Annotated in this window: 86 protein-coding genes; 65 read left to right on the plus strand and 21 right to left on the minus strand. The window is 61.4% G+C overall.

Features of this window, described 5'->3' with window-relative positions; genetic code table 11:
- A partial coding sequence (locus G6N74_RS30560) for a hypothetical protein (protein ID WP_205826891.1) occupies positions 1 to 292 on the minus strand: 292 nt, incomplete at its 3' end.
- Positions 293 to 501: 209 nt separating this feature from the next.
- Here G6N74_RS30560 and G6N74_RS27110 point away from each other — a divergent pair.
- Positions 502 to 2,187: a GspE/PulE family protein gene (locus G6N74_RS27110; protein ID WP_165121115.1), complete on the plus strand. Its 1,686-nt coding sequence runs from the start codon at positions 502 to 504 to the stop codon at positions 2,185 to 2,187.
- Between the two features lie 73 nt (positions 2,188 to 2,260).
- Here the strand turns inward: G6N74_RS27110 and G6N74_RS30980 are convergent, their stop codons facing one another.
- Positions 2,261 to 2,566, minus strand: coding sequence for a DUF3299 domain-containing protein (locus G6N74_RS30980; RefSeq protein ID WP_312857932.1), 306 nt, complete (start codon positions 2,564 to 2,566; stop codon positions 2,261 to 2,263).
- On the opposite strand from G6N74_RS30980, the gene G6N74_RS30985 reads away from it, so the two are divergent.
- Positions 2,480 to 2,680 carry a hypothetical protein gene (locus G6N74_RS30985; RefSeq protein ID WP_246245997.1) on the plus strand — a complete coding sequence of 67 codons (201 nt, stop codon included), beginning with the start codon at positions 2,480 to 2,482 and terminating at the stop codon, positions 2,678 to 2,680. The two genes, G6N74_RS30980 and G6N74_RS30985, sit on opposite strands and share 87 nt — an antisense overlap.
- Positions 2,681 to 2,984: 304 nt before the next feature.
- Here the strand turns inward: G6N74_RS30985 and G6N74_RS30990 are convergent, their stop codons facing one another.
- From G6N74_RS30990 to G6N74_RS27135, 5 genes are all read right to left on the minus strand, one after another.
- Positions 2,985 to 3,341: an FtsX-like permease family protein gene (locus G6N74_RS30990; RefSeq protein WP_246245999.1), complete on the minus strand. Its 357-nt coding sequence runs from the start codon at positions 3,339 to 3,341 to the stop codon at positions 2,985 to 2,987.
- Positions 3,304 to 4,242 (minus strand): ABC transporter permease, encoded by a 939-nt coding sequence (locus G6N74_RS27120; RefSeq protein ID WP_246246000.1) that lies wholly within the window; start codon positions 4,240 to 4,242, stop codon positions 3,304 to 3,306. Before G6N74_RS27120 ends, G6N74_RS30990 begins: the two co-directional genes overlap by 38 nt.
- Positions 4,239 to 4,979: an ABC transporter ATP-binding protein gene (locus G6N74_RS27125; RefSeq protein WP_312857930.1), complete on the minus strand. Its 741-nt coding sequence runs from the start codon at positions 4,977 to 4,979 to the stop codon at positions 4,239 to 4,241. Before G6N74_RS27125 ends, G6N74_RS27120 begins: the two co-directional genes overlap by 4 nt.
- The gene (locus tag G6N74_RS27130; protein WP_165121116.1) at positions 4,966 to 5,547 is read right to left on the minus strand and encodes a DUF2796 domain-containing protein; all 582 of its coding nucleotides are present in this window, start codon (positions 5,545 to 5,547) and stop codon (positions 4,966 to 4,968) included. Before G6N74_RS27130 ends, G6N74_RS27125 begins: the two co-directional genes overlap by 14 nt.
- A gap of 84 nt (positions 5,548 to 5,631) precedes the next feature.
- On the minus strand, positions 5,632 to 6,441 hold the full coding sequence (locus tag G6N74_RS27135; protein WP_165121117.1) for an IclR family transcriptional regulator: 810 nt from the start codon (positions 6,439 to 6,441) through the stop codon (positions 5,632 to 5,634).
- Between the two features lie 212 nt (positions 6,442 to 6,653).
- Between G6N74_RS27135 and G6N74_RS27140 the strand changes: the two genes are divergently transcribed.
- The 6 genes from G6N74_RS27140 (at position 6,654) to G6N74_RS27165 (ending at position 13,003) form a co-directional block, all read left to right on the plus strand.
- Positions 6,654 to 6,944 (plus strand): DUF1330 domain-containing protein, encoded by a 291-nt coding sequence (locus tag G6N74_RS27140; protein WP_165121118.1) that lies wholly within the window; start codon positions 6,654 to 6,656, stop codon positions 6,942 to 6,944.
- A gap of 216 nt (positions 6,945 to 7,160) precedes the next feature.
- Positions 7,161 to 7,706 carry a TRAP transporter small permease gene (locus G6N74_RS27145; protein WP_165121119.1) on the plus strand — a complete coding sequence of 182 codons (546 nt, stop codon included), beginning with the start codon at positions 7,161 to 7,163 and terminating at the stop codon, positions 7,704 to 7,706.
- Positions 7,703 to 8,980 (plus strand): TRAP transporter large permease, encoded by a 1,278-nt coding sequence (locus G6N74_RS27150; protein ID WP_165121120.1) that lies wholly within the window; start codon positions 7,703 to 7,705, stop codon positions 8,978 to 8,980. The genes G6N74_RS27145 and G6N74_RS27150 overlap by 4 nt, the downstream gene beginning before the upstream one ends.
- A gap of 391 nt (positions 8,981 to 9,371) precedes the next feature.
- Positions 9,372 to 11,501, plus strand: coding sequence for a type II secretion system secretin GspD (gene gspD / locus G6N74_RS27155; RefSeq protein WP_312857933.1), 2,130 nt, complete (start codon positions 9,372 to 9,374; stop codon positions 11,499 to 11,501).
- Positions 11,498 to 12,058, plus strand: a complete 561-nt coding sequence (locus G6N74_RS27160; RefSeq protein WP_165121122.1) for a prepilin peptidase — start codon at positions 11,498 to 11,500, stop codon at positions 12,056 to 12,058. Before gspD ends, G6N74_RS27160 begins: the two co-directional genes overlap by 4 nt.
- Before the next feature lie 63 nt (positions 12,059 to 12,121).
- Positions 12,122 to 13,003 carry a hypothetical protein gene (locus G6N74_RS27165; RefSeq protein ID WP_165121123.1) on the plus strand — a complete coding sequence of 294 codons (882 nt, stop codon included), beginning with the start codon at positions 12,122 to 12,124 and terminating at the stop codon, positions 13,001 to 13,003.
- A gap of 86 nt (positions 13,004 to 13,089) precedes the next feature.
- Here the strand turns inward: G6N74_RS27165 and G6N74_RS27170 are convergent, their stop codons facing one another.
- Positions 13,090 to 13,836 (minus strand): SDR family oxidoreductase, encoded by a 747-nt coding sequence (locus G6N74_RS27170; protein ID WP_165121124.1) that lies wholly within the window; start codon positions 13,834 to 13,836, stop codon positions 13,090 to 13,092.
- Between the two features lie 38 nt (positions 13,837 to 13,874).
- Entirely contained in the window at positions 13,875 to 15,002 is a 1,128-nt protein-coding gene (gbd, locus tag G6N74_RS27175; RefSeq protein WP_165121125.1) for a 4-hydroxybutyrate dehydrogenase, read from the minus strand.
- A 472-nt stretch (positions 15,003 to 15,474) separates the two neighbouring features.
- On the opposite strand from gbd, the gene G6N74_RS27180 reads away from it, so the two are divergent.
- From G6N74_RS27180 to G6N74_RS27240, 13 genes are all read left to right on the plus strand, one after another.
- Positions 15,475 to 16,419: a 2-hydroxyacid dehydrogenase gene (locus G6N74_RS27180; protein ID WP_246246001.1), complete on the plus strand. Its 945-nt coding sequence runs from the start codon at positions 15,475 to 15,477 to the stop codon at positions 16,417 to 16,419.
- Positions 16,420 to 16,704: 285 nt separating this feature from the next.
- Positions 16,705 to 17,646, plus strand: coding sequence for a cupin domain-containing protein (locus G6N74_RS27185; protein WP_312857934.1), 942 nt, complete (start codon positions 16,705 to 16,707; stop codon positions 17,644 to 17,646).
- A gap of 282 nt (positions 17,647 to 17,928) precedes the next feature.
- Positions 17,929 to 18,930 carry a TRAP transporter substrate-binding protein gene (locus G6N74_RS27190; RefSeq protein ID WP_165121127.1) on the plus strand — a complete coding sequence of 334 codons (1,002 nt, stop codon included), beginning with the start codon at positions 17,929 to 17,931 and terminating at the stop codon, positions 18,928 to 18,930.
- 211 nt (positions 18,931 to 19,141) lie between these two features.
- The gene (locus G6N74_RS27195) at positions 19,142 to 21,307 is read left to right on the plus strand and encodes a beta strand repeat-containing protein (protein WP_165121128.1); all 2,166 of its coding nucleotides are present in this window, start codon (positions 19,142 to 19,144) and stop codon (positions 21,305 to 21,307) included.
- Between the two features lie 75 nt (positions 21,308 to 21,382).
- Entirely contained in the window at positions 21,383 to 23,503 is a 2,121-nt protein-coding gene (locus G6N74_RS27200; protein ID WP_165121129.1) for a beta strand repeat-containing protein, read from the plus strand.
- Between the two features lie 74 nt (positions 23,504 to 23,577).
- Positions 23,578 to 23,760, plus strand: coding sequence for a hypothetical protein (locus G6N74_RS27205; RefSeq protein ID WP_165121130.1), 183 nt, complete (start codon positions 23,578 to 23,580; stop codon positions 23,758 to 23,760).
- Position 23,761: 1 nt separating this feature from the next.
- Positions 23,762 to 24,343 carry a curli assembly protein CsgF gene (locus G6N74_RS27210; RefSeq protein ID WP_205826892.1) on the plus strand — a complete coding sequence of 194 codons (582 nt, stop codon included), beginning with the start codon at positions 23,762 to 23,764 and terminating at the stop codon, positions 24,341 to 24,343.
- A gap of 83 nt (positions 24,344 to 24,426) precedes the next feature.
- Entirely contained in the window at positions 24,427 to 25,584 is a 1,158-nt protein-coding gene (locus tag G6N74_RS27215; protein ID WP_165121131.1) for a CsgG/HfaB family protein, read from the plus strand.
- A 294-nt stretch (positions 25,585 to 25,878) separates the two neighbouring features.
- Positions 25,879 to 26,373 (plus strand): hypothetical protein, encoded by a 495-nt coding sequence (locus G6N74_RS27220; RefSeq protein WP_165121132.1) that lies wholly within the window; start codon positions 25,879 to 25,881, stop codon positions 26,371 to 26,373.
- 26 nt (positions 26,374 to 26,399) lie between these two features.
- Positions 26,400 to 27,098, plus strand: coding sequence for a hypothetical protein (locus G6N74_RS27225; protein WP_165121133.1), 699 nt, complete (start codon positions 26,400 to 26,402; stop codon positions 27,096 to 27,098).
- Between the two features lie 10 nt (positions 27,099 to 27,108).
- Positions 27,109 to 27,486 carry a curli-like amyloid fiber formation chaperone CsgH gene (gene csgH / locus G6N74_RS27230; RefSeq protein WP_165121134.1) on the plus strand — a complete coding sequence of 126 codons (378 nt, stop codon included), beginning with the start codon at positions 27,109 to 27,111 and terminating at the stop codon, positions 27,484 to 27,486.
- 147 nt (positions 27,487 to 27,633) lie between these two features.
- Positions 27,634 to 28,374 carry an AprI/Inh family metalloprotease inhibitor gene (locus G6N74_RS27235; RefSeq protein WP_165121135.1) on the plus strand — a complete coding sequence of 247 codons (741 nt, stop codon included), beginning with the start codon at positions 27,634 to 27,636 and terminating at the stop codon, positions 28,372 to 28,374.
- Positions 28,375 to 28,439: 65 nt separating this feature from the next.
- Positions 28,440 to 29,876, plus strand: a complete 1,437-nt coding sequence (locus tag G6N74_RS27240; protein WP_165121136.1) for an aldehyde dehydrogenase family protein — start codon at positions 28,440 to 28,442, stop codon at positions 29,874 to 29,876.
- Positions 29,877 to 29,912: 36 nt separating this feature from the next.
- On the opposite strand, the gene G6N74_RS27245 is transcribed toward G6N74_RS27240, so the two are convergent.
- A complete protein-coding gene (locus tag G6N74_RS27245) occupies positions 29,913 to 30,086 on the minus strand; it encodes an IS1096 element passenger TnpR family protein (RefSeq protein WP_165121137.1) in 174 nt (57 codons plus the stop codon).
- A gap of 363 nt (positions 30,087 to 30,449) precedes the next feature.
- Here G6N74_RS27245 and G6N74_RS27250 point away from each other — a divergent pair, with 363 nt between their 5' ends.
- From G6N74_RS27250 to G6N74_RS27270, 6 genes are all read left to right on the plus strand, one after another.
- A complete protein-coding gene (locus tag G6N74_RS27250) occupies positions 30,450 to 30,722 on the plus strand; it encodes a hypothetical protein (protein WP_165121190.1) in 273 nt (90 codons plus the stop codon).
- 446 nt (positions 30,723 to 31,168) lie between these two features.
- Positions 31,169 to 31,462: a DUF3606 domain-containing protein gene (locus tag G6N74_RS31580; protein WP_246246002.1), complete on the plus strand. Its 294-nt coding sequence runs from the start codon at positions 31,169 to 31,171 to the stop codon at positions 31,460 to 31,462.
- A 171-nt stretch (positions 31,463 to 31,633) separates the two neighbouring features.
- A complete protein-coding gene (locus tag G6N74_RS27260; RefSeq protein ID WP_165121138.1) occupies positions 31,634 to 31,867 on the plus strand; it encodes a DUF982 domain-containing protein in 234 nt (77 codons plus the stop codon).
- 50 nt (positions 31,868 to 31,917) lie between these two features.
- Positions 31,918 to 32,199: a hypothetical protein gene (locus G6N74_RS27265; RefSeq protein WP_165121139.1), complete on the plus strand. Its 282-nt coding sequence runs from the start codon at positions 31,918 to 31,920 to the stop codon at positions 32,197 to 32,199.
- 140 nt (positions 32,200 to 32,339) lie between these two features.
- Positions 32,340 to 32,471 carry a hypothetical protein gene (locus G6N74_RS31300; protein ID WP_281354042.1) on the plus strand — a complete coding sequence of 44 codons (132 nt, stop codon included), beginning with the start codon at positions 32,340 to 32,342 and terminating at the stop codon, positions 32,469 to 32,471.
- A 124-nt stretch (positions 32,472 to 32,595) separates the two neighbouring features.
- Entirely contained in the window at positions 32,596 to 33,075 is a 480-nt protein-coding gene (locus tag G6N74_RS27270) for a pyridoxamine 5'-phosphate oxidase family protein (protein WP_165121140.1), read from the plus strand.
- A 152-nt stretch (positions 33,076 to 33,227) separates the two neighbouring features.
- On the opposite strand, the gene G6N74_RS27275 is transcribed toward G6N74_RS27270, so the two are convergent.
- Entirely contained in the window at positions 33,228 to 33,539 is a 312-nt protein-coding gene (locus G6N74_RS27275) for a hypothetical protein (RefSeq protein ID WP_165121141.1), read from the minus strand.
- A gap of 352 nt (positions 33,540 to 33,891) precedes the next feature.
- Positions 33,892 to 34,230 carry a hypothetical protein gene (locus G6N74_RS27280; RefSeq protein WP_165121142.1) on the minus strand — a complete coding sequence of 113 codons (339 nt, stop codon included), beginning with the start codon at positions 34,228 to 34,230 and terminating at the stop codon, positions 33,892 to 33,894.
- 597 nt (positions 34,231 to 34,827) lie between these two features.
- Between G6N74_RS27280 and G6N74_RS27285 the strand changes: the two genes are divergently transcribed.
- A complete protein-coding gene (locus G6N74_RS27285) occupies positions 34,828 to 35,022 on the plus strand; it encodes a hypothetical protein (protein WP_165121143.1) in 195 nt (64 codons plus the stop codon).
- A 25-nt stretch (positions 35,023 to 35,047) separates the two neighbouring features.
- On the opposite strand, the gene G6N74_RS27290 is transcribed toward G6N74_RS27285, so the two are convergent.
- The 3 genes from G6N74_RS27290 to G6N74_RS27300 form a co-directional block, all read right to left on the minus strand.
- Positions 35,048 to 35,929, minus strand: a complete 882-nt coding sequence (locus tag G6N74_RS27290; protein ID WP_165121144.1) for a carbohydrate ABC transporter permease — start codon at positions 35,927 to 35,929, stop codon at positions 35,048 to 35,050.
- Complete coding sequence (locus tag G6N74_RS27295) at positions 35,926 to 36,816, minus strand: carbohydrate ABC transporter permease (protein ID WP_165121145.1); 891 nt, start codon at positions 36,814 to 36,816, stop codon at positions 35,926 to 35,928. Before G6N74_RS27295 ends, G6N74_RS27290 begins: the two co-directional genes overlap by 4 nt.
- A 65-nt stretch (positions 36,817 to 36,881) precedes the next feature.
- Positions 36,882 to 38,174: an extracellular solute-binding protein gene (locus tag G6N74_RS27300; protein WP_165121146.1), complete on the minus strand. Its 1,293-nt coding sequence runs from the start codon at positions 38,172 to 38,174 to the stop codon at positions 36,882 to 36,884.
- Positions 38,175 to 38,530: 356 nt separating this feature from the next.
- On the opposite strand from G6N74_RS27300, the gene G6N74_RS27305 reads away from it, so the two are divergent.
- The 10 genes from G6N74_RS27305 (at position 38,531) to G6N74_RS27350 (ending at position 49,085) form a co-directional block, all read left to right on the plus strand.
- Positions 38,531 to 39,406 carry an ROK family protein gene (locus tag G6N74_RS27305; RefSeq protein ID WP_165121147.1) on the plus strand — a complete coding sequence of 292 codons (876 nt, stop codon included), beginning with the start codon at positions 38,531 to 38,533 and terminating at the stop codon, positions 39,404 to 39,406.
- Positions 39,403 to 40,146, plus strand: a complete 744-nt coding sequence (locus G6N74_RS27310) for a GntR family transcriptional regulator (protein ID WP_165121148.1) — start codon at positions 39,403 to 39,405, stop codon at positions 40,144 to 40,146. Before G6N74_RS27305 ends, G6N74_RS27310 begins: the two co-directional genes overlap by 4 nt.
- Before the next feature lie 24 nt (positions 40,147 to 40,170).
- Entirely contained in the window at positions 40,171 to 40,965 is a 795-nt protein-coding gene (locus G6N74_RS27315; protein ID WP_091917747.1) for a sugar isomerase domain-containing protein, read from the plus strand.
- Between the two features lie 57 nt (positions 40,966 to 41,022).
- Positions 41,023 to 42,102 carry an ABC transporter ATP-binding protein gene (locus G6N74_RS27320; RefSeq protein ID WP_165121149.1) on the plus strand — a complete coding sequence of 360 codons (1,080 nt, stop codon included), beginning with the start codon at positions 41,023 to 41,025 and terminating at the stop codon, positions 42,100 to 42,102.
- Between the two features lie 307 nt (positions 42,103 to 42,409).
- Positions 42,410 to 44,065: a putative bifunctional diguanylate cyclase/phosphodiesterase gene (locus tag G6N74_RS27325; RefSeq protein WP_246246003.1), complete on the plus strand. Its 1,656-nt coding sequence runs from the start codon at positions 42,410 to 42,412 to the stop codon at positions 44,063 to 44,065.
- 91 nt (positions 44,066 to 44,156) lie between these two features.
- Positions 44,157 to 44,639, plus strand: coding sequence for a ubiquinone biosynthesis methyltransferase UbiE (locus G6N74_RS27330; RefSeq protein WP_246246004.1), 483 nt, complete (start codon positions 44,157 to 44,159; stop codon positions 44,637 to 44,639).
- Positions 44,626 to 45,804 (plus strand): class I SAM-dependent methyltransferase, encoded by a 1,179-nt coding sequence (locus G6N74_RS27335; protein ID WP_165121152.1) that lies wholly within the window; start codon positions 44,626 to 44,628, stop codon positions 45,802 to 45,804. The genes G6N74_RS27330 and G6N74_RS27335 overlap by 14 nt, the downstream gene beginning before the upstream one ends.
- Entirely contained in the window at positions 45,801 to 48,167 is a 2,367-nt protein-coding gene (locus tag G6N74_RS27340; RefSeq protein ID WP_165121153.1) for a SpoIIE family protein phosphatase, read from the plus strand. Before G6N74_RS27335 ends, G6N74_RS27340 begins: the two co-directional genes overlap by 4 nt.
- Complete coding sequence (locus tag G6N74_RS27345; protein ID WP_165121154.1) at positions 48,168 to 48,728, plus strand: slr1658 superfamily regulator; 561 nt, start codon at positions 48,168 to 48,170, stop codon at positions 48,726 to 48,728.
- Between the two features lie 18 nt (positions 48,729 to 48,746).
- Positions 48,747 to 49,085: a slr1659 superfamily regulator gene (locus G6N74_RS27350; RefSeq protein WP_165121155.1), complete on the plus strand. Its 339-nt coding sequence runs from the start codon at positions 48,747 to 48,749 to the stop codon at positions 49,083 to 49,085.
- Positions 49,086 to 49,100: 15 nt separating this feature from the next.
- Here G6N74_RS27350 and G6N74_RS27355 read toward each other — a convergent pair whose 3' ends face one another.
- Positions 49,101 to 50,237, minus strand: coding sequence for a helix-turn-helix domain-containing protein (locus tag G6N74_RS27355; protein ID WP_312857931.1), 1,137 nt, complete (start codon positions 50,235 to 50,237; stop codon positions 49,101 to 49,103).
- A gap of 456 nt (positions 50,238 to 50,693) precedes the next feature.
- On the opposite strand from G6N74_RS27355, the gene G6N74_RS27360 reads away from it, so the two are divergent.
- The 9 genes from G6N74_RS27360 to G6N74_RS27400 all read left to right on the plus strand — a co-directional run bounded on the left by G6N74_RS27360 (position 50,694) and on the right by G6N74_RS27400 (position 58,887).
- Positions 50,694 to 51,743 (plus strand): UDP-glucuronic acid decarboxylase family protein, encoded by a 1,050-nt coding sequence (locus tag G6N74_RS27360; RefSeq protein ID WP_165121157.1) that lies wholly within the window; start codon positions 50,694 to 50,696, stop codon positions 51,741 to 51,743.
- Positions 51,743 to 52,729, plus strand: a complete 987-nt coding sequence (gene galE, locus G6N74_RS27365; protein ID WP_165121191.1) for a UDP-glucose 4-epimerase GalE — start codon at positions 51,743 to 51,745, stop codon at positions 52,727 to 52,729. Before G6N74_RS27360 ends, galE begins: the two co-directional genes overlap by 1 nt.
- Positions 52,726 to 54,576 carry a glycosyltransferase family 2 protein gene (locus tag G6N74_RS27370; protein ID WP_165121158.1) on the plus strand — a complete coding sequence of 617 codons (1,851 nt, stop codon included), beginning with the start codon at positions 52,726 to 52,728 and terminating at the stop codon, positions 54,574 to 54,576. The genes galE and G6N74_RS27370 overlap by 4 nt, the downstream gene beginning before the upstream one ends.
- Positions 54,577 to 54,607: 31 nt before the next feature.
- Complete coding sequence (locus G6N74_RS27375; RefSeq protein WP_165121159.1) at positions 54,608 to 56,011, plus strand: UDP-glucose dehydrogenase family protein; 1,404 nt, start codon at positions 54,608 to 54,610, stop codon at positions 56,009 to 56,011.
- A gap of 4 nt (positions 56,012 to 56,015) precedes the next feature.
- Positions 56,016 to 56,609, plus strand: a complete 594-nt coding sequence (locus G6N74_RS27380; protein WP_246246005.1) for a DUF995 domain-containing protein — start codon at positions 56,016 to 56,018, stop codon at positions 56,607 to 56,609.
- On the plus strand, positions 56,606 to 57,571 hold the full coding sequence (locus tag G6N74_RS27385) for a glycoside hydrolase family 26 protein (RefSeq protein WP_165121160.1): 966 nt from the start codon (positions 56,606 to 56,608) through the stop codon (positions 57,569 to 57,571). Before G6N74_RS27380 ends, G6N74_RS27385 begins: the two co-directional genes overlap by 4 nt.
- A gap of 34 nt (positions 57,572 to 57,605) precedes the next feature.
- The gene (locus G6N74_RS27390; RefSeq protein WP_246246006.1) at positions 57,606 to 58,118 is read left to right on the plus strand and encodes a DUF995 domain-containing protein; all 513 of its coding nucleotides are present in this window, start codon (positions 57,606 to 57,608) and stop codon (positions 58,116 to 58,118) included.
- Between the two features lie 99 nt (positions 58,119 to 58,217).
- The gene (locus tag G6N74_RS27395; protein ID WP_165121161.1) at positions 58,218 to 58,421 is read left to right on the plus strand and encodes an SANT/Myb-like DNA-binding domain-containing protein; all 204 of its coding nucleotides are present in this window, start codon (positions 58,218 to 58,220) and stop codon (positions 58,419 to 58,421) included.
- Between the two features lie 283 nt (positions 58,422 to 58,704).
- Positions 58,705 to 58,887 carry a hypothetical protein gene (locus tag G6N74_RS27400; RefSeq protein ID WP_165121162.1) on the plus strand — a complete coding sequence of 61 codons (183 nt, stop codon included), beginning with the start codon at positions 58,705 to 58,707 and terminating at the stop codon, positions 58,885 to 58,887.
- A gap of 225 nt (positions 58,888 to 59,112) precedes the next feature.
- Here G6N74_RS27400 and G6N74_RS27405 read toward each other — a convergent pair whose 3' ends face one another.
- Entirely contained in the window at positions 59,113 to 60,447 is a 1,335-nt protein-coding gene (locus G6N74_RS27405) for a dicarboxylate/amino acid:cation symporter (RefSeq protein WP_165121163.1), read from the minus strand.
- Between the two features lie 229 nt (positions 60,448 to 60,676).
- Between G6N74_RS27405 and G6N74_RS27410 the strand changes: the two genes are divergently transcribed.
- The 4 genes from G6N74_RS27410 to G6N74_RS27425 all read left to right on the plus strand — a co-directional run bounded on the left by G6N74_RS27410 (position 60,677) and on the right by G6N74_RS27425 (position 64,905).
- Positions 60,677 to 62,551 (plus strand): sensor histidine kinase, encoded by a 1,875-nt coding sequence (locus tag G6N74_RS27410; RefSeq protein ID WP_165121164.1) that lies wholly within the window; start codon positions 60,677 to 60,679, stop codon positions 62,549 to 62,551.
- Positions 62,552 to 62,555: 4 nt separating this feature from the next.
- The gene (locus tag G6N74_RS27415; RefSeq protein WP_165121165.1) at positions 62,556 to 63,899 is read left to right on the plus strand and encodes a sigma-54-dependent transcriptional regulator; all 1,344 of its coding nucleotides are present in this window, start codon (positions 62,556 to 62,558) and stop codon (positions 63,897 to 63,899) included.
- Between the two features lie 101 nt (positions 63,900 to 64,000).
- Positions 64,001 to 64,390: an antitoxin Xre/MbcA/ParS toxin-binding domain-containing protein gene (locus tag G6N74_RS27420; RefSeq protein WP_165121166.1), complete on the plus strand. Its 390-nt coding sequence runs from the start codon at positions 64,001 to 64,003 to the stop codon at positions 64,388 to 64,390.
- Positions 64,387 to 64,905 carry an RES family NAD+ phosphorylase gene (locus tag G6N74_RS27425; RefSeq protein WP_165121167.1) on the plus strand — a complete coding sequence of 173 codons (519 nt, stop codon included), beginning with the start codon at positions 64,387 to 64,389 and terminating at the stop codon, positions 64,903 to 64,905. The genes G6N74_RS27420 and G6N74_RS27425 overlap by 4 nt, the downstream gene beginning before the upstream one ends.
- On the opposite strand, the gene G6N74_RS27430 is transcribed toward G6N74_RS27425, so the two are convergent.
- The gene (locus tag G6N74_RS27430; protein ID WP_165121168.1) at positions 64,887 to 65,819 is read right to left on the minus strand and encodes a DMT family transporter; all 933 of its coding nucleotides are present in this window, start codon (positions 65,817 to 65,819) and stop codon (positions 64,887 to 64,889) included. The two genes, G6N74_RS27425 and G6N74_RS27430, sit on opposite strands and share 19 nt — an antisense overlap.
- A 132-nt stretch (positions 65,820 to 65,951) precedes the next feature.
- Here G6N74_RS27430 and G6N74_RS27435 point away from each other — a divergent pair, with 132 nt between their 5' ends.
- Positions 65,952 to 66,395 (plus strand): Lrp/AsnC family transcriptional regulator, encoded by a 444-nt coding sequence (locus G6N74_RS27435; protein ID WP_165121169.1) that lies wholly within the window; start codon positions 65,952 to 65,954, stop codon positions 66,393 to 66,395.
- A 12-nt stretch (positions 66,396 to 66,407) separates the two neighbouring features.
- On the opposite strand, the gene G6N74_RS27440 is transcribed toward G6N74_RS27435, so the two are convergent.
- Positions 66,408 to 66,926 carry a cupin domain-containing protein gene (locus tag G6N74_RS27440; protein ID WP_165121170.1) on the minus strand — a complete coding sequence of 173 codons (519 nt, stop codon included), beginning with the start codon at positions 66,924 to 66,926 and terminating at the stop codon, positions 66,408 to 66,410.
- Positions 66,927 to 66,963: 37 nt separating this feature from the next.
- Positions 66,964 to 67,641: a peroxiredoxin-like family protein gene (locus G6N74_RS27445; RefSeq protein ID WP_165121171.1), complete on the minus strand. Its 678-nt coding sequence runs from the start codon at positions 67,639 to 67,641 to the stop codon at positions 66,964 to 66,966.
- 409 nt (positions 67,642 to 68,050) lie between these two features.
- Here G6N74_RS27445 and msuE point away from each other — a divergent pair, with 409 nt between their 5' ends.
- From msuE to G6N74_RS27510, 13 genes are all read left to right on the plus strand, one after another.
- On the plus strand, positions 68,051 to 68,608 hold the full coding sequence (gene msuE / locus G6N74_RS27450; protein WP_165121172.1) for an FMN reductase: 558 nt from the start codon (positions 68,051 to 68,053) through the stop codon (positions 68,606 to 68,608).
- A gap of 31 nt (positions 68,609 to 68,639) precedes the next feature.
- Positions 68,640 to 69,809 carry an acyl-CoA dehydrogenase family protein gene (locus G6N74_RS27455; protein WP_165121173.1) on the plus strand — a complete coding sequence of 390 codons (1,170 nt, stop codon included), beginning with the start codon at positions 68,640 to 68,642 and terminating at the stop codon, positions 69,807 to 69,809.
- A 24-nt stretch (positions 69,810 to 69,833) separates the two neighbouring features.
- Positions 69,834 to 70,949 carry an LLM class flavin-dependent oxidoreductase gene (locus G6N74_RS27460; RefSeq protein ID WP_165121174.1) on the plus strand — a complete coding sequence of 372 codons (1,116 nt, stop codon included), beginning with the start codon at positions 69,834 to 69,836 and terminating at the stop codon, positions 70,947 to 70,949.
- A 57-nt stretch (positions 70,950 to 71,006) separates the two neighbouring features.
- Positions 71,007 to 72,077, plus strand: a complete 1,071-nt coding sequence (locus G6N74_RS27465; RefSeq protein ID WP_165121175.1) for an ABC transporter substrate-binding protein — start codon at positions 71,007 to 71,009, stop codon at positions 72,075 to 72,077.
- A gap of 12 nt (positions 72,078 to 72,089) precedes the next feature.
- The gene (locus G6N74_RS27470; protein WP_165121176.1) at positions 72,090 to 73,103 is read left to right on the plus strand and encodes an ABC transporter permease; all 1,014 of its coding nucleotides are present in this window, start codon (positions 72,090 to 72,092) and stop codon (positions 73,101 to 73,103) included.
- Positions 73,097 to 73,894: an ABC transporter ATP-binding protein gene (locus G6N74_RS27475; RefSeq protein WP_165121177.1), complete on the plus strand. Its 798-nt coding sequence runs from the start codon at positions 73,097 to 73,099 to the stop codon at positions 73,892 to 73,894. Before G6N74_RS27470 ends, G6N74_RS27475 begins: the two co-directional genes overlap by 7 nt.
- Positions 73,895 to 73,915: 21 nt before the next feature.
- Positions 73,916 to 74,461, plus strand: coding sequence for a YcnI family copper-binding membrane protein (locus G6N74_RS27480; RefSeq protein ID WP_165121178.1), 546 nt, complete (start codon positions 73,916 to 73,918; stop codon positions 74,459 to 74,461).
- Positions 74,458 to 76,086: a copper resistance CopC/CopD family protein gene (locus G6N74_RS27485; RefSeq protein ID WP_165121179.1), complete on the plus strand. Its 1,629-nt coding sequence runs from the start codon at positions 74,458 to 74,460 to the stop codon at positions 76,084 to 76,086. Before G6N74_RS27480 ends, G6N74_RS27485 begins: the two co-directional genes overlap by 4 nt.
- A 206-nt stretch (positions 76,087 to 76,292) precedes the next feature.
- Positions 76,293 to 77,270: an ABC transporter substrate-binding protein gene (locus G6N74_RS27490; RefSeq protein ID WP_165121180.1), complete on the plus strand. Its 978-nt coding sequence runs from the start codon at positions 76,293 to 76,295 to the stop codon at positions 77,268 to 77,270.
- Positions 77,271 to 77,288: 18 nt separating this feature from the next.
- A complete protein-coding gene (locus tag G6N74_RS27495; protein WP_165121181.1) occupies positions 77,289 to 78,179 on the plus strand; it encodes an ABC transporter permease subunit in 891 nt (296 codons plus the stop codon).
- Positions 78,152 to 78,943 (plus strand): ABC transporter ATP-binding protein, encoded by a 792-nt coding sequence (locus G6N74_RS27500; protein WP_165121182.1) that lies wholly within the window; start codon positions 78,152 to 78,154, stop codon positions 78,941 to 78,943. The genes G6N74_RS27495 and G6N74_RS27500 overlap by 28 nt, the downstream gene beginning before the upstream one ends.
- A gap of 54 nt (positions 78,944 to 78,997) precedes the next feature.
- The gene (locus G6N74_RS27505) at positions 78,998 to 80,587 is read left to right on the plus strand and encodes an FAD-binding protein (protein WP_165121183.1); all 1,590 of its coding nucleotides are present in this window, start codon (positions 78,998 to 79,000) and stop codon (positions 80,585 to 80,587) included.
- Positions 80,584 to 80,970, plus strand: a complete 387-nt coding sequence (locus G6N74_RS27510) for a 4Fe-4S dicluster domain-containing protein (protein WP_165121184.1) — start codon at positions 80,584 to 80,586, stop codon at positions 80,968 to 80,970. The genes G6N74_RS27505 and G6N74_RS27510 overlap by 4 nt, the downstream gene beginning before the upstream one ends.
- A gap of 33 nt (positions 80,971 to 81,003) precedes the next feature.
- Here the strand turns inward: G6N74_RS27510 and G6N74_RS27515 are convergent, their stop codons facing one another.
- The gene (locus G6N74_RS27515) at positions 81,004 to 82,545 is read right to left on the minus strand and encodes a malonate--CoA ligase (RefSeq protein WP_165121185.1); all 1,542 of its coding nucleotides are present in this window, start codon (positions 82,543 to 82,545) and stop codon (positions 81,004 to 81,006) included.
- Between the last annotated feature and the right edge of the window lie 129 nt (positions 82,546 to 82,674).

The raw sequence follows: 82,674 nt of genomic DNA on the forward strand, positions 1-82,674 counted from the left end.
CAAGGCAATGGATCACTGAGATTGATACGCACAGCAAGGCGATAAAGCGGGAAGGGCTCCAGCCATTCCAAGCCTGCTCATTCCAACGCGGCGCAGTCTGCCTTTGCGGCTTTGATATCCTTCCTCGGCCGAAGCGGCCCTCGGCCACGATCGTCACGTTCGCATGGTCGTGACGATTTCCCACCAGCTGCTGGCGGGCGTTACGCTTGCCGTGGTCGAGTGGGGGTTTCGCAACATTGGCGGCGATATGTGGGTGTAACGAAAGATTCTCAATCGCTACCTCGTGTGGCACCCGGTTCACAATCTGGTGGGAGTAGAAGGGCAGGGGCTCTTGACACCTATACCGTACAGCCTTCTGGTCTGGCGCAGCTTTCCGGGGAACCGCCGGATCCGGAATTGTACGTCAGGCAGACCGCTCTGCGGACTAAGCCGACAGCCGGATTCGGCATGCGCAAGCCGGCGTCCATTGTGGTCAAGGGTCAAGTGCGACAGGTACGTTCAATGAACCCAAAGCTTACAGACTTACACTCACTCTTGTCGTCCATGGCCGACGCCGGATTGGCGAGCCGCGAGGCTACGCGGGGCCTTTTCGGTGAGAGCACGGCCTCGCGAGCCTCCGACCTACATCGGCTGATCGAAGCGCAGATCGTCGATGCCGACGCCCTCGCAAGATTCCTGTCGTCCTATTATGGCGTGCGGCTTCTCGACCGGCAGCAGCTCGCTGACTACAGGCCCGTCGCGCAGAATCTCTCAAACCGATTTCTTGTGGAAAACTGGATCGCGCCGCTCACGGCGCCGGACGGGAGCGCCGTCATAGGGGTTCTCCACCCCGGAGACGCAGACCCGATAGAGGCGCTGCGATCCGTTCTCGACGGTGACGTCGAGGTCTGCGTGGTTCCCGCACCCGACCTGGAATCCTGCCTGGAACGCCTTTCCGGCACCCAGGATGTTGCCCAGGCCACCGGCGAAGGAGCAACCTCCGAAGCGGCTATCGCAAGCCTGCGGGATCTCGCGAGCGGCGCGCCGGTTGTAGTTGTCGTCGACGACATCTTCCGGCGCGCGCTCGACCTGAGGGCAACCGACATCCACCTCGAACCGATGCGCGGACGGCTCGTGATGCGTTTCCGCATCGACGGCGTCTTGCGGATCATGCCTTCGCCGCCGCATGAAATGGGCGATGCGATCGTCTCGCGCATCAAGGTTCTCGCCGGCCTCGACATCACCGAGCGCCGCAAGCCTCAGGATGGTGCGATGCGCCTTCCCGTCGGCGACCGCGAAGTCGAACTGCGCGTCGCCACCCTCTCATCCATCCATGGCGAGACCGTCGTCATGCGCATCCTGCACCGCGACAGCGTCCTGCTGGATTTCGCGGGCGTGGGCCTGGACGAGGAAGAACGGCAGACGCTGAACCGTCTACTTGAGCACACCCATGGAATGATCGCCGTCGCCGGCCCGACCGGCAGCGGCAAGACGACGACGCTCGCCGCCGCGCTCTCAAAGCTCAACGAGCCGGGCCGCAAGATCGTGACCATCGAGGATCCCGTCGAGTACCAGATCCCCGGCATCGTGCAGTCGCAGATCAACTCGGCGATCGGCATCACCTTCTCATCGGCGATCCGGACGTTCGTGCGACAGGACCCCGACGTGATCCTGGTCGGCGAGATACGCGACGGCGAGACGGCACATGCCGCCGTCCAGGCAGCGCTCACCGGACACCTCGTTCTCACCACCGTCCACGCGAACACCGCGGCGGCGGCCTTCACGCGTATGCGCGACCTGGGTGTCGAGACCTATCTGCTGGTCGGCGCCGTACGCGGCATCATCTCCCAGCGCCTGTTGCGGCGGCTCTGCGATCACTGCAAGCAGGAAGGAATTCTCTCGTCCGAGACCTTTTCCTCCGACTCCCGCTACCAGGCCGTCGGGTTCTCCCCGGGCCGGAAAGTGTTCAACGCGGTTGGCTGCGGCCGTTGCAACGGCACAGGGTATCGAGGCCGCATCGCCGTGTTCGAGATCCTTGTCCTCGACGAGGCGATCACGGAACTCGCTTCACAGGGGGCAGACCACTCCAGGATCGAAGCGCTCGCGCTGGAGCGAGGCATGAGCACGATGGCGCATGACGGTGCCAGGAAGGCAGGGCAAGGTCTCACCTCGCCGGCGGAGGTGCTCAGGGTCACCGGGTTTCGCTGAGCGCATCCATCCACATCCGCGCTTGCCTCTGACCCGCGACTGGCAGTTGGAATCTCCGCTCAGGACTTGGCCACTATTCCTCGCCTTCATCGCCTTGATAGGGCTCGATGCTTTCGCCCTCCAAAAGATAGCCCGAGGCAACCTCGCTTGAACCATCTACGAAGGAGAGGTCTTTCTTTTCAGACTGCACGCGCATCGTGCCGGTTATCATGACGCCTTCGAACAGACTCGTAGCCGCGAATGGAGTGGAGGATTTCAAGTATATCACCTGGTTCGGCGGCGGTGGCGGCTCATGGATGCATGCACCGAAATAGGGGACAAGCAGGAACTCGGTCGTACCGGCTGGATCAAAATCCAGGGGCAGCAGATAGCCGGCGATCGCTACCCGCTTGCCGTCATACGTCTTCTCGGTAAGGGTTCCGCGCCTCTCGACCTCTGTGGCCCAGGCTACGTATCGTTCGTAAATCGCATCCAGATCGACGCCCTGCTTTGAGAGTGTCTCCCTGTCGGCGTCGACCCTTTTTTGGCTTCGTCGCGCTGAAGGGCAAACTCCTCGCTCAGCTCGCCCGATGGGTGACCTTTCCAGTAAAGGACACTTCTCAACGCCTCCTGCTGCTCAGAAGGAAGTCCTTCCGGGAAATTTGCCAGCGGTTCTGTCGGCGGGATCAGCATCTCCCATTTCAGCTGGGTGGCGCCTTCGCTGACTGCCGCGCCGCAGCCAAGGCCCAGGACAGCCAGAATGAGAGCTATGCCACGGAGCGTCGATCTCGCGTTGCCGAAGATGAATCTGGAAGTCATCATGTTCTCACCATCATGCCGTTTGCGAGGGACATCCTGTAAGCGCGATAGGCCGGCAGGAAACCGGCGGCTATTCCGCCGATCAATATTGCCAACAGCAACAGAGCATCCGTCGCGGATGGAGGCTGAAGGCCGATGTCGATGCCGAACTGTCTGTCGACAAGCGGGCGGGCTGCCATCAGGACCGCATAGCGCGCGGTCGTACCGATCGCGATTCCCGCCACGGTCAGGAGCGTCGCCTCTCCGACAAGAAGACCTGCAACCGTGCGGGGTCTCGCCCCCAGCGAGCGCAGTATCGCGATCTCACGGCGTCGTTCGTTAAGCGTCGACAGGATCATCGCCGACAGACCGAGCATCGAAGTCACCACGACCATGGCTGAGACGCCAAGCAATGCGGTCTCGACAGTGGCGACCAGTCCCCACATCTCCTGCAAGGCGACACCCGGCAGCACAGCCGAAAGAGGCTCGGCCCTGTACTCGTTCACAGCGCGCTGGAATCCGATGACTTGCAGGCGCGACTTCAAGCCGATGATGGCCGCCGTTATCGCCCTCGGAGGAAGCGACATCTGCCGCAGACGGTCGGCCGGCGTCACCACTCCCCGGGATCCGTGAACCGGACCGCCAGTCGACATGAATGGCCTCGACGGCCTTGAGGCTCACATGGAGGGATTTGTCCACCGGCGTGCCGGTCCTTGCCAGAATGCCGGAGACGCGGAACGGGAGGTCGTCGTGTTGCGGCCCGAGGGAGCCCGCACCATGCGCGACGGTGATCTTCTCGCCGGTGGAATAGCCAAGCCGGCTGGCGACGTCCGAGCCGATGACGACATCGAAGAGATCATCAAAGGGTGCACCGACGGCGAACGTCAGAGCCTGGCCGCCGCGATACCGGAAGTGCCCGAAATAATCCGGAGTCGTCCCGATGACGCGAAAGCCGCGATGGCTGTCGCCGAGGGAAAGCGGAATTGCCCAGGCAACCTCCGAGCGCGAAACGATATCTTGGTAGCTGCGCCACGTGACGTTGTTGGTAGCATTGCCGATGCGGAATACGGAGTAGAGAAGGAGTTGCATGGCGCCTGACCTTGCCCCGATGAGCACATCCGCGCCCGACACGGTCCCGGCAAAGCTGTCTCTTGCCCCGCTGCGCACCTTTTCGACACCGAGTAGCAGCATGACGCTGACGGAGATCGCCAGGATCGTCAGTAACACCGTAACCCATCGGTTGCGCAGTGATTGCAAGGCAAGGCGCGCGACGATCATCTCGTGTCGCTCTTGCATTTCGACGTTGTCAGGATGTCGTTGAGCTGGATCACCCGCGTGAAGTGCTGCGTCAAACGCCGGTCGTGACTGACCATGATCAAGGTCGCCCCCGTTGCCTCAATCTGACCAAACAGCAGGTCGAGAAAGTCCTGCTGCCGATCGTCGTCGAGAGCTGATGTCGGCTCGTCGGCGACAATGATCTCGGGTGAGCCGATGAGCGCCCGCGCCGTCGCGACGCGTTGTTGCTGGCCGACGCTCAAAGTGGCCGCCGTTTGCTTCCCGATACCCGCCGGAAGTCCCAGGGCCGACAACAGGCGCCGGCCTTCGCTCTCCATGCCGCCCGAGGCCGTTGCGCGGGCGCGACGTCGTGGTGCGAAGCTGAGCGGCAGCAGGACGTTGTCGACGACGCTGCCGTAGGGAAGGAGATTGAACATCTGGAAGATGATGCCGAAATGTTCCGCGCGAAACCGGTCGCGCCCGCTGCTGCCGAGCTCATCGAGCGGTTGCCCCAGTATTTCCAGGCTTCCCGCTTGCGCCAGCGCGATGCCGGTCAGCAGGCTGAGCAGGGTCGATTTTCCGCTGCCGGATGCGCCGAGCAGCAGCAACCGCTCGCCTCGGGAAACCTCGAACTCGCTCACCGACAGGCAAAACGGATCTCGCGGGCCCCACTTGTATTCGACACCGCGCAAACGCACGGCGTCGGCCAGGACGCGCGCCTCGACCTCATCTTTCCACACGGCGCGCCTCGCGCGACACCTCGAAGGCGGTCTCGCCGTTGGCGTCGACTATGGTCACGTCGAGCCCCTCAGCATCGCGGAAGCGATCGAAATAAGGGAAGTCCATCGACGTGATCTGGGACGCATCCCCGCAGGTGAGAGCGTACGTTGCCCGGAACTCGGCGTGACCGCCTTCGTGCTCGTCGGTCTCCGCGGCTTCGTCAGCCTCCACGGCGGCGCCACGGTCCTCGCGGTCGCCGGCGATGAGTGTGACGTCTGCTGAGGTGACGGTGCACTCCGCATGGTCGGGCAAGGCGAAGAGCTTCAACGGCTCCCTCAGGTCGGCGAGCGCGGCCTGCACTGCCTTCTTCTGTCTGGCGGTGCCGGCTTCGTGCTCGAACCCGACGATGTCCATGCCGGGCGCAGAGAACTCCATCTGAACATCATTCGTCTCGATGGCGATCGACAGGGTCCCGCGTCCGTGGACATGTGGACCGAGTTCGCGACTTTCTTCTGCAGCGTGTGCCGCCGACGCGACGATAAGCATGCCTGCGGCCAAGAATACCCCGGCGTGGTGATGCATTCCCATTTCGTTCCCTCCCAATCGAAATGATCTATCCGCCATCGACCTGCGTTGACGGGTGGCGCGACCGCGCAAGCGGCAGTTCGGGCGCTACACCATCCTGGACAATTCGGTACTGATCAGTCTCGCCGTTTGGCGCACCAGCCTTGCGCATAGCTCGTGGCGCCGCGCGTCGTGCCGATACACGGGCATGCTGATGCTTACCGCTCCAACCGGTTCCCCCGAACGATTGAAGATCGGGCTGCCGAGACAGCGGATGTCCGGCTCGTTCTCCTCGTCATCGAACGCGAATCCCTGCTCGCGCGTCCGCTTCAATTCATCGAACAGCGTTTCGGGTGTCGTGAAAGTCTTAGCGGTATGGCGCCTCAAGTCCAGGCTCTTGATGACTTCCAGCAGCCGCTGGTCCGGCAGGCCGGACAACCACGCCTTGCCCACGGATGTGGAGTGAAGTTCAACCTGGCCCCCAATACTTGTCTTCATCTGCACCCTGTTGGAGCCTACCAGCTTGTCTATGTAGACCATCCGGTTGTTGCTGGGCACCGCAAGGTGGACGGCCTCATCCGTGGCGTCGCGGAGCGACACCAGAAAATCCCTTGCGATCGTCCGCAAGTCGGAGTCCTCCCAGGTCTTGGCAGCAAGCTGGAGGAGGCGTGGCCCCAGGCGAAACGTTCCGCCCTCTCCTGACTGCGTGACGAGTCCCTCCGCCATGAGCGCCGCAACGAGGCGGTACACCGTCCCCCGGGGAAATGGCGCGCGCTTTGTCAGTTGGGCAATGTCCAGCGTTCCGGGGGCATCCGCGATGATCTGCAGCACCGTGATGAACTTCGAGAACGAGGCCGCCCCCTGCACATGGGTAGGAACTCCTGCATCGGCTTCGTCCTCGACGTCACTCCGGCTCATGGCGCATCTCCTTGCAAGCTTGACAACGGAACATGGTGGTACTACACGTCCTTGGACAAGATGTCCATATTGTAGTCAACGTTCCTGATTTCGGTTCTAGCCGTGTGGTCGAGGAGGATCAACGGCAAACGCACATGTACCGAATGTCAACGCATCGGGCCATCCGTACGTTCCGCGAGGGCGCGCAGGAATTTCTTGGGGAGAGGAAGTAAATGACGAAAAAAGGATACTGGGTCGCAATGGTCGACATTGCAGACCAGGAGGGGTACAAAGAATACATTGCTTTGAACAAGGCAGCGTTCGACAAATACGGCGCTTCCTTTGTCGTTCGTGCGGGTAAGAGTCAAGTTATGGAAGGCTCCGCCGCAAACCGTCTGGCAGTCATCGAGTTCAAAGACTACGATACAGCCCTCGCCTGCTACAACTCTCCAGAGTATCAGACGGCGATCAAGGCCCGCGAGAAGCATGCCAAAGCCCACCTTGCCGTAGTGGAAGGTATCTGACACCGCAAGCGTCGCCTGAAACCTCTGCCATGCCGGTTCGAGGGATCATCGTCTTTACCTTGCGCGCTGTTCGACCGCATCAGCACGGCCTGCCGTCACGCGATCGGGCGTCAGCGCCCGACCGACATGCTGGTAGCTCCGCTGACGGCCAACGGATCCTCGTCAGAGTGCGACGAAGGCCGATCGCATGCGCGCACAACCTCTTTGGGAGCAGTCATGCCCTCTCCGTCGCAGTGGCTATTCAAGGCTTTCGACATCTTCGTCGTCGCCGGCATGGCCGTCATCAGCCTCCTGATCTTCACGAATGTCGTGCTGCGGTATGGCTTCAGCTCAGGCATTCCCTTTGCCGTTGAGGTGTCCCGTGTGGTCCTCGTCTGGGTCATCTTCATGGGATCCGTGGTGGCGCTCGCCAAGGGCGCGCATCTCGGCGTCGACTCGTTGGTGGTCCGGTTGCCTCGCAGGGCGCGCAGCGTCTGCTTTCTTGTTTCATATGGCTTGATGCTTTGGTGCTGCTGGCTCCTGGCACAAGGCAGCTGGTCACTCACGGTGATCGAATGGGGCAACGTCCAAGCACTGTCGGGAATTCCCGTCGGCGCCATCTACCTCGCGGGGCTCGTCGCTGCCATCCTGATGGCTGTGGTGCTCCTCATTGATCTGTGGCGCTCGCTGCGCGGCATCCTGCCCGCCCCCTGGTCGGGGGTGGAGCATGTTGAGCCGCTACCGGTTGTGCCCCCCGCGCTTACTTCGGAGAAAGCACCGTGAGCGGCTTGGTCTTTATTGTTTCCCTCCTTGGTACGATGGGCATCGGAGTTCCCATTGCCTTCGCCCTGATGCTATCGGGCGTCGCGATGATGCTGCTGATGGGAAATCTGGATGCGCAGATCCTGGCGCAACGGCTGGTCAATGGTGCGGATAGCTATCCGCTGATGGCGATCCCGTTCTTTCTCATTGCGGGCGAGCTCATGAACGCCGGCGGCCTCTCCCGACGCATCGTGAACGTGGCCCTGGCGCTCGTCGGTCATGTCCGTGGCGGCCTCGGCTACGTGGTCATCGGGACGGGCCTGGTGCTTGCCAGCGTCTCCGGTTCCGCGATCGCGGATACTGCGACACTCGCGGTCATGCTGGTTCCCCTGATGCGGGATGCCGGCTACCACATGGGTAGAGCCTCGGGCTTGATGGCGGCGACAGGCATCATCGCCCCGATCATCCCGCCGTCTGTCGGGTTCATCATCCTGGGCGTCACGGCAAACATTTCTATCGTCGGCCTGTTCTTCGCCGGAATCGTGCCAGGGCTCATGATGGGGGTGAGCCTCATAGTCGCTTGGTGGTTCCTTTCCAAAAAGGAAACGGCGTCGGTCCGGCTCAAACTGCCGCGCAGGGACCTCCCGAAAACCATCATGGCCGCCGCTTGGGCATTGATGATGCCGGTGATTATCCTGGCCGGACTGCGGTTCGGCCTCTTCACACCTACTGAGGCCGGCGTCGTTGCCGCCGCCTATGCACTTTTCGTGGGGCTGTTTGTCTATCGGGAGCTGACACCGCGGCTGCTCTATGACGCGCTGCTGGCCGCCGGTCGCTTGACGGCAGTGATCATGCTGCTGGTGGCAGCCTCCATGATCTCCGGCTTTATGCTGACGATTTCCAATCTGCCCGCCCAGCTCGTCAGTATCCTCGGTCCATTCATCGACTCGCCGATCCTGCTGATGGGTATGATCGTCATCGCGGTCTTCATCGTCGGCACGGCGCTCGATTTCGCACCGTGCATCACGATCCTGGTGCCGGTCCTCATACCGATCGTGAATGCGGCAGGGATCGATCCGGTCTATTTCGGGGTGATCTTCATGATGGTCAACGCGGTCGGCCTGATCACGCCTCCTGTCGGAACGGTTCTGAACACCGTGTGCGGAATCAGCGGAGTCTCAATGGAGGCGGCTACGAAGGGCGCCATGCCTTACCTTGTGGCCCAGATGATCCTTATTGTGCTGCTAGTTCTGTTCCCGGCGTTGGTGACCGTGCCAGCGTCCTGGCTCCATTGAGGCTCAAACTGTCGAGGAGTTGGACTGGATATTTGACGACGGCCTTTCCGCCTATGCGGCACAGGGTTTCGACAAGGAACAGCGGCGGGACCCTGATGCGGGAAGAGTTGCACACGCTGGCGCAGGTCAATTTTCGAGGCGCTCCACATATTCGAGTTCTTCACCTACCTCGGGCTGACCGACGTCGACGAGGTGTCCGTTGCCCGAGTGGGAAGCAGAAAGCGTGCTTAATGGTTGTCAAGCGCTTCATAGAACGGAACTTTTCCGGGGTTGGGGTCCCGGGCGTAAGCTTGGGTGGGGTGTTTAGGTGAGGTTAGGTCGGCAAGGCGGCGCTCCAAATGCCTATGCCGCGTGGGTTCGCAGAGGCGCGGCGGCCGGCGCCTTGGCGGTAGTGGCCGCGTGTACCTCGACTGGTGATTATCTCGGAGACGTTGCCGCGCGGCCGGATCCGCTGGACAAAGTCGCCAACGCAGATTTGAGTGCCCGCAAGCCTTCCGGCGGTGGTTTTCTGTCGAGCCTCGGTTTCGGCCGTTCGCAGAACAGCCGGCAAGGTGAACTATATTATGGCTATGGACAGCAACTGACTACCGGCGAGCGCAAGTCGCTTGAGCGGCTGAGCGGCGAAGAGTTCGAGGTTAACCTCGAGGACGCAGAGATCAAGGTCGCGGCCCGCACCGTGCTGGGCGAGGTGCTGAAGGTCAGCTATTCGATCGACCCCAGGGTCGCGGGCAAGATTTCGATCACGACGTCGAAGCCGACCCCGGCGCCCGAAATCCTGACCATGTTCGAATCCGCGCTGCGCAGCAACGGCGTTGCAATGGTGCGCGAGAGCGACCGTCTGCGGCTGATGCCCGTGACCGAAGCGTTCGGAGCAGCCGAACTCGATCAGGGCGCCACCATCCAGCCCGGCTACGCCGTCACGGTGTTTCCCCTGAAAAACGTTTCCGCCAGCACGATCCTGCCGCTGCTCGAAAACTTCGTCGCCCGTCCCGGCATGGTGCGCGAGGATCCGGGCCGCAACGCGCTGATCTTCCAGGGCACGGCGACGGAGCGGACCGCGGCCGTGGAAGCCGCGCGCTCATTCGACCAGGACTGGCTGGCGGACCAGTCGGTCGGCATTTTCCCCGTCCGCAATTCCAGCGCGGCCACGATGATGCCGGAGCTGAACCGCGTGCTCGACATCGGGGAGGGCGGTCGCGGGCGCAACACGATCAGGGTCCAGCCCATCGAGCGCAGCAATTCGATTCTGGTGGTGGCCAAGACGCGCAACCAGCTGCAGCGCGCGGCGAGCTGGATCGAGCGGCTCGACCGGATCGACGCGTCTGCCTCCAATTTGCGGGTGTACAAGGTCCAGCATCTGGAGGCGCGGCGCCTTGCATCGATGGTCAACCAGATATTCAACGGCGGCTCGTCATCGTCGGCTTCGGAAGACCCGGCCTCGCAGTTTCCGCCCGGCTCGCAGGCCGACGGCCAGAATCAGGGTGCAGATGGTTCGCAGTCGGCCGTTGTGACGCCGGACCAGCGCATGGCGGATGAACTGCCGGTCGCTGCCGGGGCGGAAAACACGAACTTGTCCCAAGGCGGCGTGCGCATCACCGCAAACCCGGAAAACAACACCGTTCTCATCTACGCGCGGCCCGACCAGCAGCGGCTGATCGAACAGGCGATCACGGCACTCGACCGGCCGCAGGAGCAGGTTGCCATCGAGGCGACGATCGCCGAGGTCACCCTGACCAACGAGTTGCGCTACGGCGTGCAGTTCTTCCTGAACTCCAACGATCTTGGTTTGGGCAACAACAAAGGCTCGGTGGGCTTGTTTACGGAAGCAAGCAAGGCTGCGCTGTCCAGAACCATTCCGGGGTTCAACCTCCTCCTCGGTTCGGACACCGAGCCGCGCGTCGTCATCGATGCGCTGCGCGGCGTTACCGAGGTCAAGGTGCTTTCCACGCCCTCGGTTGTGGTGCTCGACAACAAGCCCGCCTTGCTGCAGGTCGGTGATGAGATCCCGATCGTCACCCGCACCGCGCAGTCCATCACCGATCCGGAAGCACCGATCGTCAACAACGTCGAGTTTCGAAATACCGGCGTGATCCTGAAGGTTCTGCCCCGGATCACCGGAAACGGCACGATCAGCCTCGTCATCGAACAGGAGATCAGCTCGGTCCAGCGCAGCCAGGCCCAGTCCCTGACGCCGACTATATCGCAACGAAAGGTCAGCTCGACCGTATCGGTCGCCAGCGGCCAGACCGTGATGCTCGGCGGCCTGATCGCCGAACGCCAGCAGCGCGGCCGCGACGGCGTGCCGGTTCTCAGCGACCTTCCGGTGATAGGCGAGGCGTTCCGGTCCAACCAGAATTCCGCGACGCGCACCGAACTCATCATCCTGATCCGGCCGCAGGTCATTCGCGACAGCATGGATGCGCAACATGTGGCCGAGCAGATGCGGTCGCAATTGCGGCTGATGAACGAACCATCCAGGAACGTGCCGCTGCGGCGGCCTGCCAAGACGGTAATCGAATGAAGCTTCTGAGGGCGCGGCGGTGGTCTACCGCCGCCGTAGCATTCGCGCTCGCCGTCGGTACCGTGCCCGCTGTCGTCGGAAGCCCCGCATTCTTCATCGCGTCGACGCTTGCACTATGCCTTCTGGCAGCGGCAATCGCGGTCCACGATCTTGCGTCTTTGCTCATTCCTGACCGCTACACGGCCGGCATCTTGTTCGTCGCGCTCGCTGACTGGTGGTTCCAGTCGGGTGATTTCGCCGCGCTGGCCTGGCGCATCGTTCCCGGGGGCGCGTTAATGCTTCTGATGTGCCTGTTCGACTTCGCGTACGGGAGGCTGCGCGGCCGCGACGGCATCGGCTTCGGCGACATCAAGCTGATCGGTGTATCCGCCGCCCTGGTCGGGCTGGCCGGTGTCGGCGCCCAGATCATGCTTGCTTCGGTCGCAGCGCTCATCTTCAGCGTCATCCGCGCGGTTCGCCTGCGCCGCCCGCTACGGGCCGCGGCGCGAGTTCCGTTTGGAACGTTCCTCGCGCCGGCACTGGTCATCGTCTGGGCGTGGCTGCTCGCCGCATGGTGATCACATCGCTTGAGCCGGGGAGGGCAAAGTCTTGATTTCACCGGGATTGTGGCGTCGCGTTTCGTGGCGAAGCATGGGGGCGAAATGGGTCTTGCGGCTATGGGCATGAACTCGGCAACGAGCCGGCGGGGTGCAATCCTCGTCAGCGTCCTGTGGATTATGATTTTCCTGGGGTTCCTTGCTGTCATCCTTCGCGTGCAGATGACCGGTGTCGTGGCCAGCGTGCGCGTCACGGAGGACAAGGCTTCGGCGCGCATTCTGGCGGAAGCCGGGCTCTCGCAGGCAGCGGCCGAGATTCGCGCCGGCCCCGCCGACGATGTGGGCACGCTGAGCGATCAGATATCGTCAACGATCACCCTGCCTGCCGGGGTTGTTTCCGTCTCTGCGACAAATGAAGCCTTGCGGATCGATCTCAACACCGCCGAGCGGCAGCTGATCGTTGGCGCGTTGCGAGCCGCCGGCGCCGCTCCCGGAACGGCGGACGATCTGGCGACAAAGATCATCGGCCGCCGCGCCGGGCAGCCGGCTGGAAACGATACAAAGCTGTTTCAGACGGTCTCCGAACTCGCCGCCTTCCCGGGAATAACGCCCGACATGGCTATCGCCATCGAAGCCTATGTCACCGTCTCATCCGGCTTGGCCGGCGTTCGCCTGGAAGCGCTCGATGATGGACTGCTGAGCGACATTCCTGGCCTGCCGCCGTCGGTGCGAAAGGCGATCAAGGATTTCCACGCCGGCCGCCTGTCACGCGAGCAGCTCGAACAGTTGCTGGCGGCGGTGGCCTTCAACACGCTGCAGCAGGCACCGAGCTGGCGCGTCGAAATCAGGACCACCCTGCGGTCGGGTTACAGCGAATCTTTCGAGGCATTGATGCTTGTATCGAACGCGGACGAGGCGCCCTACAGAGTGCTCGACTGGCGTCGCGCGGCAATTGAGCTGGAATGAATGCCCGTGGATGGGACGCGGCCGGTCTCAGCAAGAGTGCCAGGCCAGCCTGGCACTCTCCTGTGGAATACCCCGACCGCGGGGCATCAGAGCCCGCCGGCCACCGTGATCAGGGTGCCTGTCATGAAACCGGAGCCGGGAGACGCAAGCATCAGCGCCGCGCGCGCGATGTCGTCAGGCTCCGCGATGCGCCCCATGGGGGTCGCCGCCGCGATCCTGGCCGGCCGCTCGGGATTTCCGCCCTGCGTGTGTATCCGCGTGTTGGTGGTCCCGACACGTATGGCATTCACGCGGATGCCCTCCGGCGCCAGTTCCTTGCCCGCGCCGAATGTGATGGATTCCACTGCCCCCTTGGTGGCGGCATAGTGGACATATTCGTTGGGGCTGCCGAGGAATGCGGCCAGCGACGACATGTTCACGATCGTCCCGCCCTGGCCACCCTTGCGGGTGGACATGCGTTTCGCGGCCTCCTGAATACAGTACATGACGCCGAAGACGTTGATCCTGAAGGCGGTTTCCAGCACCGCAGGCTGCAACTCTTCTATCTTTCCAGCTTTCCCGATGATCCCGGCATTGTTGACCAGGCAGGTTACTCGCCCAAGTTCATCGTCGCAGGCGCTGAACAGAGCTTGAATGTCCTCCCTCTTGCCCACGTCTCCCTGCACCGCGATGGCGCGGGCACCCGCGGCCTTGCAGGCCTCGACGACTTCGGACGCAGCGGTGGTGTCCGAGAGGTAGTTTATGCAGACATCGTAGCCTTCGGCGGCGAACCGCCGAGCCGTTGCGGCACCGATGCCGTGGCTTGCGCCCGTTACGATAATAATCGGTCTCATGAAATGACCCCCTCGCTCATTCTCTGACGGTTCGCAGCCTAGAAGACGGACTCAAGGATCGCGGCGTAGTCTTCCTTGGTCAGCAGGCGAGGATTGGTGGGATGGCTGTGGTCTGCAAGGGCTCGCTCACACACCCAATCGATGACGTGCCGGGGGACCCCCAGTTCGGACAATCTGGGCGTAATGCCCAGACTACGGTTCAACCCGTCCAGCGCATCTGCGAGCGTTGTATGTTCAAGTCCCGCCAGGCGTTCGAGGTAGCCGACCTTTCGAGCCACGGCTTCAACTTCCATGTTCCACCGAAGGACGGTCGGCATCAAGATGGCGTTGAGCGTCCCATGATGAAGCTTCGCCTCCTTGAGACCGCCCAATGCATGGCTAAGCGCATGGACGGCCCCGAGACCCTTCTGGAACGTCATGCCCCCTTCGAGGGCACCCATCATCAATTCGGTCCGCGCCTCCGCGTTCGCGCCATCTGCGTACGCGACAGGCAAGGCCTTCCAGATGCGTTGGAAGCCGTCGGTGGCAATTGCCTCGGCAGGCGGATTATAGCGGGGGGAAAGGTACGTCTCGATACAATGCGACAGCGCGTCGAGCCCTGTCGAGGCCGTCAGAGCCGGGGGGAGCCCCATCGTCAACCCCGGGTCACAGATCGCCCTGCGCGGGATGAGGTGCGGGCTGATAAATCCGAGCTTCCGGCCGTCATCCAGTGTGATCAGTGCCGCGCGTCCAACTTCGGACCCCGTACCCGCCGTTGTCGGGATGGCCACAAGCGGCGCTACCGCGCCGGTGATACGTGCCACCCCGCCCAGGATCGCTGCATAACGCTCAAGTTCACCATCGTGCGTGGCGAGCAGCGCCACGCCCTTGGCCAGGTCGATCGGAGAGCCTCCGCCAATCGCCACTACCCCATCGCAGCCGCCTTGCCTGTATAGCGCGAGACCGGCAGCAACTGCGCTCTCAGTCGGGTTGGAGGGAACGTCCAGGAAGATCGGCGCTGTTCTCAGGAACTCGAAAACCGGACGCTCAAGCAAACCAGCAGATTTGATGCCGTGATCGCTGATCACCAAAGGGCGCGACACGCCGAGTTCGCGCAAAATTTCTGCCAGTGACTCGGCTGCTCCAAGCCCGAAATTGATATTTGTAAGGTAGTTAATATTGTTCACGCTGCCACACTCCTTGATATTCCGCACATGCATCGCTGCAGCCACCGTCTGGCATTCGGCACATTTCGTGCAGCCGGTGAATACGAGCACGCGACCTTTTTGGAATCGCCGAGTCCATAATATGGACACTATGTCCAAGCATTAGGCGGAACCGCCCGCTTGTCAAGCTCCACCTTATGGTTGCAGCGTTCCCGCCGTCTTGACAAAGAGGTTGCGGGCCCTTATCAAATTTTTGGACAGATTGACCACATTATGGTCGAATCGATGGCGGCTTTGGAGGACATGGTACAGGAACCGCTGACATGCTGATTTCGCCGGAGGAACTGGCCAGCCGCCGCGAGCTCGAAGCCAAAATCAAGTCCGCGGCTCACTATCGGCGCATTGCGCAATCCAAAGGCCTCCCGTGCGAAACCCTGATTCACCTGCGGTCATTCGTGCCGGCAGTGACACCCCCGAACCGGAAGGAGAGCCTTTGTCGAAACCCACCGCCACCGTGTTGATACCAGGCTGGATGCACGAGCATGCCCGCCGCATGCTCAGAACGCGTTTCAACCTGGTCGAAACCCCCGACTGTGACGTTCACGCCCATCTGTCCCCGGATGTACGGGCTTCGATCCGTGGCGTGGCATGTCGCACCAGAATCGATCGCCAGTTTATTGACGTCCTTCCGAGCCTGGAGATTATCGCCAGCTATGGCGTCGGCTACGACTCGGTCGATGCTGCCTACGCGCGCACCAAAAACATCGTCGTCACGAACACGCCCGATGTCCTGAACGAGGAGGTTGCCGATCTTACTCTCGGTCTCTTGATCAGCGTCGTACGTGAGATACCCAAGGCGGCAGCTTTCGTTCGCGCGGGTCGTTGGAAAGCATCAGATTATCCGCTCAGCAGTCTGACGCTCCGGAACCGCAGGGTCGGCATCTATGGAATGGGAAGGATTGGTCGTTGCATCGCTCGACGAATTGAAGCATTCGGGCTTCCTGTTGCCTATCACAGCCGGCGCCCGGCGGACGGCGTCGCGTACGACTACTTTTCTTCACTGCTGGAACTCGCCAGTGCCGTCGATGTGCTCATCTCCATCGTTCCGGGGGATCTGTCGACCGCAAACAGCGTGAATGCCGAGGTGCTGTCCGCCCTCGGGCACGAGGGCGTGTTCATCAATGTAGGCCGCGGAACCGTCGTCGACGAGGATGCGCTGATCAGCGCGCTGCGCACAGGAGCCATTGCGGCGGCCGGACTCGACGTGCTCGCGGATGAACCCAATGTGTCCGACGACATGCTGGCGCTCGATAACCTGACGATCCTGCCTCATATCGGATCCGCGTCGGTCAGCACACGCACCGCGATGGCCGACCTCGTGGCACAGAACGTGATCTCCTGGTTCGACACTGGGGCGGCGCTCACACCCGTTCCCTAGTAAAACGCAGATAGGCCGCCGAGGCGGCCTACACCGTCAGCCGAGTGCAGTGCCGTAACGTTAACCCAAGGGGCAAGGATCTGATCGTCGGGCTTTGAAGCGCAGCGATGAAGCGTTGACAACGAGTTAATATTCTGCCCAGTATGCATTATTGGACATCGTGACCACATAGTGGAATCAGCTGATTGGCTCGGGAGGTTCGGTCAGATTGGTGATGTCGCCATTGGTTAAACAGAAGATGGAGGAGGAACTTTCATGAATCTATGGAAAGGCGGATTGGCCATCGTGGCCGCGCTGGCGATCGGGGCGGTATCGTCCACCGCGGCGCTCGCACAGACCGTGTTCACCTGGACGCCAAAGCCGGTGGCGCTGGCACCATACAAGGCCCCGAACAAGCCGCATACGACGATAGCCGATGTGCGCGCCAAGATTTCGCCCGCCAATCAGTCCAAGACTTGGAACCAGAAGGTCGTCAGCGACGCGCACCTTCAGGCTTCATGGGTTCAGTTGGCGGTCGGTGATCAGTCGCCGACCATGTTCATATCGGATACCCGCGCGGCCTTCATTGTCTGGGAAGGTTCGGTCGAGTTCACGATCGGGAGCCAGACGCCGTTTACGGCCACCAAAGGCTTTATGGTCCAGGTTCCCGCGCGCACGCAGTTCCAGATGAAGAACGTCGGCGCGGTGCCGTCCCTGCACTTCGAGGTCTTCACCGCGGACGCCAAGATCACTTACCCGCAGGCGGCGGCAACCTTGCCGAAGCCGCAGGCGGGGATGACCTGGGCGTTGACGCGACAGGATCCGGGTGCAGAAGCCCTTGGGACGGGCAATTCTACTTTCAGGGATTTCCTTGCTTCGCCCTCGGCGAGCGCATTCGTAACCAGTCCTGGCTTGTTTGTGAACGCGATCCGCGGCCAGGCGTTCAATTGCAACCCTCAGTCCCCCACGTCGCTGGGACACAGGCACATCAACTATGGTGAATTCTGGTTCATCATGGAAGGTCAGATCAGTTACAACATCGAAGGCCTTCCCTTCTTTGTCTCGGAGGCCGGCGATATCGTCTATGTCCCGGCCGGACGCTGGCACTCGGCGGCGAACCATTGCCCGGGGTTCGACACGCGGGTTGCCATCAATCCCTTCCCAACCGGCACGCATAACTGGCCGCCGACTGCCAGCCAGCCGAACCCACCGACGCCCCCGATCTCGGGCAAGGGCTGGCTCGATTGATCCTGCCTATGGCCCGTCCTCGTCGAGGGCGGGCCGCTGGTCTCGTCCACTCGTGGTGAATGCGCATGCGTCGATCCGGTGACTTCCTAAAGCTGTGTTCATCGCAGCGGTAGCAATGGATAGTCACATCGCCGTCGGCGCTGCGTTCAACGCGGTGGTCAACTAAGCAACATACCCTTCGCCTCAGCGGCAAGAGCGCAACTCACGTACTGCCGGTCCTGTCGCCCGAGCTGACAGTTCCTGCATCCTGGTTCCTGTGAACCATTTTTGGGAGGATAAACTATGAAAGCTATGAAAGCACTGCTTCTAACTGCAGCCCTCGTGGGAGGCCTCTTGGCTGCCGCTCCGGCCATGGCTCAGAACCCGCGCCTGGGCTATGTGCCTACAGAGGACCATCCGGTCGGACAGGCTTCGCGCCATTTTGCGAAGCTGGTGGAAGAAAAGACCGGCGGGCGTATCAAGATCGACACGTTCGGCAACGGCGTGCTCGGCAGCGAGCCCGAGATGCAGGCATCCGTGCAGGCCGGCTTCATCGACATCATGGTTGGCCCCACGCCCAACCTGGTCGGCGTCGTTCCGCAATTCATGATCTACGACCTTCCGTTTTTCTACAAGGACTTCGCCGCGGTCGATGCCGTCATGGACGGCGCGGTCGGCGAGCAGCTGTTTGCACAGCTGACGGAAAAGACCGGCATGGTCGGGCTGGCGTGGTGGGACAACGGCTTCCGCCACATGACCAACAAGATCCGTCCGATCAACACGGTGGAGGATATGGCAGGGATCAATATCCGGGTTATACCCAACCCGTTGTTCCTTGCGACCTGGACGGCTTTGGGAACCAATCCGACGCCGCTTCCCTGGCCTGAGCTGTACAGCGCCCTCGAAAATGGCGCCGTCGATGCCCAGGAGACGCCGTACGCTCTGATCTACACAGCAAGGTTCTATGAGGTGCAGAAGTATCTGGCGAAGACCGGCCACGTCTATACGCCGTTCGTTCTGCTCGCGAGCCAGAAATGGTTTGGAAGCCTCTCCGACGAAGATAAGGCACATGTCATGGAAGCCGCGAAGGAATCGGCAGCCTACCAGCGGGACGTGTCGCGCAAGGCGGCTGACAATTTGGAGCAGGAGCTCAAGGCGAAGGGCTTCGAGATCACCCAACCCACGCCTGAAGCGCTTGCAGCCATGAGCGAGCGCGTTGCGCCTGTCGTTAAGGAATACAGCGAGAAGATTGGCGTCGATCTGGTCGAGCAGGCGCGCGCCGATATGGCGGCGGTTGCCAAGTAAAGCTCATCTTTGTGGGGCCGGAGCCTGGTTCGCCTGCTCCGGCGCCCATCTTCAGAAGCATGGTCGTCTGATCCAGTTCGACGCCGCAGACAGAGAGCGGCGTAGGGCTCATCGCAGACGCCAAGGGTTCAACATGCGCTCCAAGCCGGCTTCGGTGCGTGCGCGACAGGCATCGCCATCTCTCAAACCTCAGTTGGGGATAGATAAAATCATGAAAAAGAACGCTCTTTTCTCATCGAAGCGTTTCGCTTCGACGCTATTAGGCGCGACAGCCATGGCGCTGGTGTCTGCGCCGGCCTGGGCCGATGACAACTACGCAAACGTTTCCCAGTCGGGCAGCGGCAACTCCAGCGTCGTGATGCAGGCAGCCGGCGACGACAACGAACTTGGCACGTCGACCGACGCGGCAAGCCAGACCGGCTCGGGTAACAGCCTCGACGTCGAACAGGCAGGTAGCCGCAACGGGATTGGTACGCGCGGCACCGGCCTCGACCAGACCGGCAACGGCAATTTGCTGGTCATCGACCAGCTTTCCGACGGCAACCGCGTCAACCAGATTAACCAGAGCAGCGGAACCGGCTCGGGCACACTCAACAGCGCAACCGTCACCCAGGGAACCGCTTCGGGTGAGCCGGTGGATGGCAAGTCCACGATCACCGGCATCTCGCAGACGCATGTCTCGGGTGCTGCCAACAATGTGGACATCACCCAGACCAGCGAAGGCGCCGGCGGCAACATCATCGGCACCGGTGACGCTGACTCCGTTGCTGGCGGTGTGACGCAGACGGGCGGCGGCAACGACGCCAATCTGAGGCAGACCGGCGAAGGCAACCGCATCGGTACATCGCTCCAGAACGGTCAGGACAATGCGACCGCCATGAGCCAGGACGGCAACGGCAACGCGATCGACGGCTCTCAAGTCGGTGACGGCAACACCGCGGACGCGCTGCAGGTCGGCAACGCCAACGGCACGACCGGCTTCGGCCTGTTCGTTACCTCCTCGTCGACGGTCACGCAGGGCCTGATCAATCAGGCAGGCAACGGCAACAGCCTGCAGCTGGACATCGTCGGCGACAGCAACCAGTTTGGCATCGACCAGTCCGGCTCGTGGAACGAGGCGGTGGCGCGGGCGACCGGCAACGCCAACGAGTTCGCACTGGGCCAGACGGGAGACGCCAATCTCGGCGAGATCGCGATCGGCGACCGGACCCCCGGTAGTGACGGCAATCTGGTGGTCCTGAACCAGGACGCCAGCTCCTCGTACGGCAATGAAGCCGGGATTCTCGTCGATGGAGATGCCAACAAGGTGTCCGTCGATCAGCTCGGCGCGGTCGGCTACAACGAGGCGACTGTCGACGTCCTGGGCGACCAGAACGCAGTGGCGGTCGGCCAGATCGGCAGCAATGTGGGCGACGTGTTCGTCACCGGCAACTCCAACGCGGCAACGCTCGACCAGGTTGGCGGGGTCAACAGCGCGCTGCTCGAGTCTTACGGGAATGGCAACCAGTTCGACGTCGATCAGGACGGCGATTATAACGAAGCGACGGCGCGTTCGACCGGCGACAGCAACGATGTCACTCTCAGCCAGACCGGCGGCACAAACATCGGCCAGATCCTGATCGGCGACCGGACCGTCGGCATCAGCGACGACAATGAGGTGGCCCTGATTCAGGACAGCGGCCTCTCGCTCGGCAACCAAGCCGAGATCCTCGTCGATGGAAGCGCCAACACTGTCGCCGTCGACCAGCTCGGCGTGATCGGCGGCGACTACGGCAACAACCTGCTCATCGATATCCTCGGCGACGACAACGACGTGACGGTCGATCAGGAAGGCAGGAACGGGGGAACTGTCGTCATCAACGGCAACCTCAACGCCGCGTCGCTTGACCAGGAAGGCTCCGACAACAGCGCGCTGGTCGATATCTTTGGAGGCGGCAACCAGCTCGGCATCGTCCAGTTTGGTTCGGTCAATGACGCAGTGGCGATGGCGACCGGCAACGACAACAATGCGTTGATCGAACAGATCGGCAGCTTCAATACGGTCAGCATCTCCTTCCAGGGAGACTCGAACGGCTCCGGCAGCTTGACGGGCGCCGCGGGAGCGTTGGTCAGCGGCTCTGGTGGCCTCCTCGTGGCGGGCAGAGCGCTTCAGGACTCGTCCTCGGCGCTGTCGGGCAACAGCCTGACCTATGAGGTCGTAGGTAATCTGAACCAGTTTGCCTTCGCCCAGATCGGCGGCGGCAACTCCATCACGGGCCTGGTCGGCAACGCCGGCGCCTCCAATGGAAACCAGGCCGCCGTTTTGCAAAACGGGTCGAACAACGTGACGTCGTTCACTCAGAACGGCAGCTCGAACAATCTCTCCGTCTCGCAGTAAGCACTGTCGGCCGGGCGGGAAGCCGCCCGGCCGACGTCTTCGAGCAACATTCAACCGCGTGACAGGAGTTACACGATGACATTCAAGCTGACACTTGCGACCACCACGGCGGTCGGACTTCTGATGGGGGCGGCACTCGCAGGCAGCGAGAACGAGGCCTACATCGACCAGATCGGCGACGGTAACTCGTCCTCCATCGTCCAGGGCCAGTCGAACGGTTCGGCCGTCGGCAACAGAGCCGGACATACGACGCAGCGAATCCGGCAGGACGGCGCCGACAACGAGCTGATCATCAACCAGGCGCATAATTCGAACGTGACCAGCCCGCCGCGCAACCAGATCAACCGGGTAGGATCGCCGGGCGACCAGGCGGGCCTTGGCATCGACCAGATCGGAAACTCCAACTATCTGCGAATCGACCAGACGGGGGCCAACCAGGCCGTCTTCGAGGTGCAGCAGAATGGCGGTACGTCTGCGACGACCTCTTCCAACAACGCAACGATCACCCAGGACGGCGGCTGGTCGGCGCGCGTCTCCAACCTCCGGCAGACCTTCAGCGGCGGCGCGACGGATGGATCGAACGACGTCACCATTACCCAGACCGGCCAGTCCTCACGCGTGGGCAACACCAGCAGTGGCCCACGCAATGACGGCAGTGGCGCGCACCAGACCGGTTTCGGCAACGATCTGACCATCACACAGACCGGCAACTCGCAACTCGTCTACACGGCGACGCAGACGAACAACCTCTCGGCTGGCGGCGCCAACATTGCGAGCATCAGCCAGGGCGGCGGCAACGGCAACCAGCTTCGCGAACTGAGCCAGGTCAACACGGGCGCGGCGGACAACATCGCGACGCTGACTTTCTCCGGCGCCGGCAATGGCGTGACGTCCGGTGAGTTCACGGGGCCGGCCCTCGGAGTCGGGGTGCTTCAGTCGCGCGTTCGCCAGACCGGCGAAGGCAATGACATCAACTATGTCGTCACCGGCATCTACAATCTGTTCGGGCTCGTCCAGGACGGGCTGGGTAACTGGATCGTCGGCACTGTTGACGGAAGCGCCAATCAGGTCGCGATATCGCAGGAAGGCGACGGCAACGGCGCCCAACTCGAGATCCTCGGAGACAGCAACCAGTTTGGCATTGCCCAGATTGGCGAGGGGAACGAGGCGCTGGCGTCAGCGAACGGCAACGCCAACGAACTCGCGCTGAGCCAGATCGGGCTCGCCAATCTTGGCAAGATCCTGATCGGATCCCGCACCGCCGGCAGCAGCGACGACAATGTGGTGGCCCTGAACCAGGACAGCCTCGCCTCGTTCGGCAATGTTGGCGAGATCTACGTCGATGGGAAGGCCAACACGATTTTGCTCGATCAGCTGGGTGTGATCGGCAGCGACTACGGGACCGTCGACATCCTCGGCGACGAGAACGACGTGGCGGTCGACCAGGATGGCAGCAATACGGGCGAGGTGTTCGTCACTGGAAACCTCAACGTCGCTTCGCTCGAACAGGTCGGCGACACTAACAGCGCGCGGCTCGATATCCTCGGAGTCAGCAACGAGGTTGATATTGACCAGTTCGGCGACTGGAACGACGCGGTGGCGCGGGCGAACGGCAAAGCCAACGAGGTCATGCTGAGCCAGACAGGAGCGGTGAATACCGGGCTCGTCGACATCGTCGGCGACCAGAACGGTGTAGCGATCGAACAGGACGGCGAAATCAACAGCGCGCTGGTCGATATCCTCGGAGACAGCAACCAGTTCGTTATTGACCAGTCCGGCGACTGGAACGACGCGGTGGCGCAGGCGACCGGCAACGACAACAAGGCGCAGATCGACCAGATCGGCAGCCTCAATACCGTCAGCGTGACCTTCCAAGGGGACTCGAACGGCTCTGGCAGCTTGACGGGCGCCGCGGGAACGCTGGTCAGCACGTCTGGCGGTCAGCTCGCGGCGGGCAGGGCGCTTCAGGACTCCTCCTCGGCGCTGTCGGGCAACAGCCTGACCTATGACGTCGTCGGCAATCTGAACCAGTTCGCCTTCGCCCAGATCGGCGGCGGCAACTCCATCACCGGCCTGGTCGGCAACGCCGGCCCCTCCAATGGAAACCAGGCTGCCGTGTTGCAAAACGGGTCGAACAACGTGACGTCATTCACCCAGAACGGTGGCGGTTCGAACAACCTCTCCGTCTCGCAGTAACCACAATCGGCCGGGCGGGAACCGCCCGGCCGATCTCTTCGCGCGGCACTGAACTGTGTAACAGGACGAAGACGATGACCTTCAAGATCGCCCTTGCAACGACGACGACGGCCGTTGGGCTGATGATGGGCGCGGCGTTCGCCGGCAGCGAGAACGAGGCCTATCTCGAACAGAAGGGAGCCCGGAATCCGCCGCCATCACGGAAGCGTTTGCAACAAACGCCGTCATGGTGTTTCGCAAGGTGCGGGGGGAGATGAGATGATGAAGATTGCTTGCGCGGCGCTTCTGGCCGCTGGCGTTGTTCTGACTGCCGCGGGCGGTTCGGCCGCTCAGGATATGGTCTACACTCCTATCAATCCCTCCTTCGGCGGCAGCCCGCTGAACTCGTCTCACCTGCTCGGCCTGGCCAACGCCCAGCGTACGGCCACGGCCCGCAAGCCGCCCGCGGATGCGGATCCGAACAATCCGACCAATCCGGACTCCTCTGACGCGGACCTCTTCGTCCGCCAGCTCCAGAGCCGCCTGCTTTCGGCGCTCGCGAGTCAGGTTACCGAGGCGATCTTCGGTGAGAATCCGCAGGAATCGGGTACTGTCCGTTTCGGCGACACGACCGTCACTTACGAGCGGACCATCGATTCGATTCGGCTAGTCATTACTGACCCGACAGGCGTCACCGAGATCGTGGTGCCCCTGCTGGTTGCGACCAACAACGCTACAAATTCCCTGATGCAGAACACAGGTGGCCTCGGGTCGAGCAACACTCTGTCCGGGGGATTGAACACCGGTGCCCTGAACGGTGACCTGACGTCGAGCACGTCGCTCAGCCCGGGGCTGAATTGATTTCGACGCGGGACGGATCAGGGCACATGCGGGCAGCGGCATCACGGGAGGGCGACATACCGAAAAGCCGGCGCTTTGGGACCATGATCGCAAAGGTCGCCGTCATCGGCGTACTCGTGTCTGTGCTTGGCGGATGCCAGGCAGTGCCGAGCGCAGGCGTTCTGCAGCCCGTCTACACGCCTGTGACGAAGCAGAGCCACAGCCTGCGCACCATCCCGGCCCCTTCGAAGCGCATTATCGTCGCCGTCTACGATTTCCCCGATCTGACCGGCCAGTACAAGGAACGCGAGAACGTCCAGACCATGTCGCGGGCTGTCACCCAGGGCGGCGCGCCCATGCTGATCAAGGCCTTGCAGGATGCTGGCGAGAAGCGCTGGTTCACGGTGCTCGACCGTGCCCGCCTCGACGACCTGCTCAAGGAGCGGCAGATCGTCACCGAGATGCGGCGGCTCTACCGCAACGAGCAGCGTATCGACGCGCGCGTCCTGCCGCCGCTCGATCACGCGGGCATCATCCTCCAGGGCGGAATCACCGGTTACGACACCAACACCATGACGGGCGGCATCGGCGCGCGCTATCTGGGCATCGGCGGCGATGTGAAATGGCAGCAGGACACCGTGACCGTCACGCTACGGGCCGTCTCGACGAACACTGGCGAGGTTCTGTCCAGCGTCGCGGTCCACAAGATGATCGCCTCCTACGCGCTTCAGGGCGGTGCGTTCCGCTACATAGCCCTCGACAAGATCGTCGAGGCTGAGGCTGGCATCACCCAGAACGAGCCTAAGCAGATCGCCGTGCAGCAGGCCATCGAGAAGGCGGTGATGGGTATGATCATCGAGGGCGCCGAACTCGGTGTCTGGTCGTTCGAGGACCGGAATGCGGGACGCGAGGTGATCGCCGACTATCGCAACGAGAAATACGGCACCAAGCTGACCACGGCCGCTGAAATCGTGCCGTCGCCCAAGACTCGCAACGCCGCGGATGTCGTCGAGACGACGGCCGCATGGCCGCGCACGGCGGCTGCGCCTCGTCGCCCGACTCCGACCGCGGCGCCCGCACCGGTGGCTCCGCCTCCCGCATCGCCGGACGAAACGGTCGGCTCGCTCGAGCCGGGCGGGGACGGATCTGTTTCCGAGGCTCCGCCTGCGGTCACCGGCGCAGCGACGACGCCAGACCTTGGCGCGACACCGAAGACGGCCCGGCAACGTGAATATGTTGCCTCGATAGCGTTGACGCGTTGACGATGCTTATGGGCCTTCTCAATCCGTTCTCCAACTCGCAGGGACGCGCGGCGCTCACCCTCCTGACGTCGGTGAGCGGTGACACCAACCCGTTCGGCGGCGTCGAGACCGCTGCAGCAAACATGTCGCTGGCGGCTCGGGAGGGCTCTGGCAGAGCGCCGTCGTGTTCCAGCAATGACCTTGTCTCCGGTCGGACCGGAGACAGCGACGTTGCTTCAACTTTGATCGATCCCGCGGCCCGAATATTAAGCAGCACTTGCGATGATCTCCCCACATTAGGAGGAGACTGTCACAATGAAACTGCATTCTATCCTTGTTGCCGGCGTCGTCCTGGCATCGGCGCCTGCCCAGGCCGGCAACGAACTGATCATCCTGACCCAGCACGAGTTGTCCAAGTCGCTCACGCTCGACGTGAACGGCAGCTTCAATACGGTGTCCGTTCTTCAGGCCCACAACGGTCTCGGCGCACCGAACGTGCTCAACGTCAACATCAACGGCGATTTCAACGGCGGCTCACTTGGCGCGCCCCTCACCGGATCGGCCCACTGGGTTGGCCCGACGCCCGGTTCGATCACCCAGAGCGGATTCGACAACCACATCACCGCCAGCGTCACCGGGAGCCACGATCTCTTCGCTTTCGCGCAGGAGGGCAGCGGGAACCGGCTTACAGCCTCGATTTCAGGCATCGCAAATCAGGCCGCTGTCTCGCAGACTGGATTAAATAACGTCGTCGGTTTTTCACAGTCCGGAATCGACAATATGATTAGTATATCACAGACGTCCTGGTGACTTTTTACGGGAGAGGGGATGTTCGCATGGTAGGAAAATCTAAGGCTATATTGACAGGCATTCTCTTCTTCTGTGCCTTTCCGGCCTCTGCTGGCGACAATAATGTCCTGAAGATAATGCAGACCAGCCCTCTTGGCGCGATCGAGGGCAACATCCTTTCGTCAAACCAGTCGCTGGCCACCGACTCGCTTGTCGCCGGCCCGACGCAGCAGATGATCGAAGACGCGCTCGCCCGCACGCTCAATGTCGGCGACCTGTACCGGATGGACCAGGCGACCGCGCCGTACGCGCTTCAGACAGGACAGGGCAACACCGCGACGCTGACCATCGAAGGCGATGGTGGTCAGTTGCTTCTTCTCCAGGACAATTCGGCTGGCGGGACGTTGGGCAATTCGGCTCAGTTGAGCGCATTTGGAGCCGATTCCCTTGGCGCCGTCCTGCAGATAGGGGATGGCAACGATGCATCGCTGACCGTCGGCGGAGGCGCGACCGGTCTAATCGTGCAGAACGGCAGCGGCAATGCCAACTCACTGACCGTTGGTTCTGGTGGCAGCGGCGAGATAATTCAGACCGGCAACGGCAACACCTTCTCCACGTCGGTGGCCGCCAACACCTCCGTGACCATCACGCAGAACGGCAACAATCTGAGCCCGGCGGGTGTGACAGGCATGCAGGTGTTTTCCACGGCGCCGGGAACGGTTTCGATCACCCAGACCAGTTTCTAGAGACGCGTCGATGCGCCACGCAGCCGCACTCCTTGTAGGTCTTGCCGCCGCCTGCGGTGCAGGCGACGCGGTGGCGCAGGACGGAGGCGCCGTGGCGACCCCCTCCATCGCCATCGTGCCCACGGAGGCCGGTGTCCAGATCACCGCATCGGCCGTCGGCTTGGGCGTTGCCGAGATCGAGGGCTCGGTGGAGATCGACCGTACCGGCGGCTCGGGCACAGTGACCACGCGCCAGAACCGCACGCTGAAGCTCTCCGCCGGCCAATCCCAGGACATAGCCAGGACCGCGCTGTCTCTTGCTAAGGGCGACCGCATTTCCATCAGGGTGGTTCTCCGGCAGGGCGGGAGGGTCGTCGGCAAGGCCGAGGTTTCGTCGGGCGAACCCTAAGGCAAACGCTAGGTCTCGAGTTCCCGTTCACACTCCCCGGCATGCCGTGTCTTTTATTTACGAATACTGCATCTATGCTATAGATATCGCGGAATATGACTTGACAAATCTCCTACTAATCTTCGAATTGTATGTAAAGGAGGGGGCATGAAAGTAACGAGATTTTTGACGGTCATGTTGGCCGCAGCCGGCGCGTTGTCGCTGGCCACGATGGTGCGGGCGCAGTCCGTGGACCAGTTCGTCCAGGCATTCAACGGCACCTGGCAACTCGTCGATGCCCGCTACTCCAACCCTCCGTCAACCTGCAATATGGTGCTGGGCTCGAAAGCTGATACAGACGGCCGCTTCGCTGTCGAGGGACAGGGCTGCCGCGGCGAGGCCGCTCTGGTCAAATCCTGGGGCGTCAGCGAGGGTCAGATGACCCTGTTCGATGCCGCCGGCGCGGTGATCGCCCGGCTTGGCGGCAGTCAGCGGCGGATTAGCGGTACAAGTGCATCGGGCTCTCCTTTGATCTTCGAGAAGGTAGGGGTTGCCGGCACTGCAGCCATGCTCGAGGCTGCCAGGCGGGCCGGCGGCTGCTTCTATTCGGGCTTCACCAGCAAGTGTGTGGATGTGGCAGAGGCCGCGCCTCCCGCGCCGGAACGCGCCAGCGTGCAGGTCCTGGTCAACCTGAACGTCCGTGCCGAGGCGCGCGACGACGCCGAGGTGGTCGGCGTGGTGCCGACGCAAACCTGCGTCACGACCGAACTGTGCTTGATGGCGACCGACGGCGCTTGGTGCCGCGCCAAGTTCGGCGAGAGGACCGGCTGGATGCGAAAGCTGGCCTTGCGGCAGAACCGCTGGGCCGTCGTCACCTTCGAAAACTTTTGTCCTAAGCAGGGCAGTTAGACTTTCGGTTCAGTAGACAACTGTTCCCATCAGGCGAACAGCGGCAAAAAGGAAAAAATACCAGAATGAACGTGCATCAGAATTTTATCGCCGGGCAATGGACGAACTCGGCCGAGGCCGCAGACAACATCAATCCTTCGAACACCCGAGACGTCGTCGGTGTCTATGCCCGTGGGTCTCGACAGGACGCCGAAGCCGCCATCGCTGCGGCCAAACAGGCGTCCATGTCTTGGTCGCGATCCAGCATCCAGCTCCGACACGATATCCTGCAAAAGGTTTCGACAGAGTTGTTGGCCCGCAGGGAGGAACTGGGCAGGTTGCTGGCGCGAGAAGAAGGCAAGACGCTGGGCGAAGCCATCGGTGAGGTCGTCCGAGCGGGCCAGATATTCGGCTTCTTCGCGGGCGAAACCCTGCGCCTGTCCGGCGAGAAGCTGCCTTCCGTTCGCCCGGGCGTCGAGGTTGACATAACACGCGAACCGGTAGGCGTCGTGGGCATCATCACGCCCTGGAATTTTCCGATCGCGATCCCTGCCTGGAAGATCGCACCGGCGCTCGCCTATGGAAACTGCGTTGTCTTCAAACCCGCCGACCTAGTGCCCGGGTCAGCTTGGGCGCTTGCCGACATCATCATCCGGTCTGGTATTCCTGACGGGGTCTTCAACCTGGTCATGGGCCGCGGTTCAGTGGTTGGCGATGCTTTTCTTACCAGTCCCGATGTGGATGCGATCAGTTTCACTGGCTCCGTCACGACGGGCAAGAAGGTCGCCGCCAGCAGCGTCGAACACATGCGCAAGTTTCAGTTGGAACTCGGCGGAAAGAATCCGCTCGTCATCCTTGATGATGCGGATCTCCAGACCGCTGTCGAGTGTGCTGCGAACGGCGCCTTCTTCTCTACCGGTCAGCGTTGCACTGCCTCGTCCCGCCTGATCGTAACGGACAAGATCCACGACTCCTTCGTCGAAGCGCTCAAGGCGCGGTTGAGCAAGCTTGTTGTCGACGACTCGCTCAAGGATGGAACGCATATCGGGCCCGTCGTGGATCAAAACCAGCTCGACCAAGACCTGTCCTACATCGCGATCGGCAAGGATGAGGGGGCTAAACTTGCATGGGGCGGCTCTCGGCTGGAGCGGGGGACGCCAGGCTACTACTTGGAGCCAGCGCTATTCACTGAAACGACGCCTCAGATGCGTATCAACCGTGAAGAGATCTTTGGTCCGGTCGCCTCGATCATTCGGGTCAAAGACTATGATGAGGCGCTGGCGCTTGCCAACGACACCGAATTCGGGCTTACGGCAGGAATCTGCACGACGAGTCTCAAACACGCCAGCCACTACAAGCGGAATGCCGAATCGGGGATGGTGATGGTCAACCTGCCGACCGCCGGGGTGGACTATCACGTGCCCTTTGGTGGGCGGAAAGGCTCATCCTACGGACCACGCGAACAGGGCCGCTATGCTGTGGAGTTCTACACCACGGTGAAGACCTCCTACACGTTGCCCTAGAGCGGGCTTCGATCTCTCAAATCAGCACAATGGTCGCTAGATCATCCATTGTGTCGAGGCTGAGGGCGTCACGCTCAATGTATCCGTCAGGCCACCGCAATCCTCCAACGGGCAGGCGCCCGCGCCGTCGATGCAGACCGGATAGCGTCCGCGTTCCTCGCCCGCTTTCCGGCTCTCGATGCGGATCTCGTGCTCCCAACAGTTGCCCATGTCATAGACGTAAGCGAACCGGGGCGTTGGTGCGGAATGCAGAGCTTTCGAGGGTCTCGTCAGGCAGTTCGGGTCAAATATCTGACGAGCCGTACATGTGATGCTCTACGCCCTCGACGATTGTGCGGTAGAGTTCCGGGTTGCGGCTGCGCAGAACTAGCGCTTCGGCCACCCGCGTGCGTTCCATTGAAAAAACACTGGAATGGCAAAGAATTCAGTGATCATCTAGTCGTGTGGCTGGGTCCGCCGGCTGCATTGGCCGGCGCGATAAGTTCCCCAAGAACCCTCCATCGCGTCGGCCTCTCATTGGATGATGCGATGCCACAACTTCATGCCCGAGGTGTTGAGCTGGTTGTCGAACTTATGGACGCGTCGGAACACAACGCGCTGTCGCAGCAAAAAGCGCCGAAACTAATCGTCGTAATGGCATTTGATCGAGACGAGGAAGGCGAGCTTCAGCCGGCGTTCGATCCGATGGAGCAGCAGACCGAGGATCGCGCGATCAGAACGGCGAAGGGACTGGCGGGCAAGCATGCCGGCGTCATTGCCTGGAGCCGCGAGGCAAACCCGACGATCGGAGAGTACGGCGAGCCTACGACGCTTTTTGTAGACGGTGAAGTCCCGGATATGGAGTGACCGCAATGATGGCAAGTGAACAGAAAATGCGCGCAGTCTTGGCCCTTGAGGGTAAGGATCGATATTCTCATTTCATCAAAGTAGCAGCTAACCGTAAGGCGGTTTGGGGACTCTGGTCAGAAGGATGGGCACTGCTTGCCACAGACGACGATGAAACGACCGTAACTATGACGCGCTCATCAAACAGCTTCGCGATTGGATGTGTACTTCGCCGTTGAAGTCTGTTTGGTTTGGAACTGTGGTTGGCCCCGCAGAGACAGTTCGTAATCTCATTAAGGCGACCATGGACGGAAACGTTGGCTTGATGGTGATCGGGATGCGTCCGGCGCGGATTGGGCAACGGACCACATAAACGAAAATGGCGTGGCTTGGTTAAAAGCCAACGTCACTCCTTAGCTCAGGCCGGCTGGACCGCTCGCTTCCCACCCCGGCTTTGAGCATAAATGATGAGAACGAATACCCTGGAACTTTTGGAAAGCTGGATAGTGCCAGCTAAAGCCGGGCTTGGCGTCGTGGTGCCCTGCTCTATCTTCCTCAAATCAAGGAAGGATATTGCAATGGCTGACGACAAATCAAAGCTCAAAGAAGACAGAAAGCTGGTCGCGAGCGGCGAGACTTATGAGGTCGCCGCGTTCGCCAAGAAGTACGGCATCCCACCAAGCGAGGCCACGACCATCATCAAGCGCTACGGTCCGTCTCGAAAAAAGCTCGATGCGCATATGGCAAGCCGCAACGCTTAAGATGATGCCCAAGTCGGACCCTTTCGGGCGAGGCTCTCACGAGGACTTTGCAGCCACCATTAACCGACCGCGGCTATCTTCGGCGGCCGTCGCCTATATGCGCAGGACGTGCCTGCGGATTCTATGCCGTCTTGCCCTTTGCCAAAGCTTGGATTTGGAGCCGCGTACATCATGGCGTTTGATATTGTCTGGGTTGCTTTCGATGGTCGCATCATCGCCATTTCCTCGATCGATGAGGCATGGAATTTTCTGGCAGTGTGGCCTGGCGGGCTCCATACAGAAATGGCCCATCTTGCCGGAATTGTATTGACGCGAGCTGAAGCTGGGACCATTTCAACAGCAGAAGCTCGCCAAGCGTTTCTCGATTTTTGTATCGATGCCGAAATTCTCGCGAGATTCGACTGAGTCGAGGCTGCATTTAGGCTCGACCTTTCGCCGTCGGACGGGAGCGCTCAATGAACTTTATTTCCGTGATGGCAGTTACCGAGAAGGTCGCCCGAGAGCAGGCCGCGACCAAGACAGGCTACGCCCCCCAGACCATCGGTCGAGTATTCTTCGTTATCGATGAGGGCAACAACAGCCGCCAAGACGTTTTCATCTTCGAGACGGCTCACGACGTCACCAAACACCCCCTTTATGCCAAAGCCATGCTTTCCCAGGCTTTCGGCCTGACTGAGAAAGCCTTGAGCGACGGGCCTGTGCTACAGTTTGGCGCCGAAGTAACTGTCGGCGGGTAATAACTTCCCAGCTTTCCCGCGCGATTGGTTGCAGCGACCACTTCCCCACGCTGCTTGTCGGTCGGCGCCATTTCTGGTTACCTTTTGGTTGTTCAACGCGGCGGGAGGACATCTATTGAAATTCAAGGTGGCCCCGTGAGATGAGCAATCCAGTATTAGTCGGCGTCGGTGTCGGAGCCTTCGCAGGTCTCGCCGTATTTGGCGACCTCGTGGTCGGCGCTATCTTTGGCGGTGCGATGGGACTTGGCTATGCCGTCATAAAGGGCCGGTAGCTTCGTTCTTTGGCGGCCCGTCACCTTGCACCCATTGAGGTCATTCGCATCGCCTGGCGCTTCGTTCGGAACAGTTGCCTGTTTCGGGGGTTAGGACCCATCTAACCCACAAAGGAGACAAGCCGTGTCAAATGATCAAGACTTCGCGAAAAAATTCTGGGACTCGATCAGGTCTGACATGACCGCAATGGTCGGCCTCTCTGGTGTTGACGCTCGCCCGATGACCGCACAGTTCGACGGTGACCGAAACACAATCTACTTCTTCACCGCCAAGGATACAGAACTTGCCGGGGGCGTTTCGGGGCCTACAGACGCCACGTTGGTCTATGCCTCGAAGGGCCACGATTTGTTTGCCACCGTGCAAGGCAAACTGCAGATCGACAATGACCTGGCCGTCATAGACCGCCTTTGGAATAGATTCGTCGCGGCATGGTTTGAACAGGGCAAGGATGATCCCAAACTCTGTTTGTTGCGCTTCGATCCTGCCGATGCGGAGATATGGAAGGACGCATCAAGTGTTGTCGCCGGCGTCAAGATGTTCCTCGGCATGGGAGACCCGAAAGAGGAGTACAAAGATAGTGTGTCCCACGTCACGTTGACCTAGCCCATAGGAGGAACACATGAACTCTATGAAAATTCTACCGGCGCTCGGATTTTTTCTTATGGCCCTTGCCGGCTGTACCGGTAGTCAGAGCGAAACGTCCGCACCAACAACAAACATGACGCAGCCAGCACCTATCGCACCTTCGACAGGCACTACGGCACAGACCGGCCCGGCGGGCACGGGTGCACCGACGGAATAAACCATTGAAAGTGGCGGGGTCGACCATACTGCCGCGCCGCCATCTCATGATGGCCGATTGCCGCCTTCAAGGAGCTCTGAGCAATCGACATCGCTTCTGATGGCACGCCGCTTCCCATGCGTCCACCGTCGACGCGTTCCTGCACGGCACCCGTCTTCAGACCCTCGCGCGCGCAGAACTCGTATGTCTCGCGGGACGTCTCGCCGGCCATGCGGTGTGCCTTCGTCAGCGAGCTTATCCCCTTCAGCGGGTCGACGTTGCGCACCCGGACAATCCCGCCGTTGCTGATATCGTATCGGCGCGCGGCTTCAGCGGTATCCGCATACTGGCGCGTTCGTCCGTGTTCGGCGGTCGTCAGGGCAAAGTCGTGACCCAGCAGCCGGCGTGCTCACACCTGAAGCTTTTCCTGCGCCGGAACCTTCGGCTTTCCGGCTTGGCTTTTTTCATCTTGGTCATATCTCGCCCTTCGCTTTTCGTTGCAGGAAAACACGGCGTTCAGGCGTTAATCTCACGTAAGGGTGACATTTAGTGATAGTGGATGACATGGAACGAAACAAGAACCTTTCGCATCTGCAAGGAGATTGATAGGAGATGAAGCCAAATGATTTGTGTATATATTACAATGCGTTGCCGCGTTGGGCCATATGCGTGAAATGGGTCAGCACGGCATAACTGGATGCGGGGTCGAGACTCCAGCGCACGGAAGGACCGATCAGGGCAGCGATGACTTTTTCGAGATAGGGCGGTGCCGGCATGCGCCGCGCCACAGCCTTTTGCAGAAGGACATGACATTCGGCAATCAATCGCCGATAGACGCGGTGTGCCACTGCTATGATGCGCTTTTCCTGCGAGCCGAAATGATAGCTTATGGCCGATGGATTGGCATTGGCTTCGCCGGGACGCGCCTGACCGTGACGTCTTCCGACGCTGCAACCTCGCAAAGCACATGCTCGCATGCGTCGAGAAGCTTCAGCGCGGTCGGGTTGGCCGTAGAGAGCATTGCGTCACACGCGATCAGCAAATTTGAGCGATGATTTTCTGCCCCGCACATGAAGCTGGCATGACATGTATCGCATTCCATGGGCGGATACCGTCAGTGGGCCGACAGTTTTTGTTCAGAGGTTCTTAACCATAGATCCGGCATCTTTCTTCGAGCGCTGTGTATTGAGTGCGCATTTCAGCACCGGTCGACGAGCAATGTTCGTGGACTGGTGCTGATCGAAAGATCGGAACGATGAACTACGAATCCCCTTACGATTGGACCGGCACCAAGGTGCGCCGACACAGGCGTCTCCAGATCGCCGCGTGGGTTTTGATCACGATCGCAATATTGGGTGCAGTTCTTGCGGTTGGAATGCTGCTCTAAAAGCGTCCGAAAGGACTGAGCTTCGAGCCTACAACTTGGCGCCATAACGGTAGCGAATACTGATAAAGTTTATCAGCAGTCATTAAAATTCTAATCTTATCTTATTGATTTTGCTAATTTTTCGTTGAGCAGAATCACGCACGCTCCATTCGTGCCTCGCCCTTGAGGCGCTCTCTTGGAGCCCAATATGAAACAGCGCTTTGAACTTGTCCTGGAGCCAACCGACCTGTGGACCGTCTGGGATAATGAACTGGATGAGCCGGTTGTTTTCGCCGATCGGCTTCTTGCCGGGCTAAGCAAAGGCGAGGCCGAGGCCGCGCGTCAAATCCTTCTGGAGGTAAAAAAGAACCGGAAGAAGGAAAAGCCGGCCGACGCAGCCTGATCGACGCACGTCAGTAAGCCTTCCTTCAGCCCTTTACGCCGGAGCCGACGATGCTGTCGACGAAGAAGCGTTGCAGGAAGACGAACAGGACAAGCGGCGGAAGTACAGCAAGCGTCGCCCCGGCCATGACGAGGCCGGTGTTCATGGCGCCACGGTTGTAGCTCAGGAGCCGGCTCAGGCTGATGACGATCGGATACTGATCGCTGTTGCCCTGAAGCACGGTCAAAGGCCAGAGATAGCTGTTCCAGTGATAGACGAAGGCAAACAGCGCCAGTGCTGCGATCGCCGGGATCACGCTTGGGGCGACGATGCTGAAGAGAATGCGCAGTTCTGACGCGCCATCGACCCGTGCCGCGTCGATCAGGTCGTCGGGAACGCCGGCAATGAACTGGCGCATCAGGAAGATGCCGAAAGCGTTGGCAAGGTTGGGCAGGATTACGCCGCCTAGACTCGCATTCAACCCGAGCGAACCGACGATCCGATAGAGCGGAATGAGGGTCACGATGGGCGGCAGGAACATCGTGGCGATCAGCAGTGCAAAGAGAAGGTTGCTGCCCCTAAAACGGTATTTGGCGAAGGCATAGCCTGCCATCAGGCTGGTCAGCAGGATGCCGGCGGTCGTCACCGAAGCAATGACGAGCGAATTCCACATCGAGCGGCCGACATTGATGACACCGGCAACCTTGTCATAGGCATCGAAGCTCGGGGAACGCGGCAGCCAGACGGGTGGCACCTGCATGGTTTCGGCAGTCGTCTTGAAGCTTGAAAGCACCATCCAGACAAGCGGAAAGGCCGATGCGACGACCACGACTAGCATTAGCGTCGCAACAATCACGTCGCCGCCCGTAGGCCGCACCCTGCGGAAAATCAGCCCCCGCGTCGGCGCCTGATTGGTCGTGGCAGTCATTCTTCGTCCTTCCGTCTGGCAAAGGCGAACAGGGCGAAGATCACGATGATCAGCGACAGCATCAACGTTACCGCCATGGCAGACCCCAAGCCGCCTTGCGCGCGCTCGATGCCGACCCGGCGGATATGGTAGGTCAGCACATTGGTCGAGCCGACCGGACCGCCCTGGGTGATCAGCGCTACCGGCTCGAAAACCTGCACGGCATTGATGACGGCAATCACCGCGCTGAACAGCAGTGTGCGGCGTAGCAGCGGTAGGGTGATCGCATAAAACTGCTGATGGGGTTCGGCCCCGTCGATCCAGGCGGCTTCATAGAGGCTACGCGGGATCTGCGTCAGGCCTGCGATGACCAGCACGGTGAAATATCCGACCTGCTGCCAGACATTGAGGAAGACAATGGATATCAACGCCGTTCCAGGTGAGGAAAGCCATGGCTGGCCCCCAAGCCCAATCCAGCCAAGCATCTGGTTGAACGGGCCTTCGCTCGGCGAATAGAGCTTCGACCAGACGAGGGCTACCGCGATCATCGGCACCATATAGGTCGAGAACAGAACGGCGCGCAGGAAATTGCCGCCTGCAACATTGCGCTGGTAGACGAGCAGTCCGAGCCCGACGGAAAGCGGCAGGATCAGTATAACGGACAAGGCCGTGTAGATTGCCGTGTTGACGAAAGCGCCCTTGAAATCGCGGCCGATCGAGGTCGTGCCGAAAATCTCGAGGAAATTGTCGAGCCCGATGAAGCGCGCGGTCTGAAAACCGGTCTGTGTCGACCAGTCCTGCAAAGACAGCCAGATTGTAAGCGCCATCGGCAGCAAGATGAATACGCCGATAAGGGCAACGGCCGGGGTGAGCATCACCCACACGGAGCCGCGATAGGAAGTCGTCATGAAGTTGCCTTGTAGATGCTGCGGGAGCCATTTGTGACCGGCTCCCGCTTGCCCGGTCCGACCGGTTATTTCGCGGCGCGTTCCAGGATGGAGACGGCGTCGGTCTGTGCGTTTGTCTGCGCGTCCTTGGCCGAAACCTTACCGTATTGCAGCGCCTCGATCGTCTGCTGCAGGGATTCGCTGAACTCCTGGCCGCCCAGCACCACCGGGAACGGCTTGGCGTCTGCCAGCACGCTGACATAGCCGGAAAGGAATTCAGAGCCGAGCTTGTCCTTGAACGCATCCACGTCGGAGGTGCGCGAGGGAAGGATGCCCATCGACATCAGGATGTTGGCCATTGCCGATGAGCCGTTAGGTCCGGATTTCGCGCCGTTCAGCCAGGCGAGGAAATCCCAGGCCGCTTTCTGCTCGGCCTCGCCGGCACCGGCATTGACCACCGTCATCCACGAATAGGAGATGGAGCGCGGTTTGTCGCCGCTCGGGCCAACCGGAATGGGCGCGGTGGCGATGTTGGAGAACTTCTCACCCATGCCCGTCTTCAGCGCACTTTCCCACCAGTTCGCCATGATGATCATGCCGGTCTTGCCGGAGACGAAATTGTCGAGAAATGGCCCGGTCGTATTGGCGTCGGCGGTGGCCATTGCCGGATCGCTGGACCCGGCCTTGATCAGATCTTCGTAGAGCTGGAACGTCTCACCGGCAGCCTTGCTATCAAGCATCGGCTTGCCGTCGGTGACGAGATCGCCACCGTTGGAGACGAGAAGCGAGGAGAACGGATGCACGACGCCTGCCGCCCAGGAGTTGATCATGCCGAAGCCCTGCTGGCCGGCGTCCTTCTTGGTCAGTTTGGCAGCGGCGTCCTTGAATTCGTCCCAGGTCTTGGGTGGGCCTGAAATGCCTGCTTCTGCAAACAGCGCCTTGTTGTAGTTGAGTGCGTAAACGTCGATCTCGTTGGGGATGCCGTAAAGCGTGCCGCCGACACTTGCCGCCGAAACGACACCCGCTGGCCAGGCGCCTTTCACCTCGGTTGCGACCGTTTCAGGTGCAGGCGCCACCAGTTTGTCGCGCGCGAGTTCGGGCAGCCACAGATCGTAGATGCCGGCAATGGTCGCGCCGTCCGCGCCGCCGCCTTGCGAGCGCAGCGTGGTCAGGAGATCGCCGAACGGGACCGCCCTGACGGTCACCGCCACATCAGGATTGGTCTTGGCATATTCCGTCGCTGCCTCTTCCAGAAGGGCAACGGTCTCGGGCGCCCAATGGGTGAGGTAGGAGATTTTGACTGCTTCGGCAAAAGCCGCTGTCGGCAGCGCCATGATGCCGGCAGCGAGCGCGTATTTGATCGTCCAGACGAGTCTCATGAAATAGGTCCTCCAACTGATCTGATTATGTTCCCGGGTAGCATTCTTTGACAAGAGGTTATAACGTCATATTCATATCTGCAAGGGGAGGTGTTCGCGGTGGTTTCGGTTGGCCGGTGGGGAACAGATCCGGTGATCTGCGACCAGAAAATCTGGCTAACCTGCGGTCTTCGCCCTCGAGCGGCAGCATTCGGAAATCATCTTGCCTGCAAGTCTTCATGACGTTATAACAACATGATCTACGTAAACGCACAAGGCCGGCGCAAAAGAAATGGGAAATCGCATCATCGGAAAGTCAGGCCGCTCATGAGGGCAGGGTTTCAGACCTTTAAACCGCACGCTGCGAGGCTTGGTCGATGACGCAGGTGCTTGCCATCGATCTCGGTGGAACGCAGCTGCGCGCGGCGGTTTCCAGCGGCGACCCCGCATCGCTGCGCGATCTCACAAGGGAGCCGGCGCCGGCCAGCCTCGCTGACTTCACCGGCCGCCTCGCGGCGTTGCGGGCGGAGGTGGGGGATGTGACGGCGATTGGCCTTGCCGTGCCGGGTCTGGTCGAGAATACGCAATGTCGCTGGATTCCCAATCTACCCTATCTGGACGGTCTCGACATCGCGGCACTGTTCCCGGATCTGCAGATCGGGCTCGGCAACGATGCCCAGATCTCCCTGCTGGCTGAAGCGGAAGCCGGTGCGGCACGCGGCACCTCCGACGCCATCCTGCTGGCGATTGGCACGGGCATCGGCTCAGCGGTTCTCGCCAATGGCCGGATCGTCGCCGGCGCGCGGGGTGGCGCCTGTTCCTTCGGCTGGGCCTGCGCCGACATGGACGATCCCGGCGAGGACCGCAGCGGCTGGCTCGAACGCATGGCAGCCGGGCGGGCGCTCGATGACATCGCCATTCGCCTGGGCAAGGCAAATGGTGCTGAGTTGATCGCTGCGGCGCGCGAAGGTGACTCGGCTGCGATTACAGCCTTGCAAAAGCCGGTTCAAAGCCTGGGCATGGCGCTTGCCGGTGCGGTCGCGCTGCTAGATCCGGAAGTGATCCTGATTGCCGGCGGCATTTCCGCGGCACTCGATGTGCTCGGCCAACCCGTTCTTGACGCTATGCGCAGGCAGCTTCCGGCGCATTTGCGTCCGATAGAAATCAGAGCCGGAACCTTCGGCGCACGCGCCGGAATAGTCGGCGCAGCACTTGCCGGCGCGGCCGGACAAAACTGGAGACAGATACGATGAGCCAGGCGACCTATTCCCAACCCGATCGCCGTCGACCCGAACCGCTCTGGTATCAGGTCGAAGAGGCCATCCGCACCATCGTCAAAAGCGGCGAGTGGCCGACCGGCAGCCAGATTCCCGCCGAGGATCGCCTCTGCATCATGTTCGGCGTCAGCCGTATCACGCTGCGCCATGCCTTGCGCAATCTCGAGGAGCAGGGCCTTCTGCGTCGCGAACATGGCCGTGGCACCTTCGTGCGCAGCGCCAAGCTGGTTGCCGGCACGCGTGAGCTGACAAGCTTTACGCAGGAGATGGGCAATCTCGGCCTGGTCGTCGGCTCACGCCTGCTCGACTTCGGCCTGACCACTGCGGATGCCGCGGCGGCCGCCGCCCTGGAAATCGAAGAAGGCGAACCGGTCGTGCGCATCCGCCGCCTTCGTCTTGGCAACGACGCGCCGATCGGCATCCAGACGGCGCAGCTGCCTGTGGCGCGGGTGCCCGATTTTCTCGAGCCTGGTCCACCTGAAGGCTCGCTCTATGAGGCTCTCAGCAGGCGCTACGGCATCAACCCGGTGGAGGCGCGGGAAATCTATCGCGTGGCTTCCGTGGGCGCCGAGGATGCGGCACTGCTGGACCTGCCTGCCGGAACCCCGGCCTTCGTCGTGGAACGCATCACCACCGACGAGCGCGGCCCGTTCGAGTTCACCGTCTCGGTCATGCGCGGCGATCGATACGAAATCCGTTCGACGCTGCGTTCCTAACCAATCACCAACAGGAGAATTATTGTGTCCGACCTCTATATTGGCCGTCTGGCTGCCTTGATCGAACAGGCTTCGAAAACCAACGCCGAAGCGTTCGAAACCGCCTCCGGCCGCTTTGCCGACACGCTTGCCGGCGGTGGCCTGGTCCATCTCTACGGCTCGGGTCATTCGGTCCTACCCTGCCAGGAAGCCTTTCCGCGCTACGGCACCTATGTCGGCTTCAACCCGCTGACCGACCCCCGTGTCATGTGGCACAATGTGCTCGGCGCCGGTGGCGTGCGCGAGCTGCTGTGGCTCGAGCGCACCGAAAACTACGCCGAGAAATTCCTCGATCACCAGCCGCTCAACGAGGGCGACAGCATCATCATTTTCGGCCATAGCGGCCGCAACGCCTCGGGCATCGAAACCGCGCTCTATGCCAAGAAGCGCGGCATCTTCGTCGTGGCGATCACCAGCAAGAACAATCTCGACAAGCCGGCCACGCACTCCTCGGGCAAGCGGCTGGCGGACGCCGCTGACCTCGTCATCGACACCTGTTCTCCGATCGAGGATGCCATAGTGCCGGTCGAAGGCTGGAGCCGCCCGGTGTCGGGTTCCTCGACCGTTCTGGCGATGATCATGACGCATGAGCTGATCGCCCGCACCGCGCAGAACCTTGCCGACCGCGGCATCGAGCTTCCGACCTTCGCCTCGCCGACCATTGCCGGCGTTACGCTCCATGACACGGACGTCATCTACGGCGTCTACCGCGAGCGCATGCTCGAGGCCCAGAAGAAGCATCTTCCAGCCTTCCAGGCGAAGATGCGCGGCGAGAAGTAATAATTTCGGGCGGTGGCACATGCCGCCGCCTGCTTTTTTTCCAGGGGAGCCGACCATATGGCCTCGATCGAACTGCGCAGCCTGAAGAAATCCTTCGGCGCGGTCGACATCATCCACAATCTCGACCTCAAGATCGAGGATGGCGAATTCGTTGCCCTGGTCGGGCCGTCCGGCTGCGGCAAGTCGACCTTGCTGCGGATGATCGCTGGCCTTGAAATGGCGACGGATGGCGACATCCTGATCGGCGACAAGGTCGTCAACGACCTCAACCCGCGCGAGCGCAACATTGCGATGGTGTTCCAGAGCTACGCGCTGTATCCGCATATGACGGTCGCGCAGAATATGGCCTTTAATCTCAAGCTGTCCGGCAAATCAAAGGCCGAAATCAAGACCCGCGTCGATGAGGCCGCGCGTATGCTCGATCTGACCGCGCTGCTCGATCGGCGCCCGGCGCAGCTTTCGGGCGGCCAGCGACAGCGTGTCGCCATGGGCCGCGCCGTCGTGCGCAACCCGGCGATCTTCCTGTTCGACGAACCCTTGTCGAACCTCGATGCCAAGCTCCGGGTCCAGATGCGTGCCGAGATCAAGTCGCTGCACCAGAAGGTGGCGACGACTTCGCTCTATGTCACCCACGACCAGCTCGAAGCCATGACGCTCGCCGACCGTATCGTCGTTTTGAATGGCGGGCGTATCGAACAGCAAGGCAGCCCGCTCGATCTCTATCGCAACCCGGCAAATCTTTTCGTGGCGGGCTTCATCGGCTCACCTGCCATGAATTTTCTTGAGGCGACAGCCGTTTCGACGCCGAAAGGATTGGCCGCGAAGCTGGAGGGAGGCAATTTGCTGCTGCTTGAAACAGCTTCTCTGGCGCTCAAGGAAGGGCAGGCGCTGACGATCGGCATTCGACCCGAGCACCTGATGCCCGTTTCCGGAGGCGGTCTGCTTTCCGGTGCGACCCGTATCGTCGAGCCGACCGGCGCACAGACCCATGTGATTTTCAACTATGCCGGGCAAGATGTCGTGGCGGTCGTGGATGGCATGCACGACGCAGCCGTGGGACGACAGTTCGATGTTTCGGCGGCAGCAGGCCAGATACATGTTTTCGACAGGCAATCAGGCATACGGCTCGGTCGCTGACAAGGTCACATGATGAGGTTTGTAGCTTTGGCTAATTTACAACTTGACCGAGCAAGCATGATTGTCGCGGCAATGCCGCCGATCTTTCGGTCGTAAAGAAAGCGTTCATCCTTCCCGCGTGCGGATATTTGCACGCGCTTCCCTGGTTATGCTATTTCTACCTTCACCTTAAGGTGAAGCGATGCGGAATTTATACCGTTTGTGGGACCGGCTCTTACGTCCAAAGACTTGGGGGGTCGGGGCGAAGACCGACGGTTTTTCCTTAGGCGACCCTCTCTCAGGGAGCGACGCGCGCCTTGCGGACCATTTGACGAACACCACTGACATCGTTTCGTTCTATGACCGCGACTTCCGCCTGACCCATTACACCACCAAGCTCAAGAGCATCCAGGGTAACGTGGTCGCGGCAGGCGCCGCGATCTGGGAAGTCTATCCAGGGTTTCTCGACACGAGGCTTCGCGGCGAACTTGACCGCGTGCTTCACGGTGGCTCGCCGACAACGATCGATCTTCGGGCCTCCGGCGATGAAACGCCGCGATCGGCTTTCGTTTTTGGCGTCGTAAATGGTGTGGGGATCATTGAATCCCGGGAAACCGGGCAGGGCGGGCGGACGATTGCCGAGGAGCAGGAACATGTAACGCTCCTTCATCAGGCGACACACGACGTTTTGACCGGTTTGCAGAATCGCCGCCGCTTCAGCGAGCGGCTGCAGCAGGCTTTGACTGCGGTCGATGCTTTGCAGGAGAAGGTGGCCCTGCTGCAAATCGACCTCGATGAGTTCAAGGCAGTCAACGACACACTCGGCCACGGCGCGGGTGATGCCTTGCTCCAGCTCGCGGCGGGCCGGATACAGGACACGCTGCGGGATGGCGAATCGGCTTACCGGTACGCCGGCGACGAATTCGCCGTCATCCAGTCGGGAAAGGAGCAGCCTACTGAGGCCGAACGCCTTGCCGGTGCGCTGATCGACGCGCTCAAGACGCCGTTCGTCATCAACGGCATTCCGGTGTTCATCGGCGCAAGCATTGGCATCGCTTTCGGGCCGGAGCACGGAACCGAAAGTGAGCAGCTGATGAAAGCAGCCGACATTGCGCTCTATGCGGCCAAGAGAGACGGGCGCGGCTGTGCACGGGTCTTCAATCGCTCGATGCTGCTTTTGCTCGAACAACGGGAGAATCTGCGGCGGAGCCTGCGAATGGCGCTCGAGCGCAGCGAGCTTTACCTGGAGTATCAGCCTCTCTTCAGCACGCCTTCGTCTGTTGTCGGCTTCGAAGCGTTGCTGCGCTGGCGGCATCCCGAGATCGGCACAATTCCTCCGGGTGTGTTCATACCGATCGCCGAAGCCGATGGCCTGATGGACGAGATCGGTCGATGGGTGCTTGAGGAAGCCTGCCGCGAAGCAACGACGTGGCCCTCTTCACTGACGGTATCGGTGAATTTGTCTCCGGCGCAATTCCTCAGCGGGTCGCTTACCGATAGCGTCGCCCAGGTCATCGATGCCGTCGGGCTGCGTGCCGACCGGCTTGAATTCGAGATAACCGAGACGGTTCTCCTCGAGCAGACGATCGATAATCTCGACACGCTTAACACTTTGAACGTGCTGGGTATTCGAATCTCGCTCGACGACTTCGGCACCTATTACTCTTCGTTGAGCTATCTTAAGAACTTCCCCTTCGATACGCTGAAGATCGACCAGTACTTCATAAACGACCTTGAGACCGATCAGAAAAGCCAGACGATAGTCCGGTCAATCATCGGGCTTGCCCATGGATTGGGGATCAGCGTCACCGCCGAAGGCGTCGAGACAAAGGGCCAGGCGCGATGGCTGAAGAAGGAAGGCTGTGACTGCCTGCAGGGCAATCTCCTGGGGCGGCCTATGGGAGCGGAGGCGGCGCGCAATTTCGTCAGGCGTTCGGCGCATGTGACGAGCAGCGGAAAGGAGGAGCGAAATCGGGCAGTTTAGACTCCGCCCGGCACGTAGGTGAAATCTGCAAGACTGCAAACAGCGGGGAATGAAGATGATTGTTGCCTCTCGCGATACCGATTTCGGACCAATGATCCAGGTCGACATGGAAATAAAATCCTTCCTGTCGATGTGGCTGTATTGCGATCAGATATCGTCCTACCTGGCACGAATGGTCAGTCACAACCGCTCCGACTCGGTGCGGCATTCAAACCTCTTTTCTTCCGTCGCGAACGAACTGCTGGAGGTTGCGTTTCGCACCCGCCATCCCGACGGCGAACTGGCATGCAGGGTGTCGCGGCAGGGCCGGGTGGATAGGATCGAGCTGACCTTTCCCTGCACGCCCGAAGAACGGCAATTCTACCGGGAAGCGCTGTCGCAGATCGTCGGATCGGCGACCGGGGACCGGTATATGAACTCGGTTTCCGGCGACCTTTCGCCGAGCCGGGAAGTCGTCCTCCTGGAACTGGCCGTTGACTACAAAGCGAAGCTCCGGCTCGAGGAAACAGAGGCTGACACGATCAAGCTGGTCGTGGATCTTCCGCTCGAGGACCTGCCCAGTGAACCCGTATGACCTGATTCCGCGCTTTCGGGCGCAATACGACACAAACAATCAGGAGTTTTCCATTTCCGGAGTGGTTCGGCCCCAGTCGATCGACGAGCTTGCACCCAGCCTGACGCTGCTGAAGGAGTCCATCGCTCGTGTGCGCGGCATTCTATATGTGAATATCAGGCGCCTGACGCAGATGAACAACACTGCGTTTCATGCCTTCTCGCGGGTCATCATCGACGCCTGCCGCACCCGGCCCGATCTCAAATTTGTCGTCATTACATCGAGCGTGGTTGGGTGGACGACGCGAAAGTTCGGCCGATTGCACGGGCTTGAGCCGAACATAACGGTCGAGGAATACGACAGCCAGTTTTATCCCGGGCAGAGTTTCCTTGAAGAAGGCGGCTTCATTCCCATCCTGCGCACGCAAACCAAGATGACGTGGCGCCACGAACGCAAGATCCTGCCGCGCCACGGCATGCAGCCGGGCATAGTCATGGCCGATATCTGTTGCGGCATCGGCGATTTCGCGGTGCTCGTGCAGAAGGAGTTCCAGCCGGCGCGGATCGTTGCCCTCGACCATTCCAGATCGAGCCTTGATTACGCTCGAAGTGTCGCGGCGGATTTCGATATACGGGGCATTGAATATACCTATGGCGATGCGTCCGAAATGCTGCTCGAGGAAGACCAGTTCGATCTGGTCACCTGCCGGCACTCGCTCCAGATTTTCAATCGCCCCGAGCTCATTCTCAAGGAACTCTTCCGGATATGCAGACCGGGCGGGCGCGTCTACATCACCAATGAGAAGAATTCGCACTGTCTCGGCGAACCACGCGCCGACAGCATCCAGTGGACCTATAACGAGGTTGCGAAGCTGTTCAAACATTTCGAGATGGATGTCGAACTCGGCCCGAAGAGCCGGCGATACCTGATCGAAGCGGGGTTCGAGGACATTCGCGTCGAGTCCTTCATGGTCACCAATGGCGATGGCGACCCGCAGGACTTCGCCGACGTCATCACTGCCTGGGAAAACGTCTATGCCGGCGACATGGCGGTACGGCGCGGTGATGACCCGGAGATGATCGAGCGCTTTCGGCAAGGCTTCCAGGATCACATTTTTGCGGCGTTGCATCCGAAGGGTTATGCTGGTTGGCCAATCTGGGTCGCATCAGGGCGTAAACCGTCATGAACGCCGAAAGTGAGCGGACACCTCGGTTTGGCCTGCGCTCGTTTCGGGCCAAATTCATACTGGTTGTTGGCGGTGCGGTCCTGTTCGACCTTTTGGTGAGCGGCGGGCTGGCGCTGTGGAATGTCCAGAAGCTGTCGCGGGATGCGACGTCGGAAGTCGGCGAAGGCCTGACGCAGGCAAATCAGGAATACATTCTGTCCTACGCCAACTCGACGGCCTCGCGCGTCGATCTCCTGCTCGACAGGGTCCATGGAGACGTCAAGGCTCTGGCCGGCGTTCTGCAAGGCCAGATCGACGATCCGGCGAGGCAGGAGCAGATCGGCGCGAGCCTGGCGCATCAGGCACCTGGGTCGGTGAATGTTGTCTATGATCCCAAGGGCGAATGGGCACAAAACCTTCCAGGCGCGCCATCGGTGGTGAGTGTCTGGGGCTATCTGTTGGGTCCCGATCACCGTCCGCTCCCCGCTGTCCAGAACGAAATCGAGGATAGCGCCGTCCTGGATCTTGTCGCACCGAGCCTGCTAGCCGGCGGCTCGTCAAAGCTGCAGATGTATTTCATCGGTCCGAAGGAACGGCCGATCTTCAGAACGGCTCCCTATACGGACCAGGCCCAGACATTCGACCGCCTCTATCCCGGTCACAACAAGGCGGACTTCTGGGAGTTCTTCTTTCCCGGAATCTATGGCTCCTGGCAGCAATGGGCTGCCAATCCGGCGTCGCGCCCTGTTGCGGACGATATCACGCAAACTGCACCCTATACCGACGCGATCACCGGCAAGCTGATTGTCAGCTTCTTCAGCCCGCTGTGGACTCGAGACCGCACTGGCGTTGCCGGCACGGCGGGGGCCGATATCACGCTCGATCAGCTTGCCGAGATCGTCGAGAGCGTGAAGATCTCAGATACCGGCTTCGGCTTCCTGACCATGTCGAACGGCAATGTGGTAGCCATCAATCCAGCCGGCGAATCTGTCATCGGCCTGAAATCGTCGAGCGACAAGGCTACGCAAGGCGTCACCGGGCTGGAGCGGTCGCTGCGCGGAAGCACACAGCCTGCCATCGCCGCCCTGCCGCTCGACAGGAACAATGACGGCGTGATCCAGCACATAATGCTCGACCAGCAAGGCGAGAACGTTCCCTACATAGTGGTTCTCAAAAAGCTCAATCCGACGAATCTCTGGAGCTCCGGGCCGGTGAAGCCCGAGACGATGTCGGTGGGCATCGTCGTGCCGGAACGGGAAATCTATGCCTCGCTATTTGCCGCGCAGAACAGCATTTCGCGTGCGACGAACCGTATTCTGCTCTATCAGATCGCGGCAATCGCCCTATCCCTTTTGATCGTCTTTGCCGCGGTAGCCGGAATCTCGAAGAGAATTACCGCCGGCCTCAGCGCGCTTGCGGGTGCTGCCAAGCGGCTTCAGGCAAAGGACTACTCCGTCCGGGTCAACATCCCGACGCGCGACGAGGTCGGAGAGGCGGGGGCGGCTTTCAACCGCATGGCCGAGCAGATCAGCTTCCACACCGAAAACCTGGAACAATTGGTCGACGACCGGACCAAGGAACTTGAGGGCGCGAACAAGGAAATCTCGGCCCTGAACAACAAATTGCGCGACGAGAACGTCCGGCTTGGCGCCGAACTCGCGGTCGCCAAGCATATACAGATGATGGTCCTGCCGAAGGCCGGCGAACTCGAAGCGATGCCGCAGGTGGAGATCGCCGCCTATATGCGGCCCGCCGACGAGGTCGGCGGCGACTATTATGACGTCCTGCAGGATGGAGCGCACGTCAAGATCGGGATCGGCGACGTGACCGGGCATGGGCTGGAGAGCGGCGTCCTGATGCTGATGGTCCAGTCCGTCGCGCGCGCCCTCCAGGAGACGGGCGAGGGCGATCCGCGCCAGTTCCTCGATCGCCTGAACAGGGCGATCTTCAAGAACATCGAGCGGACGAACACTGATAAGCATCTCTCGCTGGCTTTTCTCGATTTCAGGGACGAGCGCGTGACGCTGTCGGGCCAGCACGAGGAGGTTCTGGTCGTGCGGGGCGCTGGCGAGGTCGAGCGCATCGATACGATCGATCTTGGCCTGCCTGTCGGGCTGGAGCAGGACATCAAGCCGTTCATTGCCACCCGCGATATCCCGTTCGCCAGCGGCGACGTCATCGTTCTTCATACCGACGGCGTGACCGAGGCTGAAAACTCAGAAGGAAAGCTGTTTGGCCTGGACCGCCTCTGCAAGAGTGCCAGCGAACATCACGGTGGCAGTGCGGAGGAGATCAAAACCGGAATTATCGATGATCTGATGGCCTATATCGGAACTCAGAAGATCCACGACGACATAACCCTCGTGATCATGAGGCATAGGTAGATGACTACGCTTTTTGGAACGGCCGACGTTGCAATCGGAATGGGCGGAGGCCTCAGTCGCGTGCGTCTGTTCGACGGGCCACTCGAATTGAGTTGGCACCATTGCGCCACGACGTCGGATTTCATTGCCGATCTGTTTGCCGTGCGGTTTCAGGCATCCCGCAACGACTATAAGGAAGTGCGGCACAGCATCGGCTACCTGGTCAATGAACTCATCGAGAACGCGGTAAAATTTCGCGCTCCGGGTGAAATCATGGTGGAGGCGTCGATGGACGCGGAAACCTTCAAGGTGAAGGTTTCCAATGTCGTCGAAGGTGATGTGGCTTCCGGATTCCAGGGCCTCCTGTCTGAGATAACGGTCGGTGATCCCGGCGATCTTCTCATTCAGCGCATCGAGGCTAACGCCGCCGATCCGGAGATGACGGGTTCGGGCCTTGGGCTTTTGACCTTGATGAGCGACTATGGCGCACGGCTGGCCTGGATTTTCAGCCCGACGGATGAAAATGATCGTATTTGTCTAGAAACTTATGCTTCTATCCCTATCTCGCAAACCCATAATTGAGCGGAACAACGCCACGCCATGGAAATAAAGACAGAAGACTACCGGGTATGGGCTGACGGAAACGATATTTATTTCGACGGCGTCATGCGGCTGGCCAGTTCCGCGGAATATGCACCTATTCTGGCGCTGGCGATGAGCGTTCTTGCCGCCGAACCGTCTGCGATAACGCTCAACCTGACGGACCTGCAGTTTCTCAACTCGTCCGGCATCAATCTCCTGGCGAAATTCACCATCGAGGCACGAAAGCACCCTGGCGTGCGTATGACGGTGCGGGGGACGTCGGAGATACCCTGGCAATCGAAATCATTGCCCAATCTCAAGAAACTGCATCCCGACCTGACGCTGCTGGTGGGCTGACGAACAGGGCCGCCGTCAGCTTCCCAAAGCCTTCAGCCAGTCTTCGAAGGACCCGGCTTTTTCGTGCTCGGCCAAGGAATTCGAGTGTGCGGGCCGAAGCCAGGCCTCGGCATTGCGTGCTTCGCGGGGGCTGTAGCCAAACTCCTTGCTGAACGCTCGGCTGAAATTGGCGGACGAGTTGAAACCGACGGCCTCGGCAATATCGATGATGCGCCGGATATCGACCGGATCGCTGAGGGCGGCGTGCGCTGCCAGAAGCCGCCGCCTCTGGATGTAGTGCGCGACCCCGCCGCTCGGTTCGAACAATTGATAGAGCCGCGAGCGCGAAACACCAAGCGCCCGGCACATCACCTCCGGTGTCAGGTCAGGCGCGTCGAGATGGCTCTGGATGTATCGGCGCGCCCGTTCCATCAGCGCCACGCCTGTCAGATGTTCGAAGGCTGCATCGTGCTCGGCTGGCGAGGAGAGGCCGGCAATGATGATGTCGCGCGTAGCCTGCACGACGCGGGGCAGATCGTCGTCGGCCAGATTCCGCAGCCTTGCTTCGATGCCATTGACATAGCTGATGAGGAGATTGGCGAAATTGTCCGACAGGACGGAATTGTTCTTCGCATCGAAGGGCGCCGTAGCGTCGGTGAACAGATCGCGGGGCAAATAGAGGCAGAGGCTTTCGGAGTCCGTTGCGCGTCCGCGAAACGGATAGCCAAGCGATCTGATCTGGACGCCGCCCGGAGGAACTTCGACGACACGGCCGTCGACCTCCGTCCACGCCCGCCCACTGCGCGGCAAGACGACATTCCAGTGATCGATCGAACTGGATCGAAGCTTCGCGGCGGATCGCACGTAGCTGTGGCCTGGAACGGTCTGTTGCACGATCAGCATGCGGCCAAGGTTCCAGGCAGTGTGGTCGGCCGGGAAGCCGTCATCGATGGATTTGTTGTCCGGCAGCTTTACGTCCACGAGCGCCGCCACATGCGCCTGCCAGGCGGCAAACTGCTGTGTCGGCGCCAACTCGCGGGTCGAGAAAACAAGCGGTTCAAGCGCTGGCGGTCCGGGTGAAGCCGTTTGCTGCCCATCGTCGCGCGGCCAACGGCGCCTCTCGCGCTGTGGATGCTCGCTGAGCCCTCCCGACGCGTCGTTTGGTTTAGTCACTTCCCCATCAGGTGGTGCCATATCCGAATCCGGTTATGCCCCAGCCCCAGTTAATTATGTGGCGTAGTTTGTGGATATAGCAAGATGTTCTGCCCAGCCCTGCCGGCCGGGCGCTTTGATCGGCTCCAGGCCGCAAGTTCAGATCATAATGGGTGGGAGCCTTAAGCCGGTCGGCCAAGTAGGCAACTCCATCGTATTAGCTCAAGATATGTATTCCATGACAATATTTTGGATTCGAAGATAACGACAGAGTGGATCCTATTACATATAAAAACACAAGAAGGCGGAGGAAATGCTTCTTCGAAATTTTTAAAACTTGTCCGAAACCTTCAAGTAAACTGAAGTGCGTAGCGTAAAGAGTAACTGCGTATCTGGGTAGCTGTATTTGTGTAGATCGCAAGCTTAGGAAGCGTATCGATCGAACTGCAGGTATAGCAAGGGCATTTGGGGTTAATTATGACAATACTGCGTTCGGTATCGGCGACGTCTGTCGCCGAACCAAGGTCGAGTGATGTCCGCATTTCTCGTCCCGTTCTGGCGCCGCGCCGTGTCCTTGTGACGGGCGGCGCCGGTTTTCTCGGATCACATCTGTGCGACAAGCTACTCTCGCAAGGACATGAAGTTCTTTGCGTCGACAATTTCCTGACGGGCCGTTTCAGCAACATCGACCACCTCAGAAACAACCGAAGCTTCAAGGTTCTCCGCCATGACGTCGCGCAGCCTTTGGCTGCCGAGGTCGACGAGATCTACAACCTGGCCTGCCCGGCTTCGCCGCCGGACTATCAGGCCGATCCCATTCAGACGATGAAAACCAGCGTGCTCGGCGCACTCAACCTGCTTGAGCTGGCAAAAGAGCGCGGCATCCGGATCTTTCAGGCTTCCACCTCGGAAGTCTACGGCGATCCGCATGTTCATCCGCAGCCGGAATCCTACTGGGGCAACGTCAATTCGTTCGGTCCGCGCTCCTGCTATGACGAAGGCAAGCGCTGCGCCGAAACGCTGTTCTTCGACTTTCACAAGCAGCACGGCGTCGACATCAGGATCGCCCGCATATTCAACACCTACGGTCCTCGCATGCGTCCCGATGACGGCCGCGTCGTCTCCAACTTCATCGTGCAGGCCCTCCAGGGCACGGACATAACCATCTATGGCGATGGCTCGCAGACACGTTCGTTCTGCTACGCCGACGATCTCATCGACGGCTTCCTGCGGCTCATGACATCGCCGAATGCGCCTGCCGCCCCCGTCAATCTCGGCAATCCTGGCGAATTCACCATTCGCGAACTTGCCGAGCAGGTGGTCGGTCTCACCGGATCGCGTTCGAAGATCGTCTATCGGCCGCTGCCGGTCGATGACCCGCGCCAGCGCCGTCCCGATATCTCGCTCGCGACAAGCGCGCTGGGCTGGTCGCCGAAGGTCGCGCTGTCGGTCGGTTTGCAGAAGACCATCCTCTATTTCGACGACCTGCTGACTCGGGAAACGCGAAAGCTCGCGGAGACGGCATGATGTCCACGCACCGCGTTCTGGTGACCGGCGGCGCCGGTTACATCGGCAGTCATACGTCCAAATTACTCAGCGCGAAGGGCCTGGAGCCTGTCGTCTACGACAATCTGGTGACCGGGAACCGCTCGTCGGTGCGCTGGGGACCGTTCGTTCACGGCGACATTCTTGACACAACGCATCTGGCCCAGACGCTGATGCAGTACCAGCCGCAGGCGGTCATCCATTTCGCCGCCTCGGCCTATGTCGGAGAGTCCGTCGAAGATCCTTCGAAATACTATCGGAACAATGTGGCCGGGACGCAGTCGCTCCTGAACGCCTGCCGTCTGGCGAAGGTCGACAAGATCATCTTTTCCTCGAGCTGCGCCACTTATGGCGTGCCGGCGACACTTCCGATCAAGGAGACGACGCCGCAGGCTCCGATTAATCCCTATGGCAGGACCAAGCTGATCGCCGAGCACATGCTGCAGGATTATGCGGCCGCCTACGGCCAGCGTTATGTCGCCCTGCGTTATTTCAACGCCTGCGGTGCCGATCCCGATGGCGAACTCGGTGAATGGCATGATCCCGAAACGCATCTCATCCCGCGCGCGCTGCTTGCGGCGGGCGGCAGAATTCCGCACCTGACTGTCTTCGGCCACGACTACGAGACCGCCGACGGCACCTGCATTCGTGACTACATCCATGTCAACGACCTGGCGCGCGCCCACCTGCTCGCCTTCGATTATCTGAATGCCGGTGGTGAAAACCTGGCGGTCAATCTCGGCACCGGCAAAGGATCCTCCATCCGTGAAATCCTGGATGCCGTTGCAAGGACCACCGGACGGGAAGTCCCGATAGAGCTCCATCCGAGACGCGCTGGCGATCCGCCGGCGCTCTATGCCGACCCAAGCATGGCCGCACAGGCCCTGGGGTTTTCGACCGAGTTCTCCGATCTCGACACGATCGTACGCACCGCTGCTCCCTTCTTCGGGCTGGAGGCACGGGCATGACGACGTCAACACTCAAGCCTGCGACGGATATCGACGGTCGGGCAACCGAACCGCTGCTGGTTCCCCTGCTTACCGGCTACGCCCGCGTCGAATTTCTGGCCGGCGCCTGTGTCTGGCTTGCGGCACTCGTTTACTTCTGGACGTGGTGGATCGATCCCGCGCACTATCTTGGACTTTTCGGGTTTCTCGCGGTTTCGCTGCCGCTTGCCTGGGTCACGTTTTTGCCGGGCTATTTCCTTGCCATCTTCTATCGCGCCCGCAAGCCAGGCGGCCCGCTTCGTCTGCCGGCCGGCAGTCGCGTCGCGATGGTCGTAACCAAGGCGCCTTCGGAACCGTTTTCGGTGGTGGCTGTGACGCTGAAGGCGATGCTCGCACAGGATGTGCCCCACCACACCTGGCTTGCCGACGAGGATCCCTCGACTGAGACCCTCAACTGGTGCCGGCAGCATGGCGTCCTCGTTTCGACGCGCAAGGGCAGGACCGACTATCACCGCGCCACCTGGCCGCGTCGCACCCGCTGCAAGGAAGGCAACCTTGCCTTCTTCTATGATCACTACGGCTATGAACTCTACGACTTCTGCGTCCAGCTCGATGCCGATCATGTCCCCGAGCCCGGCTATCTGCGCGAGATGCTGCGCCCGTTTGCCGACCCGGCAGTCGGTTATGTCTCCGCGCCCAGCATCTGTGACAGCAACGCTGCCGAAAGCTGGTCGGCGCGTGGACGCCTCTATGCCGAGGCCAGCATGCACGGTTCGCTGCAGGCCGGCTACAATGGCGGCCTCGCTCCGCTCTGCATCGGATCGCATTATGCCGTCCGCACCGCGGCGCTGAAGGAAATCGGCGGCCTCGGGCCTGAGCTCGCCGAAGATCACTCGACCACGCTGATGATGAATGCCCATGGCTGGCACGGCGTTCATGCGCTGGACGCGATCGCCCATGGCGATGGCCCGCGCACTTTTGCCGATCTCGTCACCCAGGAGTTCCAGTGGTCGCGCAGCCTGGTCACGCTGCTTCTGCAATATTCTCCGGTCTATGTTCCGCGCCTGCCGCTGCGGCTGAAGCTCCAGTTCGTGTTTTCACAGTTCTGGTATCCGCTGTTCGCGCTCTTCATGGCGCTGATGTTCGCCTTGCCGATCGTGGCGCTGGTCCGCGGCGAGAATTTCGTCAGCGTTACCTATCCCGGCTTTCTCGCGCATTTCGCTCCGCTCTCCGCCATCCTGATCCTTCTGGCCTATCGCTGGCGGTCAAGCGGCTCGTTCCGGCCGGTCGATGCCAGGATCCTGAGCTGGGAGTTCATGCTCTTCCTCTTCGCGCGCTGGCCCTGGGCATTGGCCGGGACCATCGCTGCCATTCGTGACTGGCTGACAGGCTCCTTCGTGGATTTTCGCATCACGCCCAAGGGCACCTCGGAAGTCGATCCGTTGCCGCTGCGCGTCCTGGCACCCTACGGCTTTCTCTCGATCGCCTCGGTCGTGCCGGTGCTGCTGGTGAAGGATGCGAGCGACGCGCGCGGCTTCTACATCTTCGCGATCATCAATGCGGCACTCTACGCAATATTGCTGCTGGTGATCGTGGTCCAACACTCTCGCGAAAACGTCGTCAGGGTTTCGCATCGTTCTTATCGGCCGGCGATGGCGGCAAGCCTCCTTTCGCTCTTCCTGCTGCCGGGTATCGCGACTGCCGAACGCGGTCTGGACGGCCTGGAATCTCTGGCATTCGGTTTCGGCCGCGTCAGCCTGTTTGACGAGAAATATGCCGTCGCCGGCGCTGGAAATGGCGGCGAAGGTCTTCGCAAGATCACATTCAGACCCCGTTGGCTCAGCGATGAGCCGCGTTTCAACCACTAGACCAGAAGTGCGCCAGGGAGCGCTGAAGATCATGAAAATTGCAGTCATCGGAACCGGATATGTCGGTCTTGTCAGCGGAACCTGCTTTGCCGAATGGGGCAATACGGTCGTCTGCGTCGACAAGAATGCGGAAAAGATCGCACAGCTCAAGCAAGGCAAGCTGCCGATCTACGAGCCCGGCCTGGAAAAGCTCGTGCTTCGCAACCATGCGACCGGCCGCCTGGTCTTCACGACCAGCATCACCGAGGCGATGGCTGGCGCCGACGTCGTTTTCATCGCGGTCGGCACGCCGCCGCGGCCCGGCCATGGCGATGCCGATCTCTCCTTTGTCTACGGCGCGGCCAAGGAAATTGCGCAGGCAATGGAGAACCACGCGGTCGTCGTGGTCAAGTCGACCGTTCCGGTCGGCACAGGCGATGCGGTCGAAAAGATCATCGCAACCATTCGTCCCAAGGGCAGCTTCTCCGTCGCCTCGAACCCTGAATTCTTGCGCGAAGGATCAGCAATCGACGATTTCCTGTTCCCGGACCGTGTCGTCATCGGCATCGAGGACGACGTGGCGCGGGAAAAGATGGCCGTGCTCTACGGCCCGCTGGCGGATGCAAAAACGCCCATCGTCATCACCCAGCGTCGCGCCGCCGAGCTGATCAAATATGCATCGAACGCGTTCCTGGCGACAAAGATTACCTTCATCAATGAACTTGCCGATCTTTGCGAGCAGGTCGGCACCGATGTCGGCGAATTGGCTCTCGGCATCGGGCTCGACCATCGCATCGGCAGGGCCTTCCTGAAAGCCGGGCCAGGTTATGGCGGCTCATGCTTCCCCAAGGACACGCTGGCGCTTCTGCGTACGGCCCAGGATTACGGCGTTGCTCTGCGCGTCGTCGAAGAAACCGTCGCCGCCAACGAGGCGCGCAAGCGCAGGATGGCGCTCAAGGTTCTCGATGCGGTTGGGGGCGATGTCGACGGCCTGACCATTGCGGTTCTCGGCCTGACCTTCAAGCCGGACACCGATGACATGCGCGAGGCGCCATCCCTGGCGCTGATCGAGACCTTGCAGCGCTTTGGCGCCAACATCCAGGCGCATGATCCGGTCGGGATGGAGAACGCGGCGCGCATCCTCGAGAACGTCGCGATGTTCGACGACCCCTACGAATGTGTCCGCAACGCGGACGCCGTCGTTGTCGTCACGGAATGGGAGAGCATCCGCCAGCTCGATCTCTATCGCCTCAAACAAGCGATGCGGTCTGCGATCATGATCGATCTTCGCAATGCGTTTGGGCGGGGCGCGGCACAGGCAGCCGGTTTTCATGTAACGAGTATCGGCCAGCCTGTGCCGCAGCTATCCGGCATCATCTCGGGCGATGTCCATGCGGCCTCCGATCATAGGCCGGTCTCGCATGCCGTATTGACCGGTACGGCGCGGGAGGGCTGACGCCATGGCAACGTTCTTTCATTCAAACAGCAAAATGAAGGACCCCCGCCCACGCCGGCGTCTTGTCATCGGATCGGCGATGGTTTCGATCCTTGCTTTCGCCGGTGCGGCGCAGGCCGCCGGCAGCGAAGCCTCGGTCCCGCCGCATGATGCGCAGGTCATGACCAGCGCGGAGCTTTACATGCTCTACCGCAACAAGTCGTGGCAGTGGAGCGACGGCGCGGGGCGGATGCAGTCCGATGGGCGCCGCTTCACCGCATGGGCAGGATCGGGCGACAAGGCCACTTGGGCGGAAGGACGCTGGACGCTCTCGGACAACGGCCAGCTCTGTTTCAAGGCGCAATGGCATTCCTTGTCCGGCGCAAGTCCGGCCACGACCTGTTTCAGCCATAAACGGGTCGGCGGCACGATCTATCAGAGGAGAGAGCCTGGGCAGGCCTGGTACGTCTTCAAGCATTCCACGCCCGCACAGGACGACGAATTCAACAAACTTGTGAGAGGCGATCTGGTCTCCTCGAAACTGCAGAAGATCAGACCCGCGATCAAGCCCGAAAAACCTCGTTTAGAGGCCAACATCAACTGGAGTATTCAGCCATGAGTAAGAGCAGAAAAAGCGCTTCACTGGTGATTGCGCTCTCATTCGCCTCGCTGGCCTTGTCAGGGGCAGTGCTGGCCGCGAGCAAGCCTCGCGGGCTTCCCGGCAGTGCCCCGCAGACAACAGGGCAGGCCACGGACAAGCGCCCGGTCATCACAAACACCTCAATCGTCTTCGGTGCCTATGATCCGCATGGCGATTTCGGTGACGATCCGAATTCGAAGATCGAACATCTTTTCCTGCCGTGGGAGGACGTCGACCTCTCCACGCTGGCCCTCGCAGACGAGTATGCCCTGCAGCGTGGTCGGTCACTCCTGATAACGGTCGAGCCATGGTCGTGGTCGGTCGACTGGCGCGTAACATCGGACGAGCTTCTGAGGGGGATACTGGCTGGTCGCTACGACAGTTACATGGCGTCGGTCTGTTCGACGGCTGCCGATCTCAAGAGCCCGGTCACCATTCGCTGGGCCCAGGAAATGGACGAAACAAACAACCAGTTCACCTGGTCGCACTGGGAGCCGAAGAGTTATGTCGCGGCCTACCAGCGAATGATCACGGTATGCCGCAGCCATAACAAGACGGCGAAATACATGTGGTCACCCCTGGGGAACCCCGACATGGGTGATTTCTATCCCGGCGCCGACTATGTCGATGTCGTGGGCCTGACTGTCTTTGGCCTGCAGCAGTTCGACAAGGATCATTTCGGCAAGGACCGGACCTTCGCGGAGGCACTCGAACCCGGCTATCGCCTGGCCGAGGGCTACGGCAAGCCGATCGTGGTGGCCGAACTCGGTTACGAGGGCGACCAGGGCTATGTCCGCAACTGGGCCGAAAACGTCGCCAAGCCAAATGCCGACTTCCCGAAGCTTACGAGCGTTGTCTATTTCAACGATCGCGAGGTCTATCCGTGGCCGGGCAACTATGGCCGCCCGAACTGGCGGGTCGGCGGGCCGGCTGTGAATTAGAGCGTCTCAATCAACTCAGGCAACGAGAACGATCATGAAAAAGCTTTCAACAGTCATGGCGCTGGTGGCCATGGGCATGGGTTTTGCCATGCAGGGCGCAGCAGCGGTTCCAGGCAAGGACAGCGTGGCGGCTCAATCCGCCGCACCTCTTTCGACGCAAGAGGTTTATCGCCTCTACGCCAATAGGTCGTGGATTTGGAAGGACGGCTCCGGCTATTTCCCGGCAAAGGAACGCCGTTTTGTCGCCTCGACCGGCGCAGGCAGCAAAGGTTCTTATGCAGTCGGGCGCTGGTTCATCATCGATCCGGGTAAACTCTGCTTCGACGCCAAATGGTACGCCAAGGGCGGCGCTTCCTCGGCTTTGACCTGCTTCAGTCATCGCGAGAAGGACGGGGTTGTTTTCCAGAAGCGGGAGCCGGACGGCGACTGGTACGTCTTCAAGCATGCACGAGCGAAGGCAGGCGACGAGTACCGCAAGCTGCGTCCGGGCAACTATGTCGAGGCTCATTTCAAGCGGATCGAGGCGCGGCTGTCGGGCAGCAAATAGGCCTTCGACAGAAATACTACTCTCCTGCCGTGCCGTATGACGGGATGTGCAGGAGAGCGTTGGGCTACTTGGATTTCGAGTGTTTGGAGTGACGGGGCAATGGGGGTGGTTTGGATGGAAAGAGACCGGTCGAAAGGTCGCTGGACGCGTGAAGAACTGAAGCAACTGAAGCAATTGGCTTCGAAGCGCGTCGATTTGAACGCGATAGCAAAGGAACTGGGAAGAACGCCCAGTGCTATCCGTACCAAGGCGACGCAGCGGGCTATTCCGCTCAAGGGCACAAAAAAGATCCGGCTCGTTTGAGCAGCATCTCTATGCCGCTCGCATGACGACAAGACCTGTTTCCTGATCGATCAATATTCCGGGACCGCGACGGCCCAGCGCCGTCCGCAGTTCCAGTCCGGGCTATGATGCAGAGCCGCGGAGAAAACAGCTCGATGTCCGGCCAAATCCGCTTGGCGTGCAGATATAAGGTGCTCGGCCGGCATAGACGTCTCTGGACAGCTTGACGGGCAACACTCGCTTGCTCGCCTGCTCCTGAACTGCCGGCCTCTTCTCGATCAGAAGTTCAGGATAGCCGGAAGCATTGGATACCGATGATGTCGTGGCAGTCATGTCCGGCGATGATGTGCACCCAGCTGCCACTGCTGCAATAGCAGAGCAGAAAAATGCCATCCTCATCGAGCGGCGATTACGAGTTGCCATAAAATGTTCTTTGAAGTTGAACCAGGAATACTTGGATGCGTATGACAGAGACATGATTATCTAATTCCCCCATAATTCTCACGATTATTCATACGCGAAACAAATTTCGGGGCATTTAAAGTGATGCGGAGAATACAAGGATTATTGGTAACGGGAAGGTAGGGTTTGTAGAAAAGTCAGGTCGTGAACACCTTTCGATCAATCAAACCTGAAGTGCGGTGCCATTCGCTTGCAGAATACAAAAACGGCCCGTCATGGACGGGCCGTTTTTCATTGGTTATGAACCGGTTTACTCGGCAGGCATCAATGCAGGTTCGGCAGATCGGCCGCCCTTGGTTGTGCCCAAGGCGATGGCGAGCTTTTCGGTATCCAGCTCGTTTTCCCAGCGGGCGACGACGATGGTTGCCACCGCGTTGCCGACGAGATTGGTGAGCGCCCGGCATTCCGACATGAAGCGGTCGATGCCGAGGATCAGCGCCATGCCGGCCACCGGCACGGATGGCACCACCGAGAGCGTTGCGGCGAGCGTGATGAAGCCGGCGCCGGTGATGCCGGCGGCACCCTTCGAGCTCAGCATCGCCACCAGCAGCAGCAGGATCTGGTCGGTCCAGGAAAGCGGGATATCCAGTGCCTGGGCGATGAACAGGGCTGCCATGGTCATGTAGATGTTGGTGCCGTCGAGATTGAAGGAATAGCCTGTCGGGATGACGAGGCCGACGACCGAGCGCTTGCAGCCGGCCTTTTCCATCTTGTCCATCAAGGCGGGCAGGGCCGCTTCTGACGATGACGTGCCGAGCACCAGCAGCAGCTCTTCCTTGATGTAGCGGATCAGCGCCAGGATCGAGAAGCCGTTGTAGCGGGCCACTGCACCCAGAACCACCAGCACGAAGAGAAGTGCGGTGAGGTAGAAGGTGGCGATCAGCATTGCGAGATTGGCGATCGAACCGATGCCGTATTTGCCGATGGTGAAGGCCATGGCGCCGAAGGCGCCGATCGGGGCGGCCTTCATCAAGATGGCGACGAGCTTGAACATCGGCGCCATCAGCGCATGCAGGAAGTCCGCGACCGGCTTGCCCTTGTCGCCGACCATGGCAAGCGCCAGGCCGAACAGAACCGAGAAGAACAGCACCTGAAGGATATCGCCTTCGGCGAATGCACCGACGATGGTGCTCGGAATGATGTTGCTCAGGAAGCCGGTGATGGTCTGCTCATGCGCCTTTTCGGCGTATGTCATGACTGCCTTGGGATCGAGCGAGGCGGGATCGATGTGCATGCCGGCCCCCGGCTGAACCACATTGGCGACGATGATGCCGATGATCAGCGCGAGCGTCGAGAAGGTAAGGAAATAGAGCATCGCCTTGCCGGCGACACGGCCGACTTTCTTCAGGTCGGTCATGCCGGCGATGCCGGTCGCGACCGTCAGGAAGATGACCGGCGCGATGATCATCTTGACGAGCTTGATGAAAGCGTCGCCGAGCGGTTTCAACTGGGTGCCGAGTTCGGGATAGAAATGGCCGAGCAGGATGCCGGCAATGATGGCCGCGATGACCTGCACATAGAGATGCTTGTAGAAAGGCGTTGCGCCGCGCGGCTCGACAGCCGCGCCCGTTGGGGCTGCAATCATGATGTCCTCCGTTTTGGCTCAGCTCCGGATACGTTCCGGCCTCCCGAGCCCTCTAGCGTCAAGTCCAACGGGTCTGCCGTTGTTGAGGACTGATCAGCAAAGCCTGTGCCAGTTTTGGCGCGATTATCTTACTCATTGATATTAAAAGATAAAATATTGAGAGGCGATTCTTGGGATGGCCGCCTTGTGCGAAGTGTCGCTCAATTTCGTTTGAGGTTTGTGCGAAATTATGCACAATTCTCGGATGGTAATTTCCGCGAGCGTCCCGTCATCGATTGCTGGAGCCGGCCCGTCTGCGTCCGGTCGCCGGGCCTGGTGGGTCTTCGGCGCGGTGGCTGCAGCCGTGATCGCGGCAACGCTGTGGATTGCCGGCGAAGTGGCTTCCAGCCGTGCCATCGTCGCACTGGAGGCGCAGGGCAGGACGGATGCCAATCTCAACGCAGCGCTGTTGCGCGCCGTGCTGGAAAAACAGCGTGCACTGCCGCTGGTGCTTTCGCAGGACAGCGAGCTTCAGGCTGCCCTTGCCACAAAGGATGCCAGCGCCTTCAACCGGCTGAGCCAAAAGCTCGAAGGGCTGGCGGCAGGCACGCAGTCTGCGGTGATCTATGTCATCGGCCTGGACGGCATCGCCGTTTCGGCAAGCAATTGGCGCGAACCGACGAGTTTTGTCGGCAATGATTACCAGTTCCGTGAATATTTCCAGCGCGCAATGACTGAGGGAAACGCGGAGCATTTCGCCCTCGGCACCGTCAGCAAACGGCCGGGGCTCTACATTTCCCGCCGCGTAGACGGCGCGTCTGGGCAGTTGGGCGTCGTCGTCGTCAAGCTCGAGTTCGATCAGGTCGAGGCGGACTGGAACGCCACCGGGCGGGTGTCCTATGTCGTCGACCGTCGCGGCATCGTCCTCATCACCAGCCTGCCGTCCTGGCGCTTCATGACGGTTGGTGAGATAGCAGCCGACAAGCTTGTTGCCATTCGCGAGAGCCTGCAATTCGGTGACGCGCCGCTTAGACCGCTGCCCTTCGAAGCAGGCGCAGCCGTCGGCGAAGATGCGGCACTCGCTGGCGTCATCCTCCCCGGAAACGTCGGTAGGACGGAATTCCTCGAAGTGAGGACGCCTGTGCCGACGACACCCTGGGAACTCCGGACCCTCATGCCGATCAAGCCGCAGGTACCCGTCGCCGTCCGTGCAGCGCGGACGGCGGCATTGCTTGGCGCTGTCTCGCTTCTGGCCTTTGCCGGCTTCCTTCTGAACAGGCGGCGAAGGGCAGCCGCGCGAATTGCCGAGGCGCAACGTGCGCGCGACGAGCTGGAGCGCCGTGTGACGGAACGCACCCAGGATCTGAGCCTAGCCCGCGACCGGCTCCAGGTGGAAATCAGCGATCACCGTAAGACGGAAGCCACGTTGCAGACGGTTCAGCAGGATCTCGTCCAGGCCAACCGGCTGGCAATCCTCGGGCAGGTGGCGGCAGGGGTCGCGCATGAAATCAACCAGCCGGTGGCGACGATCCGCGCCTATGCCGACAACGCCCGCACCTTCCTCGCGCGCGGGCAGCGGCAGTCGGCCGAGGAAAACCTGAACGACATCGCGGCCCTAACCGACCGCATCGGAACGATTACCGGCGACCTGAAGGCGCTGTCGCGCAAGGGCCGCGGTTCAGCCGAACCGGTCGTGCTCAAACAGGTGATCGAAGGGGCGCTGATGCTGCTGCGCAGTCGGTTCGCCGGGCGCATGGACGCGCTCGACATTGCGCTTCCGCCGGAGAAGTTGCGGGTCATGGGCAATCCGATCCGGCTTGAGCAGGTGCTTATCAACCTCTTCCAGAACGCGTTGGAAGCGGTCGGGCCGGAGGACGGCGGTCGTGTCGAAGTCCGTGCGATCGAAACCGGTGACACCGTGACGCTGACTGTTGCCGATAATGGTCCGGGCATTCCGGAAAAGATCCGCGAAGGTCTGTTCACGCCCTTCAACACGTCCAAGGAGAACGGGCTTGGCCTCGGTCTCGTCATCGCCAAGGACATCGTGAGCGATTATGGCGGCCGCATCGAGGTTGAAAGCGACGCCGGTGGAACGCGCTTCAGCGTTCATCTCAGGAAAGCCTGACGCCATGAGCCAGCCAGTTTCCGTTTTCCTCATCGACGACGACAAGGACCTGCGCCGTGCCACTGCCCAGACGCTGGAACTTGCGGGCTTCGCCGTCTCTGCCTTCGCCGACCCGCGCGAAGCACTTGGCGAACTGACGGCGGCATTCGATGGGGTCGTCGTCAGCGATATCCGCATGCCGCATATCGACGGACTTCAGCTCTTTTCCAAGGTCAAGGAGATGGATGCCGACCTGCCGGTGATCCTGATAACCGGCCATGGCGATATTCCGATGGCTGTGAGCGCCATTCAGGATGGCGTCTACGATTTCATCGCCAAGCCCTTCGCCGCCGACCGGCTGGTGCAGAGCGTGCGCCGCGCGGCCGAGAAGCGCCGGCTGGTGATGGAAAACCGTGCGCTCAGGCAAGCTGCCGAAAGCGCCAATGACAGCCTGCCGCTGATCGGCCAGACGCCGGCAATGGAAAATCTCCGTCGCACCTTGCGCCATATCGCCGATACCGATGTTGATGTGCTGGTCGCGGGCGAGACCGGCAGCGGCAAGGAGGTTGTCGCGCAGCTCCTGCATCAATGGAGCCGCCGGCGCGCCGGCAATTTCGTCGCGCTGAATTGCGGCGCCTTGCCGGAAACCGTCATTGAAAGCGAATTGTTCGGCCACGAAGCTGGCGCTTTCACCGGCGCTCAGAAGAAGCGCACCGGCCGCATCGAACATGCCAGCGGCGGCACGCTCTTTCTCGACGAGATCGAGAGCATGCCGGTGGCAACGCAGGTGAAGATGCTGCGAGTGCTCGAAATGCGCGAGATTACGCCGCTCGGCACCAACGAAGTCCGGCCAATCGACCTGCGCGTCGTCGCCGCCGCCAAGATCGACTTGGGAGATCCCGGCCAGCGCGGCGATTTTCGCGAGGACCTCTACTACCGCCTCAACGTGGTCACGCTTTCCATCCCGCCGCTCAGGGAGCGCCGCGAGGATATTCCGCTGCTCTTTTCCCACTTCCTTTCTCGCGCTGCCGAGCGCTTCCGCCGCGACGTGCCGGCTGTCAATGAGGCCGTCCGCCGCCATCTTGCGGGTCATAGCTGGCCGGGCAACGTGCGCGAACTGGCGCATTTCGCCGAGCGGGTCGCCCTGGGGCTCGAAGGGAACGGCTCATCGGCAAGGCCCGATGAATCGGTTGCAGCTAACCTGCCCGAAAAGATGGAACGCTATGAGGCAGCGATCATCCGCGAGGCGCTCGCCGAACATCAGGGCGATGTGCGCCTCACCATCGAAGCGCTCGGCATCCCGCGCAAGACTTTCTACGACAAGCTGCAACGGCATGGCATAAGCCGGGCGGATTTCCGTGGAGGTTAGGGCCTCATTTTCGGTGCAGGATGCTGTAGCTTGAAACCAAGGAGAGTTTGCCCTATGTTTTGCACAAGAAACATGTCGAACAATATGGCAAAGTGAATCCCATGGGTCAGGCACTTAAAATCGCTCTACAAAACGAGCCGCTGGTTCTGTCCTATATGGACAGGGCCGGGAAGATCGCCATCGAACAGGTGGCTGATGGCTTCGGCATGTCCAAAGGCCAGCTTGCCGAAACAGCCGGCTTGGCCCGGGAAACGCTTTACCGGGTGGCGCGCAGCCGGACTGCGAAGACGCAGGGGCGGCTGCGCGAAATGCTCGAGATCATCAGCAGGGTAGCGGATTGGGCAGGCGGCAAGGAACAGGCAATGGCCTGGTATCGTGCCCAGCCGCTGCCGGCTTTTGGCGGGCGCACCGCGGAGGCTCTGGTCAAGGATGGCAAGGCCGGCGCGGTTCGAGACTATCTCGACCATATGGCCGTTGGTGGCTTTGCTTGAGGTTCATCGGAACCTGCTACCGGGCGCATGATCCGCGCTGGGCATTCAAACCGATATCGGGAGACGGAGCAGCGATTAGGGGCGCGCGCTTCAACCCGAAGGGCGTGCCTGCGCTCTACCTTGGCTTGAGCGTCATGACGGCGGTCAAGGAAGCCAATCAGGGTTTTGCCCATCGTATCGACCCCTGCGTGCTGTGTTCCTACGAGATCGATTGCGAAGACATAGCGGACCTGACCACGGAGCAGGGGCGGGAAGAGTTCTCGGTCGCCAAGGGCGACATGGCCTGCGCGTGGGCAACAGCGCTCGCGGAGGGCAGCCGCCCGGCCTCCTGGTCGATCCATGACCGGCTTTCAGCCCGGGGCATTGCCGGCCTTCTCGTGCCGAGCTTCGCGCCTGGCGCCGAGGCCGAGGACCGCAACCTCGTCCTCTGGCAATGGGGAGCCGATCTCCCGCATAAGGTCGCAGTATTCGATCCCAGCGGGCGGTTGCCGAAGGATCAGCTGTCCTGGCGTTGAATCCTTGGCTGGGCAGGCAAGACCGAGCCTTCCGTTAAAGTCCGCGACCGCCACAGCGACCAGCCGAGATTCATGCCGGCTGCTGCGATCAGGATTGCGGCGGCACCGACGATCTGCAGCGGATGCAGCCGGTGGCCGAAAGCTATGACATCGACCAGAATGGCGACCACCGGGTAGATGAAGGACAGCGACCCCTGAAGATATGTCGGCAGCTTCTGGATGGCGCCATACATCAGGATATACATCAGCCCGGTATGAACGACGCCGAGCGTCACCAGCATGCTCCAGCTCCAGGCATCGGTTGGAAGTACCGAAAGATTGGCGAAAGGCGCGAGCATGACGATGCCGACACAGACCTGTATCAGCGCGATCAGGTGTGGCGGCGTGCCGGCGAGCTTCTTGGTGATGATTGCCGCAACCGCCCAGAAGAAGGCTGCACCAAGCGCCATGACGATCCCGATAAAATAGTCGGTGCCGGCATAGCCGGCGTCGGGCTTGGTCTGGATGATCAGCAACATGCCGGCAAAAGCGATCCCGAGCCAGGCGAGCTTTGTCAGGGTCACGCGCTCGGAAAAGAAGAGCGCGCCGAAGCCAACCAGCATGAAGGGCTGGGTGTTGTAGACCGCTGTCGCAATCGAAATCGATGCGCGGGAAAACGAGCTGAAGAGCAGCAGCCAATTGACGACGATGGCGGCACCGCCGAGCGCGGCGATGCCGACGACGCGAAGCGTGAGCCTGCCCCGCAGCAGTCCAAGGGCCGCGCAGACGATCAGCAGTGTCGCCGCGCCAAAGGCACAGCGCCAGAACACGACGTCCAGCACCGGCTGACCTGACATGACGACGAACCAGCCGATCGTTCCCAGAATGGCCATTGCCGCGGTCATCTCGACCGTGCCGCGCATCTTTTCGTCCATAGTCGCCTCCTGAACTTTTCAGGAGTTGAGAATCTCATAGCCAGACGAAGTTCTCTATGACTTTAGAAAGGCGATGGACTAATCAGGCCTAATTAAGTAAGGTTATGGGTAGATTTACCGAGGAAATGTAAAATGCTCGACGATATCGACCGGCGTCTCCTCGAAATTCTGATCAAGGACGCGCGGATTTCGCTGAAGGAACTGGCCGCGCAGGTTGGCCTGTCGTCACCAAGCGTTTCGGAGCGAGTGCGGCGGCTGGAGGAGCGTGGCGTCATTCGCGGCTTCACGGTCGAGGTCGATCCGCAGGCGCTAGGCTATCAATTGCAGGCGATCGTGCGCATCCGGCCTCTGCCCGGCAAGCTGCACATCGTCCAGAAGCTGATCGAGGAGATGCCGGAATTCGGCGAATGCGACAAGGTCACGGGCGACGACTGCTTTGTGGCACGGCTTTACATCCGCTCCATCGACCGCCTCGATGGCATTCTCGACCGCATCGCCGACAAGGCCGAGACGAGCACGGCCATCGTCAAGTCCAAGCCGATCGAGCGCCGCCCGCCGCCGCTTTCCCCGTCGTGATGCCGTCGCGCCCTATTTGTGGATAGGGTCGATCCACAGCACTTCCTCCGGTGCCTCCACCGGTTCGATATCGAGGTTCACCACCACCGGGTCCTGGCCGGAGCGAACGAGGACGCATTCCAGCGTCTCGTCGCGGCTGGCATTGATTTCCTGATGCGGGACATAGGGCGGCACAAAGATGAAATCGCCAGGCCCGGCCTCGGCGACATATTCGAGGTTAGTGCCCCAGCGCATGCGCGCCTTGCCCTTCACCACGTAGATGATGCTTTCGAGATCGCCATGATGGTGCGCGCCTGTCTTTGCGTTGGCGTGGATTGTCACCGTGCCGGCCCAGATCTTTTCTGCACCCGCCCGTGCCTTGCTGATCGCGGTTGCGCGGTTCATGCCGGGTGTCTGCGCCGTGTTGGGATCGAGCGAGTTTCCGGGAATGACTTTGACGCCATTGTCGCGCCAGTCGTGCTCGGCGTGATGGTGGTCAGGGTCATCGCCGTGATGATGATGGTGGCCGTCATGGTCGTGATCGTGCGTCAAAATTGTCTCGCTTGTCCTGTCTGTGGGTCTTGTAGCCTTAGGCGGCGGCGCGGGCCTCGATCGCTTTCACTGCATCGATAACATCAGTTGGCTCCGTGCGCACCAGCCAGTCCGGGCTGACATCGGCGAAACGCACCGTGCCGCTGCGGTCGATGACGATCGTGGCCGGCATTGGCAGTTCCCAGGTGCCGGTTCCCGTCACGTTGCCGATCGGGTTTCCGCTTTCGATCGCAGAGCGACGCGAAGGTTCATCGTAGGAATAGAGAATCCCGAACCGGCGCGCCAACGTGTTGTCCGCATCGGTCGCGATCAGGAAATCGAGCTTGTGCCGTTCCTTGATGTCGCGTAGCCGCTCCGGCACCTGCGGGCTCACGCCGACCAAAGTCGCGCCCAGCTGTTTCAGCTCGGGTGCGAGATAGGAGTTATAGTAAGGCAGCGCGATGTTGCAGGCCGGGCAGCCGGCAAAGCGGAAGAAGACCAGGACCACCGGCCCTTTCTTTAACAGCGCATCGAGCTTGAGCTCCTCGCCGTCGACCTCGGCCAAGATGAAGGGTTCGACGGCGTCACCCTCCTTTATGAAGGCGGAACGGTCAGCCGTCTCGAAGAGCAGGCGGCGCTGGTCGACATTGATCTTCAGTTTGTCGGCCGGCATCGTCAAAGCCCGCTTGGACTGGAACTCGGCAAGGGTTTCGTTGAGCGAAAGTGCTGTAGTCATTGCGGACTCCGTTTTCCGGTGAGGGCCTGCCAAGGCGGAAAAGAATGGACGGCAGCGTGTCCTGTTCAGGATAGAGACCGGGATTCTGCCGACGAGAGAAAAAATTGCGCTGATGACGGCGCATCGCGAAGATTCCTCCAATTCCGGCGGCGACCGGTGGTCTGCTTTCCCCAAGGACTGCCATCTCGACATTTGTGTCGCGGTTTCCTCCGTGCCGCCGTTTGGCAGACATGATTTTTCTAATGTCGCGCCGAGATTCGAAACGCCCGCCGCTCCCAAATCCTAATTCTACAAATATTGTAGACATTACTGCGCGACGACACGGTACTGCGCGACGACACGGTCGTCTTTGGCTGAATCGCCGCGGAAGCCTGGAAATCCATCGGAAATCAATGCGGAAGGGCATATCATGGCACGCGGCAATCTGGTCGGTTTCGTCGGCAACTTCAGCCGTCCTTCCAAATCCTTCGCGTTGGTCGAAGCGGTGGCTAACCTTGCCGAAGAGCGCTACGGCCTTGCCCCTCGCCTGCATGATCTCATCAGCGTCGGCCCGTCACTCGGCAATGCCCGCAGCTACAAGGATCTCGATGAAACCGGGCGGCAGGTGGTACAAGATATCATTGCGGCTGATGCCCTTATCATCGGAACGCCGACCTACAAGGGCAGCTATACCGGCCTGTTCAAGCATCTGATCGACCTGATCGACCCACTCGCCTTGCAAGGCAAGCCGGTCATCCTGACCGCGACGGGTGGAGGCGAACGCCACGCACTCATCGTCGAGCATCAGCTTCGCCCACTCTTTGGTTTCTTCATGGCACATACCTTGCCGAGCGCCGTCTATGCGGCCGACCGCGATTTTACCGATTACCGGCTTGTCTCCGATCCGATCCGCAGCCGCGTCGAGCAGGCGGTTGCGGAGCTCGGGGCTTTCTTCTCAAGCGCTCGACTGGCCGTGGCGGCGGAATGATGGCGGCACGGTCAGCAGGAGGTTTTCGCCCATGACCGTGACACCGCTCCGCACCCGCAGCCTGACGGCTGTTGAAGATTCCGTGACGGTTGCAGCCGAGCTTGGCCGGGTCTTTGCAAAGACGGCCGGCGACCACGACGAAAAGGCTGCCTTTCCACACGAGAATATCAGGCTCCTGCACGAAGCAGGCCTGACGGCGCTGACCGCGCCGGTGGAATTCGGCGGCGGCGGTGCTGGTCTTCACGAGACGGCCGAGGTCATCCGGGAAATCGCCCGGGGCGAGCCGTCGACAGCGCTGATCCTGATCATGCAGTACATCAATCTCGCCACTTTGCCGAAGGGGCGCTGGCCGGATCATCTTGTGCGCCGGGTTATCGGCGATGCCGTCAGCAAGGGCGCGCTGATCAATGCTTTCCGCGTCGAGCCGGAACTCGGCACGCCCATCCGTGGCGGGCTGCCGGCAACCACGGCCAAGCGCACGGCGGAAGGCTGGTCGATCAGCGGCCACAAGATCTATTCCACCGGTGCCGTGGGCCTGACTTGGGCGATCATCTGGGCGCGGACCGATGAACTGGAGCCGCGCGTCGGTGCTTTCCTCGTGCCCGCCAACGCTCCGGGACTGCGGATTGAAAAGACCTGGAACCCGCTCGGGATGCGGGCAACGGCAAGCGATGACGCTATCCTTGAGAACGTCCAGGTGCCGCTCGATCATGCTGTCGACATCCGCTCTCCATCCGAATGGGACAGCCGCGGAGAAGGGCAGGCGGCCTGGTTCGGCGTGCTGCCCGGAGCGCTCTATACTGGCGTGGCGGAAGCTGCGCGCGATTGGCTGGTTGGTTTCCTGAAAGCGCGCGTGCCGACCAATCTCGGCCAGCCATTGGCCACGGTGCCGCGCATCCAGCAGGCGGTCGGCGAAATAGAAGAACTCATCGCCGTCAATCGCCGGCTGATTGCATCGGCAACACGCGACATCGACGAAGGCCGCCCCTTCACCCAGACGGAAGCCGGCCTGATCAAGGTCGTCACCACCGAAAACGCCATCGCCGCGGTGGAGAAGGCGCTGAAGCTCACCGGCAATCACGGCATTTCACGCAGCAATCCGCTCGAGCGGCACCATCGTGACGTGCTCTGCGGCCGCATTCACAGCCCTCAGGAAGACACAGTGCGCATCGGCGCCGGTAAAGCTGCCCTCGGCATCTGATCAGCAAGCATCAAGGAGCTCCCCATGCCTGTCGAATTCATTGGTTACATCGGAAATCACAATGCCTCGGAGACTATAGCCCGCTCCGGCCCGGTCATCGACCGCAGCCATATCGCGGCAGCCGCCGCGATCCATGAGAATGGCGGCTTCGACCGGGTGCTGCTGGCGTTCCATTCGACGTCGCCGGAAAGCATTCTTGTCAGCCAGCATGTCGCAAGCCTCACCCGCCGGCTGAAGCTGATGATCGCGCATCGTCCGGGCTTTACCGCGCCGACGCTTGCCGCGCGTCAGCTTGCCACGCTCGACCATCTGACCGATGGCCGCATCGCCGTCCACATCATCACCGGCGGCAACGACCAGGAACTTGCGCAGGACGGCGATCGGTTGACCAAGGACGAGCGCTACGCCCGCACCAACGAATATCTCGATATCGTCCGCAAGGAATGGACCAGCGAAAAGCCGTTCGACTATGACGGCAAATATTATCAGGTAGCCGGCGCATTTTCCGAAGTCAGGCCGCAGGGACCTGAAGGCGTGCCGATCTATTTCGGCGGCTCTTCGGATGCGGCAATCGCAGTCGCCGGCAGGCACGCCGACATCTATGCCTTCTGGGGCGAAACCCAGGCGCAGGCGGCCGACACCATCAATCGCATCCGTGCGGCCGCCAAGCCTTATGGCCGCTCGCCGCGTTTCAGCCTTTCGCTGCGCCCGATCCTGGCGGAAACGGAAGAAGCGGCGTGGGCCAAGGCCGAACGCATCCTGGCGCGGGCAAAGGCCCTGCGCGCCGGCGAAAGGCTCATCAACGTCAATGTCCGCGACGGCTCGCAGCGGCCGGCCAATGAAGGCTCGCGGCGCCTGCTGGACGCTGCGGCCCAAGGTTCGCGCCTCGACAAGCGGCTGTGGACGGAGATCGCCGCACTCACCGGCGCAAGCGGCAACTCGACGTCGCTGGTCGGCACGCCCGATCAGGTCGCCGAAGCGCTGCTTGATTACTACGACCTAGGCGTCACCACCTTCCTCATTCGCGGCTTCGATCCGCTCGAGGATGCGTTCCAATACGGGCGCGATCTCATCCCTCGGGTCCGGCAACTCGTTGCCGAGCGGGACAATGCCGTGCCGCGCGTCGAAGCTGCCGAATAACGGCGCCGTCGCCATCCGCCCTGCGAATTCCTCGACAACACCGACCGGAGAACGAAGATGAACTGGATCGCAAAGAAATCCCTTTTGACAGAAAGTGCTTCCCTCATTGGCGGACTGGATCGCCGCGCCTTCCTGAAGACCGCCGGCGCGCTCGGGCTTGCTGCCCCGCTCGGCGCATTCTCCGTCGGCAATCTCGCGGCTCAGACGGCTGCCGCACCTGTTGGCGAACTGAAGAAGATCAAATTCGCCACCAACGCCTCGGCGATCTGCCTCGCGCCGGTCTTCGTGGCGATCGAGCAGGGCATCTTCAAGAAGTATGGCCTCGATGTCGAACTGGTCAATTTCGGTGCCTCGACCGAAGCGCTGCTGGAGGCCATTGCCACCGGCAAGGCCGATGGCGGCGTCGGCATGGCGTTGCGCTGGCTGAAGGCGCTTGAACAGGGTTTCGATGTCAAGATCACAGCCGGCACGCATGGCGGCTGCTCGCGCCTCGTGGCGCTGAAATCGGCCGGCATCACCGATCTTAAGCAGCTTAAGGGCAAGACGATCGGCATTTCCGACCTCGCCAGCCCAGGCAAGAATTTCTTCTCGATCCTGCTGCACAAGGAGGGGCTGGACCCGATCGCCGATGTCGAATGGCGTCAGTATCCCGGCGAGCTTCTGCAACTGGCCGCCGAGAAGGGCGAAATCGATGCCATCGCCGACGGCGATCCCAAGGCCTATTTCTGGCTACAGGATCCGAAATACACGCAGATTGCCTCCAACCTCGATCACGGTTTTGAGAACCGCGTCTGCTGCATCGTCGGCCTGCGCGGCAGCCTGATCCGCGACGACCTGCCGACTGCCTCGGCGCTCACCCGCGCGCTTCTGGAGGCGCAGGATCTCACCGTCGCCAAGCCCGAGCTTGCGGCAAAGGCCTTCCTGCCGAATGCACCGAAGGACAAGACCGTCGAGCAACTGGTCGGCGTGCTGCTCGACCAGACTCACGGCCACAACCCGACGGGGGCTGATCTGCGCCAGGAAATCGCGCTCTACGCCCAGGAACTGCGCGACGTGCAGGTGTTCAAGCAGTCCACCGACCCGCAGCAATTCGCCGATCGCGTCTATGCCGACGTGCTGACCGCATAAGGAGCTGCTGCGATGACATCGATCGATCCGGCATTTTCCGAGCGCGCCCAAGCTCCAGTTCAGGAAGCCAATCAAGCAAGGGCCGGCATATGGCTTGTCGGATTGGCGGCGACGGCTAGCTGGATCGGCGTTGCCGCGCTGATCGAGCTGTGGCCCGAGATCATTCCGCAGCCATACGGACGCGAACTGGCTATCATCGCACTCGCGATCGCCCTAGCGGTGGCGGTCGTCGCGGCCACGGGCAAGCTGCTTGGCCCGGTCGCCGGCACGGTGCGCTACTACGGACCATGGTTCATCGCGGCGGCCGTACTGATGGCCGCTTGGGAAGTGGTCACGGCAAAGACGGGCTGGCTGCCGGTGCCGTTCTTCTCTTCGCCGCAGAGCATTCTCGAAGTCTTCTTCGACGATTGGGCGCGGCTTGCCGAGAGCGTCTATCATTCGGTGTTGTTGCTGGCGAAGGGCTATTTCTTCGGCGCGCTTGCCGGCTTCCTGACAGGCGTCACCATCGGCTGGTCGCGGGCGGCGAGCTATTGGGTCCATCCGGTGCTCCGGCTGATCGGGCCGCTGCCGGCGACCGCCTGGTTGCCGCTCGCCTTCTTCCTCTTTCCGACCAGTGGCTCGGCCAGTGTCTTCCTGATCGCGCTTGCCACAGCCTTCCCGGTGACGATCCTCACCTGGTCCGGCATCGCCAGCGTCAACCGCGATTACTACGACATCGCCCGCACGCTTGGGGCAAAGCCGTCCTTCCTGATCCTGAAGGTTGCGATCCCTGCTGCGTTGCCGCACGTCTTCGTCGGCCTGTTCATGGGCCTCGGCACCTCTTTTGCCGTGCTTGTCATCGCCGAAATGCTCGGCGTGAAGGCCGGGCTTGGCTGGTATCTGCAATGGGCGCAGGGCTGGGCCGCCTACGCCAACATGTATGCGGCACTGCTGGTGATGGCGCTGATGTGTTCCGGGCTGATCACCATTCTCTTCAGAGTACGCGACTGGTCGCTGTCGTGGCAGAAAGGACTTGTCAGATGGTAGCGCTGACGGTGGAAGCGCCGGCTGCCTATGTCGCAGCCGGCCAGAGGATCGACATCGAGAAAGTATCGCATCAGTTCGAGCTGGAGGGTGAACCGCTCCCCGTTCTCGATGAGGTCGGCTTCTCCGTCGAGCCGGGATCTTTCGTGGCGCTCCTTGGCCCTTCGGGCTGCGGCAAGTCCACGCTGCTCCGGCTACTTGCGGGGCTCGATCATCCGACCGAAGGCGCGCTCAAGGTCGACGGTACGGTCGTCGGCGATCCCGATCCGTCCCGCATCCTTGTCTTCCAGGACCCGACGCTGTTTCCCTGGCGGACGGTGTGGGACAATGTGGCGCTCGGCCTCGAAGCGCAGGGCATCCTGAAAAGCTCGCGCCACCGTGTCGACAAGGCCATTGAACTGGTGGGGCTTGGCGGTTTCGACAAGGCCTACCCGCACCAGCTTTCCGGCGGCATGGCGCAGCGCGTCGCGCTTGCCCGCGCACTGGTCAACGAGCCGCGCCTGCTGCTGCTCGACGAACCGCTCGGCAAGCTCGATTCGCTCACCCGCCTGACCATGCAGACCGAACTGGTGAAGCTGTGGCAGGAAGCCGGGCTGACTGCGGTTCTGGTCACCCATGATGTCGAGGAAGCGCTGTTCCTCACCCAGCGTGTGCTGATTTTCGGGCCACGTCCGGCCCGCATCGTCGCGGACATAACGGTCGATCTTCCCTATCCGCGCCATCGGGGTGACCCCCGCCTGGCCGAACTGCGCCGCGAAGCGCTTGGCCATCTCGGCCTTGCCGCGACGTGGTGATCCCCAATTTCCGGAGCTGACATGACACCGAAACCCAAACTCCTGCTGGGCGCGATGCTTGGCCTATCAACCCTGATGGCCTGGCCGGCAAGTGCCCATGTCACCTTCGAGAACAAGGAGGTGAAGGCAGGCGGTACCGTAAAGTTCGTGCTGCGCATCCCGCATGGCTGCGCCGGCTCGCCGACGACCGCCGTGCGTGTCTCCATACCGGAGGAGCTGACCGAGGTCAGGCCGCAACCCAAGCCCGGCTGGACGCTCGACATCAACAAGGTCGAAGCGCAGGGCGACGGTGCACCTGCGGCCGGACACGCATCGCACGGCGAGGACGAAGAGGCGTTGATCAAGGAGATTTCCTGGAGCGGCGGCAGGCTCGAAGCCGCGCACTATGATGAGTTCGCCTTCCGGGCAAAGGTCTCGGCTGACGTTGAACAAGACAAGCTCTTCGTGCCGATCGTCCAGCAATGCGAGACGGGCGTCGAGCGCTGGATCGAGATTCCGCCGGCTGGCGGTTCTTCGGACGCGCTCAAGTTTCCAGCGCCTTCGGTGAAGGTCTCGCCCGGATCGTGAAGCGGCTTGGCCTGCTGTGGGTTCGGCTGGCGGCAGCGCTTTTCGCTGTCGCCATTTCCTTGACAGGCGCTCTCGCTCCCGCGCTGGCGCATGCGCAGCTTGTCACCGCCGATCCTGTTGACGGCGCGGTGCTGGCGGAAGCGCCGAAGCACCTGACGCTGACTTTTTCCGAGCCGGTCCGGCCGCTGGTCGCGCGGCTCATCCATCCCGATGGCCGCACCCAGATACTCGCTGACATCGGCGAAAAGGGCGCCGCCATCGTGCTTGCCCTGCCGGGCGGCCTCGAACAGGGAACGCATATCCTGTCGTGGCGGGTGGCGTCGTCGGACGGGCATCCGATCGGCGGCGGCCTGCTCTTTTCGATCGGCGCGCCGAGTGCTGCCGCTCCGGCCGATGTTGCGCAATCCGACCTGCCGGTTCGGATCGGACTCTGGACAGCGCGGCTTTTGCTGCTGGCCGGACTGGTCTTCGGGGTCGGTGGCGTTACCGCCTTGTCATGGCTGAGTGGCACGGAGCCGATGCCGGGCAGGCGTTTTGTGACGCTGGCGCTGCTGGTCGGGCTCTGTGCTGCACCCGGAATGATTGCCTTTCAGGGCCTAGACGCCTTGGCGGAACCTCTGCCGGGCATCCTGAAGCCGGAGATCTGGCAGGCCGGACTGTGGGCAACGAGCTACGGCATGGCTACCCTTGTCGCCGCTGCCGCGATCATCCTTGCCTATGGCGCGGTACAATCGGCACACCGGTCAGCGTTCGGACGCGTGCTTGCCATTGTCGCGCTGGTGCTGCTCGGCGCGGCCGTTGCCGCCAGCGGCCATGCCTCCGCCGCGCCGCCGCGCTGGCTGACTATGCCGGCAGTCTTTTTCCACGCGGTCGCGGTCGCACTTTGGCTGGGCGCGCTCGTGCCGCTCGGCCTTGTCCTCGCGCGCCGCGATGCTGCGGTTGCGCTAAAGCGGTTTTCCGCCGCTATCCCGGCTGTCATTGCCGTGCTGCTTGTCAGCGGCGGTATTATCGCGGTCGTGCAGGTCAGAACCATCGGCGCGCTGTGGCAGACCGATTACGGTCTGGTCCTGCTGGTGAAACTCGCGCTCGTCGCCGGCATGTTGCTGCTCGCCCTGTTCAACCGCTACACACTTACGGCACCCGCAGCCGCGGGGGATGCGTATGCAGCCCTACGGCTGCGGCGCAGCATCACTGCCGAGATCGTGCTCGGAACCGCGGTTCTTGCCGTCCTCGGCCTGTGGCGCTTCACGCCGCCGCCGCGCTCGATTGCCGAAAATCCGGCACTTTATGAAACGCAGGAAGTCCGCGCGGCGAAAGACGGTGTCACCGCGTTGCTGACGATCCGCCCGCCCATCGTTGGCCCCGTCCGCGTCGAGGTCGGCGATCTCCTGCTCGACGGCAAGCCGTTCGAGCCGATGAGTGTGAATGTCGAACTGGACAAGCCGTCCTACGGCATCGGCCCCTTCGCCCACGAGGCGCGCCGCACCACTTCCAGTGTGTTCCATGCCGATGGTTTCGTGCTGCCTCTGGATGGTTTCTGGATCGTGCGGGTGACCGTTCTGGTCTCGGATTTTCGCTCGGTGACGCTGATGGATGTCTTCGATGTCCGCAAGGCGTCGCGATAGGCCGCGCCACCAATTCCGCGCGTTGAACAACATGCCCGGCATCGAGACGGAAAGAAGAATTCGAACCTCCGATAGGCGCAAAGTTCAGTACGCCATGCCTAGTCTACTAATTTTGTAGAAATTAGCCTGATGACGTTCACTCGCAGATGAAGCGGCCCGAAAGCCCTGTCACGGAATCAACAAGTCAACGTTCAGAGAGCCCCGTCATGACAACCATTTTCCGCCGTCTCTTCAATTTCGCATTGGGTGGTCTTGCGGCTGCATCGCTGCTTGGCGCAGCGACCGCGAGCTTCGCCGCGGAGGATCTGAGCAAGGTCGTGCTGCGTGTCGGTGACCAGACGGGCGCCACGCGCGCCAAGCTGGAAGCGGCCGGGCTTTTGAAGGATGTGCCCTATCAGATCGAATGGTCGGTTTACCCCGCCGCCGTCAACCTGCACGAGGCATTGAAAGCGGATGCCGTCGATATCGGCCAGGCCGCGGATTCTCCTACGGTCAGCGCCATTGCTGGCGGCTCCAGGATCAAGGTCGTGGCGAACTTCTCCAATGGCGGCCTCGGCAGTTCGCTGATCGTGCCGGCAGACAGCCCGATCAAGACCATCCAGGATCTGAAGGGCAAGACCCTTTCGCCGACCACGCGCGGCAGCGTCGCACACTACCTCACGCTCGGCGTGCTGAAGAAGGCCGGCCTCACCGCCAATGATGTCAAGCTCGCCTTCCTGACCCCTGCGGACGCAAGTGCTGCCTTCCAATCCGGCAGCATCGATGCGTGGGGAACCTGGGGCGTCTATCTGGCCCGCTCTATCGGGACGCTCAAGGCGACGGAACTGATCGACGGCGTCGGCATCAACACCGGCAACTTTGTCCTGAGCGCCACCGACAGCGCGCTTGCCAACCCCGGCAAGGTTGCGGCGATCGCCGATTTCGTTGCACGGGTCGATCGCGGTTACGACTGGTCCCGTGAAAACAAGGACGCTTATGTCGACTTCTACGCCGGTTTTGCCAAGCAGGACCGCGAAACTGTCGACCTCATCTATCCGGCAGAGGCCGGCTACAAGCGCCAGCCGATAGACGATGCCTTCGTCGCATCCCTGCAGAACGTCTTCGAGACCTGGAAGGAAGCCGGCGTGCTCACCGGCTCGCTCAATCTGGGAGACTATGTCTATCGCGATCTGGCGACCAACTGACGACTCGGGGGAACACCGATGAGTTCGATCGAAACCGTAGCCTCGATCCCGCTGCCATTGCGTGGTCGAGGCAAGACTGCATCGGCAGCGCCTTGCTCTGGCGGGCCGGCCCTTCAGAGGATAACGCCGGTCTCGTCTGCCGGCCACGGCATCCCGCGCTGGGCGAGGCGCCTGTCGGGGCCACTCCTGCTCGTGGCTGCATGGCATCTCGCATCGATCACCGGTGTGCTGCCGGGCGAAGTACTGGCCGGTCCCTCCACGGTGCTGTCGAGCGCGGCCAAGCTGATCGCGACGGGCGAATTGCAGGAAGCAATGCTGGTCTCGCTCCGGCGCGCTTTGACCGGTCTCGCTATCGGCGGCAGCATCGGTATCACGCTCGCGATTGTGGCCGGCCTGTTCCGCCTGGGCGAGGATCTTGTCGACGCGCCGATGCAGATGATGCGTACGGTGCCTAATGTCGCGCTGATTCCGCTTCTGATCATCTGGTTCGGCATCGGTGAAGCGCCCAAGATAGCGCTGATCGCGCTTGGCACGGCATTCCCGCTCTATCTCAATGTCTATGCCGGCATCCGCAATGTCGATTCGACGCTGGTCGAGGCCGGGCGTACGCTCGGCCTGTCGCGTGCAGCGATGATCCGCCACGTCGTCCTGCCCGGTGCGTTGCCGAGCGCCCTTGTCGGCCTCCGCTATTCGCTCGGCATTGCCTGGCTGGCGCTGGTGTTCGGCGAGCAGATCAACGCCACGGCCGGCATCGGCTATCTCATGGCCAATGCTCGCGAGTTCTTCCAGACCGATGTGATCGTCGTCTGCCTTGTCGTCTACGCATTTCTCGGCCTCGCCGTGGATTTCACGGTGCGCACCCTCGAAAGGATTTTCCTGGCATGGCGACCAGCGTTCAGCGGAGCTTGAAGATCGTCGTCCCGGAAGCGCCGCCGCGCCCTTCCGGCCGATCCGGGGTAACTACGCCTGCGGTGCGGGTGCGCGGCCTGTCACGGCGCTTCGGTGATCGGGAGGTGCTGAAGGATCTCGACGTTGATATCGCACCGGGCGAGTTCGTGGCGCTTCTGGGCGCGAGCGGCTGCGGCAAGAGCACGTTGCTACGCATACTGGCCGATCTCGATCGCGAGATCGAAGGCGATGTCGAGGTGCCGGTGCGCCGCGCCGTCGCTTTCCAGGCACCGCGCCTGATGCCGTGGAAGACGGTCTGGCGCAATGTCGTGCTCGGCCTTCCGGGGCGGCCGGATCGTGCAAGGGCGTTTGCCGCCTTGGAAGAAGTCGGCATCAGCCACCGCGCCGACCAATGGCCCAAGGTGCTGTCCGGCGGCGAGGCGCAGCGCACGTCGCTGGCGCGGGCTCTGGTACGGGAGCCCGACCTGCTGCTGCTCGACGAGCCGTTCGCCGCACTCGACGCACTGACACGCATCAAGGCGCAGGATCTCGTCGGCGAGCTGTGGCAGCGGCATGGCTGCGCCATACTGCTCGTCACGCATGATGTCGAAGAGGCCGTGCTTCTCGCCGATCGCGTGCTGGTCATGAAGGACGGCGTCATCGCACATGAGGAGCGGATCGACCTGCCGCGCCCGCGCGACGTCGCCGATCCCGATTTCGCCAGGATACGCGGCACGCTGCTCGATTGGCTCGGTGTCCGCCACGGCAAACAGCACGATGCGTGATCCCTGCTGCATGAGACAGACGCTGCAATCCGGTAGTCGAGGATAGTTGTCGCGATGACCCGAACAACCGAAGAAACGTTGGAACTCAACGCCGATGTTCTGATCATTGGCGGCGGCCTTGCCGGAACCTGGGCGGCCGCAGCCGCGCGGCGCGCCGGAGCAACGGTAATCCTTGCCGACAAAGGCTATTGCGGCACCAGCGGCGTCACCGCCACCGCGGGACCGGGCCATTGGTGGATACCGCCCGACCCGCCGGAACTGCGCGAGAACGCGATCGCCAACCGGCGCAAGACCGGCTTTGGCCTGAACGATGCGGGCTGGATGGCACGCACGCTGGCGCTGACCTGGGAAAGCCTGCCAACGCTCGCCGGCTTCTACGACTTCTCGAAGGATGAAAGCGGTGCGCCACAGTATCGTGCGCTGCGTGGGCCGGAATATATGCGCGCCCTGCGCCGGCTCGTCGAAAGCCTCGGCATTACCATCCTCGACCACAGCCCCGCGCTGGAATTGCTGCAGCGTCCGGACGGCTCCGTTTCCGGCGCGCGCGGAATCCGGCGGCAGAAGGGTGGGGACTGGCAGGTGAATGCCGGCGCGGTCGTGCTGGCTACCGGCGGCACGTCGTTCCTGTCGCGTCTGCTCGGCTCCCATACCAACACCGGCGACGGCTATCTGATGGCGGCTGAGGCTGGCGCCGAACTCTCCGGCATGGAGTTCACGACCTATCACACCGTCGCGCCGGTGCGCTCGACGATGACGCGTACCATGTCCTACGCCTTCGCCACCTATTACGACGAGGATGGCGCTGTGATCCCGATGCCGCCCGGTCCCGACACGATGCGGCCATTGGCGCGGGCATTGCTGGAAGGAAAAGTATTCTGCGATCTCTCCCGCACGCCCGAGGACATTCGCGCCCAGGTGCCGACGATCTCGCCGAACTTCATGCTGCCGTTCCGACGCTGGGGCATCGATCCCTATAGCGAACGCTTCGAGGTAACCTTGCACGGCGAGGGAACCATCCGCGGCATCGGCGGCCTTCGGATCGTAGGCGATGACTGCGCAACCTCTGTTCCGGGTCTTTTTGCGGCGGGCGACACGGCAACGCGTGAACTTGTCGCCGGCGCAATTTCCGGTGGCGGCAATATCAATTCGGCCTGGGCCGTTTCGTCCGGCCAATGGGCGGGCAGAGGTGCTGCGCGGTTCTCGGCTGAAAATGGTTCGGCTTCAGGTGGCCGGCCGATCGGCCAGGCCAGCCTTCGTCCCGCCTCGGTTGAAAGGGACATCGACCTGAGCCAGGCGCTGTTGGCGATCCAAGGCGAAATGCTGTCTTATGACAAGAACATCTTTCGTCACGGCAGCAAATTGAAACGGTCGGCCGATCTGCTCGATGATGCCTGGGCGAATGTCGATGCCCACGCACGCGGAAGCGGCGATACGCGGCTCAGGACGCGAGAGACTGCGGCGATGCTGGCGACTGCCCGCTGGTGCATCGCTTCCGCGCTGGCACGTGACGAAAGCCGCGGCATGCACCAGCGCGAGGACAGGCCGGAAACCGATCCGCGTTTCAACCGCCGCATCCTTGTCGGCGGGCTGGACAAGGTATGGACCCAAAGCGACTACGGACGCGCCCTGGAACTCGCATCATGATCGAATTGGTCATTGCCGAACGCTGCACGGGCTGCAATGCCTGTGTCGAGATTTGCCCGACCAATGTGCTGGCGCCGAGCTTGAACGGCCCGCCGGAGATAGCGCACCAGCAGGATTGCCAGACCTGCTTCATGTGCGAACTCTATTGCCGCGAGGACGCGATCTATGTCGCGCCCGACTGCGAAAACCCCACCGATGTCGACAAGGACGAAATCGTCGCCTCCGGCTTGCTTGGGGAGTTCCGCCGCAATCACGGCTGGGACGAATGGGCCGCTGACCCCCGCTTTGGCAATGAGCATTGGCGGATGGAAAGCGTCTTCCTGCGCGCGCGGGACATGGCGATTGCGGAAGCGGCAGCGAAACGAAATAGCGCACAGCAATAGCGGCAGCCCGATCAGGCCGTTGTCGGCAGGCTCTCACCCACTCGTTGCGATGCGTCCCGCGCCTCCGTCCGCGTATAAATTGGCATAGGTGTCGCGCAGCACGTTCTTCTGGACCTTGCCCATCGTGTTGCGCGGCAGGTCTTCGATGAAAATGACCCGTTTGGGCTGCTTGTAACGGGCGAGCCGGTCCTTCAGTCCGTCGAGCACCGCGCGCTCGTCTATGGCATCGCCAGTTTTCCTGACGACGATGGCCGTGACGCCTTCGCCGAAGTCGGGATGCGGCACGCCGATGACCGCACTTTCGACCACGCCCGGAAGCTGGTCGATCTCGGTCTCGACCTCTTTCGGATAGATGTTGTAGCCGCCCGAAATGACCAGATCCTTGCCGCGCCCGACAATGTGGACATAGCCTCGGTCGTCGATCTTGCCGAGGTCTCCGGTGATGAAGAAGCCATCAGTGCGGAATTCGGCCATGGTCTTTTCCGGCATCCGCCAATAGCCCTTGAAGACATTGGGGCCTTTTACCTCGATCATCCCTGTTGCGTCCGTTCCGAGCAGCTTGCCGGTGTCGGGCTCGGTCACGCGAACCGACACGCCGGGCAACGGGAAGCCGACGGTACCGGCGACGCGATCTCCATCATAGGGATTGGAGGTGTTCATATTCGTCTCGGTCATGCCGTAGCGCTCGAGAATGGCGTGGCCGGTCTTCTCCTCGAACAGCCGGTGGGTTTCGGCCAGAAGCGGCGCGGAACCGGAGATGAAGAGCCGCATGCCGGCCGTCGCTTCACGCGTCAGCCCGTCATGCTGCACGAGACGGACATAGAAGGTCGGCACACCCATCATGCAGGTAGCACTTGTCATCAGCCGCAGGGCCTCGCCGGCGTCGAACTTCGGCAGGAAATACATCGACGCGCCCGACAGCAGAATGACATTTGAAGCGACGAACAGGCCGTGCGTGTGGAAGATCGGCAAGGCATGGATCAGACGGTCGCTTGCCGAGAACCGCCAGTAGTCGCGCAGCGTAGCGGCATTGGACAGGAGATTGTCGTGGGTCAGCATAGCGCCCTTGGAGCGCCCGGTCGTACCGGACGTGTAGAGGATCGCCGCCAGGTCGTCCGGGCCGCGCGGCACGTCGGCGAAGCCTGCTCCGTCCGTCAGGCCGGCAATCAAAGATCCGCCGCCGTTTTCGTCCAGCGTTTCGACGATGGCCTTATATTTTGCAGCGACCGGCCTGACACCTTCGGCAGCGCCGGGCGTGACGACAACGAGCCGCGGTTCTGCATCGCCGACGAAATAGTCGAGTTCGGCAAGCGTATAGGCGGTGTTGAGCGGCAGATAGACCGCGCCCGCCCGAACGCAGGCAAGGTAAAGCATCAGCGCTTCGGGGCTCTTTTCCACCTGCACGGCGACGCGATCCCCCGGCTTCACGCCCAGCTCGATGAGCCTCGATGCCAGCCGGCCCGAAAAATCCACCATGTCGCCATAGCTCCAGACGCGCCCGTCGGGTGCGACGATGAAAGTTGCGCCACGATCGACTGCCGCGTTGCGGATGGCGTCGAACAGGTGATTGCTCATGGGGTGAACTCCGTCGGGAATAGCCGGTGTTCGTCTCACACCATTTTGACCCGATTTACAATCTGCTGATCCACTCGCGAACGCCCCTCCGAGGCGCAGGACCCCCACCCCTAACCCCTCCCCACAAGG

This window comes from Mesorhizobium zhangyense, from assembly GCF_011045115.1.
GTDB lineage: Bacteria > Pseudomonadota > Alphaproteobacteria > Rhizobiales > Rhizobiaceae > Mesorhizobium_M > Mesorhizobium_M zhangyense.

What these genes read in the sequence shown, in the direction of transcription:
- G6N74_RS27445 (WP_165121171.1), bottom strand. Translation starts at nt 67,641, where the DNA reads ATGACTACAGCACTTTCGCTCAACGAAACCCTTGCCGAGTTCCAGTCC.
- G6N74_RS27140 (WP_165121118.1), top strand. Translation starts at nt 6,654, where the DNA reads ATGACGAAAAAAGGATACTGGGTCGCAATGGTCGACATTGCAGACCAG.
- G6N74_RS27340 (WP_165121153.1), top strand. Translation starts at nt 45,801, where the DNA reads ATGAACGCCGAAAGTGAGCGGACACCTCGGTTTGGCCTGCGCTCGTTT.
- G6N74_RS27170 (WP_165121124.1), bottom strand. Translation starts at nt 13,836, where the DNA reads ATGAGACCGATTATTATCGTAACGGGCGCAAGCCACGGCATCGGTGCC.
- G6N74_RS27260 (WP_165121138.1), top strand. Translation starts at nt 31,634, where the DNA reads ATGGCGTTTGATATTGTCTGGGTTGCTTTCGATGGTCGCATCATCGCC.
- G6N74_RS27360 (WP_165121157.1), top strand. Translation starts at nt 50,694, where the DNA reads ATGACAATACTGCGTTCGGTATCGGCGACGTCTGTCGCCGAACCAAGG.
- G6N74_RS27380 (WP_246246005.1), top strand. Translation starts at nt 56,016, where the DNA reads ATGGCAACGTTCTTTCATTCAAACAGCAAAATGAAGGACCCCCGCCCA.
- G6N74_RS27350 (WP_165121155.1), top strand. Translation starts at nt 48,747, where the DNA reads ATGGAAATAAAGACAGAAGACTACCGGGTATGGGCTGACGGAAACGAT.
- G6N74_RS30990 (WP_246245999.1), bottom strand. Translation starts at nt 3,341, where the DNA reads ATGCTCGGTCTGTCGGCGATGATCCTGTCGACGCTTAACGAACGACGC.
- G6N74_RS31580 (WP_246246002.1), top strand. Translation starts at nt 31,169, where the DNA reads ATGAGAACGAATACCCTGGAACTTTTGGAAAGCTGGATAGTGCCAGCT.
- G6N74_RS31300 (WP_281354042.1), top strand. Translation starts at nt 32,340, where the DNA reads ATGAGCAATCCAGTATTAGTCGGCGTCGGTGTCGGAGCCTTCGCAGGT.
- G6N74_RS27430 (WP_165121168.1), bottom strand. Translation starts at nt 65,819, where the DNA reads ATGGACGAAAAGATGCGCGGCACGGTCGAGATGACCGCGGCAATGGCC.
- G6N74_RS27110 (WP_165121115.1), top strand. Translation starts at nt 502, where the DNA reads ATGAACCCAAAGCTTACAGACTTACACTCACTCTTGTCGTCCATGGCC.
- G6N74_RS27195 (WP_165121128.1), top strand. Translation starts at nt 19,142, where the DNA reads ATGAAAAAGAACGCTCTTTTCTCATCGAAGCGTTTCGCTTCGACGCTA.
- G6N74_RS27205 (WP_165121130.1), top strand. Translation starts at nt 23,578, where the DNA reads ATGACCTTCAAGATCGCCCTTGCAACGACGACGACGGCCGTTGGGCTG.
- G6N74_RS27200 (WP_165121129.1), top strand. Translation starts at nt 21,383, where the DNA reads ATGACATTCAAGCTGACACTTGCGACCACCACGGCGGTCGGACTTCTG.
- G6N74_RS27160 (WP_165121122.1), top strand. Translation starts at nt 11,498, where the DNA reads ATGAAGCTTCTGAGGGCGCGGCGGTGGTCTACCGCCGCCGTAGCATTC.
- G6N74_RS27245 (WP_165121137.1), bottom strand. Translation starts at nt 30,086, where the DNA reads ATGGGCAACTGTTGGGAGCACGAGATCCGCATCGAGAGCCGGAAAGCG.
- G6N74_RS27390 (WP_246246006.1), top strand. Translation starts at nt 57,606, where the DNA reads ATGAAAAAGCTTTCAACAGTCATGGCGCTGGTGGCCATGGGCATGGGT.
- G6N74_RS27510 (WP_165121184.1), top strand. Translation starts at nt 80,584, where the DNA reads ATGATCGAATTGGTCATTGCCGAACGCTGCACGGGCTGCAATGCCTGT.
- G6N74_RS27120 (WP_246246000.1), bottom strand. Translation starts at nt 4,242, where the DNA reads ATGATCGTCGCGCGCCTTGCCTTGCAATCACTGCGCAACCGATGGGTT.
- G6N74_RS27290 (WP_165121144.1), bottom strand. Translation starts at nt 35,929, where the DNA reads ATGACTGCCACGACCAATCAGGCGCCGACGCGGGGGCTGATTTTCCGC.
- G6N74_RS27370 (WP_165121158.1), top strand. Translation starts at nt 52,726, where the DNA reads ATGACGACGTCAACACTCAAGCCTGCGACGGATATCGACGGTCGGGCA.
- G6N74_RS27320 (WP_165121149.1), top strand. Translation starts at nt 41,023, where the DNA reads ATGGCCTCGATCGAACTGCGCAGCCTGAAGAAATCCTTCGGCGCGGTC.
- galE (WP_165121191.1), top strand. Translation starts at nt 51,743, where the DNA reads ATGTCCACGCACCGCGTTCTGGTGACCGGCGGCGCCGGTTACATCGGC.
- G6N74_RS27220 (WP_165121132.1), top strand. Translation starts at nt 25,879, where the DNA reads ATGAAACTGCATTCTATCCTTGTTGCCGGCGTCGTCCTGGCATCGGCG.
- G6N74_RS27300 (WP_165121146.1), bottom strand. Translation starts at nt 38,174, where the DNA reads ATGAGACTCGTCTGGACGATCAAATACGCGCTCGCTGCCGGCATCATG.
- msuE (WP_165121172.1), top strand. Translation starts at nt 68,051, where the DNA reads ATGGCACGCGGCAATCTGGTCGGTTTCGTCGGCAACTTCAGCCGTCCT.
- G6N74_RS27210 (WP_205826892.1), top strand. Translation starts at nt 23,762, where the DNA reads ATGATGAAGATTGCTTGCGCGGCGCTTCTGGCCGCTGGCGTTGTTCTG.
- G6N74_RS30985 (WP_246245997.1), top strand. Translation starts at nt 2,480, where the DNA reads ATGGATGCATGCACCGAAATAGGGGACAAGCAGGAACTCGGTCGTACC.
- G6N74_RS27305 (WP_165121147.1), top strand. Translation starts at nt 38,531, where the DNA reads ATGACGCAGGTGCTTGCCATCGATCTCGGTGGAACGCAGCTGCGCGCG.
- G6N74_RS27490 (WP_165121180.1), top strand. Translation starts at nt 76,293, where the DNA reads ATGACAACCATTTTCCGCCGTCTCTTCAATTTCGCATTGGGTGGTCTT.
- G6N74_RS27395 (WP_165121161.1), top strand. Translation starts at nt 58,218, where the DNA reads ATGGGGGTGGTTTGGATGGAAAGAGACCGGTCGAAAGGTCGCTGGACG.
- G6N74_RS27250 (WP_165121190.1), top strand. Translation starts at nt 30,450, where the DNA reads ATGGACGCGTCGGAACACAACGCGCTGTCGCAGCAAAAAGCGCCGAAA.
- G6N74_RS27375 (WP_165121159.1), top strand. Translation starts at nt 54,608, where the DNA reads ATGAAAATTGCAGTCATCGGAACCGGATATGTCGGTCTTGTCAGCGGA.
- G6N74_RS27240 (WP_165121136.1), top strand. Translation starts at nt 28,440, where the DNA reads ATGAACGTGCATCAGAATTTTATCGCCGGGCAATGGACGAACTCGGCC.
- G6N74_RS27405 (WP_165121163.1), bottom strand. Translation starts at nt 60,447, where the DNA reads ATGATTGCAGCCCCAACGGGCGCGGCTGTCGAGCCGCGCGGCGCAACG.
- G6N74_RS27285 (WP_165121143.1), top strand. Translation starts at nt 34,828, where the DNA reads ATGAAACAGCGCTTTGAACTTGTCCTGGAGCCAACCGACCTGTGGACC.
- G6N74_RS27130 (WP_165121116.1), bottom strand. Translation starts at nt 5,547, where the DNA reads ATGGGAATGCATCACCACGCCGGGGTATTCTTGGCCGCAGGCATGCTT.
- G6N74_RS27415 (WP_165121165.1), top strand. Translation starts at nt 62,556, where the DNA reads ATGAGCCAGCCAGTTTCCGTTTTCCTCATCGACGACGACAAGGACCTG.
- G6N74_RS27505 (WP_165121183.1), top strand. Translation starts at nt 78,998, where the DNA reads ATGACCCGAACAACCGAAGAAACGTTGGAACTCAACGCCGATGTTCTG.
- G6N74_RS27515 (WP_165121185.1), bottom strand. Translation starts at nt 82,545, where the DNA reads ATGAGCAATCACCTGTTCGACGCCATCCGCAACGCGGCAGTCGATCGT.
- G6N74_RS27280 (WP_165121142.1), bottom strand. Translation starts at nt 34,230, where the DNA reads ATGCGAGCATGTGCTTTGCGAGGTTGCAGCGTCGGAAGACGTCACGGT.
- G6N74_RS27460 (WP_165121174.1), top strand. Translation starts at nt 69,834, where the DNA reads ATGCCTGTCGAATTCATTGGTTACATCGGAAATCACAATGCCTCGGAG.
- G6N74_RS27310 (WP_165121148.1), top strand. Translation starts at nt 39,403, where the DNA reads ATGAGCCAGGCGACCTATTCCCAACCCGATCGCCGTCGACCCGAACCG.
- G6N74_RS27475 (WP_165121177.1), top strand. Translation starts at nt 73,097, where the DNA reads ATGGTAGCGCTGACGGTGGAAGCGCCGGCTGCCTATGTCGCAGCCGGC.
- G6N74_RS27215 (WP_165121131.1), top strand. Translation starts at nt 24,427, where the DNA reads ATGATCGCAAAGGTCGCCGTCATCGGCGTACTCGTGTCTGTGCTTGGC.
- G6N74_RS27500 (WP_165121182.1), top strand. Translation starts at nt 78,152, where the DNA reads ATGGCGACCAGCGTTCAGCGGAGCTTGAAGATCGTCGTCCCGGAAGCG.
- G6N74_RS27145 (WP_165121119.1), top strand. Translation starts at nt 7,161, where the DNA reads ATGCCCTCTCCGTCGCAGTGGCTATTCAAGGCTTTCGACATCTTCGTC.
- G6N74_RS27330 (WP_246246004.1), top strand. Translation starts at nt 44,157, where the DNA reads ATGATCCAGGTCGACATGGAAATAAAATCCTTCCTGTCGATGTGGCTG.
- G6N74_RS27225 (WP_165121133.1), top strand. Translation starts at nt 26,400, where the DNA reads ATGGTAGGAAAATCTAAGGCTATATTGACAGGCATTCTCTTCTTCTGT.
- G6N74_RS27235 (WP_165121135.1), top strand. Translation starts at nt 27,634, where the DNA reads ATGAAAGTAACGAGATTTTTGACGGTCATGTTGGCCGCAGCCGGCGCG.
- G6N74_RS27265 (WP_165121139.1), top strand. Translation starts at nt 31,918, where the DNA reads ATGAACTTTATTTCCGTGATGGCAGTTACCGAGAAGGTCGCCCGAGAG.
- G6N74_RS27190 (WP_165121127.1), top strand. Translation starts at nt 17,929, where the DNA reads ATGAAAGCTATGAAAGCACTGCTTCTAACTGCAGCCCTCGTGGGAGGC.
- G6N74_RS27410 (WP_165121164.1), top strand. Translation starts at nt 60,677, where the DNA reads ATGCACAATTCTCGGATGGTAATTTCCGCGAGCGTCCCGTCATCGATT.
- G6N74_RS27420 (WP_165121166.1), top strand. Translation starts at nt 64,001, where the DNA reads ATGGGTCAGGCACTTAAAATCGCTCTACAAAACGAGCCGCTGGTTCTG.
- G6N74_RS27495 (WP_165121181.1), top strand. Translation starts at nt 77,289, where the DNA reads ATGAGTTCGATCGAAACCGTAGCCTCGATCCCGCTGCCATTGCGTGGT.
- G6N74_RS27295 (WP_165121145.1), bottom strand. Translation starts at nt 36,816, where the DNA reads ATGACGACTTCCTATCGCGGCTCCGTGTGGGTGATGCTCACCCCGGCC.
- G6N74_RS27480 (WP_165121178.1), top strand. Translation starts at nt 73,916, where the DNA reads ATGACACCGAAACCCAAACTCCTGCTGGGCGCGATGCTTGGCCTATCA.
- G6N74_RS27345 (WP_165121154.1), top strand. Translation starts at nt 48,168, where the DNA reads ATGACTACGCTTTTTGGAACGGCCGACGTTGCAATCGGAATGGGCGGA.
- csgH (WP_165121134.1), top strand. Translation starts at nt 27,109, where the DNA reads ATGCGCCACGCAGCCGCACTCCTTGTAGGTCTTGCCGCCGCCTGCGGT.
- G6N74_RS27385 (WP_165121160.1), top strand. Translation starts at nt 56,606, where the DNA reads ATGAGTAAGAGCAGAAAAAGCGCTTCACTGGTGATTGCGCTCTCATTC.
- G6N74_RS27435 (WP_165121169.1), top strand. Translation starts at nt 65,952, where the DNA reads ATGCTCGACGATATCGACCGGCGTCTCCTCGAAATTCTGATCAAGGAC.
- G6N74_RS27135 (WP_165121117.1), bottom strand. Translation starts at nt 6,441, where the DNA reads ATGAGCCGGAGTGACGTCGAGGACGAAGCCGATGCAGGAGTTCCTACC.
- G6N74_RS27465 (WP_165121175.1), top strand. Translation starts at nt 71,007, where the DNA reads ATGAACTGGATCGCAAAGAAATCCCTTTTGACAGAAAGTGCTTCCCTC.
- G6N74_RS27455 (WP_165121173.1), top strand. Translation starts at nt 68,640, where the DNA reads ATGACCGTGACACCGCTCCGCACCCGCAGCCTGACGGCTGTTGAAGAT.
- G6N74_RS27470 (WP_165121176.1), top strand. Translation starts at nt 72,090, where the DNA reads ATGACATCGATCGATCCGGCATTTTCCGAGCGCGCCCAAGCTCCAGTT.